We start from the raw sequence: 114,579 nt of genomic DNA on the forward strand, positions 1-114,579 counted from the left end.
TGCCGGTAAGGTGAGCAAGATGTCCGACATCGCCGTCGCCATCCGTGCGATGAACGTCGACATCGTTGCGCTTCAGGAAGTGGACAAGCTGACGGCGCGCAGCGGCAAGGTCGATCAGCTGGCCGAGCTGATGAAGCTGACGGGGATGTACGGCGCGTTTGGCCGTGCAATTGACTTTGACGGCGGTGAATACGGTCTGGCCTATTTGTCAAAGTATCCTATTAAGGATACGGTGATTTACCCACTGCCTTCCGGCCAACGCGAACAGCGGATCGCCTTTGTGGCGAAGGTTGAGGTGCCGCACTTCGCCGCGCCGATAACCGTGGTGAACGCCCATCTGGACACCAAAGAAGATCCCGCGATGCGTTTGGATCAGGTGCGCGAGCTTAACGATCGCACTATTGAGATCCGAGGCATCAAGCTTTTGTTCGGCGATATGAACGACGTTCCCGGAAGCGTAACCTGGCGTGAGCTTGGTCGTTACTGGAACGACATTCAGCCGGCGGATAAAGACGGCCGCAGCTGGCCTGCGGAAAACGCCGAGATAAAAGTCGACTATATTTTTACCGGCAACGCTCAGCGTTGGCATCTGGACAACGTTACCATCCCGAATGCGAACGGTGAATGGGCCGGCGTTAACTGGCCTTCGGTAAGCGATCACCTGCCTATCGTGGCAGAGCTCAGGATGACTGAGCAATAAGGCACTGAGATATGGGCGATACGATCGCCCATATTTATGGCCGCAGTTTATGGACACGGCTTCAAAATGCGCATCGGAAGCGAACAAACGGCCGGTCGTCGATCGGTAAAAAGGAAGCAACAATAACGAATTACGGGCAAGGTACGCTCGCGACGCTTTGCGGGCGCTTATATCATCATTCAGATTAGAGGTTTACGTTATGCAACAGCCGACTATAGCCGGCACTCAGGCTCCGACCTGGCAAAACGTTCTGGTTGGCGCGCAGATGCTGTTTGTCGCATTTGGCGCCCTGGTTCTGGTTCCGCTGATAACCGGGCTGGACACCAACGTGGCGCTGTTTACCGCCGGCGTGGGCACGCTTCTGTTTCAACTTTGCACTAAGGGAAAGGTGCCGGTCTTTCTGGCGTCTTCTTTTGCGTTCATCGTGCCGATTAGCTACGGCGTTCAGACGTGGGGTATTCCTGCGACCATGGGCGGGCTGTTTGCCGCAGGCGTGATGTACATGATTTTTGGCGGGCTGATTAAGCTACGCGGCTCTCGAATTATTGAGATCCTGCTGCCGCCGGTGGTGACCGGCCCGATGATTGCGATTATCGGCCTTACGCTGGCGCCGGCTGCGGTCAACATGGCGTTGGGAAAAAGCGGTGACGGCGGGTCGGTTATTCTGGCCGACTACAGCGCAGCGCTGATGGTTTCCATGCTGTCGCTGCTGACGACGCTTCTGGTGGCCGTATGGGCGAAGGGTATTTTCCGCCTTATCCCTATTCTGTCTGGTATCGTCGTTGGCTACCTGGTCGCCTTGGCGATGGGGATCGTTAACTTCCAGCCGGTGTTGGACGCGCCGTGGTTCGCCGTGCCGAACTTCACCGCGCCGGAGTTCCACTGGCAGGCGATTCTGTTCATGCTGCCGGTGGTTATCGCGCCGACTATTGAACACGTGGGCGACATCATGGCGATAAGCTCGGTGACCGGCAAGGACTACGCGAAAGATCCCGGCCTGCACCGTACGCTGGGCGGCGATGGTCTTGCAACGTCGGTTGCAGCCTGCTTTGGCGGGCCGCCGTGTATTACCTATGCGGAAGTTATCGGTGCGGTAACGCTAACGCGCAACTTCAATCCGATGGTTATGACCTTCGCCGCCTGCTGGGCGGTGTGCATGTCCTTTATCGGCAAGATTGGCGCCTTCCTGAACACCATTCCTTCTGTGGTAATGGGCGGGATCATGGTGCTGCTGTTTGGATCGATCGCGGCGGTCGGGATCAACATTCTGATTAAAAACCGCGTCGACCTGTCGATAGCGCGCAACCTGTGCATCGTCTCTATCGTACTAGTGTTCGGCATTGGCGGCATGGTGTTTAACTTCGGGCAGTATTCTTTACAGGGAATTAGCCTGTGTGGCGTTATCGCCATCCTGCTGAACCTGATCCTGCCTAAGGCGCCGGCAAGCTCTGGTACAAGCGGCTCCGCGCACTAACGGCGAGAGCCGGCGGCGATCCCTTCGTCGCCGGTTCGTTTTCCGGATCCTGCTGTGATAAAATGAAAGGATCGTCGATCCGTTTTTACTGAGGCCTTTCTGAACTCGTCTATGCAGCTTTCTTTTCCGCTCTATCTCTCTGACGATGAGGTTTTCGCCAGCTTTTATCCTGGGGAAAACGGCGCTCTGCTGTCGGCTGTCCACGCGGCGCTAGAGCAGGAGCACAGCACCTATATCTATTTTTGGTGCTCAGAAGGGGGAGGGCGGACGCATCTGCTCAACGCCGCCTGCAGTGAGCTTTCCTTGAAGGGGCTGGCCGTCGGCTACGTGCCGTTGGACAAGCGCGCCTACTTCGTGCCGGAAGTGCTTGAAGGCATGGAACAGCTCTCTTTGGTGTGCATCGACAACATCGACTGCATCGCCGGAGACGAGGCCTGGGAAATGGCGATCTTTAATCTCTATAACCGCATTCTGGAAACGGGCGCCACCCGGCTGCTGATAAGCGGCGATCGCCCGCCGCGCCAGCTCAACTTAACGCTGCCGGACCTCGCCTCCCGCCTCGACTGGGGGCAAATCTACCGCCTTCACCCGCTGTCGGACGAAGATAAGCTGCAGGCGCTTATTCTGCGCGCCCGGCTGCGCGGCTTCGAGCTGCCGGAAGACGTCGGCCGCTTTCTGCTCAAACGCTTGGATCGAGATACGCGGACGCTGTTTAATACGCTGGACAGGCTCGACAGCGCCTCCATTAGCGCGCAGCGCAAGCTGACTATTCCGTTTGTGAAAGAGGCGCTGGCGCTGTAGGGCGCATTTTTTAACGCGATTGAGTAAAGGCGCAGGGATAAAGAGCGCAAAGTAATTGCATAGGGAAGATAATGCCATGTTCAGGCTCTGTACATTCTATATATTCATATTGTCGCTGTTTTCCGCACCGTCGACGGCCTGTTCGCTGGGACCGGACCCTGAGTATCATTATCAAAAACGTGGTAGTGGAACGATATACGTCGAAGTTTTTCGGGATCAAAAAGCGCTTATTTCTCGTTTACCCGACGTGAAATATGGCCAACTGCGTAGGATTGCCGATCTGTCGGCAAAAGAAGAATCACCTCTATCAGATCTAACGACTGATATCGCTGTCGGGACAGCGCTCGGCGACGTCGAACTTTACTCTTATCATACCGATGGTCGCTATGTCGTGTGGGCCGGAAAAGTATTGCGTAATCCTAAGGGCAAGCCGAAGGTTGATGCGACTAGCTTTCGCGCTTTTGGGCGTTTTGCCGCCGATAAAGACAGCCTCTATTTTGACGGCGTGCGTACCGATGACAACGTGGGCGAAAAACGCGTGGATATGGCGTCGCTGGAGCGGGCTGGCGGTAGTGAAGAGGAATATCGGCCTTTTCAACAGTTCAATACGGAATTGCTAAGAGATCGAAATAACCTCTATCTTAGCGGGCGCTGGTTAGGAAAAGCCACAGGCTTTGCCATTGTTGGAAAGAAAAAGTGGGATCAGCGTGGAAAATTCTATCCTCGCGACAGAGGATGTGGCTTTTTTACCACCCGAAACTTTGACGCTATTGTTCGTACTGATAAATGGGTTGTCGTTAACAGCACGCTCCTCGATACCGACCCCAAAACCTTCCAGATTGTTCGTTGGATCCCTAATTCATTGCTTATTTATAAAGATGGAAGCAGCGTCAGGCGCTATACCTTCGGCCACTCCGATGCAGGAACGCAGGCTAAAGAAAATTGTTCACTCGCTTTTAACGCGCTGGAAGACAGAGTGACGTGGCGAAAAAGTGGCCCGACGGTGCAGGGAACATGCCAAATGGAAGATATTCCAGGTCTTGATCCAGAGCTATTTCAGCCAATTAGCGATGTTGTGGCGCAGTATAAGGATCGCCTGTATGTAGTGGATAAAACCGAGTTTGGCGAGGCTCGGCTTGACGTCATTACGCTGGACGATACAAACCTGATTATAGATAGGCGATTCAACGCCGGGAAAAAGCATGGCTACTTACTCACTGAATGGCGTCAAGGTCTCGTTCAAACGGGATTTATCTCGTTTGAGACTGACGGACCGCTGGTTCTTTTAAATAAAGACAACGGTGAGCGACTTGCGTATGAAGATGGCTATGCGGGGCGATGGTTCGCCCGAGACGATCGCTATGTTTATATCTTTGACGGCTTCCAGCTTTACCGGTATGAAACCGCCGATCCGGCGGCAGCCCGAGTTTTTGAGACAGATTTTAGATATAGCTATGAGCGTTCCAAAAAGCACGCCTATTTAGCCACAATAGAGGGCGTTTATGACAACAACGGCGTGCTGACGCCCGTGGGGCAACAGGGGAACGGAAATGATTAGTATGTTTAGACGCTTATTATGGATAGCGGCACTGCTAATAGCCGTTTTTTCCGCTCGTGCCGAAACCTATAGCTATTCCAGGCAGCAGGGAGGGAATGTCGCAGTTTATGAGGCCAGAGGATATGTCATTATCGCCACATTGCCTGAAATTAATTGGGATGAAAGCTGGAATAAGTTGAGGAATGTCGACATATCCATACCGGAAGAAAAGCTAACGTGGCGAGGTTTGAAGGATTTTTCTAACGAGTACGGGGAGTTCTATTATGGCTATATCACTAACGGCCATTACGTGATTCGGGCGGGAAAAATTGTCAGAAATCAGGTTGATGCCCCTGCCGTTGACGTCGCCAGCTTTCGTGCCTTTGGGCGATTTGCCGCCGATAAAGATAGTCTCTATTTTGACGGCGTACGTACCGATGATAACGTCGGCAAAAAACGCGTGAATATGGAAAACCTTAAGGCCGTGGCGAATAACACCACCATGCTGACTGACGGGCGCAGTCTCTATGTTAAGGGCCGTTGGCAGGGGAGCGCACATGGGTTTACCGCATTGGCTCAAAAGTCGTGGCGTCAGCGCGGCTTTTTTTACGATTTAAGTGCTTCTCAGGGGACTTTCGACGTTATCGCTCGGACTAATACAGGGATCTTTATTAACGGCGAATCGATTGACGCCGAGCCAGATTCTTTCGAGATTATCCGTTGGATGCCCAATGAGCTTTTAGTTTATCGTGATAAAAACGGCGTTAAGCGTTTTCCTTTCGGCAAAGGAAAAGAGAGCATAGTTCTCGCCGAACAAAAGCCGATTGACTGCAGCAAGCCGTTTGATATTCGCGTCGATAAAGTGACGTGGCGAAAGCAGCGCGCTACCGCAAGGGGCGACGATTGTGTTGTTGAAACGCTGTCGAACGTCGATCCTGAGCGGTTTCGTTTGATTACCGATCGGATCGCGCAATATCAGGATCGTCTGTATGCAGTGATGCGGACCAAGTTTGGTGAAGAGCAGATGAAGGTCATTACGTTGGACAAGCCGGATTTGATCATTGATAAGCGTATTAATAGCGGGAAGCGCTATGGTTATGTTATTCGGCACTCAGACTTCACATATAGCACAGGCGAGGTCTTATCGTTTGTTACGTCAGGCCCGTTAGTCGTATTAACCAACTCTCAACGTCCTGAAGGCATCTTTGCTCACGACGAGCGCTACGTTTATATATTGGACGACTATGGTCAGCTGCATCGCTATGAAACCGCCAGCCCGAAAAATGTAAGAATTGAAAATAAGGAACTTATTACCGTAGAGGGTTCCTACAGGGGACGAGATGGGGCGTTTTCGCCTAAAGATGTAAAAGGTTACAAGGCTACGGCTTGGGAATATTACTGAGCCTGATACCGCTCAAACTCCGTATTTACGTTCCCCTGCGCATCGTAAGATACGCTAATCGCCATCTCATCCAGGTCAGAAACCATCGCGAAGGGCTTGCCATTCAGCGCCTCTTTCATCGCCTGATAAAACGGCTGATAAAAGTCCTGCGTCTGTCCCTGCGGATCGTACTTCAGGCTGACGTAAAAGATGGGATACTCTCCGGTATTGCACAGCTGTGCTGACGTGACGGTGATGGCGTAGTGCTCAAAAACCGCCAACGCCGGATGCTGCCATCCCTGTAGCTGCACGCTGCGGCATTCGTCGGCCAGTTCGGTAAACAGCCGCGTTTTATCCAGCGTCGGCGCGGCCTGCGCGCCGACGGCGATGAAAAACGACAGCGCGGCGAAAAACGTTTTTTTTCATGTTCATCCCTGACGGCGCGAAGAAAGCTTAAAGAATCTCTAATACCTTCTCGGGCGGGCGTCCTAAGCGCGCCTTATCGCCAACGATAACGATCGGGCGTTCAATCAGTTTGGGGTTTTGGACCATCGCGTCGATAAGCGCCTGTTCGGAGGCGTCCGCCAGATTCATCTCTTTATACAGATCCTCTTTGGTCCGGATCAGCTGGCGAGCGGAGCTAAAGCCGAGCTTGGTTAAAAGTCCTTTAAGCGTTTTGGCTTCCGGCGGGGTGTCCATATACAGATTGATTTCAGGCGTAATGCCTTTTTCCTCCAGCAGCGCCAGCGTTGTGCGGCTGGTCCCACAGCGTGGGTTATGGTAAATGGTCACTTTGTTAGACATTGAATTCTCCTGTTCTTACTGCTTTGAATACTGTTTAAAGCGCTGCTGTAGCTGGCGCAGTTGGTCAATGCGGGCGTCGTAACGCGCCTGCTTCAGGCTGCCGGTTGATACGCTGGCGCTGGCGGTGCTGAGCATCTCAATCGCCTGGTCTAAGCGGCCTACCAGCGCCATGCTTTCGGCGCGAGCCGCCAACTCTTCATCGCGCAGCCCTTGGCCTGCGCAGGCCTTGGCTAAAAGCTCCCAGCCGTTTGGATCGTCTGGGTGGGCATAGGTATAGCGATAGAGCAGGGTTGACGCTTTAGCCGACTGCCCTGCCTCAATGTAGGCGTTGCCCAGGTTAATCTGTAGTACCGGGTTATTGGGCTGGCTTTTGATTGCCTGCTCCAGCCTGCTGACGGCGGCCGGCGCTCGGTTTTGATCGAGGTCGATATCGGTCGCAAGATCCAGGAACCAGGGATTATTGGGCTGGGCGCTAAGCAGGGACTGAATGGTTGTCCGCGCCGCGTCGTACTGCTGTGACTTGTAGTCCATGATGGCCTGCCCGTAGCGGCCGGCAAGCTGCTCGCGCGAGTTGCCTTTTTTATAGTCGTCCAGAACGTACTGGTTCAGGCCGCCCATGCTGCCATACATGCCCATAACGCGCACTTTAGCGAACAGGTAGTCCTGAGACGATGCGACGATCCTGCGCCCCATCTGGGCTGCGCGGCTTCGGGTGTCGGACATACGAGAGTCCGGCATCGGGTGAGTCAGCAGCATTTCCGGCGGCTTGCTGGCGTAGCGATATTTGTCCGCCAGCTTTTGCATAAAGTCCGGCATGCCCATCGGATCGAATCCGGCCCTTTGCAGCACACGAATGCCGATACGGTCCGCTTCCTGTTCGTTGGACTGCGTGAAGCTGATCATGCCCTGCTGCGTGCCGGCGATGGTGGTGCTGAGCGCGGCCATGCCCGCCTGTGGGTTGGCCATCGTCAACAGGATGGAGCCCAGCGCGCCGACCCAGGTCAGCGGGGCGTTTCGCTGCTGTTCTTCCATTGCGCGGGCCAGGTGGCGCTGAGTCACGTGGGAAATTTCGTGCGCCATGACCGAAGCCAGCTGGCTTTCGTTGTCGGTTTCTTTAAATAGCGAAGAGTGAAGCACAACGTTGCCGCCAAAAAAGGCGAATGCGTTGATTTCGTCATTTTGAATTAAATAGAAGTGAAACGGCGTACGCACCGAATCGGCTTTGGATACCAGGCGCTGGCCCAAACCGTTGACGTAAGTGGTCAACAGCGGGTCGTAAATCAGCGGCGCGCCTGCCCGCAGCTGGCGAAGATAAAAGTCGCCCATCTGCAGCTCTTGGTTGATGCTGAGCGTCCCGCCTGCGGTAGTGCCGATATCGGGAAGGTCGTTCGGCGAATCCGCCATGCCGGAGGTAAGCGGGCCGCACAGCAGAGCGCTGCCCAGTAGGGTAACGAGTAAGGGTTTACGAAAGCTGATGGACATAGCGCTATTCATTCCTGAAGTTGTTCGTACCGTTCAACATTGTGCAATGCAGCCAAGCGTCACTTTACCACCGGCGGGCGCCTGAAGACACCGTCAAAATCCCGTTGTTTTTAGGCTTTAATTCTTGTCGGTGCGGCTGAAATTTATTGCTATTATAGCCTACTGTTTTATAAAACCGCCGTTCGTTAACAGATAGACAACGACAGCGGCGTTTTGTCCCACTGGATTTACGTTTCCGCATCTCTTGTTAAGCCGAAAGAGGGGGCGGTTATTTCGGCCAAACCTGCGGCGGTCCCGTCGGCGTTTGGTTCTAACGGAGGTTGTTTATGCTGGACATGTTGCTGCGCTGGTATCGCCGGCGCTTCTCCGACCCGCAGGCGGTGGCGCTGCTGATTATTCTGGTGGTCGGGTTCGGCATTATCTATTTTTTCAGCGATATTTTAGCGCCTCTGTTGATAGCGATAGTGATTGCCTATCTGCTTGAGTGGCCGACTACCAAGCTGCAAAACATGGGCGTTTCTCGAGGGCTGGCCGCAGGCGGCGTAATAGTGCTGTTTGGCGGAGTCATGTTTGCAACCGTGGTGTTTATCGTACCTGCCGCCTGGCAGCAGGGGGTTAACCTGCTGACGGACCTGCCCAAGATGCTTAATCGCCTGCACGACTTCGCCGCCACCCTGCCTGCGCGCTATCCCGCTTTGGTTGACGCCGGCATTATCGACCTGATAGCCGAAAACTTGCGCTCAAAGCTCAGCGGCGTAGCGGATTCGGTGGTGAAGTACTCGGTGGCCTCCCTGATGGGGGTGCTGACGCTGGCCATTTATCTGATTCTGGTTCCGCTGATGGTTTTCTTTCTTATCAAGGATAAGAAGCAGATGATTTATGCCGTGCGCCGCATTCTGCCCAGAAACCGTGGGTTAGCCGGCAAGGTCTGGCTGGAGATGAACCAGCAGATAACCAACTACATTCGCGGCAAGGTGGTGGAAATCGTTATCGTGACCGTGGCGACCTATCTGGTGTTTTGGGCGATGGGGATGCGCTATTCGCTGCTGTTGGCGGTGCTGGTCGGCGTGGCGGTGCTGGTGCCCTATATCGGCGCGGTGCTGGCGACGATCCCTGTGCTGTTTGTCGCGCTGTTCCAATGGGGCGTTGGCCCCGATTTCTGGACGATGTTTATCGCCTATTTGGTGGTGCAGGGCTTAGACAGCAACCTGCTGGTGCCGCTTCTGTTTTCTGAGGCGGTTAACCTGCATCCGCTGGTGATTATTCTTTCGGTGATTATTTTTGGCGGCATGTGGGGCTTTTGGGGCGTTTTCTTTGCTATCCCTCTGGCTACGCTGGTGAAGGCGGTTATGCACGTCTGGCCGGACGACCTGATAGCCGAGAATCTGAATTAACGTAATGAGAAAAAGGCGGGGTTGAGCGCAACGCCCGGAAGGTTAGCGGCCGTTTCCCCTGATGAAACGGCCGCTCTTGAGTCAGTTAACCCTTGCCGTTCAGATAGTTCAGAACGACGTCATGGTGGTTGTTGGTTTTAAAATCGTCAAACACTTTCTCAATCTTGCCGTCGACGCCGACCAGAAAGCTGATGCGGTGAATACCGTCATAGGTTTTGCCCATGAAGCTCTTTTCACCCCAAATGCCGAACAGTTCGCAGACCTTATGCTCTTCGTCTGACAGCAGCGTAAAATTCAGCAGGTCGCGCTCAACGAAGCGGGACAGTTTTTCAGGCTTGTCGGTACTGATGCCAAGTACGTCAATGCCCAGTTTTTTAAACTCATCCATGTTATCCCTCAGTCCGCACGCCTGCACGGTGCAGCCGGGCGTCATCGCCTTGGGATAAAAGTAGATAAGTACTCTTTGCCCTTGAAAATCACTGAGACTGATATCTTCACCATCTTGATCCGGGAGTGTAAATTCAGGGGCGATATCACCGGCTTTTAATGGATTTATCACGAGTTTCCATCCTTTTGTTCATGCTGTGGGTTGATGACTATGTTAATACTGCCCTGTGCGTTAAGTTCTGCACATAGGCGATAAAAGCGTTGCTCAAGATCGTCATGGTTGCCGGTTAAGGCGCTATGTAGCGTCATTTCAATACCCAGCATCGGGGTATTGGTTTCTTTACAAATACTGGTCTTGGATATCAACTCCGCAATGTTGGTCTGCGCCGAATCGAACAGGTTGGTAAACCGTTCAATAATATGGGGAGAATCTTTTACCTCTACTTTTACCCACATTGTCATCGGCATGGGAGGGCGAAGATGCTGGGTTGTGCGTTTCATCACAATCAGCAGATCGAGCTCGACGCCTTTTTGTACAAGCGTTGACTCCAATAGGCTAATCGCGTTCCAACTGCCCGACAGCAGCATGATAAAGGTAAACTCTTCTCCCAGCAGTGCCAGACGACTATCCTCAATATTACATCCACAGCTGCTGACGTGCCGTGTAATGGTGTTCACAATACCGGGGCGGTCCGTGCCCAATGCGGTAATGACGAGATAGTGTTCAGATTGTTGTGGCACGTTAAAATTCCAACCTAAAATGGGTGGTACTATGGTAAACATAAAAAAATCACCCAGACAAGCCGTTAGAGTGATGTTGTGACTTGCTTTTCGCTATGAGTCAAAAGTACCATGTTTGTTATGTTTATAAAGGGGAATCGCTTATGTTTACGGGGAGTATGGTTGCGCTGGTAACACCGATGGATTCAACAGGATCTGTTGACCGTGCCAGTTTGAAAAAATTGGTTGATTATCATGTGGCTAGCGGTACTGCCGCCATCGTCTCCGTAGGCACGACCGGAGAGTCCGCCACGTTGAATCACAGCGAGCACGTCGACGTCGTCAAAATGACGCTGGAATTGGCGGACGGGCGTATCCCGGTAATTGCCGGTACTGGCGCTAATGCGACCGCCGAAGCCATTCTGCTAACGGAACATTTCAACGGCACCGGCGTCGTGGGATGCCTGTCCGTGACGCCTTACTACAACAAGCCGACTCAGGAAGGCCTGTTCCAGCACTTTAAAGCGATTGCCGAACATACTGATTTGCCGCAAATCCTCTATAATGTGCCGGGACGTACGGGCTGCGATATGCTGCCTGAAACCGTTGCTCGCCTGGCGGAAATCCCCAACATTGTGGCGCTGAAGGACGCAACCGGCAATTTGAGCCGCGTTTCACAGACTCAGGCGCTGGTGGGCAACGACTTTAAACTGCTTAGCGGCGATGACGCAACCTCTCTGGACTTTATGCACCTGGGCGGCCACGGCGTTATCTCTGTAACGGCCAACGTGGCGGCGCGCGAAATGGCGCTGCTGTGCAAATTGGCGGCAGAAGGGAACTTTGCCGAAGCGCGCGGTCTTAATCAGCGGCTGATGCCTTTACACGTGAAGCTATTTGTTGAAGCTAACCCGATCCCGGTCAAATGGGCCTGTTATCGCTTGGGCCTGATTGCTGAAAATACGCTGCGTCTACCCATGACGCCGCTGGCTCAGCAGGCGCGTCCGGTCGTCGAGCAGGCTTTGACGTCTGCCGGTTTGCTCTAAATTTTAGGAAGATTTAATGGTTCACTCATTACAGAAAGCCGCTGGCGTTTCTCTCGTTATGTTATTGGCTGCATGCTCTAACGATCAGTCATACAAACATCAGGTAAACGGCAACGAAGACTACTTGAAGGCGCCTGAACTGCGAGAGCTGCGTGCGCCGGCGGGAATGGTTCTGCCGATGCAGAACGGGCAATACGGCATTAACAACCGTGTATCTGACGCGGGTAGCGTAGGCTACGCGTTAGACATTCGCCCACCGTCACAGCCGCTGGCCTTGATGGCCGGCTCACGCGTTCAGTTCAGCGGCAACACCGCAACGCTGCTGCTGGAAGACAACGCGAAGAACCAAGGGCTGTGGAATCAGGTTATTTCCGTGCTGGAAAGCAAGGGCTACCGCATTACTGGCCACCAGGAGGCCAGCCAAACGTTGACCACCGACTGGGTCGAGTGGCCGCGCGGAGATGAAAAGGTTGCCTATCAGGCTCGCTACCAGATCGGCGTTCAGCAGCAGGCTTATCAGCATCAGCTTTCTGTCAAAGTGCTAGAACTCAAGGCTGACGGTAAAACCGTCTCCGACGCGGCTAACATGCAGCGCTATAGCATTAGCATGCTGAATACGATTAGCGAAGGGCTGGAGAAGCGTCAGAACGCAAGCAACGCGCAGAACGCCGCGGGCGTCGGCACGATGGTCGTTCAGGCCGCGGCTGATGATACCGGGCTGCCGGTCGCGATTGTTCGCGCGCCGTATTCTGTCGTTTGGGAGCGCCTGCCCGCAGCGTTGGAAAAAATGGGCATGACGATTACCGACAGCAACAGGCCACAGGGCACGATTGCGGTGACCTTCAAGTCTTCCAACAGCAACTGGGCCGCGCTGAGCGTTTCGAATCCTGACCTGAGTAACGGTGATTACAAAATTCAGGTAGGCGATTTGGATAACCGCACCAGCCTTCAGTTCAGCACCGATAAAGGCCGCGTGCTGAAAGAAGCCGACAACGCGGCGCTGGTGACGATACTACAGGCCGCGCTAAACCAGAGCGTAGCGGTCACTAAATAAACAAAAAAGGGGCGCACGCCCCTTTTTTATTTCCATTCCTAAAATCAAACGGAGAACACTGAAGATGCAAAAGGTCGCCGAGCTTTATCGAGGTAAGGCAAAAACCGTTTATACCACTGAGGATCCCTCCCTATTAGTGCTGGAGTTCCGTAATGATACTTCCGCAATGGACGGCGAGCGTATCGAGCAGTTCGATCGCAAGGGCATGATCAACAACAAGTTCAACTTCTTCATCATGAGCAAGCTGGAAGAAGCCGGCATTCCCACTCAGATGGTGCGTATGTTGTCGGATACGGAAGTGTTGGTGAAAAAGCTGTCGATGGTGCCCGTCGAGTGTGTGATCCGCAACCGAGCAGCCGGTTCTCTGGTTCGCCGTTTAGGCGTTGAAGAAGGCCTGGAGCTTAATCCGCCTCTGTTCGATCTGTTTTTAAAGAATGACGCCATGCACGATCCGATGATCAACGAGTCCTACTGCGCTACCTTTGGCTGGGTGAATGAAGCCAATCTGGCGCGCATGAAGGAGTTGACCTATAAGGCTAACCAGGTGCTGAGCAAGCTGTTTGACGACGCAGGCTTGATTTTGGTCGATTTTAAGCTTGAGTTTGGCCTGTTCAATGGCGAAGTGGTACTGGGAGATGAATTCTCGCCGGACGGCAGCCGCCTGTGGGATAAAGCCACGATGGATAAAATGGACAAAGACCGTTTTCGCCAACGCATGGGCGGGCTGATTGAAGCCTATGAAGAGGTTGCACGCCGTCTCGGTATTTCTTTGGACTAAATGCGCAAACGATTACGTATTCATTAACCCCCGTCAAAGCCGGCGTTTGCCGGCTTTTTAACGCTTGGATTTTGGCGTTGCCCCAAGGCCGTCTCCATTTTGTCACACGCGTTTTTGCCTTTGTCGTTTATACTATTAACACTATTTATAAGTGCAGGGCGTGCTTAAAAGGCGCTCCAAGCCAGTGTTAATGAGAGTAAAGCTATGCGGTGGCAAGGTCGTAGAGAAAGTGAAAACGTCGAGGATCGTCGGCAGCAGTCCGGAGGATTTTCACGGGGCATGGGTGGTGGAAACATTCGCCTGCCGAGCGGAAAGGGCGGGCTAATTTTGCTGGTGGTCGTGCTGGTCGCCGGCTATTACGGCGTCGACCTAACGCCTCTGCTGACGGGGGGAGAGGCGCCGACGACGGAGCAGGTTCAGCCCGTATCGGAAAAAGACAACGAACAGGCCAAGTTTACCTCTACCGTGTTAGCGTCAACGGAAGACTCTTGGCGAGCCATTTTTAAACAGCAGGGCGCACAGTATCAGGATCCTAAGCTGGTGCTGTATCGCGGCGCGACCCGGACCGGATGCGGTACGGGGCAGGCGGTGATGGGGCCGTTCTATTGCCCGGCGGATAAGACCGTCTATATCGACCTCTCTTTCTATCAGGATATGGAAAAGAAAATGCGTGCCGGAGGCGATTTCGCTCAGGCCTACGTGGTGGCGCATGAAGTGGGGCATCACGTACAAAACCTGATGGGAACGGCAGACAAAGTGCGAGCCCTGCAGCAGCGGTCTAAAAGCCAGGCGGAGGTTAACCAGCTGTCCGTACGCCTTGAACTTCAGGCCGACTGCTACGCAGGCGTTTGGGGGAATACCCTGAAGAACCAGCAAATTTTAGAGGTTGGCGATTTGGAAGAGGCGCTGAACGCTGCGCAGGCCATCGGTGACGATCGCCTGCAGAAGCAGAGTTCCGGCAGGGTTATCCCGGACAGCTTTACGCACGGCACATCACAGCAGCGCTATACCTGGTTCAAGCGTGGTTTTGACAGCGGCGACTATCGCCAGTGCGACACCTTCAGCGCCGCCAGACTATAATTTCTCACTATTTGCGCTATGATAGGGCGTCGATGCCATTTGGCATCCGACGCCCGTCAACGAGTTAAGGCCTTTTGACTACGAGTAACGCGCAAATGCCCCATATCGATCCCACGCTGATAGTCCTGCTGGTGCTGGCAGGTCTGGGAATATTAAGCCATAACAACACCGTCACTATCGCTATTCTTGTACTGCTGATCCTGCGTCTGACCCCGCTTTCGGCCGCTTTCCCCTGGGTGCAAAAGTACGGATTGACTATTGGAATCACCATTTTGACCATTGCGGTAATGACGCCGCTGGCAAACGGCAAGATGTCGCCGTCTATGCTGATGCAGGTTTTTGTTAACTGGAAGTCGCTGGTGGCGATTGTTATCGGCATTGTCGTTGCCTGGCTCGGTGGGCGCGGCGTGACGCTGATGACCAACCAGCCGAGCGTCGTCGCCGGGCTTTTGGTCGGTACGATTATTGGCGTAGCCTTCTTTCGCGGCATCCCGGTTGGACCGCTCATCGCGGCAGGCGTGGTATCGCTGATTGTAGGCAAAGGCTAACGAATAGGCGCTTGATGCCGACGGCAATATAAATGATATGACTTCTCGCCAACAGCCCTTATAATCGCCCCTAACCTATTGTTATTGCGCGGCCTCTATCCAATGCACGTCGACCTTTCTTTTCATCTGAATCAGATGCAAGCCTGCGGTATGCGACGCCTGCTCGTTTTGAGCGGCGACGCGGCGTGGCTGCGCCTGCGCGTCGACGAACTGATCGAACGGCACGGCGGCGACTGGCTGTGGGTGTCTGAAGCAGAGCCCAAAGGGAAGGGGGTAAAGTACCAGAAGCCGTCAAGCGTCAATCGACTTCTGGGGACAGAGCTTCGCCATGCGATCATTGATGCGACGCGGGGCTTCCACGCCGAAGCGTTCGCCGCGGTTTCCGGCCTGCTGGCGGCAGGCAGCCTGCTGGTGGTACTGACTCCAGAATGGGAGCCGTGGGCTTCGCTTCCCGATGAGGACAGCCTTCGCTGGAGCGACGGCCTCGAACCCATCGCGACGCCTAACTTTGTTGAGCGCTTTCGCCGATGCGTCAATGAGGATGCTGACGTTATGCTGTGGCGACAGCCGGATCCGTTTAATCCGGCGTTGCTGACGGGAGATGCGCTTTGGCAGGCTCCCAACGGGCAGCCGACGCCCGCCCAGCAAAATTTGCTCTCTCAGCTGCTTTGCGCTGAAAAGGGAAACTACGTTCTGCTTGCCGACCGGGGACGCGGGAAGTCCGCCGTCGCGGGCATGCTGGCCGAACGCTGGCAAGGGCAGGGGGAATGCTGGTTGACCGCGCCTGCGAAGGCCTCGGTGGAAACGCTGCTTGCCTGGGGCAAAGAGCGCGTACGGTTTTTCTCTCCGGACGCGCTGTTGGCGCTCTGCGGGCAAACGCCGCCCGACGACGTTGACTGGCTTATCGTCGATGAGGCCGCGGCTATTCCTGCCCCATTGCTTTATCGGCTGGCGTCGCTGTTCCCCCGCGTGATGTTCACCACGACGGTACAGGGCTACGAGGGCAGCGGACGCGGTTTTTTATTGAAGTTTTGCGCCGGCTTAAGCGACCTGCATTTGCTGCATCTGGAGCACCCTATTCGCTGGGCGCAGGGCGATCCTCTAGAGCGTTTCACGCGGCGGCTTTTGCTGATGGACGTGGAAAATACGCTTAGCGATTCGTCCGGCGGAAGCTATCGGGTAGAAGACGTGAGCCGAAGTCAGCTGGTTGAAAATGAAGGGCTGCTTGAGCAGTATTATGGCCTGCTGGCCAGTGCGCACTATCGCACCAGCCCGTTGGATCTCCGCCGCCTGCTTGACGCACCCGATATGACTTTCTCTGTCGCGAAAGACGAGCGCGGCGCGGTTATTGCTGCGCTGTGGTTAGTTGACGAAGGCGGGCTTTCGCCTGAACTCGCCAGAGACGTCTGGGCAGGCCGGCGACGGCCTAGAGGGAATCTGGTGGCGCAGTCTTTAGCGGCGCACGGCTCTGAATACCAGGCGGCAAGGCTTCGTTCCGCACGCGTTTCCCGCATTGCGGTGCTGCCGTCAAGAAGGCGCAGGGGCGTGGCGAAAGCGCTAATTGAAACGCAGATAAAATGCGCCCGTGCCGGCGGCCTGGACTATCTTTCCGTCAGCTTCGGCTACATCGAACCGCTGTGGGCCTTTTGGCAGGCCTGCGGCTTTGAGCTTGTCCATATGGGCAGCCACCCGGAAGCGAGCAGCGGCTGCTGTGCCGCCATGGCGATCGTTCCCTTCACTCAGGAAGCCAAAGCGCTTGCCCGGCGGGCCAAGCGCCAGTTTTTGCTCAATCAGTTAACCCAGTGTTCCGGGCTGCGGCATATCGGCGCCGTTGCGCCATCGCCGTTGGACGAAGAGGACTGGAGAGAGCTTGCGGGATTCGCCTTTGCCCATCGCTCCGTGCTGGGTGCGCAGGTGGCGCTGTATCGGCTGCTGCGCCACCGCGAAGCGGCCTGCCCGAGCCTGCGCCAACTGCTGGACGACAGGCTGGACGAACGGCAGATTATCGAGCGTTTTGCGCTTAGCGGGCGTAAATCGCTGATTCAGGGTTGGCGAGATGAGGTCGCTAGCGCGCTGGCCGCGATAGACGGCGAGCGCTGCAATTACTGGCAGGCATGGGCAACGGGCCTTACGACATTGGAACACTAGTCCTGGTTTCATCGCAATATGCGGGACGTGCCGCAATCTTTTACATTCCTTCCAACCTTTCCGAGTAAACCTTTAGGGCATCGTGCATGATGTCCTCGCTGTGGCGATGGTCTGCGGTTTTTCGTGTAAATGCGGCGCTTCTTCTCTTTTTGTATAGTAAACTGACTATCAGTTTATAAATAAATGAGGATGGGCCAATGCAATCTGCGACCATAGGGCAAAAGGTCATAGACCAGAAGGTGATAGACCAGAAGGCGTTGACGAACCTGCTTGCGTCCGGCGCCGTGACGGCGGTCAGGATCGTTGGCGTTTCGGGCCGTTGGAACGTGGCCATTAAAGTCGGCGACGGCAGCGAGCTGTTTTTGGTTTCTCAGCGCAGTAAACAGGGGGAGGCGAGAGTCTTCCGCAATCTGGATACTGTTGTGGCGTTTCTTTTTGATATGGGGATTAGCACCATGAATATTAGCGTGATGGATAGCAGTATTAGTAAGTCGACGCGGCCCGACAGGTCGGCGGCAATGAAAAGGGTTCATGAGGCCGCGGCCTACGACCGGTGGTTTAGAGAACAGGTCGCCGCTGCGCAAAATAGCGCCCGCCCGGCGCTGACGCTGGAGCAGTCAAACGCCAGCCTGGCGGCGCGTAAGGCCGCCAAAATTAACAGCATGAAATGACAAGGATCGTTAAATTCAGAGCGGAAGCTGACGACGATCGCTTCGCCATTTGGGATTTTTTAAGCGACCGTGCAGGGATTAAAAAGGCTGATGAAATGGATGCGCTTTTTGTCGCCGTCGCGCTAAGGGCGGCTGAAGCGCCTGATATGCATCGGCCTGGGCGGGTAGAAGGAACGCGTGAAGCCGTGGTAACGACGAGCTATCTGTTGATTTATGAGGCCAGTGACGTCGAGCTGCATGTCTTACGCGTGCTTCACACCGCGCGGCAATGGCCACGATAAGGCCGTTCGCTACTTCTGGTCCTTTTTATCTTTATTCCATTCGTCGTCTTCCTCTTTATCCCACTGCGCGTTGTTGTCGCGATGAGGCGGAAGGTTGGATTTCTTTTTCAAAGAGCCGTCATAGTTGATTCTGGAAAGCGCTTTGATGCTGTTGATAAGCATCCCGACCAGAACCAGTAAAATGACCCACCAGTAGTCCGCTAGCCAATGCATGACGGCGCTCCCTTACAAACGGTTATGTAGCGTTGAAACACCTCGTCAAGGTGGGTCGATAGCCAATCGTAGCCCGCGATCTCCTGACCTTCCCAAGCCGATAGTAAAAGCTTAGGCGTTAACTGTGTCGATAGCTTCTCTGACAGCGGAAAATAGCTCAGGTGCCAGGGCTCAACGGCTACGCCGCCTGCGTCGTTAACGAAGGGGCGGTAAAAGCCGTACCGTGCCATATTGACGTCGAGCCAGCGGGTCAGGGCGTAGAAGTAGCCGCCGCGTTCGTATTCCCAAGGCTCCAGATGCAGCTTTTTCCCTTCGGACAACAGGTCGGGATCGTAAACGTCGAGATCGGTTCCCCAGTGGTGACGGCTTGCGCCCGGCAGCGCCGACCAGCGCAGTATCGCACGGCAGCGCTGCTCTACGCTGAGCGTTGAGATGTCCATGGGGCGACTGTCTGCGTCCAGCACCGGACGCAGGCCGTTAAACTTGTCGTTCCAGATTTTTTGCTGGCGGGCGAAGTCGCGAAAGGTGCTGGCCGGCTGCAGGTCAAAACCAGCCTTTTTCGCCGCCGCCTGCATGGATAAAAATGCGGAGGCGGCCTCCGGCTGAAGGCGGTGGTTGCCAGAAAGCGCCGTTAGGTGTCCGTCGCTTTGACCGGTGAGTTCTGTGGGCGCGATCATGCCAGCAGCTGCTCCATAATTTTTTGGTACATGCGGCTAAGCAGCTGAAGGTCGGCGGCGTTCACGCATTCGTTCACCTTATGGATAGTGGCGTTGACCGGGCCGAGTTCAACTACCTGAGTTCCCAACTGGGCGATAAAACGCCCGTCCGACGTGCCGCCGTTAGTTAAAAGCTCAGGGCGAATGCCTGCGTAATGCTCCACCGCGGTGGAGACGGCGTCGACCAGCCTGCCTTTCGGCGTTAGGAACGGCTTGCCGGAGAGGTTCCAGTCGATGCGATAGCGCAGCTGATGACGGTCAAGCATGGCCTGAACTTTAGCCATAATTTGCTCATGGGTCAGCTCGGTGCTGTAGCGGAAGTTGAACTGAACGAACAGCTCGCCGGGGATCACGTTATTGCTGCCGGTGCCCGCTTTGATATTGGCTATCTGCATGCTGGTCGCAGGGAAGAACTCATTGCCGCGATCCCATTGTACGTTAACCAGCTCCTGAATAAACGCTGAAGCGCGGTGGACCGGGTTGTCGGCCAAATGAGGGTATGCGACGTGCCCTTGAGTGCCGAATACGGTCAGGTTGGCAGTAATCGATCCGCGCCGCCCGTTTTTAACCACGTCGCCAACGCGCTCAGTGCTGGACGGCTCGCCGACCAGGCAGTATTCGATGCGCTCTTTACGCGCCGCCAGGGCTTCAACCACCTTCACCGTGCCGTTAACCGCGCTGGCCTCTTCGTCGGAGGTGATGAGAAACGCGAGCCTGCCGGAATGGTTGGGATTTGCTGAAACGAAGCGTTCGGCGGCAACCACCATTGCGGCCAGCGATCCTTTCATGTCGGCCGCGCCTCGGCCGTACAGAAAACCGTTTTCAATCGTCGGCGAGAAGGGGGGCTGTCGCCACTGGCTTTCGTCGCCGGCCGGAACGACGTCGGTATGGCCGGCGAACGCCAGCGTTGGCCCTTCGCTGTTGCCTTTACGCCAGGCCCAAAAGTTTTGCGTATCGCCGAAGTTCATCTCTTCAACGTGAAAGCCGATAGCTTCCAGACGCTTAATCATGATTTGCTGGCAGCCTTCGTCGTTAGGGCTAAGGGACGGGCGAGATATTAGCTGTTCTGCTAGGGTAATGACCGGACATGCCATAGCGCTACTCTCCCGAAGTAAACTGTTGATAGCCCGCGTCGGAAAAACCGAGCAGCATGGCGTCGCCCTTAACCAGCAGGGGGCGTTTGATGATGGCGGGCTGCTCAAGCATGAGCGCCTTGGCTCCGGACTCGTTTGAGGCCGCGGCCTTCTGTTCATCGCTAAGTTTGCGCCAGGTGGTTCCCCGCGTATTGAGCATGGCTTCCCAGCCTAACGCGTCAATAAAGCGCTGTAGCAGCGCGTCATCCAGCCCGTCGGCGCGGTAGTCGTGGAAGCGATATTCTACGCCGCGCTCTTCAAGCCAGCGGCGCGCTTTCTTAATCGTGTCACAGTTCTTGATGCCGTACATGCAGTAGGTCGTCAAACGGAGTTCTCCCTTTAATAAAGTCCGTTTCTTTTTCTTTAAGTTGATTAAACGGAAAGGCGATAGGCGGAATTAATAAATTTATCATTTATTGACGACAATGTATGAGAAATTACCGCGCTTTGAGATTGTTTTATTGTCGTTTGCGCGCTTTGGCAATAGAGAGGGGCGGCGGGAGAAATAAGAGCGCCCGCCTGAGGCGGCGGGCCCGATGCGAGAAGCGCTACTTACTGGCTTTTTCTTTCCAAATACATCACGGTCGCCGCAACGCGGGAGCGGACGTTAAGCTTGCGCAGCATGTTGCGGATGTGCACCTTTACCGTTTCTTCAGAAATGTGCAGATGGGTGGCGATTTGCTTGTTGGACATCCCGCGGGCGACCTCCTGCAGCACGTCAAGCTCCCTTTCCGTCAGCGATTCGAACGGATCGGTCTGGTCATTGCGCGAAGCGAGATAGTCCAGAATCACGTCGCTATAGACGTTTTCTCCCAAAGACGCCTGCTTGATTTTTTCTAAAAGCAGTTCGGGCTCGCTGTCTTTGAGCAGATAGCCGTCGGCGCCTGCGTCGATCAGGGCGTAGATGTCGTTGCGGTTGTCTGAAACCGTCAGCACGATGATGCGTGAATCGATACCCTCGTTGCGCAGCGCTTTCAGCGTGTCCAGCCCGGACAGCCCCTTCATATTGAGATCGAGAAGGATGAGGTCTGGCTGGAACTGGCTTGCATAGGTAATCGCTTCGTTTCCGTTGCTGGCTTCGGCGACGATGTTCAGAGAGGGTTCAAGTTCCAGCAGTTGGCGGACGCCGCGACGCATAAGCGGATGATCGTCCACAATTAAAATACTGTACTGTTCTTGCACGGTCGTTACTCCCTATCGTTTATGCTTAACGTATCAAGCTAATTATTGTTGTGGAAAACGCAGACACACGCAGGTTCCCCCTTCTTCTCGCCGACGAATATCTAGCGTTCCGCCCAGGCGCGAGGCCCGTTCGTTCATAATATTCAGCCCGTAGTGGCCTTCCGGTTCGCTAAGGCTTTTTATTCCTTTGCCGTCATCGACGATGGTAATCATATTTTGGCCGTCCGGCGTTGACTCACAGTTTACTCGAATTTCGCTGGCGTTGGCGTGTTTTATAGCATTAAGCACCGATTCCCTGACAATTTGCAGCGCGTGAACCTGCTGCTGGGCGTTCAGCGCCTGAGACGACAGCGCGCAGTAAATGTGAATGGGAACAGCGGTTTGCGACTGCAGCGGCGTGATTAGCTGATTAAGCGCTTCGTGCAGATCGGCTTCTTGAATCGTCAATCTGAAGGTTGCCAGCAGTTCGCGCAGTTGGCGATAGGCGCTGGCCAACGCCTGATCGAAATCCTTGATAACCGCCATCGCCTTTTCGTTATCGGTAGGAACTTCCCGTTTAAGCAAGGTTAGCTGGATGCGTAGGAAAGAGAGCGACTGGGCCAGAGAGTCGTGCAGTTCGCGCGCGATGGTGGCGCGCTCTTCCATCAGGATAACCTGCAAATAGCGTTTTTGTGCGCGGTTAAAATAGATGCCTCGGCTGATAACGTTGGCGACGTTTTCGATAAGCTGAGGGTGAACGGCCGTTTCCGAGCACTGCCAGCTGAGCTTGCCCAGCGTTTGTTCGTGTTGATGCAGCGTAAGCTGCTGCCAGCGAACGTCCGGATTCTCGGCGCCTTCAATCAGCACCCAGCGCCCCTCGCCGCTGTCTTGCACTTCCAGACGGATCGTCACCAGATTTTCGCTGTTGCGTACGATCTTCAGCACCTGCTCAAAGCACTGGCGATCGACCTGGCTCACGCTGAGCGCCTGCAGGCAGTCGTATAGCACGCCGAGAGAGCGGTTGGCCTGGGTGAGCTTTATCGTTTTCTCTTCAACCTTTTGCGCCAGAGACTGATAGAGCTTTGCCAGATCGGAGGACATTGACGTAAACGCCTCGGCCAGAACGCCCAGCTCATCGGGTTGGCCTACGTCGAGCGGCAGGTGGTCGAAACGGCCGCTTTGAATATGGTGGCTGGCCACCACCATGCGGTTAAGCGGAGCCACGATCTTACGACGGCTGAAGTGGATGACGAAGAATACCAGCCCTATGGTTGCCAAAAAGCTGACAATGCTGATTGCGCCGGTGACCTGAAGTTTGAGCTCAGAGAAGCGCTGAATGGCAAATACAAACTCGTTGATTTCGCTGACGTACTCGGCAAGCTGGCTGATGTAAACGTCGCCGCTGCCGCGATAAAGATCGCTTTCCAGCCCTTTCCATCGGTTAAGCAGGTTTTGATACTTGTTTTGGATATGCTCTGGAAAATAGAACTGGTTCACTTCCTTTAGCGCCGGCGCGTTGATGGAGACGTCGTACTGGCGGATGTGTGAATGCAGGTAGGGCGACTGGGTGGTTAAGTCATAGGCCAGACGATAGCTCTGCATCCGCAGCGAGCCGGAAATGTTAATCGCCTCAGCGTCGGTGCGGCTGGCGACCAGCGTCACCAGAGCAAGCCCCGTGGATAAAATGGAAAGCACCACAATGGCGATGAGCATGCGGGCGATGGTGCTGGTGACGGAGCGTTTTACTGAGACGGCCATAGTTCCTCTGGCTGCGGTATAACTTAATCGTCTTTCGACGATTAGCAATGTTTATCTACTGTACTTTAGGCCACGGGAGAACCAACGTCTTCTCCTTACTTTTATTTAATTAACAAATAATTAACAAAAGCTGTTGGCAGCGACGTTTATTTTGCCGCGTTTGATAAAAAAATGCTGAAGCGAAATCGCGACTGTGTCAAAAAACTGATTAAAAGATCCGCGAGCGCTTGATCTAGCTCAATCGAAACGGCTATTTACCCCTTAAGAGTGATTATCACATACCTCCCTAAAGTTTACTTTAACCTCGCCTATTTCTATTGGGCAAAAGCGCTAATAAAAGATAAGAAATTTCTCCTGATGGTTTGAGGTGAGCATGTCGACGTTATCCAGACGAAACCTGCTGCGGGGCCAGTGGCGCAATAGCTCCACCGCGATCAGGCCGCCCTGGTCGGTGGAAAATTCTCTGTTTGTCGACGGCTGTACCCGTTGTCAGGCCTGCGTAAGCGCGTGCGAAACGGGCGTCATTACTATCGCCAGTCGATTCGATTATCCCGAACTCGACTTTCAGCGAGCGGAGTGTACGTTTTGCCGGCGCTGCGCGGAAGCCTGCCCCGAACCGATCTTTAAAAGCGCCGAAAGTCGACCGTGGCGGCGCGTTGCCGTCATTGACGAATCATGCCTGACGATGAAGGGCATTGCCTGTCGAAGCTGTCAGGACGTTTGTGAGCCTTACGCTATTCAGTTTCGCCTTCGCCTGGGCGGCATCGCCCAGCCGCAGCTGGATATAGACGCCTGCACTGGATGCGGAGGGTGTGTGAAAAGCTGCCCGGTAGGGGCGATAACAACCCGTGAGAGTGATAAAGAAAATGACGGAACCGCATAGTGAGCACGGCAGTTGGCACGTTTGCAGTTTAATTTTTCAAGTTAGACCTGAAGCAATTGAAACAGTAAGTAAGACGTTGTGTGCACTACCGGGGACAGAGATCCCCGGGGTCAATAACGAAGAAGGGAAACTGATCGTAGTTATGCAGGCAGAAGACGCCGACGCGTTATATGCCCAAATTGAGTCAGCGCGAGATATAGCGGGCGTGCTGGCTGTGTCGCTGGTTTACCACCAGCAAGATGAGCAAGGTGAGGATACGCCATGAAACTCAGTCGTCGAGACTTCATGAAAGCTAATGCAGCCGCCGCCGCCGCGGTAGCCGCAGGAATGACGATTCCAACCGTCGCGGCTGCGGCCGGGGAAGATTCGTCAATTAAATGGGATAAAGCGCCGTGCCGTTTCTGCGGTACCGGATGCAGCGTTCTGGTCGGTACGCAAAACGGCCGGGTGGTCGCCTCTCAGGGCGACCCTGATGCGCCGGTTAACCGTGGCCTTAACTGTATCAAAGGCTACTTCCTGCCCAAGATCATGTACGGAAAGGACCGTTTGACTCAGCCGCTGCTGCGTATGAAAAACGGCGAGTACGACAAAAACGGCGAGTTTACCCCGGTCAGCTGGGATAAAGCGTTCACCGTAATGAGCGAAAAGTATAAGAAAGCCTTTAAAGACCAGGGGCCTAACGGCGGCGGCATGTTTGCTTCCGGGCAGTTCACCATCTGGGAAGGCTACGCGGCCGCCAAGCTGTTTAAAGCGGGCTTCCGTTCCAACAACATCGACCCGAACGCGCGCCACTGTATGGCCAGCGCCGTGGTTGGCTTCATGCGCACCTTCGGCATGGACGAGCCGATGGGCTGTTACGACGACATCGAGCACGCGGACGCCTTCGTTCTGTGGGGCTCCAACATGGCGGAGATGCACCCGATCCTGTGGTCTCGCATCACCGATCGCCGCCTGTCGAATCCGAACGTGAAAGTCGCCGTGATGTCCACGTTCGAAAACCGCAGCTTCGAGCTTGCCGATAACCCGATTATCTTCAAGCCTCAGACCGACCTGGTTATCCTTAACTATATTGCTAACTACATTATCGAAAACGGCGCGGTTAATCAGGACTTCCTGGATAAGCACGTCAACATTCGCCGCGGCGCGACGGACATCGGCTACGGCCTGCGTCCGACCCATCCGCTGGAAAAAGCGGCCAAGAATCCGAACAGCGACGCTTCCACGCCGATGACGTTCGACGAATACAAGGCGTTCGTCGCCGAGTATACATTGGACAAAACGGCCGAAATGACCGGCGTACCGAAGGACTCTCTGCTAGCGCTGGCCAAGCTGTATGCCGATCCGAACGTGAAAGTGGTCTCCTACTGGACCATGGGCTTTAACCAGCACACGCGCGGCGTTTGGGCTAATAACCTGTGCTACAACATCCACCTGCTGACCGGCAAGATTTCCATTCCTGGCTGCGGTCCGTTCTCCCTGACCGGCCAGCCGTCCGCCTGCGGTACCGCTCGCGAAGTGGGCACCTTTGCTCACCGCCTGCCGGCCGACATGGTCGTGACCAACGAAGCGCACCGTAAGATTGCCGAAGAGAAGTGGAAGCTGCCGGAAGGCACTATCCTGGGTACGCTTGGCCTGCACGCTGTGGCGCAAGACCGCGCGCTGAAAGACGGCAAGCTGAACGCCTACTGGACCCTGTGTACCAACAACATGCAGGCCGGTCCGAACATCAACGAAGACCGCATGCCGGGCTGGCGCGATCCGCGCAACTTCGTGGTGGTTTCCGATCCGTATCCGACCATCAGCGCCCTGTCTGCCGACCTGATTCTGCCGACCGCCATGTGGGTGGAAAAAGAGGGGGCCTACGGCAACGCCGAGCGTCGCAGCCAGTTCTGGCGTCAGCAGATTAAGGCGCCGGGCGAAGCGAAGTCTGACCTGTGGCAAATCGTTGAATTCTCCAAGTACTTCAAGACCGACGAAGTGTGGCCGGCGGAGCTGCTGGAGAAGAACCCTGAATATCGCGGCAAGACGCTGTATGAAATCCTGTTCGCCAACGGTCAGGTTAACAAGTTTAGCCTTGACGAACTGGCGAAAGATCAGCTGAACGATGAATCTCACGACTTTGGCTACTATCTGCAAAAGGGCCTGTTCGAAGAGTACGCCGGCTTTGGCCGCGGCCACGCGCACGACCTTGCTGCGTTTGACGACTACCACAAGGCGCGCGGTTTACGCTGGCCGGTCGTTGACGGCAAAGAAACGCTGTGGCGCTATCGCGAAGGTTACGACCCGTACGTCAAGAAGGGCGAAGGCGTTCGCTTCTACGGCAAGCCGGACGGTAAGGCGGTTATCTTTGCGCTGCCTTATGAGCCGCCTGCCGAGAGCCCGGACGAAGAGTTCGACCTGTGGCTGTCCACCGGTCGCGTACTGGAACACTGGCATACCGGCTCTATGACGCGCCGCGTTCCTGAACTCCACCGTTCATTCCCTGAATCCGTGCTGTTTATCCACCCGAAAGACGCCCAGAAGCGCGGCATGCGCCGCGGCGACAAGGTGAAGGTGCAGTCTCGCCGCGGTGAGGTTGTTACCATCGTCGAGACGCGCGGCCGTAACCGCGTGCCTGAGGGATTGGTTTACATGGCGTTCTTTGACGCGGCGCAGTTGGTTAACGTGCTGACGCTGGACGCGACGGATCCTCTGTCAAAAGAGACTGACTACAAGAAGTGTGCAGTCAGGGTTGTTAAAGCTTAAGACGGAAGAGAGCGCATCGTAATGGCTAATGAACGGGATAAGGGACCGGCGCGGCGTCGCTTTTTACGCGACGTCGTACGCAGCACGGGCGGCCTTGCCGGGCTGGCTCTGTTGTTGAGTATCCCTCAAAGGCAGTCTCTGGCGAAGGAAGGGGTAGCGCTTAGGCCCCCCGGCGCGCTGTCGGAAGAGGCGTTTAACCGCGCCTGTATCCGCTGCGGCCAGTGCGTCCAGGACTGTCCTTATGACACGCTGAAGCTGGCGACGCTCCTGTCGCCGGTCTCCAGCGGGACGCCCTATTTTGTCGCGCGGCAGGTTCCCTGCGAAATGTGCGACGACATTCCGTGCGTTAAGGCCTGCCCGAGCGGCGCTCTCGATCCTCAGTTAACAGACATTGATAAGTCCCGTATGGGGCTGGCGGTCCTGCTCGATCACGAAAACTGCCTCAACTGGCAGGGGCTTCGCTGCGACGTTTGTCACCGGGTTTGCCCGTTGATCGGCAAAGCTATCACGCTGGAGCACGAGCACAACGCGCGTACCGAGAAGCACGCCAAGTTCATTCCGACGGTCCACAGCGAATACTGCACCGGGTGCGGTAAATGCGAAGAGGCCTGCGTACTGGACGAAGCGGCTATCAAGGTGCTGCCGCTGGGGCTTGCGCTGGGCAAACTGGGTCATCACTACCGGCTTGGATGGGTGGAGAAAGAGAAGGCGGGTCAGTCCCTGATCCCCGAAGCGCTGACTCTGCCGACCCGTAAACCGGAAGGAGGGCAATAATGGCAAACGCACCCATGCTTGCGGGCCGAGAGGCGCGCGTTAAGTTTGGCTGGTGGTATAGCCATCGCTTCCTGCTTCTGCGTCGGCTAAGCCAGCTTGTGATTCTGGCCCTGTTTTTGACCGGCCCGTGGTTTGGCGCGTGGATCCTGCGCGGCAACTACAGCGGAAGCATGCTGCTTGGCGCCGTGCCGCTCAGCGATCCGCTGATGGTGCTGCAAACGCTGGCGAGCGGTTATCTGCCCGATATGCCAGCGCCGGGTGAAAGCTGGGCGCAGTGGTACGCCGTTATTGGCGGCGTCATTATTGCCTTGGCGTACGCGCTGTTCGCCAGTCGGCTGTTTTGCGGCTGGGTGTGTCCGCTGGCGCTGGTGACCGATTTGGCCGCCTGGCTTAGACGCAAGGCCGGCATTCGCAACAGCGCGACCATTCCTTCATCGCTGCGCTACGGCATTCTTCTGGCCATTCTGGTCGGTAGCGCCATTAGCGGCACGTTGATATGGGAGTGGGTCAACCCGGTTTCCGCTTTCGGGCGAGGGTTGATTAACGGGCTGGGGCAGACGCCTACGGCTGGCCTGGTGAGCGGCCTGGCGTTTGGTTTTGGCGCAAGTATCTGGCTTATCGTGGTGGTTTTCCTGTTCGACCTGCTGGTGGTTGAGCACGGCTGGTGTGGTCACCTGTGTTCGGTTGGCGCGCTGTATGGCGCTATCGGCTGCAAGGGCGTGCTTCGCGTCAGCGCACAAAACCGTAAAGACTGCACCCGCTGTATGGACTGCATCCACGTCTGCCCTGAGCCTCAGGTGCTGCGCGGTCCGCTGTTCGGTAAACAGGAGGGGCCTTTAGTGTTGAGCAAAGAGTGCATTTCCTGTGGTCGCTGCATTGATGTCTGTTCAGAAAAAGTATTTCAAATAAAAACACGATTCCATCGTTCGGGAGAAGAGGAATGAAGAGTAACGTCTTGAAAAAGCGAGTTACCTTATGGACTATGCTAGGCGTATTGGTTTTCGGCGGCGTGGCGTTTGCCGCCAATAATGGCGTGGATTTAACTCAGTCACCGGAAGTGTCGGGTACGGCGGAAGGACAGATTACGACGCCGAAAGAGCAGCCTCGCATCGCTCTTGACTATGTAAACCAGCCGCCAATGATTCCGCACAGCGTAGACGGCTATCAGGTAACGACGAAAGTAAACACCTGTCTGAAGTGTCACGGTGTTCAGGGCTATCGCACCACGGGCGCGCCGCGCATCAGTCCGACGCACTTTATGGACAGCAACGGGCATATCAACAGCGACGTGGCGCCGCGTCGCTATTTCTGCCAGTCCTGTCACGTACCTCAGGCCGACGCAGCGCCGATTATCGGCAACACGTTCCAGCCTGCGCCTGGATACGGTAAATAAGCGGGGATTGCTATGAGTAAAGAGAAAAAGCCGGGCATCGCTCGCCGAGCGTGGCGCTGGTTTCGTACCCCCAGCCGTTTGGCGATCGGTACGCTGTTGGGGCTGGGCTTCATTGCGGGCGTTGTCTTTGTCAGCGGTTTCAACACCAGTATGGAAGTGATGAACAGTGAAGAGTTTTGTATCAGCTGTCACGAAATGCGCGATAACGTATACCAGGAGTATATGGATACCGTGCACTACACCAACCGTACCGGGGTTCGCGCCGTTTGCTCTGACTGCCACGTTCCGCACGAGTTTGTGCCGAAGATGGTGCGTAAGATCAAGGCCTCAAAAGAGCTGTACGGCAAGGTGATGGGCATTATCGACACGCCGCAGAAGTTCGACGAGCATCGGCTGCAGATGGCGAAAAACGAGTGGGAGCGCATGAAGGGCAACAACTCCCAGGAGTGCCGCAACTGCCACAACTTCGACTATATGGACTTTACCGGGCAGAAGACCGTTGCCGCCAAGATGCACAGCATGGCCATCAAGGAGAATAAAACCTGTATCGACTGCCATAAGGGGATAGCCCACAAGCTGCCTGATATGACGGGGATTGAGACGGGGTTTTAATAAGCAAGTAGAAGCTGACAAACTGTTCTAATCAGCTTCAGAGGATATTCCGGCCGAAAGTCCGGCCTGCTTATATTACCATCGTGCGCGGCCGGAAAAGCGCTTGTATTAGGCTTGGGTGCGCGGCGGGCATAGCCTTCCTAGGGGCGCTTCGTTGGCTTACGCCAAGTCGACCCCAACGGAAGACTCTCCCGCCGTTTGGCTCCTCAAATCGTTCAGAACTTATCTCTGGCATTTATCATTAATCTGAAACCGCAGACTTGTTCTGCGGTTTTTTATGGCGTGTGTTTTACCGGTCAAAAAGAAGCTTATCTCTCCTACCAACGTAGCGGCTGGGCCAGATATTTTCCGGCGAGATTTCAAGCGCGTCAGCAATAAGCTTTTCGCCTTTCGGCCACGGGTGCAGTAGCGTATTAGCCAGCATTGTTCCCTTCTTTGTTTAGTCCGACGACGATGTTTGCTAGATAACAGTTCTGTATTTTTTTAGCTCCGTAACCTGGTTAGAATACCAATCATCCTGTTTTGGGATATATCTCGGAGTTATCGTCATGCCCTCAATCTATTCATCTGAATATCAGCTTGTTATTAAGAGCCTTCGTGAAGCGAGGATGCAAAAGGGCATCACTCAGGAAAGGTTGGCTCAGGCGTTGAAACGCCCACAGTCTTTCGTTGCCAAGGTTGAAAGCGGTGAGAGAAGGTTGGATGTTATTGAATTTGCTTATATTGCGCGATTATTAGGGATTGACCCCGCCTTACTTTTACAAAAGATAATGGCGAAGGTCGTTCCGCTTTAATAACAGAATAGCGTTACGCCAAAATCAGGTCTGGATGCTCTCTGGGGAGCTCGGAATCGGCGGTAAAGCCGATTGCCGAGTAGGTTTTCTGTTACTTGATTGACTGTAACCACTTACTCAACTCATTGGCAAACGCCTGACGGTCGCGCTGGCTGAGCGTGCTTGGGCCGCCGGTTTGGATGCCGCTGGCGCGCAGGGTGTCCATAAAGTCGCGCATCGTCAGGCGTTCGGCGATGGTAGCTTCGGTGTAACGTTCGCCTCTAGGGTTCAGCGCTGAGGCGCCTTTTCCCATCGCTTCGGCGGCGAGGGGGATGTCGGCGGTAATGACCAGATCGCCTTTCTCCACTCGTTTGACGATTTCGTTGTCCGCCACGTCAAAGCCTGCGGCAACGCGCAGGCTACGAATATAGGCCGAGGGCGGCGTTTTTATGCTTTGATTGGCAACCAGCGTGACGTGAACCTTTTCTCGGTCGGCGGCGCGAAACAGCACCTCTTTTATCACGTTAGGGCAGGCGTCGGCATCGACCCAGATTTGCATGCTTTTTCCTTCTAATTTTCAAATGATAGCCTTATGCAACAGGCGCTAAGGCGAAGGCTCATAGGGCGACTCCGTCATGTGCCAGCAGCCGTCGCGCAGCTCAAAGCGGTAGGCGTTGCCTTCGGACATGCCGTAGCGGTAAGAGACGATTCTGACGTTGTTTTCGCTAGTGTCAATGTCGACGTCCGTTGGCATTGGATCAACGCTGCCTTGGTAATCCACGACGTGGAACCCGTCTTTTTGATGGCGTAAATTAAAGCCAGCATAGGCCGTTCCGGCCATGTAGACATCGACAGTGCCAAATTCTTCACTCTTGGCGTCGGGCTCTATGACTTTGACCAGCGGGTCGGTAAAGCTTTTTTTGGCCGCGTCGTTGTTGGCGTACTGAATTAGAAAGTCACTAAAGCCCGTTGTCGGGCAGGCTGCTGAAGGAGCGGTAGGGACGGACTGAGTCTCCCAAAAGCCTACCGTAAAGGCGCTTTTCTCGGCTTCATTGTTCCAACGCGTATAGTCGCCTTCCGCGCCCACGCGCATGATTGAACCGCTCTCTTTGTGGGCGAAGTTCATCACGCAAACGCCCGAACCGCCGCAGCTTTCGACTTCCGGCAGGACATTACACACGTCAGCTTCGCCACCGACGTTCGTCCAGCAGTTTGGCGTTCGAAGCGGGAGCCAGCCGTTTGCTAAAAGCTGCTCTCGTAAATCGGCGTAGGCCATGCCCTCTTTAAAACCGTCGTCAACAGCGGCGGAGGCTTTCGAGCAGGCCATCGGCAGAAGAAGCGCAGCTAAGACGCACAGCAGAAGGCGATATGACAAAGGGCGATCAGGGGCGGCGGTCATGATTATCATCCTGAATGGTCAGAGGCGGGCATTATAAATGAGATTGTGGGCAGCGTCGCGAACATCAAGCGGTGCGAAATCTTCCTTGCGCTTGGCGCTAAACTTATCATAATCGAGGGCAACAACTGAAAACGCGGTGGAAATCATGGAAATCCGTATTTACAGACAAGATGATTTTGAAGATGTTATCACGCTTTGGGAGCGCTGCGACCTGCTTCGCCCGTGGAACGATCCTGAGACCGACATTGAGCGTAAACAGCATCATTCTCCGGAACTGTTTCTGGTTGCCGAGGTCGGAGGAGAGATGGTCGGTACGGTCATGGGCGGCTACGACGGCCACCGGGGCTCGGCTTATTATCTTGGCGTTCACCCGGACTACCGAGGACGTGGCATCGCCAACGCGCTGCTAAGCCGGCTGGAAAAGAAGCTGATAGCTCTGGGATGCCCCAAGCTGCACCTGATGGTGCGCGAGGAGAACGACGCGCTGGTCAGCATGTACGAAAAGCTGGGATACGAAGTTCAAGAGGCGGTTTGCGTCGGCAAACGTCTTATCGAAGACAGGGAATATTAGGGCGCTTCTGGTTAGCGTACCTTATTGAATAACACAGTGGGATTATTGATGAAGATTCGCGCAGTTTTACTTTTAGCCTGTTTTTCTCTGGCTGGGTGCTCTACGGTTAGCCAGATGTCCTGGTCTAGCCTTTCTCCGTTTAGCTGGTTTGGCAGCGACTTGACGCTCAGCGACAGCGGGTTAAACAACATTACCGCGTCGACCGCGCTCGACGAAGCCACGCTGGATAAAGCGCTGGACGGCGACTATCGCCTGCGTAAGGGAATGGGGATTGAGAACGGCCAGATGGTTTCCTATTACGAGGCGCTGAACGGAGAGAAGGTCGAGTTGGTTATTCACGGCGACGCCAACAATCGCGTATCGCGCATTGACGTGATGGATAAGGCGGTAAAAACGCCGAAGGGAACCGCAGTCGGTACGCCGTTTGCCGATCTCTACAGTAAAGCGTTCGGCGTCTGCCAGGTGGCGGAAGACGACAGCGGCAACGTGATTTGCCGCTCACAGGAAAGTAGCCGCATTTCCTACGTGTTTAGCGGAGAGTGGATGGGTTCAAAGAGCATTATCCCACCCGATGACAAGCTGAAGACCTGGACCATTGGCAAAATGGTGTGGCAATCGCAGTAATAGCCGAAACCATCGGTGGATATTGCGTTAGCGCATAGTTCCTCGAGCGCGTTTGGTTATGATAAACCCTCGTTTCTATTTCACGCTGCGGTGACGTTATCCTTTCGTCGCCGCACGACTATTATGATAAGGAGTTAGACATGGCTCAGGTGCAGAGCGGTATTCTGCCGGAACACTGTCGTTTTGGTATTTTCATTGAAGCAAAAGCTGGCGACGACCTAGAAGCAATCCGCAGCGGGTGTAAAACCTTTATTTCTGCCTTGACGGAGCTACAGCAAAAGCACCCTGACGCGGCGCTGGGCGCGACGATTTCTTTCGGTTCCGACCTTTGGCAGCGCCTGTCCGGCAAAGGTGCGGCCGAGCTCAAGCCGTTCCGCCCGCTGGGCAACGGCCTGGCGCCGGCGACCCAGCGCGACATGCTGATTCATATTCTTTCCCAGCGCCACGACGTGAACTTTACGCTGGCTCAGGCGGCGCTGAAGGCCTTCGGTAAGGCTATTACCGTCGAAGAAGAGACCCACGGCTTCCGCTGGACGGAAGAGCGCGATCTGAGCGGCTTCGTCGACGGTACGGAAAACCCGACCGGCGACGTTCGCCCCGGCGTTTGCGTGATTGAAGGCGGCGAAGACGCAGGCGGCAGCTACGTGATGGCCCAGCGCTACGTGCACAACCTGGACGTGTGGAACAGCATGCCGGTGAAGGCGCAGGAAAACGCCATGGGCCGCACCAAGGTCGATAACGAAGAGCTGCCGGGCGACAAGCGCCAGCCGACGTCGCACCTTGGCCGCGTCGACCTTAAAGAAGACGGCAAAGGGCTTAAGATCGTCCGCCAGAGCCTGCCGTACGGCACCGCCAGCGGCGAGCACGGCCTGTACTTCATCGCCTACTGTGCGCACCTGCACAACATCGAACAGCAGCTTCTGAGCATGTTCGGCGAGCTGGACGGCAAGACCGATCAACTGCTGCGTTTCAGCAAGCCGGTGACCGGCAGCTACTATTTTGCGCCGTCGCTGGACAGGCTGTTGGCGCTGTAAGCGCTGTTAGTGAAGGTTAGAGGAGGGGCTTTATGCCCCTTTTTTGATAAGGTTGTTTTATGCCGCTTCCGCTTGATTACTATTCTCAGGACTACGACGTTGTTTGCCCCAAGTGCGCCGCGAAGGCCGTGGCTAAAACGGCTCCCCTAGGTACAAAGGGGACGTATCGGGAATGTTTAGTGAAGTACGTCGCCACGCGCATACTGTGTCCGTCCTGTGGATTTAGCCGTGACGTGCCAACTCAGCAGGGACAGAACGATGAGGATTATTCGTTCTGGTACGCCTGCGAATTTAAGGGGCATCGGCTGTGGGCGGTTAATCTGTTGCACGTCCGATTTTTAATTTCGGTTATTTCAGGCGAGCTATCAGAAAAAGCGCTTTCGCTTTATCATCAAAGCGTTATTGAATCCTGGCCTACGTGGCTAAAGTTAGCGAAGAATCGGGATGAGGTTTTGAGGATTTTGCGGCAGTGGGGGAGGAAAAGCGTTTAAACTATTTATCGCTCAACAAAACGGTTAGGCAGAGCAATAAGAATAACGGGATAGAACCTGCAAGGATGAAAACATGAGAAAACTCATTGGCGTACTGATTATCGCTGTGCTGCTATCAGGCTGCGATAACAAAGATAAACCGCACGAAGGATATTATCTGACGGATGATATCCAGATTGAATTTGATAACAGCGATGTTAAACCGCAGGATAATCGCGTTGTTCGCCCTGAACAACAACGCCAAATTGCCCAAGAAATAAAGAAGCAGAATAGCAAAAATTATTTCAACTTTACGCCTTCGACCGTAACGTACTACACCCCGTTTAGCAGCAGTGTGAAAAATATCCAGAACGGACGCGTTCAGCTTGATGATATTGACTATACGATTGCTCAGGGAGAAGGGCGCACTTTACGTCTGCTTTCGGATAAGGGGATAGACTGTAGTTATCATGCTTGCCAAATTACGATAACGCTGAAAAAGGTTCGCGAAGACTCGTCCGAACTGATAAAACGCCAAGAGCAGCAAAAGAAGAGCGAGAGCGCTTACCGGGCGCAAATGAGCCGAAATATCGACTATTTTAAACATCCCTCACTGGACGACTTCATCGGCGTCCCGCTTTCTCTCGGCAAGCCCTTCGCCATCAAAATTCCGATCGATATGTATAACCAGTTCGTCGACCGCACGCCGGCGGACTGCACCCGTAACTGTAACCTGAATGCGTTCCCGCTAGCCTCGCAGGACGACGGCGAAACGTCTATTTTCACCTACTACAGTAAGCAGGAAAAACATGGCGGCACGCTGTATATCTTCAACGGGAAACCGGGGGATGTGACGCTGGAGGAGCGGCTAAAAAAGCAAACGCCGATTCTTTTACAAACTGAAAACGGCGCGGTTTATTACAATACGCAAGGGGAACTGGAAGCCTTCTATTTTCAATATGATGAAGCCAGCAAGCGTTATTTTGTCGGCGTAGCGAATGCCGCGACGGCTGAGCAAATAGCCAGGGAGTTCACCGTGTTGCGCACGATGGACCCGCGCTATCGCGGGAAGAAAACCGTCTCAATGGCGGATTTACAGCTCTCTCAGCAGGCGTTGGAGGAGAAATATCAGGCAAAGGTCAGCGACTACTTTGATACGGCAAAAGTGCAGAAAGCGATTTGGGATGCAGTTGAACTAATGGTGCATAAGCCTGAACGGTTTTTTAACCCAAACGGCATGATTGCGGCACCCGTTTGGTTTCCATCGGAAAATAGTAATCAAGATATCTATGTACAACTCTACGCCCAGTCGATCGATTCGCTGATGAAGGATGAGGAGCAGATAGGGATAAACTCAAAATATACGCCTAAAGGAAAGCGGATGGGCAATTTTCTTGTCTATACCGATCGGCGTCTTGTTAGCTATTACTACCTCATTAAAGTAGACGATCGACTCACGCTTGTATTGGGTGTAGGTAGTGGTGATAAACGGGAAAAGCTGCTCTTAGCTCAGGTTTTCAAACAGCTCGATCTATCCACAATCCCGACGACGACCATACCCGCCGAGGAGAGAAAAAACCTGTTTAAATATGAATCACTGCACGATCGCTATGCCCGTAGCGACGACCGCTATTTCACCGTTGGCGAAGGACTTATTGATAACCACGGCAATCTGATCATTGCCCAACCGGAAAATGGTCGTTATCGCTTCTTTAGCGAACAGCCGCCTTTTATTTTCGCGCCACTGGAGGACAAAGAGCGAGAAGCAATGGGGTGGTCATTATTTAACGAACAGGGAAAATTGTTACTTCATTCCAAAGAACTACACGATGAGATTATTGATCAACATCTGGCAATGGCTGGCGATAAAGAGAAATACGGCATTTTCGACCTGGATGCACAAAAATGGCTGTTGCCGCCAACCTATAAGCGGATAGACTGGCAAAAAAGCGCGTTTGTCGTCGCTGATGCAGAAGAAAAACAATATCTTCTTGATAAAGAGGGTAATGTACTGACCTCGGCAGCAAAAATGATTTACATCACTGACGATAAAAATCATTTTGCCGTGATTGGCAATAACGGCGAACTCAGTTTGGTGAATGAACGGGGTCAGACGTTGTTCCAGCATCGGGGAAAGTCGCTGAAATATATTGCTCAAATTGACGCTTGGCTCATCGTCGTTCCCGACGAAACCGGAGAAGACGAGCTAATGGGGGTTATCAGCGAACAGGGTGAGATGATTATTCCTGCAAAATACTACGGTTATCGGGTGATAGGTGACAATCTGCAAATGCTGCAACCAGGAGGTAAACGCCCTATCTTCTACAATCTTGCTCAAGTGAAGGATTGGAAGAATCACCAGCCGCTACAGGAAGTTTCTGTGCGTTAGGGCTGAACTGCCGGACGTATATTGGCACTGTCAGCTTGGGGTCGAACAGTGCTGATATACGTCTGGTGGGCTAGGCGCTTATGGCCCGACCCAATCCGCAAACAAGTTAGATCTTCTTTCTGCGAGCCATCCCCAGAATCCCCCTCTTGCCGCCGCCCGCCGATCGCGCTATCTTTTACCCGCGCTTGCAAAATCAAGCGCCGGGCTTGACCTCCTGAATTTTCATACTGGCGACACAGAGCGCGTCCGCGCTTTTTTTTGTGTGTCGTGCGGCTTGCTGCATCTCAATGGTGGGCCGGGCGAGGGCGTCGCAAGACGCGCCGGTGTCCAGTATGGCCGGTAAGGTCAACCTCGTCCGGTTCCACCACCCATGGGATTGACCTCTCAGGTGGTGGCTTAAACACTACATACTGGAGGATGCCCTCATGGCTACCACCCCAAATAAAACTCCCCCATCACCCGAAGCTCCCGCTAAAGCCCAGCGCCGCTACACCGTCGGCTATCTCCCCGGTCGGGGTGACGCCAGCACGCCTTCTCTACATTTGAGCGGAAAGTGGCTTAAGGAGGTCGGGTTTAACGTTGGCGCCGGCTTTACGGCAAAGATTGCCGGTGACTGCATTGTTCTCATCCCCGACACTAACGAAGTGCAGGAACTGCGCAAGCAGCTTAGGCAGATAGAAAAGGCGTTTAAGGGGATGAAAGAGAGCATGGCCGCGCTCTGAGACTAGATTTTTGCAGGCGGCAGGCTTTGCACCTATGCCGCCCGTTTCCTCTTCCTATCGCGTAATCCGCGCCACTCGCCCCATATGCCTTTTCGCTCTTATTCAGTGCCAAACGGTCTATGAAAACGGTATATACCCGCGAAATCAGGCCATACACTGTGACTTATGAAGCGTTGGTTCCAATGCTCAGAATATTGACAAGGCTCTTGAATAAAACTTACGGAGTCAAACGGCGGGAGAGGCCTCCGTTGGGGTCGACTTGGCGTAAGCCAACGAAGCGCCCCTAGGAGGGCTAGGCCCGCCGCGCTCCCAAGCTTAATCCAAGCGCCCTTCCGGCCGAGTTCGATGGTGATATAGGTAGGCTGTATTTTCGGCCGGAATATCCTCAGAAGCTCATTAGGACGGTTTGTCATCAGTCTGAAGTTTTGGTTCCCAACGCCATTTCTTAATCACGGTGAGAACGCATATGAAAAAAACGATTCTGAAAGGCTGGGCCCTGGCCGCGCTGCTGGCGACGGGAACGGCGTCTGCGACCGAGCTGTTAAACAGCTCTTATGACATTGCCCGCGAGCTGTTCGTTGATATCAATCCTCTGTTTGAGAAGGCGTGGAAGGAACAAACCGGCGAAACGCTGACCATCAAGCAGTCTCACGCGGGTTCCTCCAAGCAGGCGCTGGCGATTTTACAGGGGCTGAAGGCCGACGTGGTGACCTACAACCAGGTGACGGACGTCCAGATCCTGCACGACAAGGGGAACCTGATCCCGGCAGACTGGCAGGCGCGCTTGCCCAACAACAGCTCGCCTTACTACTCCACCATGGCGCTCCTGGTGCGCAAAGGCAACCCGAAGAACATCCATGACTGGAACGACCTGGTGCGCGACGACGTGAAGCTGGTGTTTCCCAACCCGAAAACTTCCGGCAACGGCCGCTACACCTACTTAGCCGCCTGGGGCGCGACCGCGCAGGCCAACAAGGGCGACGAGCAGAAAACCCGCGACTGGATGACCAAATTCTTAAGCAACGTGGCGGTGTTTGACGTCGGCGGTCGGGGTGCTACCACCTCGTTCGTCGAGCGCGGCCTGGGTGACGTGCTGATTAGCTTTGAGTCCGAAGTTAATAACATCCGCAAACAGTACGGCGAAGCCGACTATGACGTGGTCGTACCGCCGGTGGACATTCTGGCGGAGTTCCCCGTCGCCTGGATTGACAAAAACGTCGAGCGTAACGGTACCGAAAAGCAGGCGAAGGCCTACCTGAACTTCCTGTACGGCCCGCAGGCGCAGGCGGTATTTACCCGCTACTACTATCGCGTTTACGACCCGGCGGCAATGAAGGCGGCCAAGGCGCAGTTCCCTGACGTGAAGCTGTTCAAAGTCGAAGAGCAGTTCGGCAGTTGGAATAAGGTCATGAGCGAGCACTTCGCCACCGATGGCGTACTGGATCAACTGCTGAGCGCGGGGCATAAACGCTGATGATATTGTCGACCTCCGTTAAGCGCGTGCTGCCGGGCTTCTCGCTAAGCCTGGGCAGCAGCCTGCTGTTTACCTGCATCATCCTGCTGCTGCCGATGACGGCGCTGGCGATGCAGCTTGCCGGCATGAGCTGGCAGGAATACTGGCAGGTGGTGACGCATCCGCAGGTGGTGGCGGCCTATAAGGTCACGCTGTTGGCGGCGGCGGTCGCCAGCGTGTTTAACGGGGCGTTCGGCATGCTGATGGCGTGGGTGCTGACCCGCTACCGCTTCCCCGGCCGCAGCCTGCTGGATGGTCTGATGGACCTGCCGTTCGCTCTGCCGACGGCGGTGGCAGGCTTAACGCTCGCCAGCCTGTTCTCCACTACCGGATGGTACGGCCAGTGGCTGGCGCCGCTGGGCATCAAGGTCTCCTTTACCTGGTTGGGCATCGCGGTGGCGATGGCCTTTACCAGCATCCCCTTCGTAGTGCGAACCGTTCAGCCAGTGCTGGAAGAATTAGGGCCGGAATACGAAGAGGCTGCGCAGACACTGGGCGCAAGCCCCTGGCAGAGCTTTAGACGCGTGATCCTGCCCGAAGTCGGGCCTGCGCTGATGACCGGCGTCGTGCTGTCATTTACCCGCAGCCTCGGCGAGTTTGGCGCGGTGATTTTCATTGCGGGCAACATCGCCTGGCAGACGGAAGTGACCTCGCTGATGATTTTTATCCGCCTGCAGGAGTTTAACTATGCGGCGGCCAGCGCTATCGCCTCAGTGATATTGGCTGCGTCTTTGGTGCTGCTGTTTGTCGCCAACGTATTGCAAAGCCGCTACGGCAAGCGAGTAGGAGGGCACTGATGGCCGATGTGATTTTACAGCAGGCGGCAGTTCGCAGTCGCTTTAACTGGGGCAAGTGGGTGCTGATTACGCTGGCCGTTGCGCTTTCACTGCTGCTTTTGGCAATCCCGCTGGCGGCGATTTTCGTCACCGCGTTTTCCGCCGGCCTGGCGGCGCTCTGGAACAACCTGCTGAATGCCGACATGCTGCACGCCGTTTGGCTGACGGTGCTTATCGCGCTGATTACCGTGCCGGTCAACTTGGTTTTCGGCACCCTGATGGCATGGCTGGTGACCCGCTTTGAGTTTCGCGGCCGCCAGCTTTTGCTGACCCTGATTGATATTCCGTTCGCCGTATCGCCGGTGGTGGCAGGCCTGCTTTATCTGCTGTTTTACGGCGCTAACGGCGTAGTCGGCGGCTGGTTGGAAGATCACGGCGTTCAGCTGATGTTTTCATGGCAGGGGATGGCGCTGGTGACGATATTCGTTACCTGTCCGTTCGTGGTTCGCGAGCTGGTGCCGGTAATGATGAGCCAGGGCAGCCAGGAGGACGAGGCGGCGGTTCTGCTTGGCGCCTCCGGCTGGCAGATGTTCTGGCGCGTGACGCTGCCGAACATTCGCTGGGCGCTGCTGTACGGCGTGGTGTTGACCAACGCCCGCGCTATCGGTGAGTTTGGCGCGGTGTCGGTGGTTTCGGGCGCTATTCGCGGCGAGACCTATACGCTGCCGCTGCAGGTTGAACTGCTGCATCAGGATTACAACACCGCCGCGGCGTTTACCGCTGCGGCCTTGCTGACGCTGATGGCGATAGCCACGCTGTTCTTAAAAAGCGCGTTGCAGTGGCGGATTGCTCGCCAGGCGCGGCGCGACGCTTTGGAGGTGGAAAATGAGCATTGAAGTCAGAGGCATTAACAAGACGTTCGACGGAACGCAGGTTTTGCACGATATCTCTTTGGATATCTCCTCGGGCGATATGGTGGCGCTGCTGGGGCCATCGGGGTCAGGAAAAACCACGCTGCTGCGCATTATCGCCGGGCTGGAGTTCCAGAGTTCGGGCGGGCTGCGCATCAACGACAGAGAGGTTAGTCGCCTGCACGCGCGAGACCGCAAGGTCGGCTTCGTTTTTCAACACTATGCGCTGTTTCGCCACATGACGGTGTTCGACAATATCGCCTTTGGCCTCTCCGTGCTGCCCCGCCGCGAGCGTCCGTCGCCGCAGGCCATCAGGCAAAAGGTGGAAGGGCTGTTGGAAAAGGTACAGCTGTCCCATCTGGCGGGTAGGTATCCGTCCCAGCTTTCCGGCGGTCAGCGTCAGCGAGTGGCTCTGGCGCGCGCGCTGGCGGTCGACCCGCAGATCCTCCTGCTGGACGAACCCTTCGGCGCGCTGGACGCGCAGGTGCGCAAAGAGCTACGCACCTGGCTACGTCGCCTGCATGAAGATCTGAAGTTCACCAGCGTGTTTGTCACTCACGATCAGGAAGAGGCGATGGAAATCGCCGATCGCATCGTGGTCATGAGTCAGGGAAAAATTGAACAGGAAGGCACGCCGGAAGAGGTGATGAACGAGCCGCAGAGCCGCTTCGTGCTGGAATTTTTAGGCGAAGTAAACCGAATCGCGGGCGCGGTGAAGGGCAACCACCTGCGGGTAGGACAGTACGTCTGGCCGGAAACGGTGTCTCCTTTGCATCAGGGGGACGTCGAAATTTACCTTCGCCCGTGGGACATCGAGCTTAGCGCACAGCCTACGGCGGAGTGCGTTTTGCCAGTGACCGTTGTAGATTCGCAGCCAAAAGGGCACTACCGTCAGTTAACGGTTCAACCTTTAGGCTGGCAGGAAGCGCCGCTTAGCGTTACCTTTAATGAGGTCGGCGGACTACCGCCGCAAAAGGGCGCCCGCTATTTTATCGGCGCGCGGCGTTTTTATCTTTATGCGGGCGACAGGCCTTTGAACGCGTCGTTTCCGTTAGCCAAAACGGCGTAAATAGTCGCTTTAAGGGAGTAACCGTTTTCGTGTCTACGTTGGAAAACTATATAGGCAATACGCCGCTGGTGCGCCTTCAGCGCCTGACGGAAGGGCTTAACGCCGAGGTTTGGGTGAAGCTTGAAGGAAACAACCCTGCCGGCTCGGTAAAAGATCGTGCCGCGCTCTCGATGATCGAACGCGCCGAGCTGCGGGGAGAGATTCGCCCCGGCGATCTGCTGATTGAGGCGACCAGCGGTAATACCGGTATTGCGCTGGCGATGATTGCCGCGCTCAAAGGCTATCGGCTGCGCCTTATCATGCCGGACAACATGAGTCGCGAGCGGCAGGCCTCTATGCGGGCCTATGGCGCTGAGCTAGTGCTGGTCAGCCGCGAGCAGGGGATGGAAGGCGCGCGCGACCTGGCGACGCGCATGGCGCAAGAAGGCGAAGGTAAAATCCTCGACCAGTTCAACAACGATGACAATCCCTATGCGCATTTCTCCACCACCGGCCCGGAAATCTGGCGTCAGACGCAGGGGCGGGTGAGCCACTTTGTCTCCAGCATGGGAACAACGGGCACCATCACCGGCGTCAGCCGCTATCTGAAGTCGCAAAATGAAGGCGTGCGCGTGATTGGGCTACAGCCCGCTGAGGGCAGCAGCATTCCCGGCATTCGCCGCTGGTCCCCGGGCTATCTGCCGGGAATTTTTCGCGCCGAGCTGGTGGATGAGGTCTTGGATATTTCGCAAGCCGAGGCGGAGACCACCATGAAGCGCCTGGCGACTCGTGAAGGCATTTTTTGCGGCGTTAGCTCCGGCGGCGCGGTGGCTGGCGCACTGAAGATTGCGGCAGAGAACCCCGGCGCGCTTATCGTCACGGTGATTTGCGATCGCGGCGATCGCTATCTGTCGACCGGCGTGTTTGACAGCGTTTAGCAGGTAGAATCACAATCTCAACCCCTTCGAGACTTGTTAACCGGTCTTTTTGCTATTAGGATAAGACCGATTAACAGGTTTTTTGGGGGATATATGCCAAATTTAGTATTAAGTGATATCAGCGCCAGTGTCAGTGAGTTAAAAAAGAACCCTATGGCGACGGTGAATGCAGGAGCAGGATATCCAGTGGCAATTTTAAATCGTAACCAGCCCGCGTTTTACTGCGTGCCCGCGGAGCTGTATGAAAGAATTTTAGACGCGTTAGACGACGGGGAACTGGCGAGATTGGTCAAAGAGCGCCAGAACCAGCCGCTGATTGAGGTGGATCTGGACTCATACCTATGAGTTTTACCGTCAAGTTCAGGCGCGATGCGTTAAAAGAGTGGAAGAAGCTGGATAAAGCCGTTCAGCAGCAGTTTGCTAAGAAGCTAAAGAAATGCTGCGAGGAGCCTCATATTCCTGCGGCGAAGCTAAACGGAATGCCGGACTGCTATAAAATCAAGCTTCGCGCTTCCGGCTTTCGCCTTGTCTATCAGGTAATTAATGACGAGCTGATTATTGTCGTCGTTGCGGTGGGTAAGCGAGATCGTAGCGGCGTTTATAGTTTGGCCAGCGAGCGAATGAGGTAGATAGCGAAATCACCAGAACCCCAATTGCTCGGGGTTTTACGTCTTTGGTGGATAGAAATGAATTTATTCCCTTTCCAGCGCGTTGATAGGATCCATTCTCGCCGCCCGGCGGGCGGGGAAGAAGCCGAACACGACGCCTATCATCGTGGAGCAGACGAAGGCCGCAACGATCGAGGTGACGGAGTAAATCATCGAGAAGCTGCTCACCAGCTGGTGGAATATTACGCCGATGCCGAGCGCCAGCCCGACCCCAAGCGCGCCGCCTAAAAGGCAGACCAGCACGGCTTCAATCAGGAACTGCTGCATAATGTCGCTACCGCGCGCGCCGACCGCCATGCGTACGCCGATTTCTCTCGTTCGCTCAGTAACCGACACCAGCATAATGTTCATCACGCCGATGCCGCCGACGATAAGCGAAATCACCGCAATCATCGAGACCAGCAGCGTCATGGTAGCAGTGGTTTTTTCAATCGTCTGACGGATGCTGTCAGTATTGAAAATGAAAAAGTCCTGCGTGCCGTGGCGCTGGGTAAGCAGCTTAGTGACGCCCTGCTCGGCGACGTCCATATCGACGTTGTCTTTAATTCTCACTGTGATGCTACGGAGGTAGGACTGGCCCAGCATGCGCTTCATTACGGTGGTGTGGGGCAGCCATACGTTGAGGCTTTCGCTGCTGCCGAACCCGCTTTGCTGCTCTTCGGCGACGCCGATAATGCGGGCGGGGAGGCTGCCCAACAGAATGACCTGCCCAATCGGATTGCTGTTTTTGCCAAACAGCTTTTCGCGGGTATTGGCGTCAATAACCGCTTCCTGGGCCAAAGCATCAACGCCGGCCTGACTAAAGGATTTCCCCAGTTCCATTTTATAGCCGCGCACGTCGAAAAACTGCGGCCCGACGCCGTTTACGGTGCCGGTGACCGCCTGGTTGTTCACCCTAAAGGTAGTTGATGACGAAACGCTGGGCGTGACGCTGTGTACGTAGCTTTGCTGGCTCAGGGCGTCGGCGTCGGTGTCTCTTAGCGTATGAATAGTGGAGGCTTTTCTATCGCCGAAGTCTTTACCGGGGAAGACCTCCAGCGTGCTGGTGCCCATGGCGCTGATGTCCGATAGTATTTTCTGCCGAGAGCCCTCTCCCAGCGCCACCACCGAAACGACGGAGGCGATGCCGATGATAATGCCGAGCATGGTGAGAAAGGTGCGCAGGCGCTGGGAAAACATCGCCAGCAGCGCCATCTTGAAGGCTTCGACGAAGCGGTCGCGCAGCGCGCCTAAGCCGTTGTTGGTTTTTATCCGGTGCTTGGCTTCTTTGTTTGACTTATTTGTGGAGCTTGTGGAGCCTTCGGCTTCCGCTTTGTGGCTACGGTCGCTAATGACGACGCCGTCGCGAAGTTCTATGATCCGCTCCGCGTGCTCGGCGATTTGCATATCGTGAGTCACGATAATCACCGTATGGCCCTGTGCATGAAGGTCTTTCAGGATTTTCAGCACTTCCTGACCGCTGTGGGTGTCCAGCGCGCCGGTGGGCTCGTCGGCCAATATAATCTGGCCGCCGTTCATTAGCGCTCGAGCGATGCTGACCCGCTGCTGCTGCCCGCCGGAAAGCTGGCTGGGGCGGTAATTTATCCGCTCCTGCAACCCTAGTCGGGTAAGCAGCTCGGCGGCGCGGGCCTTGCGCTTTTGGCGCTCGGTGCCAGCGTAAATGGCTGGGATTTCTACGTTACCCGCAGCGGTCAAGGCGCTGAGCAGGTGATAGCGTTGGAAAATAAAGCCGAAATGCTCTCTGCGAAGCTCTGCCAATTCGTCAGGGAGCAGCCTATTGGTTTCTCGCCCATCAATGCGGTAAACGCCTGCGCTGGGCTTGTCCAGACAGCCCAGAATATTCATCAAGGTGGATTTACCCGAGCCGGAGGCGCCAACGATAGCTACCATTTCCCCGTGGCCTATCGTCAGGTTAATGCCGTGTAGAACGGTAACCGTCTGTTCGCCGGTAGGAAACGTCCGGGTAATATTTTCAAGCTGGAGCAGCGGCTGAGTCATCGAATTACATCCTCATTCGCATACGAGCCGGAGAGGCTCCGGGGGCGCCGCCTTCGCTGACGATAACGTTGTCTCCTTCTTCCAGGCCGGAGAGGATTTGGACGTTAACGTTGTTGTTGATGCCGATTTTCACCTTTTTATCGACCACGTTTCCTGATGTATCCACCACGCGCACGGTGGCGTTGCCGTCCTTATCTATATTGTCTACCGCCGTAGCGGGAACGAGCAGGGCGTCTTTCGCCTGTGCGAGCACGATGTAAACCTGTGCCGTCATGGATATGCGCAGCTTGCCGTCGGGGTTTTCAACGTCAAACAGGCCGTTGTAGTAGATGGCCGTGGTGGTCGACGTGGAGGAGCTTGAGGTGGTGGTCGTGTCGCTGTTGATGGAGTCCGGCGCGGGCTCAATCGCGCGAAGCTTGGCGGTGTAGTGCTTGCCCGGCTCGCCCAGAATGGTGAAGTAGACCGGCATGCCGATGTTGACCTTTGGCACGTCGGCTTCAGAAATCTGGGCTTCGATGGTCATGGTGTCAAGCTGCGCGACCTTCAGGATGGTCGGTGCGCTTTGTACGGCGTTAACGGTTTGCCCTTCCTCTACCGGAATAGCCACCACCACGCCGTCAATCGGCGAGGTGATTTTGGTATAGCCCAGATTGAGCTTGGCGGTGTCTACTGCAATATTCGCCTGAACGATTTGGGCGTCGAGAGATTCAATTTCCGCTTTGGTGGCGTCCAACTGGGCCTTTGCGCTGTCGTAATCCGCCTGCGCACCGACGCCGCGGGCCAGTATTTTACGCTGGCGGTCGAAGGCCAGCTGATTGTTTTTCAACGTTGCCAGCTTGGCCTGACGCTGGGCCTGAACGCTTTTTAGCCCGGCTTCTGCATTTTGGAGGTCGTTTTTCTGCGGCAGGTCGTCAATTTCTGCAAGCGCCTGTCCTTTTGTTACCTTATCGCCCAGCTCGACGTGCAGCGCTTTAATCTGCCCGGAAACCTGCGCGCCGACGTTAACCTGCTTGAGCGCTTTGATTGAGCCATCGGCCAGCACGGTTTGTTCTATATCGGCTTTGACCACCGGTGAGGTAATATAACCCGGCTTAACGTCCTCGGAGAAAAGGAAGTGTTTGATTAATCCGGCGATAATGACGATGCCCAGGATAATCAGAACAATGCGAAATTTTTTATTGGATAATTGCATAAAAAGGACTGCCTTAACGCCGTCAGTAAAATGCCACAATCGTCATAGGAACGGACGAAATAGTATAGGCTTCAATGTACAACGAGTTTATCCGCATTAGGGTAATGGCGGCATAAATAAAATGTAAGGTTTAAGTAAAAGTAGCTGCATCTTGGGCGGTAACGGGCAAAATGATAAGAGCTACGCTAACTAATTAAGAAAAATCAGGAGAGCGGCATGCAGATTCTGTTGGTTGATGATGACGTTGAGCTGGGCAGTATGCTCAAAGAGTATCTGACGGCGGAAGGCTTCTCGGCGACGGTGGCCCTGACCGGTCAGGACGGCGTCGACGGCGCGTTATCGGGGCGCTACGGCGCGATGATTTTAGACATCATGCTGCCCGACATGAGCGGTATTGACGTATTGAACAAGGTGCGCAAGCAGAGCCGCATCCCGATCATCATGCTGACGGCCAAAGGCGATAATATCGACCGGGTCATTGGGTTGGAGATGGGGGCGGACGACTACGTGCCCAAGCCCTGCTACCCGCGCGAGCTGGTGGCGCGCCTGCGCGCCGTTCTTCGCCGCTTTGAGGAGCATATTGAGCCGCCGAGCGGCGCCGTCGCTACGTTTAGAGAACTGTCGCTTGATTCATCACAGCGCATCAGCGCATGGAAGGGGACGCCTTTTGAGCTGACCGCTTCCGAGTTCAATCTGCTGCTGCTTTTGGTGCGAGAAAAAGACCGCGTTGTGTCGAAGGACGAACTCTCCGAAGTGGGATTAGGACGCCCGCGTGAGGCTTACGATCGCAGCGTTGACGTTCATATCAGTAATATCCGTCAAAAGCTTGGGCAGGTGGCTGGCGATGCGCTCTCTATTGAGACCGTTCGCAGCATCGGCTATCGCATTCGGTAACGACATATGCGCAAAAGCCTGTTTTGGAAGATCCTGATCGGTTTCTGGATAACGTTTATCGTGATTACGCAGGCCGTTTGGCTGGTATTTTATTACTACGCCAGCCAAAAAGAGCCGTTTGAAAATCGTATCGCTAACCGCATCGTGTCGCTGCAGTTTACCTCGGCGGTATCGGTCTTGGAAACGGAAGGGATTGACGGACTTAACCGCATGACCGGCGGCTGGCCTGCGGTTGATCAGCGCCACATTGCCGTCATTCCGCTCAAGATGCCGCTGACGGACCGGCCTGGCGCCGTTTCGCTTATTCCACTGACGGACGACGTCCGGCTGGAGCACATTCGGGGCGGAGATGGAGAATACTACTTACTGAAGTATGACGTTGAGGCGCTGCGTAAAGAGTATCGCCCTGACCGAACCGGGCGCGTGCTGATTTTCAACATGCCGCCGTCGCTGCTGGTGTTAGGGGCAATCGGTGGCTTCCTGTTCAGCGCCGTACTGGCCTGGAACCTTACCCGGCCAATGAGGCAGATGCGTTCAGGGTTTGATAGGGTTGCTCAGGGCGATCTCGACGTTCGGCTTTATCCGGTCATGAAAAACCGGCGCGATGAGCTGGGTGATATGGCGCGCGACTTTGACTCGATGGTCGAACGGCTTAAGCTTCTGGTCGGCGCCCGAGAGGCGCTGCTGCACGACGTTTCTCACGAGCTGCGAACGCCGCTTGCCAGGCTACAGCTGGCGATAGGGCTGGCGCGACAGAATCCGCAAAACGTTGAGAACGAACTTAAACGCATTGAGCTTGAGTCCGAGCGTCTGGATAAGATGATAGGCGAGCTTCTGACGCTTTCGCGCACCGACGCCACCGGCATTTCAGATGAAGAATATTTTGACCTCTATGGGCTATTAGAAGCCGTCGTTAGCGATGTAACCTATGAAGCGCAGGTGCCTGGCGTTGAGATTGCGCTTGACGCAAGCGAACAGGCGCGAGAAATGTCGACGGTTAAGGGTAACTCCGAGCTGATGCGCAGAGCGGTGGAAAATATTATCCGCAACGCGCTGCGCTTTTCTAAACAGGGCCAAAGAATTGAGGTCGGGCTGTTCTATACGGAAGGGGAGCTGCTGATCCAGGTGAATGACCAAGGCCCGGGCGTCGATGAAGATAAGCTATCGAGCATTTTTGACCCGTTCGTTCGCGTGAAGTCTGCTTCTTCAGGGAAAGGATACGGCCTTGGCTTGGCCATTGCCCGTAAGGTGGTCAATGCGCACGGCGGGACCATTGAGGCTAAAAATCGTCAGCCTCACGGCCTGTCTATTGGCATTCGGCTGCCTGCATGGCAGGGCTGATTTTCCCCTACATAAAACAAAAGCGGCGCTCTTGGCGCCGCTTTTGTCGTGATTCTGTGCTTACTTCTTAACGCGGATAACCGGCGTTTCTCCCACAACAACGGTCCCGCTGAGCTTGGTCAGCTCTTTGATTTCATCCATATTGGAAATAACGACCGGCGTCAGGGTAGATTTGGCCTTCTCTTCCAGCACGGCCAAATTGAACTCGATAATCGGATCGCCTTTCTTAACGTGCTGGCCTTCTTCTGCGATGCGCTTGAATCCTTCCCCTTTCAGCTCGACGGTGTCGATGCCGAAGTGAACGAACAGCTCAATGCCGCTGTCGGATTCGATAGAGAACGCGTGGTTAGTTTCAAAAATTTTACCGATGGTGCCGTCTACCGGAGCGACCATTTTGTCTCCGGTGGGCTTGATAGCGATACCGTCTCCGACGATTTTCTCCGCAAAGACAACGTCAGGCACGTCTTCAATGTTGACGATGTCACCGGATAGCGGAGCAACAATTTCAATGCTGCCGGCGTCTTTCTTATCATCAGAAACAAGCTGTTTCAGTTTATCGAACAGACCCATGATTTTCTCCTCAGCAATAATATTTTTAACGGCCTTGCACCCAGCCCATTCCGCTATTTTACATGTTATTTTGGGCCTGAGTAGTATTCATATCGCCTGTGGGGATATTTCCCGCGATCTTGTCATACTTCTCGGGCCCAAATTAGCCGCTTGGCAGCAGCGTTGTGGGTGGCCTTAGTTATAATAATAACTTAGCAGAGCGTTTTTTCTTCGATAAATTTATTCACCACTTCTAAAACGTCCTGAGCGGTTGGCTGGGCTAACGCATTTTCAGCCAGCGTCTTGACGTCGGAATAGTTGGCGTTGCGAATAATTTTCTTGATTCGCGGGATCGAGATAGCGCTCATACTAAACTCATCCAGACCCATTCCAAGCAGCAGAAGCGTTGCTCGTTCGTCACCGGCCAGCTCCCCACACATGCCCGTCCACTTGCCCTCTTTATGAGACGCGTCGATCACCTGCTTGATCAGCGTCAAAACGGACGGAGAGAGTGGGTTATAGAGGTGAGAAATCAGCTCGTTGCCGCGATCGACGGCCAGAGTATACTGGGTAAGGTCGTTTGTACCAATGCTGAAGAAATCGACTTCTTTCGCCAGATGGTGGGCAATCGTTGCTGCAGCGGGCGTTTCAACCATGACGCCGACTTCAATCGTTTCATCGAAGGCGATTTTTTCATCCCGCAGCTGCTGCTTAAGCATTTCCAGCTCGGCTTTCAGCAGGCGAACTTCTTCAACGGAGATGATCATGGGGAACATAATGCGCAGCTTGCCGAACGCAGAAGCGCGGAGCACCGCGCGAAGCTGGGCGTGCAGAATCTCTTTGCGGTCAAAACAGATGCGAATTGCGCGCCAGCCTAGGAACGGGTTCTCTTCCTTCGGCAGATTCATGTACGGCAGGTCTTTGTCGCCGCCGATGTCCATGGTGCGAAGAATCACGGCCTGTTCGCCCATCGCTTCAACGACGGCCTTATAGGCTTGGAACTGCTCTTCTTCGGTCGGGAATGCGTCCCTGTCCATAAACAGGAACTCGGTGCGGTAGAGGCCGACGCCTTCTGCGCCGTTGCGCTCAGCGCCCGGCACGTCGCGTACGGTGCCGATGTTAGCGCACACTTCTACCTGATGGCCGTCCAGCGTGATGGCGGGCAGGTCTTTTAGCTTAGCCAGCTCGTTTTTATCGCTCAGATACTCGGCCTGCGCCTTTTTCAACTGCTCAACGGTTTCAATCGGCGGATTGACGTAGACGTGGTTGTTGACGCAGTCGAGGATCAGGTAGTCCCCGTTTTTTACCTGTTTTGTCACGTCATTGGTGCCGACGATGGCCGGAATTTCCAATGAGCGCGCCATAATGGAGGTATGCGAGGTGCGGCCGCCCAAATCGGTGATAAAGCCGAGCACTTTATCCAGATTAAGCTGGGCGGTTTCCGACGGCGTCAGGTCAGTCGCGACCAGAATGACTTCTTCCTGGATCGCGCCGAGGTCGACGATGGTCATACCGAGAATGTTTTTCAGTAAGCGCTTACCAATATCACGAATATCGGCGGCGCGTTCCTTCAGATATTCATCCTCAAGGCTTTCCAGCTCGATAGCCTGTGCTTCGAATACGGCATAGGCCGCCGCGTCGGCGCTTTCTTGCTTGGTTTTAATACGGCTTTCGATTTCCTGCTCGAGGTCTTCGTCCTCCAACAGCATGATGTGGCCTTCAAAAATAGCGGCCTTTTCTTCGCCAAACGTTTCGCTGGCCTTTGCCATAATGGCGTTAAGCTGCTCGCTGGCCTTGTCGCGGCCTGCTTTAAAGCGGGAAATTTCCTTCTCGATATCATCGGCGGAAATTTTCTTGTTATTAACAACGATAGGATCGTCTTTTAATATCAGCGCTTTGCCAAAGGCGATGCCGGGAGATACTAGGATGCCTGAAATCATAAGCCTACCTTCAAATTAAAACGGGATTAAAACGCGTGGGTTGTTCTTACTCCAGTTCCGCCATCAGTTTCACCAGATGCTCAACGGCTTCTTTTTCGTCTTCACCTTCGGCAGAGATGGTGACCACGGTACCCTGAGTCAGGCCTAGAGTTTGCAGTTTGAACAGGCTTTTAGCGCTGGAACTTTTGCCGTTGGAGGTTACGGTGATATCAGAAGTAAACGCCTTGGCTTCTTTTACAAACTGAGCCGCAGGGCGGGTGTGCAGGCCATTCGGAGCGGTAACGGTAACGTCTTGCTGGTACATAGTGTTCCTCAACTTGGTTAGTGAAGCGCTGGTGCTATAGCACTTAAGTTTAGCCTAATTTTCATTGGTTCCCGCCCCGACATTGTGAAAAATGACGTTGGCTCGCCAACGGGTTAACAGAGGGATGTCCTGCTTTACGACGCGCCCGTGCATCAGAGAGACACTTTTGGACGTCCTACGTCCAGAAATCGCACTTTCTATCTTCAACGTCGAAGGTAAAAAGATTTAATTCGCGCATCGAAAAAATTAGTAGCTTGATACTTTTCACCGACGAATAAATCAAATGTTAGTGTGAAAAATCGAGATCCAGCGCACATAAAATGCGCTTTTTTGTTCGTTTTTAACTTTTCCGCAGGCTGTTTTTGCCAAAGTTTGTTGTGGCCGACAAACGCGCGAAAAAGAAAACGCCCTGGCGATAAAGCCAAGGCGTAGTGGAGCTTTCAGTCTGGTGAGCGCTTGCTACTGTTGAAGCTCTTGCTCTGTGAACAGGCCTGCAAACAGCGGCGTGCTTAAATAGCGTTCACCGGAAGAGGGCAGAATGACCACGATGTTCTTATCCGCGAATTCGGGGAGCTTCGTCAGACGAATGGCGGCAGCAACGGCCGCGCCGGAAGAAATGCCGGCCAGAATGCCTTCTTCATCCATCAGACGGCGAGCGGTTTCAATGGCCTCTTCGTTGGTAATCTTCTCTACACGATCGATAAGGCTCAGATCGAGGTTGCCGGGAATAAACCCTGCGCCGATGCCTTGAATCTTGTGCGGGCCGGGCTTCAGCGGCTCTCCCGCCAGCGCTTGGCTAATCACCGGCGAGTCGGTTGGTTCAACGGCGACGCTGATAACGCTCTTTCCTTTGGTTTTCTTGAGATAACGGCTAACGCCGGTCAAAGTGCCGCCGGTGCCGACGCCGGCGATAAACACGTCTACGTCGCCACCGGTATCTTCCCAAATCTCCGGCCCGGTGGTTTTCTCATGGATTTCCGGGTTAGCGGGGTTGTTAAACTGCTGCAGGAGGATAGTGTGTTCAGGATCGGCTGCGACCAACTCTTCCGCTTTTTCGATCGCGCCCTTCATGCCCTTGGCGGCTTCGGTTAAAACCAGATTGGCGCCCAGCGCTTTTAACAGCTTACGGCGCTCCAGGCTCATTGATTCTGGCATAGTGAGCGTTAACTTATATCCACGGGCCGCGGCGACAAACGCCAGCGCTATGCCGGTATTACCGCTGGTAGGCTCGACGATTTGAACGCCTTTTTTCAAAATGCCACGCTTTTCTGCATCCCAAATCATATTGGCGCCTATGCGGCACTTGACGCTGAAGCTTGGATTTCGAGATTCAACCTTCGCCAGGATTTTCCCGTTGCCCAGGCGATTTAGACGCACCAGAGGGGTGTGACCAATAGTCTGTGAGTTGTCTTCATAGATCTTTGTCATGGGTTATCCTTTTAAATTTGATAGGTTTTTATCACAATACCTACAGCATAGCGATAAAATCAGGATAGGGAAGGAAGGAATCGGTATATCGATATGTGATTAGGGAATATATAAGCAATAAGATAAGAGGGACGGTTATAAGGTGAATTCATGCTTACCTAAGTATGAATGAAGGCTAATGCGTTGTCATCCTTAGGGTTTAAGCAGATGGCTGGCCCTTATAGTAAATAAGAAATATGGCTTATTATTACTTTTCATTTAATAAACAAATGATATGAGTTTGTTAATGCTTAGCCTATTTTTAATATTAAATCAACGGGTTATTTTTGTTTTTAGTCTGTTGTCAAAATGGAGCTTGCTTGCGATTGAGGGGTAAGCGCGTATAATTAGCCGACATTAATGCGGCGTAATCTCTTGTTAGTGTATGTATGAAAGATTGCGTTATCGCTTTGTCTATTGGCTCTCGGGGGACTCTACCAACGCAAGCCAGTAGCGGAGCTACGCCCTTTTTACTGCCTCTTTGGGAGCCTGACCCAAGGGCGGTAGCGTGTCTAAAAAATATTATGTTCGTTTAGTCGCTTTCTTTTTCCTTGATTAATTGGATAAGTTCAATGAGCAATAAAGAGCCTTCCCAGACAGTGGTTTCCCAGCCTATTAATTATTCTGAATACCAGTTGCGAAACCGAGATGAAATCGATCTGTTTGAGTTAATGGCCCAACTGTGGAAGAAAAAATTGTGGATACTTGGCTGTATGTTCGCAACGACGCTGATAGCCGGTATTTATGCCTTTACTGCGAAGGAGCAGTGGACGGCAACCGCGGTCATTAATGTGCCGACGTTTAGTACTATGGCTAATTATTATCAGGGGTTTCGGTTGGTGGAAGGGGATGTAGATAAGCCGACTCCATCGGAAGAAGTTTCTACTAAGTTATTCCAACAGTTCGTTAGTTTGGCTGCATCTTATAATGAAGTCAGTCGGTTTGTTCAAAATAGCAGCTATTTTAAAACCCTGTCTGAAGGGATGACTGCACAGGAGCAATCCCGTTTGTTAGAAGAGATCGTTAATAATATTAAATTTATCAAGGATAAGGAAAACCCATTTTATACGGTAAATTTTCCCGCTCGAACGGCAGAACAGTCTAAAAAACTATTGACCGACTATATGGTCATGGTGAATAAGAACGTCAGTAACATTCAGTATTCTCAACTAGCGGCCCAAATCGAGGGTAAAAAGCAAAGCGTTGGAAACCAGATGTCGTCTCTGAAAAAGATTGCGGAAGAACAGCGCCAGGAAGAGATTGAAAACGTAAAGATGGCGTTAACTATTGCAGAAAAGGCCAATATCCAAAAGCCGGAAACGGCGGGTTTGGCAAAGCTGGATAACTCGAATATGTTCCTGTTAGGGAAAGATGCGCTGATGGCGATGTCGGACTCTATTGCTAAGCAACCGCTAGTGCTGAGCGATAAATATTACGGGCTGCAGGGGCAGTATATGGCTTTAATCGGTTTTAAGGCCGGCGATGAGAATGCGCAGGCGTTTAGTTATTTGAAAAGCCCTGCTGAGCCAGTGACTAAAGATAAGCCGAAGAGGGCGTTGATTTTGGTGCTGGGGGCGCTGCTTGGGGGCATTTTAGGAGCGGGGATTGTGTTGGGGAAGGAAGCCATTGTGTCTGCTAAACAGAGTAAGTTTGTATCTAATTAGATATTTAAGAGATCGTAGTTAATGAATATCCTACTTTTTGGTAAAACAGGGCAAGTGGGCTGGGAACTTCAGCGGGCATTGGTGCCACTAGGTAATTTAATTTCGCTTGATGTCAACTCCAGAGAGTATTGTGGCGATTTCAGTAATCCAGAAGGGATTGCTGAAACCGTACGGGCTATCAAACCGAATGTGATCGTCAATGCGGCAGCATATACTAATGTTGATAAAGCTGAGTCCGAGCCGGAGTTTGCTCAACTTTTAAATGCAACAAGCCTAGAAGCTATAGCTAAAGAAGCTGAGAAGATCGGTGCATGGGTGATTCATTATTCCACTGACTATGTATTCCCAGGGAATGGTGAAACGGCATGGCAAGAAGAAGATCTTACAGCGCCACTAAACGTTTATGGGCAAACAAAACTGGCAGGTGAAAAAGCTTTACAATATCATTGCCCAAAACACTTAATTTTTCGTACAAGCTGGGTTTATGCAAGTAAAGGAAATAACTTTGCTAAAACGATGTTGAAGTTGGCGAAAGAGCGTACTGAAATTTCTGTTATTAACGATCAGTTCGGCGCACCAACAGGAGCTGAGTTATTGGCTGATTGTACCGCGCATGCGATTCGCGTTGCATTGATGAAACCAGAAGTAGCAGGTCTTTATCACTTAGTTGCCGGCGGTACGACAACTTGGTACGACTATGCGGCACTGGTTTTTGAAGAGGCGCGTCATGCAGGTATCGAACTGACTCTGAAAAAGCTACATGCTGTTCCAACAAGTGCATATCCAACACCTGCTCGTCGACCAAATAATTCACGCCTGAATACAGAAAAATTCCAGAAGAATTTTGGTCTGGTTCTTCCTCAATGGGACATGGGTGTGAAACGAATGTTAAATGAACTATTTACAGCTACACCTATTTAATAAAAATATCTGGGTTCAATTATGGTGGGCTAAAATTTCAGTAATTAGAATTTTCTTATTTAAACAAAAATTGTGTATTAATAAATCTAAGAAATATTAGGCTTTACCGTCATTATTAATGAAAAATATTTATGGATAATACCGATTTAAGAGGGTTAAAGGTTATTAGGCAATGAATGTAATAAAAACGGATATTTCTGATGTTTTAATATTGGAGCCACGAGTTTTCGGTGATGAACGTGGTTTCTTCTTTGAAAGCTTTAATCAGCGAGTTTTTGAAGATACTATTGGGCGAAAAGTTACCTTTGTTCAGGATAATCACTCAAAATCTAGTAGAGGTGTTTTAAGAGGTTTGCATTTTCAAAAGGGCGAATATGCGCAGGGTAAGCTCGTTCGCTGTGTTGCTGGTGAAGTGTTTGACGTCGTCGTCGATATTCGTAAGGGATCCCCTACCTTTGGAAAATGGGTTGGGGTGTATTTATCGGCAGAAAATAAGCGCCAGCTATGGATCCCTGAAGGCTTTGCACATGGCTTTCTTACCCTCAGTGAAACAGCTGAATTTCTTTATAAAGCAACCAACTACTACGCGCCAGCGAGTGAGGGAAGTATTCTGTGGAATGATAAAACAATTGGCATTGAATGGCCTATTACTCAGCCACCTGAATTATCAGCAAAAGATGCAGTCGCTCCCCAATTTCATCAGGCTTCATTATTTGAGTAGAAAATAATCGTGTCTCATATTATTAAGATATTCCCATCGAGCGTTGAGTTTTCTGGCAAGGAAGATGAGTCTATCCTTGATTCCGCTCTTACAGCAGGCATTCATCTTGAGCATAGCTGTAAAAATGGTGATTGTGGGGTTTGTGAGTCTGAACTCTTAGCAGGCGAAGCTGTTGATTCAACTGGCAGAGTATTTGGCCAAGGCGAAAGAATTTTGACCTGTAGTTGTAAACCTAGGACAGATTTACAATTACAGGCTCACTACTTTCCTGAATTGGCAGGGCAGGTAAAGAAACTCGTACCCTGTAAGGTTAGTAGTAGTTATCTCGTATCAGACGACGTGATGAAGCTAAAGTTACGTGTACCACCAACTGCGAATATAGGATTTCTACCAGGGCAGTATGTTGATCTTCAATATAAAGGTGTAACTCGTAGCTACTCTATTGCCAATAGTAATGAAAAAGAAGGTATTGAGTTACACATAAGAAATGTTCCTAATGGTCAAATGAGTTCGCTAATTTTTAGCGGTCTACAAGAAAATACCTTAATGCGAATTGAAGGTCCTTGTGGGACATTCTTTATCAGAGACAGTAATAGGCCAATTATTTTCTTGGCCGGTGGTACAGGATTTGCTCCCGTTAAGGCAATGGTAGAACATTTAGTGCAAAAGCAAACGACTCGTGAGATCTATATCTATTGGGGAATGCCGCGAGCTAAGGACTTTTACTCGACATTACCCAATGAATGGAGTGAACAATATAAAAATATTCACTATATTCCAGTTGTCTCTGATGATGATCAGACGTGGGATGGGCGAAAAGGATTCGTCCACCATACGATAATACAAGATTTTGATTCTCTTGAACCCTTTGATATATATGCATGCGGATCGCCTGTGATGATCGATGCTAGTAAAAGGGACTTTATAGCAAAAAATTTATCTATAGATAATTTCTATTCTGATGCTTTTACTGCATCCAGATAATATAAAGGGTTAAACATGAAAGCGGTGATTTTAGCTGGTGGGCTTGGCACCAGATTAAGTGAAGAGACGATTGTAAAACCAAAACCGATGGTTGAGATCGGCGGAAAGCCGATTCTTTGGCATATCATGAAAATGTATTCCTCCCATGGCATTAGAGATTTTATTATCTGCTGTGGCTATAAGGGATATGTTATTAAAGAGTATTTTGCCAACTACTTCTTACATATGTCCGATGTAACGTTCCACATGGCCGAAAACCGTATGGAAGTCCACCATAAGCGCGTTGAACCTTGGAACGTGACGCTTGTTGATACTGGCGATGCATCGATGACCGGCGGGCGCTTAAAGCGTGTTGCTGAGTATGTGAAGAATGATGAAGCGTTTTTGTTTACCTATGGTGATGGCGTCGCAGATCTTGATATTAAAGCAACTATTGATTTTCATAAGGCGCATGGCAAAAAAGCAACCCTGACCGCAACCTTTCCTCCAGGACGCTTTGGTGCATTGGATATTCGTGGTGGCCAGGTTCAAGCCTTTCAAGAAAAGCCGAAAGGCGATGGTGCCATGATCAACGGCGGCTTCTTTGTGCTCAATCCTTCTGTTATCGACCTCATAGAGAATGATGCTACAACCTGGGAGCAGGAACCTCTGATGACCTTGGCCAAACAGGGGGAACTCATGGCTTATGAGCATACCGGTTTCTGGCAGCCAATGGATACTCTACGCGATAAAACCTATCTTGAAGGGCTGTGGGAAAAGGGTAAAGCTCCCTGGAAAAGCTGGGAGTAATAGAATGATTGATAAAAACTTCTGGCAGGGGAAACGAGTGTTTATTACGGGACATACCGGCTTTAAAGGTAGTTGGTTGTCACTCTGGTTAGCGGAAATGGGAGCTACGCTAAAAGGCTACTCATTGGTTCCACCAACTGAGCCAAGTTTGTTTGAGATTGCTCGTATTAATGATCTGATGGAATCAGAAATTGGCGATATTCGTGATTTTGAAAAGCTACGTAATTCTATAGCGGCTTTTAAGCCAGAAATTGTTTTTCATATGGCGGCACAGCCGTTAGTTCGCCTGTCTTATAAAGAACCTATTGAAACCTATTCAACTAACGTGATGGGTACCGTACACCTGCTCGAAGCGGTAAAGCAGGTTGAGGACGTGAGGGCTGTTGTCAATATCACTAGCGATAAATGTTATGAAAATCGTGAGTGGGTCTGGGGATATCGTGAAAATGAAGCGATGGGTGGTTACGATCCTTACTCAAATAGTAAAGGTTGCGCGGAACTGGTTGCTTCGGCTTTTCGTAACTCTTTCTTCAATCCTGCGGCCTATGACAAACACGGAGTGGGCCTCGCATCAGTAAGAGCGGGTAACGTGATTGGTGGCGGTGATTGGGCCGAGGATCGTCTGATTCCAGATATTTTGCGGTCTTTCGAGAATAATCAGCAAGTTGTTATTCGTAATCCTCATGCAATTCGTCCGTGGCAGCATGTTCTCGAACCGCTTTCTGGATATATTGTTGTCGCCCAGCATTTGTATACTGAGGGAGCAAAATATTCGGAGGCATGGAATTTTGGCCCTCGTGAAGAGGATGCGAAAACGGTCGAATTTATTGTCAATGAGATGGTATCACTATGGGGGGAAGGCGCCAGCTGGTTATTGGACGGTGAAAACCATCCGCATGAAGCGCATTACCTCAAACTGGATTGCTCAAAAGCACATATGCAGTTAGGCTGGCGCCCGCGTTGGGGACTAACCGAGACACTTGGTCGTATTGTTGAATGGCACAAAGCATGGATAAACGGCGCAGATATGCTGGCTTGTTCAAAGCGCGAAATTCATGACTATATGACAACCACTATTAACTAAAGTAGATAAGTAACAGGAATCAGAGTAATGACAGCAAATAGCCTGCGCGAGCAAATTTCCCAACTCGTTGCCCAATATGCAGATGAGGCACTCAGCCCTAAGCCTTTTGTTGCGGGTAGCAGCATTGTACCTCCTTCAGGAAAAGTTATTGGTGCGAAAGAGTTACAGCTGATGGTGGAGGCCTCTTTAGACGGTTGGCTCACTACTGGCCGTTTTAATGACGCTTTTGAAAAGAAACTGGGTGAATTCATTGGTGTTCCGCATGTTTTGACCACAACCTCCGGCTCGTCCGCAAACTTACTTGCACTGACTGCGTTGACCTCGCCTAAACTGGGCGACAGAGCCTTAAAGCCGGGTGATGAAGTCATTACTGTAGCTGCAGGTTTCCCGACTACGGTAAACCCGACGATCCAAAATGGTTTGGTTCCTGTTTTTGTTGATGTTGATATTCCTACATATAATGTCGACGCTTCTCTTATTGAAGCTGCAGTAAGTGAAAAATCAAAAGCGATTATGATCGCGCATACGCTGGGGAATACCTTTGATTTGACGGAGGTTCGCCGTATTGCAGATAAATATAATTTGTGGCTGATTGAAGATTGCTGTGATGCGCTTGGTTCGACTTATGACGGTAAAATGGTAGGAACTTTTGGCGATATTGGTACCGTCAGCTTCTATCCTGCTCACCATATTACTATGGGAGAGGGGGGGGCTGTATTTACCAAATCTGGCGAGTTGAAAAAGATAATCGAATCCTTCCGTGATTGGGGACGTGATTGTTACTGTGCGCCAGGATGTGATAACACCTGTGGTAAGCGTTTCGGGCAACAGTTAGGCTCATTGCCGTTTGGCTATGACCATAAATATACGTATTCACATCTGGGTTATAACCTTAAGATTACGGATATGCAGGCGGCATGTGGCTTAGCACAGTTGGAACGTATTGAGGAGTTCGTTGAAAAACGCAAGGAGAATTTTGCTTATCTGAAGCAGGGGCTACAGTCTTGTGCTGAGTTTCTAGAACTGCCCGAAGCAACTGAAAAATCCGATCCCTCGTGGTTTGGTTTCCCTATTACACTGAAAGAGACCAGCGGTGTTACTCGTGTTGATTTGGTTAAGTTTCTTGATGAAGCTAAAATTGGTACTCGCTTGTTGTTTGCGGGTAACTTAACGCGTCAGCCGTATTTTGCTAATGTAAAATATAGGGTTGTGGGAGAGTTAGCGAATACGGATCGTATTATGAATCAGACTTTCTGGATTGGTATTTATCCTGGGTTGACGAACGATCATCTAGACTATGTCGTGAGTAAGTTTGAAGAATTTTTTGGATTAAATTTCTGAGTCTATTAGGGTGGTAAGAACCAGAGTTTTTCTGGTTCTTTTGGTTTTGAGGTTACTATGAAAGCTTCTGATGCAATCGCTGAAGTACTGAGTGCGAATGATGTTGAATATGGTTTTGAGTTAATTGGTGGGATGATTACCCATCTTGTCGATAGCATTAATGTATTAGGTAAAACTAAGCTTATATCTTTACATCATGAACAAGCAGCAGCATTTGCAGCAGGGGGCGTCGCAAGAGCGACAGGTAATCAGAAGTTGGGCTTGGCCTTAGGGACTAGTGGGCCTGGGGCTACAAATCTTATTACGGGGATAGCTGACTGTTGGTTGGATAGTTATCCATGTATATTCATTACTGGGCAAGTAAACACGAATGAGCTCAAGCAGGATAGAAAAATCCGGCAGCAAGGTTTTCAAGAACTTGATATTATAAGTATTGTTAAAAGCATTACTAAATTTTCACATCAAGTATTATATAAAGAAGAAATAATTCCTGTATTACAACAGGCAATAAATATTGCGCGAAGCGGACGTCCAGGCCCTGTCTTGATCGATATCCCGATGGATTTACAGCGAGCCGAATTGCCTGATTATGTGACGGACTATCTTGTTAAGGAAGAAGGGATATCTGATGATTTGAGTCAGGAAACGATAATCGGTGATAAATTTAATGCTGTATTTAATTTATTAGAAAAATCACATAGGCCTCTTTTTCTTATTGGAGGAGGGGCAATTAATGAACATAATTACAATGACTGGAAAAGGGCTATTTCAAAAGTTGGTATTCCACATATTAGTAGTCTGAAAGGTAGCGAAAGAACTTATGCAGATAATGGTTATTATGGCATGGTAGGAAGCTATGGCACGCGAACCGCTAACTTTGCTATTCAACACTGTGATTTGCTTGTTGTTCTAGGAAGCCGAATGGATGTAAGGCAAACCGGTGCGGATACGAGTGATTTTGCAAGAAATGCGAAAATAGTGCAGATAGATCTTGAAGAAGGCCAGTTAGAAAATCGCGTAAGTGCTGATGTAAGTATTTTGTCTCGATGTGAAGATTTTTTCCAAGAGCACTTAGAACTAATTGAAATAGCTTCTTATCGCTTAAATATAAAGAGTTGGCGTGACGAGTTGGACTCACATTGGAATGAAAATTATACAGATGAGTACTCCGAGTGGTCTATTAGCCCATTTCAGATATGTAGGTTATTAAATATAAGTTTTAATAATAGGCCCGTACATTATGTTACTGATGTTGGTAACAACCAGATGTGGGTCGCTCATTCATTATTAATTAATGAACAACAAGTAATCCATCATTCTGGTGGACTCGGTGCAATGGGATTTGCCATACCAACTGCAATTGGTGTAGCGTATGCTGCGAAGTGTCAGACAGTAATATTGACTGGTGATGGTGGGGCTCAGTTAAATATCCAAGAGTTAGATATTATTGCTAGAGAGCGACTGCCGATACTAACGATTGTTTTCAATAATCAATCATTGGGTATGGTTAGAGCCTTTCAGGAAATGTATTTTGATGGGCGCAATGATTCAACGTACTGGAGTGGATATAGTTCATCATTTAGTAGTATTGGTAAAGCTTACAATATTGAATCTTTTGCAACGGCTAGATTAGAAGAATTAGATATATATATTAATAAGTTTATCAAAGATCAAAAACCAATGCTTATTGAGATACTTATGAGCGATGCACGGGAATGTCGCCCTCGCTTGGCATTTGGTAATCCAATTGATAAGCAATATCCAGTAAGGTAATTTATGCGTTCAATTATTGATGATGATTTAAAATATGTAGAGAGCGCAATTTCCTCATGGGGGAAATTATCTGGGAAGCGAATCCTTATAACTGGAGCTAATGGCTTTATACCTGCATATATGGTTGAAACTATCGTATATTTGAATGAATGTCTGAATTTAAATGCAAAAGTAGTTGCATTGGTAAGAAATAAAGAAAAAGCGTTTTTTAGATTTTCACACTTGATAGATAGAGCAGAATTGGAATTTGTAGTACAGGATGTATGTGATCCAATTAAATTAGCTGAACCAGTTGATTTTATTATTCATGCGGCCAGCCAGGCTAGTCCGAAATATTATGGAGTGGATCCTATAGGAACTCTAACTGCAAATACTGTTGGCTCATATAATATTTTGATGTTTGCGGAGAAACAGAAAGAGTTAAAATCTCTATTATATTTTAGTAGTGCTGAAGTTTATGGTGATACAACTAATAATGAAGAGTATATAAAAGAACATGATTTTGGTTCACTGGACTGCATGACTCTGAGAGCGTGCTACGCCGAGAGTAAGCGTATGGGGGAAACGATGTGTAATTCATGGTACCATCAAAAAAATATCCCCACTAAAATAATTAGAATATTTCATACTTACGGGCCAGGAATGGATCTTGATGATGGACGTGTATTTGCTGATTTTGTAAAAAATATAGTAAATGGTAAAGATATTGAAATAAAAAGTGATGGTAAAGCTATCAGATCGTTTTGTTACCTTGCTGATACTGTTGTTGCAGCATTTAAAGTATTATTGGATGCGCCAAATGGTGAAGTATATAATGTTGGCAATGAGAGTTGCCAAACTGATATGAATCAGCTCGCCCATATTTTATCTGGTATCGTTAATAAAGATAATCTGAGAATAATACGAAATAGAAATCAAGAAAATGGATATTTGACTAGTAAAGTTAGCAGGATAGTCCCAAATACGGAAAAATTAAGATTATTAGGTTGGACTCCACAGTTCAATATTGAAAATGGTTTTTCTAGAACTATAAATTATTATAAAAATGATGATATTCTACTTTGACTGAGAATATTAGTTATTCGGGATATGGATTAACTTCGATATAACATCATTGCTGAGATTTATATAATAATAGATATGGCTGTATATGTTGAAAAAAATTGTTCGCAAACTTGATATTGATTTTGACATTGGAAATACTTTACTCTTAAGAATCTGGTCTACAGTATCAGGTGGGCTATTAGTATTAATGATACCAGTATTTCTTTCTTCTGCAGAGCAGGGCTATTACTTTACATTTTCCAGTATTATAGCAATGCAGGTTTTTTTTGAGCTAGGATTTAATTTTGTTATAACACAGATGATTAGCCATGAAATGGTCAAGGTATCATTAGTTAATAACAAGCTAGTAGGAAATGAAAATTCTATTAACAGAATATATTCACTTATTCGGATGCTTTTAAAGTGGTACAGTGTTGTTTCTATACTTTTTTTTATTGTAGTATTTTTTGTTGGTGTTCATTTCTTTTCGGTAAAGGGAAGTTTGTTAAGAGGTGATTGGATCATTGCGTGGACGCTGATTACATTATTCTCTGCCATTAATCTTTTCGTCAGCCCCTTTTTTTCTGTTCTTGAAGGTATCGGATTAGTGGGTAGGGTGGCACAAGTTAGATTATTTCAATCTATTCTTGGGTATTCATTATTAGCCTGCTTATTTCTTTTTCATTATAAGCTAAATGCATTACCTGCTATAAGTGGTTCTGCAGCATTGATAGGGCTTGGGTTTTTATTCCATCACTATTATCCTATATTATTTGGGCCCATAAAGAAAATAATTCATGATGAGAAGATATCTTGGCGACGTGAAATTTTTCCTTTTCAATGGCGCATGGCCTTAAGTTGGCTTAGTGGGTATTTAATTTTTCAATTGTTTAATCCACTAATTTTTGCAAACCAAGGGGCGATAGAGGCGGGAAGAGTGGGCTTAAGTTTGGCTATCTTTTCAACAATACTTACTTTATCTATAAGTTGGGTTAATGCAAAAGTTCCTGCTTTATCGAAACTTATTTCAGCAAAAAATAAGAAGGAAATAAATACTTTATTTGCCAATTTATTAATTAAATCTACAGCTGCCAATGTTTTTTTCTCAACTTCTTTTATCATTATGGTTTGTATTTTAAAGTACTATGAATTTTCACTTATTGAACGGTTGGTTAGTATAGATATTCTCATCATGATGGCGATAATAACATTGGTTAATCATATTATATATTGTTGTGCAACTTATATGAGGGCCCATAAAGAAGAACCCATGCTATTTAATTCTATTGTTACTGGTATTCTAGTTGGTCTGTCAGTCTATTTCTCATCCAAGGTTAGTGTGTCTGTTACTATCCTCTCTTACTTTTCAATTTTGTTCTTTATTTGTCTGCCATGGACAGTTGTGCTATTTAATAAATATTATCGTAAGAATAAGTTGTTCTAAAAAAAAGTAAGTTACTTAGAAAGAGTATTTTTGTAAAAACTTGTGGGTTTGAATGTTATATTACCTTATGTAATGATATATTTGAATTTTCATTATATTTTATAGTTACTGTAAAATATAATATAAGATCAATGATGAGAGCTGAATGCATGAGTGAGATTTTGTTATCGATTTGCATACCTACATATAATAGATATTTTTACTTGAAAAGATTGCTTGATTCTATATTGCCTCAGTTGGTGTGTGTTAAAGAAAAGATTGAGGTAATTATATCAGATAATGCATCTTCGGATGAAACGATTCATTTATGTGATGAATATGCTAGAGAGTATTCATTTTTTAGATATAGTCAAAATTCTAAAAATGAAGGACCTGATTATAATATACACAATGTTTTTAATTGTGCAACGGGGCGCTATGTTTGGGTTATAGGTGACGATGAAATAGTTATTGAGAATGCCATAAAGAATATAATCTTTCTTTTAGATAAGCATCAGCCAAATTTCATTTTCTTGAATAATATTGGTAATCTTAATTGTACTATCAATCATCCCTCTTCCAATCCTGTTAAGTACCTAGTGACTGATAATAGCGAAAGATTCTCAAAATTAATTGGTGTTTATGTCACTTTTATTTCAGGTTGTATAATAAATAAAAGTATTCTAGATATTAATAGTGATCATAAGAAGCTAATTGGAAGTTATCTCGTTCAGTTGTCATGGGTTCTCCCTTCACTGTCGCATAGAGGCGTACATATATTTGTCCAAACCCCTTTAATTATTGCTCAGCAAGACAATTCAGGAGGGTATAAATATGTTACTGTTTTTGCAATTAATTTTTTGGATATAATAAGGTCCTACTATAAAGATGGAAGTGCAATGTATAATAGTTTCTCGTTATCTACATTATTGCACTTATATCAGTTTCAATATAAAACAGCGATGAGTAATTATGAATATGAGAATAGTGATTCTTTGATGAAGAAGGCGTTTTCTTCTTCATATTTATATAAATATATTTTATTTCCTTTTGGTAAAATAAAGTTTGTTTATTTCTTGATAAGAAATACAATAAGAATTCGTCAGTTTTACCTCAAATTGTTTTTTAGGAAAATGAAAGTCTGTATTATTTCGTAGGGGGTCATTTGTTTGATATCTTTTTCTCTCTATTGGTGTTTGGTATTTTCTTTTTATTATATAAGATAAACAATCTTCTATATCCAAATAATAAATACGAGCTTGTTGTTTTTTTCTATATATTGTTGTGTAGTTATCATGACTATATTTTTATAAACTTGAAGGATCTTGGGCTTATAGATAATTATTCTATAGTGTCTTCTTGGCGTGAGATATTCATCATTTTATGTATCGCTATTCTATGTCTTAAAGTTTTTGTTAAGTTTTCGTTTAATAAGATATCTATTTATTTGTTTTTATTCATAATGTTATCTATTTTTCTTTTTGCTTGGGGGGTGAGTAATTCATATTTTATATTAGATATTGTCATAGGTTATCGTTCTTATTTAATTATTCCTCTTTCATTTCTCTTATTTATTACAATGAAAGTTAATATAAATACAGAAAGATTTATCCGTCTTGCGTGTTTACTAATTTTGGTACCTAATGTGGTTATGTCGGTTTATCAGTATTATGCTATCCATAATATAACCGATATCTGGTTTATTGATTTTTTTGTTAAGAATAATACTAATATACAGGAATGGGATTACTTTAGAGATGAGCGATTCAGACCTGTAGGCTTTTTCGTTAGTACGTTATCGCTATGTATTATGTCGATATTTTTTGTTGTATATAGTGCGGTAAATAGTTCTTTTTTTAAACTAAAGACAATATTAATATTGGTGTTAGGGTGCATACCGATCTATTTATCAAGTACTAGGGTATTCTATTTAGCCATTATCTATTTATTCTTAATTTTATTTTTGATAAAGACCTTGAGGAACTCTACGTTATCCTCTTCTCTGATATTTATCGGTGGTATTTTTGCACCAATAGTAACTTTAATAGTTATATATTATTTGGATTTAGATCCTTCATCTATGGGAAGAATTGATCAATGGCGTACTGTAATTAATTTTTCCATTGACCATCCACTAGGTAGTGGTTTGGGGGCCTTAGGCGTAGGGTTGGCAATTCGGCCTGATTCGTTGCTTATTGCATATATATACTTATTTGGTTTTATTTCTGTGGTTTTATATTTATTGATTTTATTATTTTTAGCATTCAGGTATATTTTTGTGGATAAAAAACTTACAATAGTCGCATTAATATTATGCTATATAGTTTGTTTTCAGTCTGTGGAGAATAGTTTTTATATACAGATGACTATTGTTTTATTTGCTAATAATTATGCTGGCTATAGATTTTATCGCAAGAGTTGTCTGTACAATAGAGGTTTTCAATGGAATTAAATCTAACAGTTTTGATTGTTATTTATAATAAACTATTAAGTGATTCTACTAGTTTATCCTCACTAATTAAGCATGGATTCTCTAATAAAAGAAATATAAATATTATTATATGGGATAATTCCTCGGATGATATTATTAGGAATAATAATCTGAGGCTATCAAGTGAATTTAATATAAAATATATATTATCTAACACTAACACATCTCTTAGCGTTGTTTACAATGAAGTGATAAGCAATGAGGATTCAGACTATTATATTATATCCGATGATGATTCAGATTATAGCTCGGAATATTTGAATTCTTTAGAGGAGGTTTTTAGTAAAAGAATTTTAATTGCGATACCGAAAATTTATGCTAATGGGATACTATTTAGTCCAGCTTTGCTGGGGGCGGTGGTTGGAAAACATTTGAGTGATATTAATCCCGGATTTCATAGCGATATAATTGGTGTAATGAGTGGGACTATTATTTCAAAGGAAATAAAAAGCATATTTAATAAATCAGATGTTTTCGATGAGAAATTAAGTTTTTATGGTGTTGATACTGATTTCTTTCTATCACTTTCTAAGTATAAGATTCCGATTTATGTCTTAGATTGCAGTATTGAACATGATTTAGCTATGTGCAATAAATCTTATAAGTCCTCAGAGTTATTTAACTTTAGATATAAAAATAGTAAGTTAGCTACTTTTTATATAAATAGAAAGAGGTCTTATTTAAATTATTTTTTAACGTTTTTATATTATTTTCTTTATGAAACAAAGTGTTATATTAAAAAAATGTTTCATTGAAAGCTTAAGATATAGCTAATTTTTCATTCTAATATCTGATAAGGCTAAATGTATTTGTAGCGATAATAGATCTAAAATTATTGGAAATAGAAAAGACCTTGTAATAGGTTGGATGGCAAAAGTGGAGCCCAATGTTATTATCCATACTGATTGTGATAATTAGTGACGGGTGTAGCATTGGATTTTATGAAGGAAATAAAATTGGACTATTACTGGGTGAATACTCAGCAATAAGGAAAGGTTAGTTCATTGGTTGCTCAAGGTATATAAGAATTGGTGAAAATGTTATTACTGGCCCTTATCTAACAATGATTGCCGAAAATCATATCTTTTCAGATCCTAATATCTCTATTAAAAAACAAGGTGTTTCAGTTGGAACTATTACAATTGAGGATAATGTCTGGAGCAGTTGTAATGTAACAATAGGTTCTGGCTCAGTAGTTGCTACTGGCTCAGTTGTAAATAAATCATATCCACCGAATTCGCTTATTGCAGGTGTTCCAGTCAAACTAATTAGGAAAATTTAGAATGCTAGGGGAAAATTCACCATATAAGGATCACTTTTATTTTGTACATTTATATGATGATTTTAGTGGGAGTCCACGCGTTTTAAGCGAAATGGTTAAAGTTATTGATGGTAATAAAACGTTAATAACTAGTAATACCGATGGAATACTATCAAGACTGTCAGGTGTTAATATATTTAAATTTAATTATAAAATCGAAACATCTAAAATTAAAAAAATTCTATTTTTCTTTTTTGCAAATTTTAATATATTTATAATTCTTTTTCGTCAATTATTAAAAAATAGGAAGAAAGATAAGCGTCAAATTGTTATTGTTAATACAATGCTTCCTTTTGGTGCACTATTAGTTGCGCGGCTTTTTACTACAAATACTATTTTATATTTACATGAAACATCAATAAAACCAGCTCTCTTAAAAAATTTTTTGAGGTTTTGTATTTCTAAATGTGCAAAAAATATTATTTATGTTTCTAACTATTTGAATAAAAAAGAGAATTTTTATAGAATAAAAAGTAAGATAGTTATCTATAATCCAATAAGCCCTATACTTATAAATAAAGAAATTGATTTTGAATATAAGTTCAATGAACGGAATATTATATTCCTATCTTCTTTAGTTCCTTATAAAGGTATAAATGATTATATAAAAATTGCTCACCTTTCATATAATGAGGGAAGCAATATTACATTTAATCTAGTATTAAATTGTACTGCTGAGCAATTTAATTTATTCAAGGTTAATACATGTTTACCTAGTAATGTTTGTATCTATAACAGGCCGAATAATCTTAAAGAAATATATTATAAATCTTCTTTTGTTTTAAATCTTTCCAATCCAGAACTATGGGTCGAGACATTTGGTCTAACACTTGCTGAAGGAATGGCTAATGGTTTAATACCTATTGGGCCTAAAGTTGGTGGCCCTGCTGAAGTTATTAATGATAAGTGCGGTTTTCATTTTTCTCATTATGAACATGATCTTATACTGCAAAAAATTAATTACTTATTAGCCAATAAACATGAGTATTTGTGTTATGCTGAGAATGCCTTGAAATGTAGTAAAGAATATACGATTGATACTTATGCCAATTCATTGAATGATTTTTTAAAGAACATTAAATAAACTATTATGAAGAAGATAGCGATTGTAGGTACTGCAGGTATCCCTGCTTGTTATGGTGGTTTTGAAACGTTGGCAGAGAATTTAATTAAGTATTCAACTGACAATTGTAAATATACAGTATATTGTTCCGGAAAAATTTATTCAGAAAGAAAAGAAAGTTATAATGGCGCATGCTTACAATATATTAATTTAAATGCAAATGGAATCGAAAGCATACCATATGACATTATATCTTTATTGAAGTCGCGTAAGTTCGATATAATACTTATATTAGGCGTGTCTGGATGTATAATTCTTCCCTTATTAAAATTATTTACTAGTGCAAAAATAGTAACTAATATTGATGGATTAGAATGGAAAAGAGATAAGTGGTCAAAATCTGCTCAATTCTTCTTGAAATTTTCCGAAAGGCTTGCGGTAAAATATTCTGATGTAGTAATTGCCGATAATCAAAAAATAACAGAGTATGTAAAGGAACAATATAATATTGTTGCTAGAACTATTCCTTATGGCGGTGATCATGTTTTGAGAGGAAAGGAATTAAATACTAATTATAAAGATCATCAAGGGTATTTTTTAACAATATGTCGTATTGAGCCTGAAAACAATATTGATATGATCCTTAAAGCTTTTTCTGAAACATCCCTACATATTAAATTTGTAGGAAATTGGCGTGCTAATAAATATGGGCAAGATCTTCTAAGTAAATATTCAGAATATAAAAATATTGAGATGCTTGATCCTATATACGATCTTGATGTTTTATTTTCTTTGCGAGCTAACTGTTGCGGCTATGTGCATGGCCACTCTGCTGGGGGGACAAACCCTTCTTTAGTAGAGATTATGCATTTTGCTAAACCTGTCTTTGCGTTTGACTGCTCATTTAATCGTTATTCAACAGAAAATAATTGTTTCTATTTTAGCAATGCACAAGATTTATCTGGGAAATTACTGGAAGAGAGCAATAATCAGAACGCGCTGGAACGTTGTGCTTCTGCAATGTATCGACTTGCTAATCAGAAGTACTGCTGGAAAGGTATTTCAAAGGCCTATGAGGATATTTACTTTGAGTAAGTGGTTTTATTTTTCACGTTAAAGATTACATTGCTGAACATCATATCTTTGAAATTCTTGCAAAAGAACTGCATTGTAACTTTATGTTGATATTCTAATTTATCATCGGTAAATGCTCAGATAAGAGCGGTTCTGCCGCTCTTACTTTTAGTGCAGTTTCCTTTATTTGTATTTGAGATTTATCACCCCACAAACCTCCCCCTATACCTCTCCACCCACATCGCCGTTGCCCCACAAACGGCGACCGGCATAATGAACAGGTTCAGGATCGGCACCATAGTAAACAAACTAACAACGGTGCCGAACTGAACGTTCCTCACCTTTTCCTGGCTCAACGTCAGCTTCATATCTGAAAAGCTTATCTTATGGTTATCGAACGGATAGTCGTTGTACTGAATGGACAGCATCCAGGCGCTGAACAGGAACCACAGCACGGGGAAGACCGTTTGGCCGACGCCGGGAATGAAATACAAAATCAAAAGCAGCAGGGCGCGGGGAAGGTAGTAAACCAGCTTAAGCCATTCGCGCTTCATGATGCGCGGGACGTCTTTCACCAACCCAAAGATGCCGGTGTCCGGCAGTGGTTTGCCCGTAAGCTTTGCTTCCAGTTGCTCCGCTAGCAGCCCATTAAAGGGAGCTGCAATCCAGTTGGCGATTGTGCTGAAAAAGTAGCCGAAAATAAGCAGAATCGATATAACGGCCAGCGGCCAGAGCAGGTAGCTAAGCCACTGCAGCCAGTCGGGAACGTAGCTCATCATCGCCGGGATCCATTCTCCTAGCTTACCGTAAAGCCACCAGAAAGCGCCGCCTACCAGAAGGATATTCACCAGCAGCGGCAGAACGACAAAGCGTCGAATGCCCGGCATCCTGACCAACTTGAAGCCTTGAGCAATGTAGTGAAAACCGCTTTTTTCAGGTAAATTTTGTCGAATTGAGTCTTGTGTCATGCGTTAAAGTTCCCGTTATAAACGCAAATCAGGTTATCATATTCTATGATAAATACATTACGAACTTTGTGAAGCTTAAAAAGTAGACAAAAAAGTAGAAAAAATCGTATTTATCGTGAATAAAAATGAGCATAGACTTGCACTTGGATACGTAGGCAAATAGATTATGTATACTTTAAATAATTCGCGTTGCCGGAAGGCGGCAAGTGAATGAATCCCTAGGAGCATAGTTTACTATGTGACTAGGGTGAGTGAGCGCAGCCAACGCATCGGCAACGTGAAGTATGACAAGTATTAGTATGTTTGCCGCGGTGGCATGTATAAAAAAGCAGAGATAGCAACGATGCAGAATTTGCGTCTGATATTGATAGTCGTTGGCGCTATAGCGATTCTAGCGTTACTCGTACACGGTTTATGGACTAGCCGTAAAGAACGCTCATCTATTTTTCGTGATAAGCCCTTCAAGCGTGGGATTACACAGAAAAAAGAACAACCTTTTGACTCTCTGGACGAAGGCGTCGGTGAGGTGAGGGTGCGTTCTGTGTCTACGCCGTCGGCCGATCCATTGGTTTCATCTTCCTCTCCTCGTAAGTCAGAGGAGCCTATCATTTCGTCTATTGGCGAGCCGCAAGAGCCAGACCTCGTTGATTCAGCGACGGAAGATGCAAAGGAACCATCCCCGATTCAAATGTCGTTTGATGACGTCTTACTTGACGACAATGAGCCGGAAGAAGTTGAACAGCCCGCAGCAACGAATGCGTCCGACAGCGCTGAGCAAAGCGCCGTTTCGTCTCCTGAGCCGCTAAAAGAGCTGGTTATTGTTTTGCACGTGTCGGCGCTTAACGGCGGCACGGTGGCCGGAGAACCCCTGCTGCAGAGCATTCTGCACGCTGGTTTTAAGTTTGGCGCGATGAATATTTTCCACCGCCACGTCGACCCGGCCGGCAGCGGCCCCGTGTTGTTTAGCTTGGCCAACATGGTCAAGCCCGGTTCGTTTGACCCGGAACATATGGCCGATTTTTCGACCCCGGGCGTATCCATCTTTATGATGGTGCCTTCCTACGGAGATGCTCACCAGAACTTTAAGCTGATGCTGCAGTCCGCTCAGCGCATTGCGGACGATGTGGGCGGCGTCGTGCTGGACGAATCCCGCCACATGATGACGCCGCAGAAGCTGGAAACGTATAAAGCGCAAATTCGCGAAGTGCTGGAAAATACGGCCAAGCCGACAAAATAATACGGTTCGTTTTTATTCAATAAACCCCCGCCTGCCGGGGGTTTTTTATCATATGAGTGGTGAATTATGACGTCGCTAGAGCAGCGTTTAAATCAACTTAGAGACCAACTGCGTCATCATGAATATCTCTATCACGTTCTGGATGCGCCGGAAGTGCCGGATGCAGAATACGATCGCCTGATGCGCGAACTGCGCGAAATTGAGGCCGCTCATCCCGAACTGATTACCGACGATTCACCGACCCAGCGCGTCGGCGCCGCGCCGCTTTCCGCGTTCAATCAGGTGACGCACGAAGTGCCTATGCTGTCTCTGGATAACGTATTTGATGAGGCAAGCTACTTGGCGTTTGATAAGCGCCTGCACGATCGCTTAAAGAGCGATGATGAGATTACCTTCTGCTGTGAGCTGAAGTTGGACGGCCTGGCGGTAAGCCTCCTGTATGAAGACGGGCGTCTGGTGCAGGCCGCAACCCGAGGCGACGGTACGACGGGGGAAAACATCACCTCTAACGTTCGCACTATCCGCGCAATACCGCTGCGTCTTCAGGGCGCTGATATTCCTCGTCGTCTGGAAGTGCGCGGGGAAGTTTTCATGCCGCAGGCAGGCTTTGAGGCGCTTAACGATCACGCTCGCCGTAACCATGAGAAGGTGTTTGCCAATCCGCGCAACGCGGCGGCGGGCTCGCTGCGTCAGCTGGATCCCCGAATCACGGCCAAGAGGCCTCTGACCTTTTTCTGTTACGGAGTAGGGCTTATTGACGGTGGGGTTCTGCCTGAAAGCCATATGGCGCGTCTGCAAAAATTTAAAGAGTGGGGGCTGCCGGTCAGCGACCGCATTCGTCTGTGCAAGGGGAGCGAAGAAGTGCTGGCGTTTTATCGTCAGGTTCAGGAAGATCGTGCAACGCTAGGGTTTGATATCGATGGCGTCGTTATCAAGGTTGATTCTCTGGAGCTACAGGAGGCGCTGGGCTTCGTCGCCAGAGCGCCTCGGTGGGCTACCGCCTTTAAATTTCCCGCACAGGAGCAGATGACGGTTGTACGAGACGTTGAGTTTCAGGTTGGACGCACCGGAGCCATTACGCCCGTCGCTCGCCTTGAGCCCGTCAGCGTGGCCGGCGTGACGGTCAGCAATGCTACGCTGCATAATGCTGACGAAATTGCTCGCCTGGGCCTGTGTATTGGCGATACGGTCGTTATACGCCGGGCGGGAGACGTTATTCCCCAAGTTGTCGGCGTTATTGAGGCGGAACGCCCGTCAGACGCAAAGGTAATTGTTTTCCCGACGTCCTGCCCGGTTTGCGGTTCGGCGATCGAGCGCGTAGAAGGGGAGGCAGTAGCTCGCTGCACGGGCGGGTTGGTTTGCGCAGCCCAGCGTAAAGAGGCGCTAAAACACTTCGTATCCCGTCGGGCGATGGACGTTGAGGGGATGGGCGACAAGATTATCGAACAGTTGGTAGACAAAGAATATGTGAAGACGCCCGCCGATCTGTATCGCCTCAGTCTCGGCATTCTTACTCGCCTTGAGCGAATGGGGCCGAAATCTGCGCAAAACCTGCTGGAAGCGCTGGAAAAGTCGAAAAGCACTACGCTGGCGCGTTTCCTGTTCGGCCTGGGCATTCGCGAAGTCGGTGAGGCGACTGCGGCAAACCTGGCGTCCCACTTCGGTTCTTTACCGGCTATTGAACAGGCCGATATCGACGCGCTAAAAGAGGTTCAGGACGTTGGCGAGGTCGTGGCTAAGCATACCTATAACTTTTTTAGGGAAGAGCATAACCGAAGCATCTTGGCCGAATTAACGGGGCCAGAGATCGGCATTCACTGGCCCGCGCCGGTCGTGATTGTTGCCGAAGAGATAGACAGTCCGTTTGCCGGTAAAACCGTGGTGCTGACCGGTTCTCTAAGCCAAATGTCGCGAGACGACGCCAAAGCTCGCCTGATAACGTTAGGAGCCAAGGTGAGCGGCAGCGTGTCGAAGAAAACCGATATGGTGATTGCCGGTGAAGCGGCCGGTTCCAAACTTGCCAAGGCGCGGGAGTTGGACATTCCGATTATTGACGAGGCCGAGATGCTTCGGCTGCTAGGCGTTTAAGGTTCGGCCATTCTGATGATAGAAAAAACGCACCTGATAAAAATCGCTAATACGCCCATGCCGTTTGGCAAATATAAAGGACGCATGCTGGTAGACGTGCCGGACGAATACCTGCTGTGGTTCGCCAAAAAGGGCTTCCCGAAAGGGGAGCTCGGCGAGCTGATGGAGCTTACGCTGGCGCTGAAGATTGAAGGGCTGGACTGCGTGATTCGGCCGTTGAAAGGTAAAGCCTGAAAAAGTAGTCACGCGTAATAGGGAAGGGCCGAGGGATTTTAAATCCCTTGTGCCTTTTTGATAGAAAAACAGAAATAAAAAAAGCGCCTTAAGCGCTCATTCAATTCGTTCTACTTCAAAATAATGGTGGGTCGTATAGGATTCGAACCTATGACCAATTGGTTAAAAGCCAACTGCTCTACCGACTGAGCTAACGACCCAATAACTGCTAGATAGTAGATGGTGGGTGATACCGGGTTCGAACCAGTGACCCCCTCCTTGTAAGGGAGGTGCTCTCCCAACTGAGCTAATCACCCCAAAAACTATCTATTTTGCTGAGAGCGCTGGTGGGTGATACCGGGTTCGAACCAGTGACCCCCTCCTTGTAAGGGAGGTGCTCTCCCAACTGAGCTAATCACCCTGAAACCGCGTACTCTCATAACTGCAACAGCTACACAAGAAGATGGTGGGTGATACCGGGTTCGAACCAGTGACCCCCTCCTTGTAAGGGAGGTGCTCTCCCAACTGAGCTAATCACCCTTCTCGTGTGGAGTCGCATTATAGGGAACGAAGCAACTGAGTCAATGGTTTTTTCTACGAATCTGACCGTTCGTCGTAAAATTAGTCAGACCCGCAAGGTTTTTTACCAATGAGCGGCTTTGTTCTGCGCGGGAACGTTGAGGATTCAACGACTGGTGGTAGAATATCGGCTACTTTTTGTCGCGGCCCTTAATCTTTCTCTTTGCGATAAGCGACCGCCAATCATGTTTATACCATCTTGAACAAGGCCAACGTTGAATGTCCATGAAAATAAAAACGCGTTTTGCACCAAGCCCAACGGGAGATCTCCACGTCGGCGGCGCCCGTACAGCCCTTTATTCCTGGCTTTTTTCCCGTCATTTTGGCGGCGATTTCGTTTTGCGCATTGAAGATACCGATCTGGAACGCTCAACCCAGCAGGCGATTGACGCCATCATGGACGGTATGAACTGGCTTAACATCGATTGGGATGAAGGCCCTTATTTTCAAACCAAGCGCTTTGACCGTTATAACGCTGTGATTGACGAGATGCTCAAAGCGGGAACGGCCTATAAGTGCTACTGCTCTAAAGAGCGTCTGGAGCAGCTTCGCGAAGATCAAATCGCCCGCGGCGAGAAGGCCCGCTACGACGGCCACTGCCGCGACAGCCAGTGCCAGCACGGCGACGACGAGCCGCATGTTGTTCGCTTCCGCAACCCGCAGGAAGGCTCCGTCATTTTTGATGACAAGATCCGCGGCCCGATTGAAATCAGCAACCAGGAGCTGGATGACCTGATCATTCGTCGCACCGACGGCGCTCCGACCTACAACTTCTGCGTGGTGATCGACGACTGGGACATGGAAATTACCCACGTCATTCGTGGAGAAGACCACATCAACAACACGCCGCGCCAGATCAACATCCTGAAAGCGCTGGGCGCGCCGGTGCCGGAATATGCCCACGTATCCATGATTTTGGGCGACGACGGTCAGAAGCTGTCCAAGCGCAACGGCGCGGCAAGCGTGATGCAGTACCGCGACGCAGGCTACCTGCCAGAAGCGCTGCTGAACTATCTGGTGCGCTTGGGCTGGTCCCACGGCGATCAGGAAATCTTTAGCGTTGATGAAATGAAGCAGCTGTTTACGCTGGACGCGGTCAGTAAGTCCGCCAGCGCGTTTAACACTGAAAAGCTTCAGTGGCTGAACCACCACTATATTAACCATCTACCGCCTGAGCACGTTGCCGTTCACCTGGCGTGGCATATCAACCAGCTGGGCTATAACACCCAGAATGGCCCGGAGCTGGTGGAGCTCGTTAAGCTGCTCGGCGAGCGCTGCAAAACGTTAAAAGAGATGGCGGAGTCCTGCCGCTACTTCTACGAAGAGTTTGACGAGTTTGATGCCGACGCGGCGAAGAAGCATCTGCGCCCGGTCGCCAAAGAGCCTCTGGAGCGCGTTCGCGCCAAGCTTGAGGCGATTACCGACTGGACGGTGGAAAACGTCCACCATGCGATTGAAGGCACCGCGGCGGAGCTGGAGATCGGCATGGGCAAAATCGGCATGCCGCTGCGCGTAGCCGTCACCGGCTGCGGCCAGTCGCCGTCGGTTGACGCGACCGTTCAGGCTATCGGCAAGTCTCGCTCTTTAGCGCGTATCGACAGGGCGTTGGCCTTTATTGACGAAAGAGCGGCCCAGCAGTAAAGCATAAAGCGTATGAAAGCCGGGCAACGCCCGGCTTTTTTGTCGATGACGTAAGCGATTTGCTCTCTTTTTCAACATTCGAACAATTTGTTTTAATTAGGCGTTGACAGACGTCCCCGATGTTTCATATTATGCGCCCGTCCCGTTAAGACAGCCGGTGGTTGAACTAACGAAGACGATTTGGGGTTATAGCTCAGCTGGGAGAGCGCTTGCATGGCATGCAAGAGGTCGACGGTTCGATCCCGTCTAGCTCCACCAAATTCTAAGAGGCCGATGCGAAAGCATCGGCCTTTTGCTTTTCTATCTCCAATAAAAAAGGGCCACTATGGCCCTTAGTCTCTTCCCCTAAACTCACCTCAACATCGTCGACATCGCCGAAAAGCAGTTAAGGATGCGAATGGCGGACTGGACGGACTCCGCGTTAAAGCCCACCTCGTCGCTTGCCAGCCGTTCGACGATCGGTAGCTGGCCGAACAGGTCTGCCAGCGCTGGGGTTTGGGTTTGTAGGCGGCAGGTAATCGGCGGTTCGATTTTAAAAGGATGCCACTGGGCCGGATTTTCCACCAGCATGCGGGCGGCGTCGTAAATAGCCCGGCAGGACTCTTCCGGCGTGATGGACAGGCCGCTGTTTTGGCCTTCTGCCTGCTTGGTCTCGACGAAGGTGACTTCGGGAAACAGCGGCAGCGTTTCTTCAATAAAGACGTCGTCGCCAGCGATAAGCGCAACGGGAACGCCGAATTCGCCTGCCAGCGCGCCATACAGGCCCGCTTCGCCCAGCTCCATGTCGTTAAGCCAGATGCGGGAGAACGCAAAGCTATTTATCGTATGGGCCAGAATGCCGCGGGTTTTTGACTTGGAGTGATAGCCAATCATAAACATCGCATCGGGGGAGCGCTCAACGCCGGACGCCATGCTCAGGTAGCGCGGCTTGCCCTGAAGCAGCAGGGCGCGGGGATCCAGGCGATCGGCGATGATGTTGCGAAAGCTGCCGTGCGAGTCGTTGACGATAACCTCTTTGGCTCCGCCGTCCAGCGCGGCGCGCACGGCTGCGTTGGCCTCGTTGGTCATCCAGACGCGGGCGCGCTCATATTCGCCGTTGCCGGGGCGAACCTGTTCGGGATGAAATACCCCGGCGACGCCTTCAATATCGGTAGAGATAAGCACTTTCACGATTGAATTCTCCTTTATGATGCCAATAAACTCTGTAGCTCTGGGGCTAAATCACGCAGTGATACCCGGCGGTTGCCGTCTCGCCCGTCGGTGGTGGTCGCATACCAGAGCGCGTTGACGATGGCCTGCTCGACGCTGTCGGCGGTAGCCTGGAACAGCGGATCCATCAGGGCGTCGTGTAGGAAGGCGACGGAAGGCATTGGGCGGTCGGTCTGTTGTGGAACGGTATAGGCGGTGGAAAAGGCCAGCGAGATGTCGCCGCTGCCGTTGCCGAAAAACGCGCCGGTGCGCGACAGGCCGACGCCGGCGCGTAGGGATAACCGACCCAGCTGGCGGGAATCCAGCGGCGCGTCGGTGGCGACAATCATGATGATGGAGCCTTTTTCTTCCGTCAGGGCCTGCTGTTCAAGGCGCTCTTTTAACAGGGGGCCCAAATGTTTGCCCGCTAACGTGAAGGTTGGCAGGCGGCCGAAGTTGGCTAAAACCAGCGCGCCGACCGTGTAGGTTTGGCCAGAGGCCAGCGTGGCGATGCGGGAGGCGGAACCGATGCCGCCCTTAAGCTCGAAGCAGGACATTCCTCGCCCCGCGCCGACGGCGCCCTGTGTGAACTGAGCGTCGGCCGCTTTTAACGCCGTCTCGTAGTGGCTATCGTTCAGGATCATGGCCTGAATGTCGTTGAGATAGCCGTCGTTGCACTCAAACACTAGCGGATTTACCGTCGACCAGGCCCGCCCGATTTCTGGATTTTGTGCAACGGCCTGGCGAATTTGCGCCTGCGCCATAGCGCCGACCGAAAACGTATTGGTTAACGCAATCGGCGTCTCCAGCACGCCAAGCTCGTCGACCTGCACCAGACCGACGCTTTTACCAAAGCCGTTAAGAACCGTTGCCGCAGCGGGGACCTTATCGCAAAACAGGTTTCCCGGATGGGGCGTAATCACCGTGACGCCGGTTTGATGAGGGCCGTCGTTGACGGTACTGTGCCCGACCTTCAGTCCCTGTACGTCAGTAATCAGATTGAGTTTACCGGCGGGGAGCTGGCCAATGTAGGGAGGTAATGCAGAGTGTGCAGAAGTCGCCATGAGGTAATGCCTTTTTTCTTATTCGGATAATAACGCGTTGTATCACAGAGCGTCCTAGCACTCTGCGATACAGCGCAGCTATTTTTACTTTCTACCTTACTACCTTCTATTTCTGGTCGATTTTAGGATCTAACGCATCGCGCAGCCCGTCTCCCAGCAGGTTAAACGCCAGTACGGTCAGGAAAATGGCGATGCTGGGGAAGATAGCGACGTGCGGCGCCATCACCATATCGGCGCGGGCTTCGTTGAGCATGGCTCCCCACTCCGGCGTCGGCGGCTGGGCGCCCATGCCTAAAAACGACAGGCTGGCGGCGGTGATGATAGAGGTACCGATCCGCATGGTGAAATAGACCACGATGGACGAAACGGTGCCGGGCAGAATGTGGCGCATAATGATGGTCCAGTCGGACGCGCCAAGGCTTCGGACGGCTTCGACGTAGGTCAGGTTCTTTATCACCAGCGTATTGCCGCGCACCAGGCGAGCAAAGGCGGGGATGCTGAATATCGCTACGGCGACGATGACGTTCGTCATGCCGCTACCCATAATCGCCACCACGCCAATCGCCAGCAGGATGCCGGGGAAAGCGAACAGCACGTCGGAAATGCGCATCGTGATGCGATCCCACCAGCCCTCATAGTAGCCCGCCATCAGTCCCATAAAGGTGCCGATCACTGCGCCGAGCGCAACGGAGAAGAAGCCCGCGGCCAGCGAGATTTTCGTGCCGGCGATGATGCGGCTAAGAATATCTCTTCCCAGCGAATCAACGCCGAACCAGTGCAGCGCTGAAGGGCCTTCGTTGAGCCTTTCGTAGTCAAAGTAGTTTTCCGGATCGAAAGGCGTGAGCCAAGGGCTTAAAACGGCAATAATTACCAGCAACAGGACGAAAACGCCCGCCGCGACGGCGACGTGCTGTTTGCGAAACTTGCGCCAGAACTCGCTCCACGGCGTACGGACGTTTTTTGCGCCGGAGCCGGATACTGCGGTTGGTTCGACGGTCGTTGATGAACTCATATCGGCTCCTCCTATTTATATTTGATCGTGGGGTTAATGGCGGCGTAGAGCATATCGACTATCAGGTTGATCAGGATAAACTCCAGTGAAAACAGCAGGACCTCCGCCTGAATAACCGGATAGTCGCGGGCTTCTACCGAGTCAACCAGCAGTCGGCCCAGCCCCGGCCAGTTAAACACTTTTTCAACCACGATGGAGCCGCCGAGCAGAAAGCCAAACTGCAGGCCCATCATCGTCACCACCGGGATCATGGCGTTACGAAGCCCGTGCTTGATAACGACAACCCGCTCTTTCAGGCCTTTGGCCCGAGCGGTGCGAATAAAGTCTTCCTGTAATACCTCGACGAAGGAAGCGCGGGTAAAGCGCGCCATCACCGCCGCAACGGCAGCGCCCAGCGTGATGGAGGGAAGGATGTAGTGCTTCCAGCTGTCGGCGCCGACCGTAGGCAACCAGCCTAAGTTGACGGAAAAAACCTGCATCAGCAGCATCCCCAGCGCGAACGAGGGGAAAGAGATGCCGGATACCGCGAGCGTCATGCCCAGGCGATCGGGCCATTTATTGCGCCAAACGGCGGAAATAATGCCGATGCTCATACCGAAGATCACGGCCCAGACCATGCTGGTTACCGTAAGCCAGAAGGTGGGCATAAAGCGCGAGGCGATCTCTTCGCTGACGGGGCGCTTAGTGCGAATGGACGTACCGAAATCGCCCTGCACCATATTGGTAAAAAAGCTGACGAACTGCTGGGGCAGCGGCTTGTCCAGTCCGAGGTCTTTACGCACCAGGTTGACGACAGTTTCGTCCGCCTCGGGGCCTGCGGCTAACCGGGCGGGGTCGCCGGGCAGCATGTGGACAAACAGGAACACCAATACCATCACGATAAGCAGCGTCGGTATCAGGCCCAGAAGCCGTTTTAAAAAGTAACTCGACATGTTATGAACTCAGAAAACAGCACTTTCTTATTAGAGCGCGCCCTCCCGATGAAGGGCGCGCGGCGACGCGGTTATTTACTGCTTAAGATCGACGTTGTCGAAGTTAAACGAACCGTCCAAAGTGATATACATACCGCTCAAGTCTTTGCTGTGAACGTACAGCAGCTGATCGGTGGTCAGGAAGATCCAAGGCGCGTCGGCCCAGATTTGATCCTGAATCTCTTTGTACAGCTTGGCCTTTTCGTCACGGTTGGTGGTTTTCAGCGCTTCGACGAGTCCCTTATCGACCTTTTCATTGCTGTAATAAGCGGTGTTAAACATCTTCGGCGGCCATGAGGCCGTCGCCAGCAGTGGCGTCAGGGCGAAGTCCGATTCCATGGTGGAAGAGGACCAGCCTGCGTAGTACATGCGCACGCCGGCTTTGTCCGGCGTCGGTATGCTTTCTACCTTAGCGACGCGCTGACCGGCTTCCATGGCTTCGATTTGTACTTTTACGCCAACCTGCCCAAGCTGCTGCTGAACAAACTGAATAACTTTCTGTGCGGTAGTGTTGTTGCCGTTAGCCCACAGGACGGTAGAGAAGCCGTCCGGGTAGCCCGCTTCTTTCAAAAGCTCTTTCGCTTTAGCTGGGTCATAAGGCCATGCGCCGTAGCTTACGGCAAAGTCTACGCCCTTAGGCACCACGCCTTCAGCCGGCGTGGCATAGCCGGAGAAGGCCACCTTGGCCAACGCCTGCTTGTTGATAGCGTAGTTGAGCGCCTGACGGACCTTCACGTTATCAAACGGCTTTTGCAGCACGTTAAAGCTAACGTAACGCTGAATGATTGACGGCGAGGAAACCATCACCAGCTTGTCGTTCTTTTCCAGCAGCTTGGCCTGCTCGTAGGGGATGGTGTAGGCGAAGTGGGCTTCGCCCGTTTGCATCATCGCGGCGCGGGTGTTGTTCTCAACGACCGGGCGCCAGGTAATGCTGTCAACCTTCGGCAGGCCCTGCTTCCAGTAGCCGTCAAACTTCTTCACCTTCATATAGTCAGTGGCGTTCCACTCGTCAAACTGGAACGGGCCGGTGCCGACCGGATGGAAGGCAATCTCTTTGCCGTACTTTTTCAGCGCGGCTGGGGAGATCATCACGGCTGACGGGTGAGCCAGCGAGTTGATAAAGGCGGAGTAGGGGGCGTCCAGCGTGATTTTCACCGTATAAGGGTCGACGACTTCCGTCTTGGTGATGCGCTTAAACATATTGTAGCGCTTGAGGTGATTGTCCGGATTGGTCACGCGGTCGAAGGTGGCCTTAACCGCATCGGCGTTAAAGTCAGTGCCGTCGTGGAACTTTACGCCTTGGCGCAGCTTAAAGGTGTAGGTCAGGCCGTCGTCGCTGGCGGTGTAGCTTTCAGCCAGCACGTTGATGAGCTTGGCGTCTTTATCGAAGCCAAACAGACCCTGATAGAACGACTTGGAAATGGCCTGAGACAGCGTATCGTTTGCGTCGTATGGATCCAGCGTCGTGAAGTTGGAGTAAACCGCAACGACGACGTCCTTAGCGGCGAACGCGGGAGTTGCAGAGAACCCGGCCAGAGCGATAAAGCTGGCCGCCAGTAGCGTTCTTTTCGGGAATGAGACTGTAGACATGAAGTAATCTCCGTATGATGTTGTGTTGTTTTATTAATACATTCCGGCAATCCGGTGACGTGCGACAAAATGATTTTCGCTGACCTGCACCAACGGCTGCACAACGGGCTCATCGCCCAGCGCGCGTATCGGGCTTGGGATTTCATCCGAGATAGGCTCTCGTTTTATGTGGCGCCTTGCCGGGTCAGCAATCGGCACGGCGGCCATCAGTTTTTTGGTATAAGGGTGCTGAGGGTTTTCGAAAATTTCCCTTCTGGGGCCGATTTCGACGATTTGCCCCAGATACATGACCGCCACGCGGTGGCTGATGCGCTCTACTACGGCCATGTCATGAGAGATAAACAGGAACGCGATGCCGAACTCTTTTTGAAGATCCAGCATCAGGTTGATGACCTGCGCCTGAATAGAGACGTCCAGCGCGGATACCGATTCGTCGGCGATGATGACCTTAGGATTGAGCGCCAGCGCGCGGGCGATGCAGATCCGCTGACGCTGCCCGCCGGAGAATTCGTGCGGATAGCGCTTGGCGTGGTCGGGCAGCAGGCCCACCTTTTCCAGCAGCCAGGCGACGCGCTGCTCGGCCTCTTTGCCCGACGCAACGTTGTGGATAAGCAGCGGCTCCATAATGGAAAAGCCTACCGTGACGCGAGGGTCAAGCGAGGCGAACGGGTCTTGGAAAATAAACTGGATGTCTCTGCGCAGGGTCTGGAGATCTTTACCTTTAAGCTGATTGATCTTTTTGCCGCAGAACTCGATGCTGCCGCCCTGGCTTTCCACCAGCTGTAGCAGTGAACGACCGGTAGTGGATTTCCCACAGCCGGACTCGCCTACCAGAGCCAGCGTTTCCCCCGGGTGAATTTCAAAGCTGACCTTTTCAACGGCGTGCACCCGGCGCTTAACGCGGTTGAACAGGCCACCACGCACATCAAAGCGAGTAATAAGGTCGTTGACCCGCAGGATGGGCTCTCCGGAGCGTTCAACAACGCGGGGCGCTTCTTCCGCATAAGATGCGTCATTTTTACCGCTTGCGTTTAGCAGCGGGAATTTAGACGGCAGATCGGTGCCGCTCATAGCGCCGAGCTTGGGTACCGCCGACAGCAGCGCCTTGGTGTAAGGATGCTGAGGAGATGCAAACAGCGTATCGGAATCGCCTTCCTCCACCTTTTCCCCTTTGTACATCACCAGCACGCGATCGGCGACTTCGGCGACGACGCCCATATCGTGAGTGATAAAAATCACCGCCATGTTCATCTCTTCCTGCAGTTCGCGAATTAGCTGCAGGATTTGAGACTGAATGGTGACGTCCAGCGCGGTAGTGGGTTCATCGGCGATAAGCAGGGCGGGTTTGCAGGAAAGCGCCATGGCGATCATCACCCTTTGACGCATGCCGCCGGAAAGCTGATGCGGATAGCGGTCCAGTACGTTTTTCGCTTCCGGAATACGAACCCGCTCTAACATTTTCAGCGCCATGGCGCGAGCCGTTGCCCGGTCTTTCTTTTGGTGAAGGCGGATGGATTCGGCAATCTGTTCTCCTACCGGAAAAACAGGATTGAGCGACGTCATCGGCTCCTGAAAGATCATGGCGATGTCGGCGCCGCGGATGCTGCGCATCGTTGCGCCGCTGGCCTTGGTTAAATCGACCTGATGCCCGTTGCGGTTAAAGAGGATGTTGCCCTGCGTGATTTTCCCTCCGCCTTGCTCCACGAGCCGCATTAGGGCCAGCGAAGTTACGGATTTTCCCGAACCGGATTCGCCGACGATCGCCAGCGTTTCGCCCTTCTTTATGCTAAAGGAGAGGTTACGTACTGCCTCAACGGTATGCTCTGAGGTTTTAAACTGCACGCAAAGATTTTCGACAGTAATAGCCGAGCCGTCCGCGGGCGGCCTGGGGGATTGTTGTTGTGTCACTGTGCGACCCTTAGGTTTGCTTTATTTTTATTGATATTACTGCCGCACTGGGGCGGCGCGGACGTCGCGGCTTATGGCGTCGCTATTATCGTCCTGGTTTTAGGCGCCGGCGGGCGAGAGGAAACTCTTAAGCGCTAGAGCGCTCTCGCGGTGCCGGCTGCCGGTTTGGTTTATTTAATTGTTTTAACTACGATAAATATCGACAGATGCGTCCTGCCCAACTCGGCCGACGCCTCTATACATGCCTTCGGTGTTAAACGGCAGGGCGACGTTGCCGAGGTAGTCCACCGCAATAAGACCACCGTTGCCGTTAATTTCCAGCAGTTTTTCCATAACGACCTTATGACACGCTTCATCCAGCGTGAGCCCTGCGTATTCAATCAGTGCGGATACGTCATAGGCCGCAACGGCGCGCATGAACATTTCACCGGTACCGGTAGAAGAAACGGCGACGGTACGGTTATTGGCGTAGCAGCCTGCGCCAATGATAGGGGAATCCCCAACGCGTCCGACCTGCTTGTTGGTCATACCGCCGGTAGACGTTGCGGCCGCCAGATTGCCGTTAACGTCAAGCGCAACGGCGCCGACGGTACCGAACTTTTTGTCGGGATCGATTGGATCGCCCTGAGGAGCATGAGCGGCCTGCGAGGCGCCGTCGTGATCCAACACGACGCCCTGATCCAACAGCGCGCGCTGAAGCTGTTCGTAGCGCGCTTGGGTGAAGTAGTAGTCCTGATCGACCATTTCAATATTCTGCGTTTTGGCGAATGCCTCTGCGCCTTCGCCGATAAACATCACGTGCCTGCTGTTTTCCATCACGGCGCGCGCGGCGAGAATAGGGTTACGTACGTGGGTTACGCCCGCAACGGCCCCTGCGTTTAGCGTGGCGCCGTCCATGATGGCTGCGTCAAGCTCGTGAGTGCCCGAGTGGGTAAATACGGCGCCTTTCCCCGCGTTGAACAGCGGGTTTTCTTCCAGCAGGCGAACCGCCTCGGTAACGGCATCCAGCGCGCTGCCGCCGTTTGCTAAAATGGACTGCCCTGCGGTGACGATGTAAGTCAGCGCATTGCGAAACTCGGCTTCTTTCTCTGCCGTCATGGCCGAACGAGTGATGGCGCCAGCGCCACCGTGAATAGCGATTACAGGTATACGACTCATTTCTTTGCTGGATCCGTTAGTTTGTCTTCATTTAAGAATATTTTATTAACCAACGCAGTCGCTTTTTATCATTTAGGACAGCGCCTGTTTATATATCCTTTTGTCGTTGGAAAATCGATTATTGAGAAACACCCACGTTTCCCCTATTTTTTGACTATATGTCTTTGGCTCTTGATCGTAAAGCGAAATGTGCCGCCAATAGGGGCGTGTATGAAGAAAGGTAAAATTCGAAAGCATGAATTACATGAATAAGTTATAAGAAAATTGAGATTGATAACTTATTTTTCCCATTATGCTATATGCGTTGTCTGTTTTTCTTGCGCCTACCTTCAATTTATATTTTATATTTCATTTAATACCTAGAAATATATATTGTATTTCTAGCATTTATATAGAATAAACTGTGCGTATTTTCGTCAAAAGGTGATTTTTTATTGCCCATATAGTTTTTCCCCACATTCGCGTTGTTCAGCACCATTTTTCGTTTTACCCTGCATAAATGTTAAATTTGTTACTTTATGTTTTTATTATTGTTGCATAAATGATGTGGCTTTTTTGGCGTACGTAGTATAATCACAACAGGTTCTGCCGGTATCTCCCGATGCGTGAGGAGTGGTTTAATCGTTGATTGCTCCTCTTTGAGCGATACGTATAACCTTCTTGATATTGGTAATGAGAATCATTATCATTTAAGCATAAAGATTAACGGGAGGAGGCGCAGAATGTCTGATTCAAGTGCCATAGTACGGTCGAGCAAGATAACGAGAAAGGCCAGGCTTTCTCTGATGGGGCCTGCCTTTATCGCCGCTATCGGCTATATCGATCCCGGTAACTTTGCGACCAACATTCAGGCCGGCTCCGCGTTTGGCTACCAGCTGCTTTGGGTTGTCGTATGGGCTAACATCATGGCGATGGTCGTTCAGCTGTTTTCCGCCAAGTTGGGTATTGCAACCAATAAAAATCTGGCGGAACACATCCGCGACAGGTTTCCTCGTCCGCTGGTCTGGTTTTACTGGGTTCAAGCTGAATTAATCGCTATCGCGACCGATCTGGCCGAGTTTATCGGCGCCGCTATCGGCTTCAAGCTGCTGCTGGGCGTCAGCCTGCTTCAAGGCGCACTAATTACCGGTGCCTGTACCTTTCTGATTCTCATGCTGCAAAGTCGGGGCGATAAGCCGCTTGAGCGCGTTATCGGCGCGTTTCTACTGTTTGTCGCCTGCGCCTACATTATTGAGTTGTTCTTTTCCGCTCCGGACATGAAGGCGCTGTCAAAGGGCATGCTGCTGCCGGGATTGGCAAACAACGACGCGGTGTTTTTGGCTGCGGGCGTTTTGGGCGCGACTATTATGCCCCACGTCATTTACCTGCACTCGGCCTTGACGCAAAACTCAAAGGGAACGCGCGAGGAACGCTATAGCGCGACCAAGTGGGACGTGGCCGTCGCGATGACCATCGCTGGCTTTGTTAATCTGTCTATGATGGCGATGGCTGCCGCGGTTTTTCACTTTAGCGGCCATACGGGGATCAGTGAATTGGATCAGGCCTACGTTACGCTAGAGCCTCTGCTTGGCAAATTCGCTGCCGTGACCTTTGCGCTAAGCCTGATTGTAGCGGGGCTTTCGTCTACCGTAGTTGGAACCATGGCCGGACAGGTCGTTATGCAGGGGTTTATTCACGTACGCATTCCCCTTTGGGTTCGACGCGTAGTCACCATGCTGCCTTCTCTTATTGTGATCATGAGCGGAATGGACGCTACCCGCATTTTGATAACCAGCCAGGTATTTTTGAGCTTTGGCATTGCGCTGGCGCTGATCCCGCTGCTGATGTTGACGGGCAACCGACAGCTGATGGGGGATATGGTCAACGGCCGCTGGATGCAGAACGTGGGCAAAGCGATCGTTACGCTGGTGGTGGGGCTGAACGTTTATCTACTGATGGGCTTTTTTAGGATAGTCTAACCGGAACAAGGCGTTCCGGTTAGTTCTTGGATTATTAGCAGCTTGGCTTCTCGCTACTCGTTATTTATCTGAACAACAACCTTGCCGAAGTTTTTCCCCTCAAGCATGTCGATAAACGCCGCTGGCGCGTTTTCCAAGCCTTTTACCTTCTGCTCCTGGTATTTGATTTTCCCTTCGGATACCCACTGCTTCATCTGCTGGATAAATTCGCCGTAGCGGTGGGGGTAGTCCAGTGTGATGATAAAACCCTGCATGCGGATGCGCTTTTTCAAAATGATGCTTTCCAGCAGGTTTAATCTGTCGGGGCCGGGGGGAAGGGCAGTGGCATTGTACTGTGAGATCATGCCGCAGACGGGAATGCGCGCCCGGGCGTTCAGCAGCGGAAGTACGGCGTCGAACACTTTACCGCCGACGTTTTCATAGTAAATATCAATGCCCTCAGGACAGGCAGAGGCCAGGCGCTGCGCCAGATCGGGCTGGCGATGATCCAGGCAGGCGTCAAACCCTAGCGTTTCTACAACGTGACGGCATTTTTCTTCACCGCCTGCGATGCCAATAACCCGACAGCCTTTGAGCTTAGCGATTTGCCCTACGGTTGCGCCAACCGGGCCGCTGGCGGCGGCAACCACCAGCGTTTCATTTTCCTTAGGCTGGCCGATATCCAACAGCCCCATATAGGCCGTAAAGCCGGGCATGCCGAGAATGCCTAATGCGTAGGAGGGCTGAGGAAAGGCGTCGTCCAGCTTGAGCAGGCCTTCTCCGTTGCTGAGAAAATAGTCCTGCCAACCGGCAGCGGCGAGAACCCGCTCGCCCTCTTTAAACTCGGGATTATTAGAGCGTTCAACGATGCTTACCGTACCGGCGCAGATAACGTCACCGACTTCCAGCGGGGGAACGTAGGACGGCGAATCGCTCATGCGCCCTCTGACGTAGGGGTCTATAGACAAACATTCGGTGCGCAGAAGCAGTTCTCCCGAACCAGGCAAAGGAATAGGCTGCTGCTCTAATCGGAAGTTATCTGCGGTAGGAGCGCCGTAGGGGCGAGAAGCCAGAACGATTCGGCGATTGACGTTGGCATTTTGGGACATGTTAGAACCCTCTGTTTCAGATGAGAATTAAAAAACATGATAGTCGACAAGCTACTGCGGCGAGGGGGAAATAGACAGCTTTTTCTTGGGATGATGGTGAATGTGTGACAGTGCGGCGGTTTTGGCGAAGTGAAGAATTCCGGTCAATAGACCGACCGGAATTCAAAGGAAAATCAACCCATCATCAGTACTAACAAATAGGCGACAAACATGGCCAGATGGGCCGTTCCGTTAAGCACGTTGGTTCTGCCCGTCGCAAACGAGCTTTGGCACAGGATAAGCACGCCGGAAAGCAGCACTGCGTTGGACGTCGAGAGCCCGAAGACCAACTGCTGGTCGGTGATAAGCGCAATGCACACGACGGCCGGAACCGTAAGCGAAATGGTCGCCAGCACGGAGCCAAAGAAGAGGTTCATCGCGCGCTGCACCTGGTTTTGCATAACGGCTTTCATGGCGCCTAGCCCTTCCGGCGATAGGATCAGCAGCGCTATCAGGAAGCCGGTGAACTGCGGCGGCGCGTTCATCGCGGACAGCAGGTGCTCGAGAATCGGCGCGTTGATTTTTGTTACGGCGATAACGGCAATCAGGTGAACCACCAGCCAAACGGCGTGCCAGGCGCTGCTGTGCGCCGAGGGTTTGCCGTGGGGATCGTCAGGGTTGTCGCTTTCGTCTTCGTGCTCATAAATAAACAGGCTCTGGTGCGTTCTGGTCTGAATGACCAAAAAAACCAGATACATTCCGGCGGAAAGCAGAGCAACAATGAAGAGCTGGCCCGTTGAGAAAGTTCCGCTGTCAAACGTCGTCGGTAAAATCAGCACAATAATCGCCAGCGGTAAAAGCGCCGTCAGATACTGTTTGATGCCCGCCAGATTGACGTGCTGGGTGGCGAACTTTCGCCCTCCCAGCAGTAGCGATATGCCGACCAGGCCGCTCATGACGATCATCAGAACCGAATAGAGCGTGTCGCGCATCAGCGTAGGGCCAGTGTCGCCCGTTACCATTAGCGCGGAGATCAAACTGACTTCCAAGATCACTACCGCCAGGCTTAAGATCAGCGAGCCATAAGGCTCGCCTAGCCTGTGCGCCAGTACGTCGGCGTGGCGAACGACGCTAAACGCGCTGCCGAGTATTGCGACCAAAGCGAGAACGTTAACCAGCGTAATAGCTAGAAGGCTGGTGGTGTGCTGCATATAAAGTAGAACCGGTATCGCAATCATCGCCAGAATCAGCGAGTACTCTTTGTGGCGCGTTTTAACGACCAAGTGACCCTGTGTTTGATCCATAAATTCTCTCTAAAAGTTGAAAGGTTAATTTAATAATTAAAGCAGGCTTTACGCTGGCCTTACTGAATTTTAAGCACGGGACTTTGAGGCCAATAGGTTAAACAGTGAGACAAACGTGTTTTAGCTTATTGGCCTAACTAGCCTATCAATTATGGAACGCCACTTAGAACTGCCAGCGCGCCCAGGTAAACAGCACGTTACCGTTGTTATACGTGCCGGGGATATACGTATTTTGAATTGCGAACTTTTTATACTCAATGGAGAAGAGCGGCAGCGGCAGCGGGATTGGAATATAGTTATAGTCGTGACGCGCGGTCACTGCTGCGGTAAACCCAAGCCCTAAGCGCCAGTCGCGCTGTTGGCCTAAATACCAGTTTTTCTGATAGCCATATCCGACGATCGGCTCAATCTCATTGTGAGAGTCCTGGAATTCCATCGCGTAAATGGAATGCCAGTTTCCGTCGCTGTCAAAGCGCGATACTCCGTAACCAATACCCCAGGGCCTTTCGTTATAAGAGTCCGTTTTTTCTTTGTCATACATAGCCCGGTTGTGCCAGGTATTTAGGGGAATGTAGAGATCCCGGGTAGGAGAATTCCACGTTTCTTTCACGTTGCTCTTAATGGTATCCCAGACGCCCGGACCTTCAACGTCAGCCTCAGCAAAGGCGTTGAAAGAGCATGAGAATAGAACGGCTGCGGTAGTGGTAATTATAGTGGCTTTCATAGAGTTAGTGGCTTTGTGTTGTTGATATCCATATCGTTGAGCGCCCTTGAAGAGCGCTTTATTCGGTAATTCGGGCATAGCCCAGACCGAATGTCATGACAAACGGGGCCATTATAGATGATTTTTGGTCTTGAATTCATTAAGAGAGCGTCGTTTTCCCTATTCATGAGTGATAACATTTTGTAATTACGTTGATATTTTTATGTAAAGTTACGTAGTGTGCTTTTCTTGCCTCGCCTGCAGAAAGCGGTAAGCGACATCAACATCGTTTTACGCTAAAGTAGCCTTTATCGTTTACTCATAGAGTTACGCAATACGAGGTTTTCTATGTACGACCGCTATCAGGGACTTATCTTTGATATGGATGGAACGCTGCTGGATACGGAAGAAGGGCACAGAAAGGCCTGGGATGAAGTTCTGGCGAAGTACGGCATGAAGCTTGATCTGGAAGGCGCGATTGCGCTTAACGGCTCGCCCTCATGGAAAATCGCGGAGTTTGTTATTGATAGCTATCAGGTGGATATGGACCCTCACCGGCTGGCGCAGGAGAAGTTCGCTATCGTCGAGGAGATCGTGCTGGACATGGTCAAGCCTCTGCCGATTGTTGAAGTCGTCAAGCATTACCGAGGCCGACGTCCTATGGCCGTAGGCACCGGCAGCATGCACGGCTTTGCCGACAGGCTGCTCCAGCACGTCGGGCTGCGCGACTACTTCACCGCCATCGTCGGTGCTGACGACGTCGTTAATCATAAGCCCGCACCGGACACCTTTTTAGCCTGTGCGTCGCTGATGAAAGTGACAGCCGAGGGATGCATCGTATTTGAGGATGCGCCGCTAGGGCTTCAGGCGGCGAAAGCGGCGGGAATGGACGCCGTTGACGTGCGAACTTTGTGAGCGAAACGTTATCTTTATTGACGCTGTTTGGCAGCAGCTTTCTTAGTGCAACGCTACTGCCGGGCAATTCAGAAATTGTTTTTGTTGCGCTGCTGTCGACGGTTGATACTCCTGCGGAGTTATTGCTTTTGACGGCAGCGGTTGGTAATACGCTGGGCGGCCTGACGAACGTTGTGATTGGCCGTTTGGTTCCGGTGCCTAAGCACCATCCTCGCCTGGCGCTGGCTACGGCGTGGTTGCAGCGTTACGGTTCGCCCGTGCTGTTGCTCAGTTGGTTGCCCTTTATGGGCGATTTGTTATGTCTGTTGGCAGGCTGGTTACGTTTACCCTGGTGGTCGGTAGCTTTTTTTATGTTGGCAGGGAAGTCATTGCGCTACGTTGTAGTGATGATGATAACACTGAAAAGCGTCTCTTTTTTTAGCTGAAAAAGAATGAAAGTTATCAGAATAACGGTTTGTGCAGCAGGTGGTATGAACACCAATTACGGGAGGTCAATTTGATCCCGGACGTATCGAAAGCGCTGTCTTGGTTGGAAGCGCACCCTCATGTCTTAAACGGTATTAAACGCGGTATTGAACGGGAAACGCTGCGCGTTACCCCTCAGGGACATCTGGCAACGACGCCGCATCCCGCATCCTTAGGCTCAGCGCTGACCCACCGCTGGATAACCACCGATTTTGCCGAGGCGCTGTTGGAGTTCATTACTCCCGTTGATGACAGCGTTGACCACACGCTGGCCTTCCTGCGCGATATCTATCGCCACGTGAGCCGCGAACTGGGCAGCGAACTGATGTGGCCTTTGAGCATGCCTTGCTTCATTAACTCTGAGGACAACATCGAACTGGCGCAGTACGGTTCCTCCAACGTAGGGCGCTTTAAGACGCTCTATCGCGAAGGGCTGAAAAACCGCTATGGCGCGCTGATGCAGACCATTTCCGGCGTTCACTACAACTTTTCTTTACCCCTTGAGTTCTGGCAGGCGCGTGAAGGCATCGCCGACGAGCAAAGCGGTAAGGACAAGATCTCCGAAGGCTATTTCCGCCTGATCCGCAATTACTACCGCTTCGGCTGGACGATCCCGTTCCTGTTCGGCGCGTCGCCGGCGCTTTGCTCCTCCTTTATTAACGGGCGCGAAACGCAGCTGCCTTTTGAGAAGCTGGAGAGCGGAGCCTGCTATTTGCCCTACGCCACGTCTTTACGTATGAGCGACTTGGGCTATACCAATACGACGCAGAGTAACCTCGGGATTACTTTCAACGATCTGGAAACTTACGTTCAGGGTCTGAAGAGGGCGATTTCTACGCCTGCGCCTCAGTTTGAAGCGCTGAACGACAAGAAAGACGGTCGCTATCAGCAGATTAACAGCAATATTCTGCAGATTGAAAACGAGTTTTATGCGCCGATTCGGCCCAAGCGCGTCACCAAAAAAGGCGAATCGCCCTCTGACGCCCTGCTGCGCGGCGGCGTAGAATATATCGAAGTCAGAGCGCTGGACATCAACCCGTTCTCGCCCGTCGGCATCGACGCGGACCAGGCCCGCTTTCTGGATCTGTTCCTTATCTGGTGTACGCTGGCCGACGCGCCGATGATGAGCAGCGAAGAGCTGCAGTGCACCCGCTATAATTGGAACAGGGTTATTCTTGAAGGGCGCAAACCGGGCCAGACGATCGGCATCGGCTGCGACAGCGCGCGTCAGCCGCTGGACGTCGTCGGTAAGGCCCTGTTCGCCGATCTGATGCGGGTTGCGGAAGTGTTGGACAGCGGCAACAGCAACACGCTGTATCAAAACGTGTGTAAAAAGCTGGTGTCCGCGTTTGACGATCCCGAGTTAACTTTCTCCGGCAGAATGTTACAGGCGGTGAAGGACGTTGGTATCGGTCGATTTGGGCTGGCGCTGGCCGAACAGTATCGCCAAAGCTTGCAGTCCGAGCCTTTGAACGTGTTGACTGAGGACGTTCTTGAGTCTGAACGCATCGGCTCTCTGCGCCGTCAGGAAGAGATGGAACAGCAGGATACGGTGAGCTTTGATGACTATCTTGCCGAGCAAAACCGGCGCTAGGCCGTGGCCCCTGAGAATCGGAGCAGGCTGGAGGATTGAGAAATACCGACTTTTTACCGACAGCGTTTTTCAGGAGGGAGAGCAGGTTGTAAAACTGCTCTTTGCTTCTAAAGCGGCGGATGGAACGTGGGTATCGACCGAGTCGATAACGGTCTATTTTCAGCGTAATTTTCCTCAGGAAGAGGGGTATTTTCTGATTTGCTACGTGACGCCTTCGTTTTCTAAAAGCTACGTTTGTCGAGATATGGCGTCAGTTGAGGAAAATATTATGTCGCTGGCGTCTTACGATCAGCCGGATTTACAGCCGTTTTCATTTCCGGCGGGTTGGTACATTCGCGGCAATCGGTTTACGACGCTGAACCCTGAGGCGCTTGGCCCGAGTGACTGGGAAAAGCCGCTATTTCTTTTTGAGGATATTGCCCAGTTTGAGTTTTTGACGAACGAAGATAGATGGACGATTGACGTTGGTTACTATCCGGAGGATAGCCCGGAAGGCGCTTTTGGCTGCTATTTGATAAAGAACGTTGACTGGCAAGAGCCGGAGGATGAGTTTCGCAGCCGGTCTCAGCCAGAAGCGGCGAAAAAGATTCAGCTGTGGATCGACAGGATTAGCGGCGAGAAGTAGATAAAAGGAAGGCCACAATCTAGTGGCCTTATAAAACATCTCTAATTGAGGGATGATAACGAGTGTTCTTGTAACTATATGACTCGCGCTTTCCCGAAAGGTTCTTGGCTTGGTGAAAAAATATCGTTTTTTTTTAGAAGGTGACGAAAATGCCGTTGTTAGATAGCTTCACAGTAGATCATACCCGCATGTCCGCTCCTGCTGTTCGGGTGGCTAAAACCATGAAAACGCCTCACGGCGATACCATTACGGTATTTGATTTGCGTTTCTGTCATCCCAACAAAGAAATTCTGCCCGAGCGCGGCATCCACACGCTGGAGCACCTGTTTGCCGGATTTATGCGCGATCGCCTAAACGGCGACGGCGTGGAGATTATCGATATTTCCCCTATGGGGTGCCGCACCGGTTTTTATATGAGCCTTATCGGCACGCCGGACGAACAGCGGGTAGCAAAAGCCTGGGAGGCGGCGATGGCCGACGTGCTGGGCGTACAGGACCAGGCAAAAATCCCGGAACTGAACGAATATCAGTGCGGCACCTACGCGATGCATTCACTAGATGAAGCTCACGATATCGCCAAGCGCGTCGTTGACGCCGGGGTTGGCGTAAATAAAAACGACGATCTGGCGCTACCGCCGGAAAAATTGGCCAGCCTGTAGGTTGGTTATGTAGAAAAAATCCCGCGTTATGCGGGATTTTTTTAAGCGAAGTCGAGCGCTACCGCTTCTCTTTAGGCGCAGTACCGCTTTTGGGGCGAATAAGCACCCGCTTAATCATGTTATTACTGACCTCTGCGATGTCCACGCTGTAGTTTTTAAACTCAATGTGTGTCCCCGGCTTAGGAATGTCTTCCAGATATTCCAACAGCAGGCCGTTGACAGTTTTCGCCGTGGAGGTGGGCAAGCGCCAGCCTAAGGCCTTGTTCAAGTCCCTGATGCTGGTGCTGCCGTTAACATAAACGGAACCGTCGGGCTGGCGTACCACTTCATCTTCGAGCGTTGGCGACATGGAGGTGGTGAAATCGCCGACAATTTCCTCAAGAATATCCTCAACGCTAACTAACCCCTGAATATCCCCGTATTCATCCACGATAACGCCAACTTTCTCCCGGTTGCGCTGAAACTTGACCAGCTGCACGTTGAGCGGCGTTCCTTCCGGAATAAAGTAAATTTTATCGGCGGCGCGCAGCAGCGTCTCTTTGTTGAATTCGCTCTTTTCCATCATCAGGCGATAGGCTTCCCGCACGCGGAGCATGCCGATAGCGTCGTCCAGCGTGTCGCGATAGAGCACGATGCGCCCGTGAGGGGAGTGGGTGAGCTGCTTGAGGATGTCTTTCCAATCATCGTTAATATTAATGCCGACGATTTCCTGACGAGGAACCATAATGTCGTCGACGTTGACCGCTTCCAGATCCAGCACCGACAGCAGCATGCTCTGATAGCGATGGGATATGAGAGGATTCGAAGCGTTGACGATGGTGCGCAGCTCGTCTTTACTCACCGCGTCGGAGCTTTTGACGTCCGAGCGCAGGCCGAACAGCCGCATGATAAAACGCGTGATGCCGTTGAGCAGCCAAACCAGCGGCGCCATGCAGGTTTGCAGCGGCTTAAGCAGCAGGCTGCTGGGGAAGGCGACGCGCTCAGGATATAAAGCGGCGACGGTTTTGGGCAATACTTCGGCGAATACCAAAATGACAAACGTTAACAGCCCGGTGGCGATAGCGACGCCGACGTCGCCATAAAGTCGGATGCCGACGACCGTCGCCAGCGCCGAGGCGAGTATGTTGACCAGGTTATTGCCGATAAGCACCAGGCTGATTAAACGGTCGGGGCGCTGCAGAAGCTTTTCCACCCGCCGGGCGCGTTCGTTCCCTTTGCTGGCAAGATGGCGCAGCCGATAACGATTGAGCGTCATCATGCCGGTTTCCGACGCGGAGAAATAGGCTGAAATCAGCACCAAAACAATCAAAATGATAATAAGCGTACCGGTCGATACGGTGTCCACCGAACTGTGTCCTCAATGGTTGTATACTCGTTTAAGGTATAAGCGATAGGGCTATTAAAAGTATAAAGCGCCTTTGGCTTAGAGCCTATCCCATTAGGGCTATTTTGCTTGCCATTTTGAACCTGGGCAGTGCTCAGCATCCTCACGTACCAGGTGTACGCTCCGGTTCTTTCGCGCTGTCCGTGTTCAAACCGTCTGCGCCAATAACGTCTACTGGGATAGGCTCTTAGTGACCTAACATCACTTGAATAAAGCGGCTGCCGAAATAGCCCAGCGTCAGCAGCAGCGCGCCGGCCATGCTGAACCAGACCACCTTGCGCCCGCGCCAGCCTTTACGAAAATGTCCCCAAAGCAGCACGAGATAGACGACCCAGGCCGCCGTTGAGAGCACGGTTTTATGCACGTTATCCCTGCCGAGCAGGTTTTCTAAAAAGACAACGCCAGTAAGCAGAGTCAGGGTCAGCAGGATGACGCCGACCTGCGTGATGTGAAACATCTTGCGCTCAATGGAGAGCAGCGGAGGCATGCCGGGAGTAAACGTCAGCTTTTTGTGCTTGAGCTGGTAGTCAATCCAGGCCAGCTGGGTGGCGTAAAGCGCCGCGATGATGAGCGTTGCGTATGAGAACAGCGCCAGAACGATGTGGATTAACAGCGTCGGGCTGCCCTCCAGATGCAAAATGAATTCCCAAGGCGTAAAGCTGGCCAACGCAAGGTTGATGATGGAAAAACAGTACACGATGGGAAGCAGCACCCAGCCGCGATCTTTAGAAGCAACGAAGGTCATGATGGCGCTGATAAGCAGGCTGGCGCCGGAGGCCATGTTCAGCAGGCTGACGTTTTGGCCGTAGTCAACGTCAAAGATGCGCTGCTGAAGCGCTATGCCGTGAAAGATAAGCGCAAATACCGCCGATGCCAGCGCCCAGCGGCGGTGGAGCCCTTTATTTTTCAGCAAGCCGGGGACGATCAACCCAAGGCTGGCCAGATAGGCAATCAGTGATAATATGGCGAAAACAGGCATAGTCGTTAAAGTTTGGTTTTATGTGACTGAGAAATGTGAAAACAGTATAGCGTTAGTGGCGTTACCCTCCAACCAATAACTGTTCTTCGGCTTCTTCATGGTATACTGGCCGAAATTTTCCCCGCGATCGCGGATTATCATTACGTTGGGCAGAAACGATGTTTGAAAATTTAACTGACAGATTATCGCGCACGCTTCGCAATATCAGCGGACGCGGGCGGCTGACTGAAGACAATATTAAAGACACGCTGCGCGAAGTGCGCATGGCGCTGCTGGAGGCCGACGTTGCCCTGCCGGTCGTGCGCGACTTTATTAATAGGGTTAAAGAGAGCGCGGTAGGCCAGGAAGTTAATAAGAGCCTGACGCCAGGGCAGGAGTTCGTCAAGATCGTTCGCAATGAGCTGGTCTCAGCCATGGGTGAAGAAAACAACGCCCTGAACCTTGCCGCTCAGCCTCCCGCCGTTATCCTGATGGCCGGCCTGCAGGGCGCCGGTAAGACTACCAGCGTAGCCAAGCTGGCGAAGTTTTTAAAAGAAAAGCAAAAAAAGAAGGTGCTGGTGGTGTCCGCCGACGTATATCGTCCTGCGGCTATCCGTCAGTTGGAAACGTTGGCTCAGGCGATCGACACCGACTTTTTTCCCTCAGACGCCAAGGAAAAGCCGGTCGATATCGTTAACCGCGCGTTGTCCCACGCCAAGCTTAAGTTTTATGACGTTCTGATCGTCGATACCGCCGGTCGACTGCACGTTGATGAAGCCATGATGGACGAAATCAAGCAGGTGCACGCGTCGCTCAATCCGATCGAAACGCTGTTCGTGGTCGATGCAATGACCGGTCAGGACGCGGCCAACACGGCGAAGGCCTTCAACGAAGCGCTGCCTTTGACCGGCGTGGTGCTGACCAAAGTTGACGGTGATGCCCGCGGCGGCGCGGCGCTCTCTATTCGCCACATTACCGGCAAGCCCATCAAGTTCTTGGGCGTAGGCGAGAAAACCGAAGCGCTGGAGCCGTTCCACCCCGACCGCGTTGCGTCCCGCATCCTCGGCATGGGCGACATGCTTTCTCTTATTGAGGAGCTGGAAAGTAAAGTCGACCGCGTGAAGGCGGAGAAGCTGGCGAGTAAGCTTAAGAAAGGCGACGGCTTTGACCTGACGGACTTTCTGGAGCAGCTTAAGCAGATGCGCAACATGGGCGGCATGGCCAGCATGATGAGCAAGCTGCCGGGCATGGGGCAAATCCCGGATAACGTGAAGTCGCAGATGGACGACAAGGTGCTGGTTCGCATGGAGGCCATCATTAATTCGATGACCTTTAAAGAGCGTGAAGCGCCGGAGATCATCAAAGGCTCCCGCAAGCGTCGCATCGCCGCCGGTTCCGGCGTACAGGTGCAGGACGTTAACCGTCTGCTTAAACAGTTCGACGACATGCAGCGCATGATGAAAAAGATGAAAAAGGGCGGGATGGCCAAAATGATGCGCGGCATGAAGGGCATGCTGCCGCCGGGCATGATGCGTTAAGCGGCTCTAAAGCACCGAGAGAGGAATGCTATGACGTGTTTGATGAGGCTATCTCAGGGGATGGCGCAGTTTTCTCCGTCGGAGAAAAAGATTGCGGCCTTTGTCCTTGAATCGCCAAAGCGCCTCGTTACGCTTTCCTCTCAGGAGCTGGCCGCCGCCTTAAGCGTCAGCCAGTCCGGCATCGTTAAATTTGCGCAAAAGCTTGGCTTTAAGGGATATACCGCCTTTAAGCTGGCGATTAGCGAAGAGCTTGGGCGCAACCAGCAGGCGGAGAAATCGACGCTCCACCTGCACAACGAGATTACCGGTGACGACTCGCTGTTAGAGATAGCTAACAAGCTGCTGTTGGAAAAGCAGAGCGCGCTTAGGGAAACCATGAACGTGCTGGATGCGAAAATCTTCAACCAGGTGGTAGAGAAAATTGCAGCGGCACACAAGGTGCACATTTCGGGCATCGGCGGTTCGGCGCTGATTGCCAAAGACCTGGCCTATAAGCTTTTAAAAATTGGCATTCCCGCTTTTTCTGAATTCGATAGCCACGTGCAGCTCACCATCGCTCAAACGCTGGAGCCGGGCGACGTTCAAATAGCGATCTCTTACTCCGGCGTGCGCCGCGAGGTCGTGCTGGCTGCCGAAGTGGCTAAATCCCGCGGGGCTACGGTTGTTGCCGTTACGTCGCTAAAGAATAACGCGCTGGCGCCGCTGGCGGACTACGTGCTCTATTCCGTCGCGGACGAAGTACAGTGGCGCAGTTCTTCCATTTCCTCCCGCACGGCGCAAAACGCCGTTACCGACCTGTTGTTTATGGGGCTGGTCCAGCATGACAGAGAGCGAGCCAACGACCTGATCAGACAAAGCGGCGAGCTGGTGAAAAAAATACTGCTCTGACGCTTTTCCTTACCTTTTTTCCTCTTCCTTCCCTCATTAACTTCTGGCGATGTGAATAGCGTCATAAAAATTGACGCTACCGATTTTCCGTTTGGAATATTTTATTATAATTAGCTATCTTTAATTGAATAAAAAATTCATTCAGGTAAGCGAATCCGCAGGAGACAAGCCGCATGATCGATTTAAGCCAAATGGTGACCGAGAGCCGCAATCCGGCCAGCGAGCGCATTGACGAGCTCTCAACCCTGGAGATGCTGCGCGTCATTAACGATGAAGACAAGAAAGTGGCGTTCGCCGTGGAAAAAGAGCTGCCCCACATTGCCCGTGCGGTGGATGTGATTGCCGGAGCGTTCGGCAGCGGCGGGCGGCTGGTGTATTGCGGCGCGGGGACGTCCGGGCGATTGGGCATTCTGGACGCCAGCGAGTGCCCGCCAACCTACGGTACTCGACCTGAACAGGTGATTGGGCTTATCGCCGGCGGGCATAAGGCCATTCTAAAGGCGGTAGAAAATGCGGAAGATAGCCTGGAAATGGGCGTAGACGATCTGAAGGCCCTTAATTTCAGCGCCCGCGACGTGCTGGTGGGCATTGCCGCCAGCGGCCGTACGCCCTACGTGTTGGCCGCAATGGAGTATGCTAAATCTTTAGGAGCGACGGTCATAAGCCTTTGCTGCAACCCACAAAGCCCGATCGCCAAGGCTGCCGATATCGCCATTACGCCAGTCGTCGGCGGCGAAGTGGTGACCGGTTCCTCGCGCATGAAGGCAGGCACGGCCCAAAAGCTGGTGCTTAACATGCTGACCACCGGCGCAATGATTAAGACCGGCAAGGTGTACGGCAACCTGATGGTGGACGTAGAGGCGACTAACGCCAAGCTGGTTGAGCGGCAAAAAAATATCGTTATGCAAGCGACGGACTGCAGCCGGGAAGACGCCGAGGCGGCGCTGGCCCAGTGTAACGGTCACTGCAAAACGGCGATAGTGATGGTTCTGACCGGCATGTCCGCAGAGAGGGCAAAGACGGCGCTGGAAGAGAATCGCGGATTTATACGTTCAGCGATTAGCGCCGAGCGCAAATAGCCAGGAGACGGCAGCAATGGCGAAAATAACCCAAGAAATGATAGCGAAGATCGCCGAGGCTATCGGCGGGCCGAGTAACGTGGTCAAGAGCGGCAACTGCATGACGCGCCTGAGGCTGACGCTCAAAGAAAATGCCTTGGTGGATACGGCGAAGGTTAAGGCGATCCCCGGCGTGATGGGCGTGATTGAAACCGACGAACAGCTTCAGATAGTACTTGGCCCCGGTAAGGCTCAGGCGGCGGCGGACATGATGGCCGAGTATTTAGCGCAGGCGCCGACTTCAAGCAAAAGCGCGGAGAAGGCATCCGACGCGTCGCTTAAAGAGATAGCGGCGTCTAAAAAGCGTGAAGTGAAGTCCAAACAAAGTAGCGCAATCCACAATTTCCTGAGCAAGTTTGCCACGATTTTTACCCCGCTGATTCCCGGCTTTATCGCCGCCGGCCTGCTGCTTGGCGTTGCGACGCTGATTGAGCAGTCGGTGGTTCAAAGCGGTGGCGTGGTGACCGGCAATCTGCTGTATGCCATTACGTTTATGAAGGTGTTCAGCAAAGGGCTGTTTGCCTTTTTAAGCATCATGATTGGCTACAACGCCCAGCAGGCGTTCGGCGGCACCGGCGTGAACGGCGCGATTATCGCCGCGCTGTTTATCTTAGGCTACGATCCCAAGGCCGCGACGGGCATTTATTCCGGTATGGAAACCTTCTTTGGGCTGACGATTGTCGCCAAGGGCAACATCATCGGCGTGCTGATCGCGACGATTATCGGCGCTTACGTCGAACGGCAGGTGAGAAAAATCATCCCCGGCAATTTGGACATGATCCTAACGTCGGGCATTACGCTGCTGATCATGGGAACGGTGACCTTTGTCGCCATCATGCCGTTTAGCGGCCTGTTGTTTAACGGCATGTCCTGGCTGTTTTTGCATTTGAACAGCAACCCGATCGGCTGCGCAGTGTTGGCCGGGCTGTTTTTAATTGCGGTGATGTTCGGCATCCACCAAGGGTTTATCCCGGTTTATTTTGCACTGATGGATGCGCAGGGGTTCAACTCGCTGTTTCCCATTCTGTCTATGGCCGGCGCGGGGCAGGTTGGCGCTTCGCTTGCGCTCTATTTCAAAGCGCACAAGGACTCGGTGCTGCGTACGCAGATCCGCGGGGCGATTATCCCCGGCATTTTGGGCGTAGGGGAACCGCTGATTTACGGCGTTACGCTGCCGAGAATCAAGCCGTTTATTACCGCCTGTATCGGCGGCGCGATAGGGGGCTTTTTCATCGGAACCGTTGCCTATTTAGGGTTGCCGATGGGGCTTAACAGCGCATTCGGCCCGTCGGGCATTGTTGCTCTGCCACTGATGACGTCAAACCACGGTATCTTTGCCGGTATGGCGGTGTACGGCTGCGGGCTGCTGGTGTCCTATTTTGCCGGTTTTATCATTACGTGGTTCTTCGGTACTAAGGACGTTGATTTAGCGTAATGACGGCATTTCGTGAAAGACAAACGCGCCCCAAAAGGGGCGCGTTTTTGTCTTAAAGCCGAACGATCAGTTCAGCCAGCAGCGCTGAACGCTTAACCAGATCGTCGATGATAATGTGTTCGTATTCCGCGTGCGGGCCAGCGCCCGTGGCACCCAGACCGTCAAGGGTAGGGATGCCCAGTGCGGCGGTAAAGTTGCCGTCGCTGCCGCCGCCGACGGAGGCTTCGCCGATTTCAAAGCCGAGGGCGCCCGCCGCCTCTTTTGCTTTTTCCATCAGTTTTCCGGTAGCTTCGCTGCGTTCCATCGGCGGGCGGATCATGCCTCCGCTGACAGTAATCTGGATGCCGTCCATGACGGGCGTTGAGCCGTAAATCGCCTTATGAATTCTGTCCGCTTCGTCCAGCCGGGTGACGCGCACGTCGATGCTTAAGTTCGCCTCTTCGGCGACGACGTTGATCTTGCTGCCGCCGCAGGCGACGCCGACGTTAACCGTGGTGCCGTTTTCAGGCGCATTCAGCGAGTGGAGATACTGGATTTGATGCGACATTTCCTGAATGGCGCTGATGCCGTCTTCCGGGTTGTTGCCCGCGTGGGCGGCGCGGCCCTTGATGTGCAAGTAAAAACGACCGGTGCCTTTACGGCCGGTTTTCAGTGCGCCAGTATTGGCCGTCGCTGGCTCGGGAACCAGTACGGTCTGATAGTTGGGAGCAATCTGTTCAATCAGCGGGCGAGAGCTTGGGCTGCCCAGCTCCTCGTCTGCGTTGCAGAAGAAGCGAATTTGCCTTCCGGTCAGCAGGTTAAGCTCTTTTAATGCGCGAACCGCCCAAATGGCCTGAACCAGCCCGCCCTTCATGTCCAGAACGCCGGGGCCGTAAAGTTTACCGTCTTCTTTCCTGAGCGTCAGGCGGCCGATGTCCCATACCGTGTCAAAATGGCCGATGATAAGCGTCTTTTTCGCGCCGCTGCCGATTTCAAACGTCAGGTGATTGCCGTATTCCGTTTGCGGGAAGACTTCCGCTTTTACGCCGAGATAGTCAGCGAACAGCGCCTGAACGTGCTCACCGCAGGCGTCCACGGCCCGCTTGTCGTGAGAAGGCGACTCAGCGCCGGCCAAACGTTCCAGATCGGCCAAGATGTCGTGTTGGTGCTGAGTCAGGTAAGTAAGAATGGTGGACATGGTTTTTACCTTCATTTTTTAGGATGAGGTTCCAAGCATATCCCTCTGAGGAGTGAAAAAAAAGCCGAAAACAACCCTTATGCACTGCAAACGATGTCGGTTTTGCATGGCGCCTGCGTTCTTTGCATTGTGACTTTGACAAACGATTGTTAGTTTGTTCTGAATAAATAATAAACAAAATGAGAACAGCCATGTACCAATACGATACGGTAGTAAAAGGCGTCTGGGTGAAAGATCCAATCAACGGCGTGGACTGTCAGGCGGATATCGCGATTATCGATGGAAAAGTCGCCGCCGTCGAGCCAGATATCGCCATGAGTCAGGCCAGAACGCTGATTGACCTGAGCGGCTATACCGCCATTCCCGGCATTATCGACCCGCACACGCACGTCAGCGCCTTTTGGGGGAGCGACAACGGCCAGACGATGCTGGCGAAAGCGGGCGTTTGCACCACGCTCGACATGGCGGGGCCGATGGAGGACATCCTACAGTCGATCCCGCAGCACGGCGCAGGGTTAAACGTTGCGATCCTACAGTACGCCAGCCCGCCCTATACGTTTAACAGCGCTTCGCCCTCAGATTCGGAGGTTCAGACGCTGGTTGAAAAAAGCCTGCACGACGGCGCCTATGGCGTAAAGCTTTTGGGCGGCCACTACCCGTTAACGCCGGACGCTTCCGCGAAGCTGATTGCTGAAATCGCTCGTCAGGGAGGATACGTCGCCTGGCATGCCGGAACGACGGAGCACGGCTCCAACATTGAAGGCATGCGAGAAGCGATTGCCATGGCGGACGGGCATTTTCTCCATCTTGCCCATATCAACAGCTACTGCCGCGGCGCGATTAATCCTGAACTGGAAGAGGCGCAGGAGGCTATTTCGCTTCTGGTGAATAATCCCAATATTTATAGCGAGTCCTATATTTCGCCGCTTAACGGCACGAGCCTTGCCTGTAAAGATGGCGCGCCTATCAGCAAAGTGACCTGCAACAGCTTGAAGAAGCTGGGCTTTGAAGCCTCCGAGGAGGGAATGGAGCGGGCCTTCAGGGCCGGTAAGGTCGGCTGCGTTGTTAACGGCGGCAGCGAAAGCGTGCGGGTGACCGGCGAAGAAGGCATTCGCCTGTGGCGTGAACACGGGACCGAGCTGGGCGGCATGTTCCCTGTGAATCCGCCGATGCCCAGAATTATGCTGTCCGAAGCCAAGCGGCCTTCCGGCGATTTTGTGGTTGACTGTTTGTCGACGGACGGCGGCTGTCTGCCTCGCAACGTGCTGGTGGAAAAAGGGCTAGGGCTGGTGTTTCTTGACGTTCTCAGCCTGGATGAGTTTATCATCAAAACCTCCTGGAACCCTTCCCGTATGCTGCGCTTGCCGCAGAAGGGGACTCTGGGCATCGGCATGGATGCCGACATCACCGTACTGGACGTAGAGAGCCGGCAGCCTGTCGCCACTATCGTTGGCGGCGAGGTCGTGATGTTTAAAGGGCTGGTTTGCGGGCGCGGTACGACGATTATCTGTACCGAGAAGGGGGAAGCCAGCCTGCGGGCCAGAGGCATTAAAACCTGCGTGGCTGACCCGTCGCAAAAGCCGCTGGCGATGAGCGCCACTCGCTGACCTTTAGAACCAGCGATGCTATGATTAAGAGCCTGGAGGACGGAGTTCTGAGGTTTACATTCATTATTTGAGGCGTTATTTGTGATTAAAGCGCGGATCGCGGGCGCTTTAAGTTGCTTTTTGCGCCAAAATGAGTAAAATTTTCGGGCTTTTTATATGACACCAGACCCCGTTCCTCGATGGGGTCTGTGTGTTTTATTAACTCAAAAGAGGATGTTATGGTAACAATTCGTTTAGCTCGTGGCGGCGCTAAAAAGCGTCCGTTTTATCAAGTTGTCGTGACCGACAGCCGCAATGCGCGCGACGGTCGCTTCATCGAACGCGTAGGCTTCTTCAACCCGGTAGCTACCGGTCAAGCAGAACGTCTGCGTTTAGACTTAGACCGCGTCAATCACTGGACCGGCCTGGGTGCAACGGTTTCTGACCGCGTTGCACAACTGATTAAAGAAGCTGGTAAAGCAGCTTAACTTGTTCGGGTGTCAATCATTATGAGCACGCTGTTAAATCCTGTAGTCCTTGGCAAACTGGGGTCTACGTACGGAATTCGTGGTTGGCTCAGAGTGTTTTCATCCACCGAGCAGACCGAAAGCATTTTCGACTACCGTCCGTGGTATATCAAACGGGCCGGTGAGTGGCGCGTCGTCGAGCTGGAAAGCTGGAAACGCCACAATCAGGATCTGATCGTCAAGCTCAAAGGCGTAGACGACAGAGACGTTGCACAGGCGTTGACCAATTGCGAAATTGCCGTCAACGGCGAGCAGCTGCCTGCGCTTGAAGAGGGCGATTACTACTGGAAAGACCTTATGGGCTGCAAGGTAGTCACCACTTCCGGATATGAACTGGGTAAAGTTACTGACATGATGGAAACCGGTTCTAACGACGTTTTAGTCGTGCGGGCGAATCTGAAGGATGCTTTTGGCGCAAAGGAGCGCTTAATCCCGTTCCTTGATGAACAAGTCATTAAGAAAGTCGATCTCGCTGCTCAATTGATTGAAGTCGATTGGGATCCCGGTTTTTAATTCCGTGCCTCGCGCTCTGCGCAGGGCGGTCGTCATAGATGGAACGTTAAGCATGTGGATTGGTGTTATTAGCCTGTTCCCCGAAATGTTCCGCGCGGTGACCGACTACGGGGTAACCGGCCGAGCAGTAAAGAATGGCCTGCTGAGTGTCAATATCTGGAGTCCTCGCGACTTCGCACACGATAGGCATCGCACCGTTGACGACCGGCCTTACGGCGGTGGTCCCGGCATGTTGATGATGGTTCAGCCCTTACGGGACGCCATACACACGGCAAAAGCGGCAGCGGGCGAAGGGGTGAAGGTGATTTATCTTTCACCGCAGGGGCGCAAACTTGACCAACGTGGAGTTTGCGAGCTGGCGACAAATGAGAAGATGATTCTGATTTGCGGCCGGTATGAGGGAATAGACGAGCGCGTGATTCAAACCGAAGTCGATGAGGAGTGGTCCATTGGTGATTACGTTCTCAGCGGCGGAGAGCTTCCCGCGATGACGTTGATTGATTCAGTTTCTCGGTTTATTCCGGGCGTTCTGGGGCATCAACAGTCGGCCGAAGAGGACTCGTTTGCTGACGGTCTTTTAGACTGCCCGCACTATACTCGACCTGAGGTGTTAGACGGCATGGAAGTTCCGCAAGTGCTGCTTTCGGGCAACCATGAACACATTCGCCGTTGGCGCCTAAAGCAATCGTTGGGCCGAACCTGGCTTAGAAGACCTGAGCTTCTAAAAAGCCTAGCTCTGACTGATGAGCAAGCAGCGCTGTTGACCATGTTCCAAAAGGAATATGAAGCACAGCAAGACTAACGGGTAACGTTGTGTTCCCGACGTTTCAGTTTACCTAGGGTAAGAGAGATATTATGAGCAACATTATTAAGCAACTTGAAGAAGAACAGATGAAGAAGGACGTACCTGCATTCCGTCCGGGTGATTCCGTGGAAGTAAAGGTATGGGTCGTTGAAGGCAGCAAGAAACGTCTGCAGGCATTCGAGGGCGTGGTTATCGCTATCCGTAACCGCGGTCTGCACTCTGCATTCACTGTTCGCAAGATTTCTAACGGCGAAGGCGTAGAACGCGTATTCCAAACCCACTCTCCAGTGGTTGACAGCATTACCGTTAAGCGTCGCGGTGCCGTTCGTCAGGCTAAACTGTACTACCTGCGTGAGCGTGCCGGTAAGTCAGCTCGTATCAAAGAGCGTCTTGCCAAAGCCAGCGCTTAAGCGACATCCAAAAGCGATATACAAAGGGCTTAGCAATGCTAAGCCCTTTTTCATGTGCCCGCGAAGCGGGGTTGTCTTTTTAACTTCGGCTATTTGAAGTAGCTATATAGAAGTGCTTCATCGACGTTCGATCCGCTATTATCAAATCGAATATAGTTAACGCCGTCCCAAAGGCATTTCTTTTCCAGGATGCTTTGAATGAACGCATCCCAGTTTTCCAGCTTCCAGGCGTCGCGGGCATTGTTGCGTGTGATAATCCGATTTTTTAGCACTTCGGGCTTCACAGTGACTTCAAGAACGTTGGCATCAACATCCTGACTCCAGCCGTATTCAGCAATGCTGTTTTTAACAAAATTGGGGTCGGAGAAATAGCCTAAAAAGGGCGCATCAAGGACCACAGAATTGCCTAATTTGAGATTTTCTCCCGCGAGATGCAGTAAGGTTTCATACTCTAGCGGCATAACTTCGTTCTTGTAAAAATCACATCCATCTCTGTCAGTAGGCGCATGTCCTTGCATGACAAGCAGCTTACCGGTAAAGCGATTCGACACGACGTCTTTATCCAGATAGCTGTAGTTTAGCTTTGACGCTAGCAGTTTGCCGATTGTCGACTTACCAGAGCCGGCCGCTCCAATTAAAAAAATAACTTTAGCCACGATGTTCCTCGATGTAAATTCGCATATGCGAACATAATTCGTATATGCGAACCCTTAATGTGAACTGCTATGTACTTTGTACAAATAGTCTATACGGTGTAATTCGTATAATAGTGGCTGTGGTATGCTAAATGAAGTTTTTGGCTCAAATATTTGAACACCTATCACAATTCGCATATGTGAACTAAATATGAAGACTAAGCCTGAAAAAATTAATAAATCCGCTGAGCGCGTTATCGATCTTTTACTTTTGCTTAGCGGTAGTGACAAGGCGTTAACGCTTAACAATATTTGCGAAATGATGCAAATACCCAAAAGCAGCGCCTTTGAATTGGTTCAAACTTTAATTTATAAGGGAATTGTAGAAGTTAAAGACCCGATAAATAAGACTTATGGCCTTAGCATCTTGGCTTTTGAAATCGGCAGCGCCGTTGTGAGCAATTTGAGCGTGGTTGATATTGCCAAGCCTTTTATACAAGAGCTGAATAGGAAAACCGGGAGCACCGTTTTTCTGGGGATGGAAGACAAAGGTAAAATCGTCTATTTGGATAAAGCGGAAAGCCACTCGGTCATGAGGCCTACGGCTAAGCTGGGATCTGCGCGCCACCTGCACACTACGGGGCTAGGGAAGGCGCTGCTTGCGGCTTTCCCCGACCGCAAGATTGCTCAACTGCTTGGCAGCGAGCCTTACCCTACAAAAACGCCGTTGTCCAAAACCAACCTAACGGACGTACTGAGCGACGCCAATCTGACTCGTCAAAATGGTTACTCGATTGACGATCGCGAAGATAATTTGGAAATGTACTGCATAGGTACGGCTATTTATAACCATACCAATCTGCCGATTGCTTCATGCAGCGTTGCTAGCCTGTATAGCGGAATGACTGAAGAAAAAGAGCAAATAATCGCAAAGCTTGTGACTCAAACCGCGATGCAGATATCCAGAAAATTGGGCTTTACGGGGCATAAACCGTATTTGTTGTAATTAGTGATAAGAAATGAACACTTCAGGAGACTCTGATGTATACCAAGTTTAACAATATGAAAAAAATTATCGATTCTGGCGCGGTGCTAATTGTCAGATTAGATAATGAAGAAGAAACAATTAAAATTGCCGAAGCGGCAATTGAAGGCGGTATTACAGTATTGGAAATACCGATGAGCGTTCCTAATGCGCTTGACGTTATTAAATACTTATCAAATAAATATAAATCACAGGGTATTCTGATTGGAGCAGGCACCGTTCTCGACGGTGAAACGGCCAATGCGGCAATTCGCGCTGGCGCAGAGCTGCTGGTTAGCCCGCAGTTAAATCCTGAAATGATAAAAATGGCTAATCGCTATCAGGTCGTGACAATGAGCGGCGCTTTTACTCCGGCGGAGATCCAAAATACGCTGGATGCCGGTGCGGATATTGTGAAGCTATTTCCCGCAGAGTTCCTAAGCCCTGCATATGTTAAATCCATTATGGCCCCTCTTTCGCACGCGCCTATTTCGCCCACGGGCGGCGTAACGCCGGAAAACGTATCCGAATGGTTTGCGGCCGGGGCTATTTGCGTTGGTCTGGCAAGCTATATCACTAAGGCGGCTCAAAAAGATAACGATTATAGTAAGGTCACTCAAGCAGCAAAGACCTTCCTGGCAGCAATAGCGAAGGCGAAAAGCGGTCTTTAATATTTCTAACTTTGAATAATTAATAAATATATTTCGATAACATCGAGATATATTCTTACCTGTAATTTAAAGGAATATAACATGACATTAATAAAGCAAAAGCCTCGCTTGAGGTGGGGTTTTGTCATTTTATTAGTTGTTGGCGCTATTGTTAATTATCTGGATAGATCCAACTTAAGTATTGCCAATACAACAATTTCCGAAGAATTTGGTTTATCCCAAACGCAGATGGGCTTTTTATTATCGGCCTTTCTTTGGCCGTATGCTCTTGCCAATTTACCCGCCGGTTGGCTGGTTGATAAATTTGGGCCGAAAAAGATGTTTGCTTGGGCGTCGGGCCTTTGGTCCATCGTCACCATTGCCTGCGGTTTCTTAAATAGCTATTCGATGTTTTATGCGATGCGCGTAGTCTTAGGCGTTGCGGAATCACCGTTCTTTACCTCCGGCTTAAAGGCTACGCAGACTTGGTTTTCAAAAGAAGAGCGCGGCGTTCCCGTTTCTATTATCAATACGGGCTCGCAAATCGCTAATGCGATAGCGCCTCCTTTGTTAACCATTTTGATGTTAACCATGACCTGGCGCGGCATGTTTGTCGTCGTCGGCGTTTTCGGCCTGTTGGTTATGCTCGTGTGGTTAAAAATTTATCGCGAACCGACGCCGGAAGAAGCGCTGCTAATCAAAGGCGAAGAAGAAGCGAAGGCTGAGCAGCTCGCCAAGTCGTCTTCAGTTAAGCAAGCGTCCTGGGGGGATTTGCTTAAGCAAAAAGTCACCTGGTTTATGATTTTGGGTAACTTCGGCATCATGTTCACGATTTGGGTCTATCTGACTTGGCTACCCAGCTATCTTGAGCGTGAACAGGGCTTTACATTAAAGCAAATGGGCTGGATTGCCTCTATTCCCTTCTTCTGTGGAATTATTGGCGTATTGCTTGGCGGCATTATTTCTGACTATGCCATCAGGAAGGGAATAAAGCCGATTAATGCGCGTAAAATTCCCATCGTTGGCGGCGCCGTTATTGCCGCCGCGTCCGTAGCGCCAATCGCCTTTATTGATAATACGGTGCTCAGCATTGTTCTGCTGTCCATCGGATATTTTGCATCTCAATTGCCGTCGGGCGTTATCTGGACCCTGGCTGCTGACGTTGCGCCAAGCAATCAGGTTGGCTCGCTGGGGGCAATTCAAAATTTCGGCGGATTTTTAGGAGCGGCGATGGCTCCTATCGTGACCGGCGTTATTTTGGATAAGACAGGCAGCTTTGGAAACGTTTTCATCCTTGGCGCCTGTTTGCTGCTGGTTGGTGCGATTTCTTATGGCTTCTTCCTGAAAAAGCCGGATGAGAAATAGCGATAGCTAAGAGGCGTGCTATATATGGGTTATGGCGTTAACAGCCATAACCCATTTTTTTCGCTATTGATAATGCGACCGTTACCGAGAGAATTATACCCAGCCCTTGGCGCGGAACTCGTTAAGCACGCTGACGAAGGTGGTCATTTCTTCCGGTGTGCCCAGCGTCAGGCGATTCCAACCGGTTGCCGGCGGGAATTCACGGCCGACGAAAACGTGATATTCCTTCATGCGCTGCTGATAGGTTTTTACGTCGCCGGGAACCCTGTGAAAGATAAAGTTTGCCTGTGAAGGAAGATACTCTAATCCCAGCTTATCCAACGCGTTGGTGACGATTTTGCGCGCGGTGTCAACCGACGTCCGGCTGATGGTCAAGAAGGTTTTATCTTCCAGTGAAGCCAATGCGGCAACGGCGCCGGCCGCGTTGGTGTTGTCGAGAGACATGAAGGCTTCAATTTGTGCAATTACGTCCGGATGGGCAACCGCATAGCCAATACGTAATCCTGCGAGCGCATAGATTTTTGAGAACGTACGGGTGACGATGACCTTTTTGTTCTCTTTTAACACAAGTTCGATGCCGCTGCGAAAGCTTGGGTCCGTGACGAATTCAGCATAGGCTTCGTCGAGGATGAACAGCGTATTTTCCGATGCGCTTGCAATCCAGGGCTCCAGCTGCGCGGCTGGCGTAATGGTCGCCGTCGGGTTATTTGGGTTACACAGATAAACGATAGACACGCCGTCAAACGCCTCTGCCGCTTTCTTCAACCCGTCAACGTCAAATCCCAGCCTGTCGTTGAGCGGTATTTTGACCACGCTGACGCCGAGGGATGAGGCGTAAAGCTCTGCGTAGTTGAAGGTCGGATCGGGTACTATCAGTTGAACTTTTTTACCGGCTTTCTGCGCCTGATAGATCCCCATCTGAACGGCAGCCTGAATTGACTCTGACGATCCGTTTCCTAAGGACAGGTTGGAAACCTGGAGTTTGTGTAACTGAGCGATTTTTTCAATCAGCTTCTCTCTGGCCGCGTCGGGGTAGCGGAAGGCCTGGGGCAGCGCATCAATCACCGCCTGATGCGCCTTAGGCGACATGCCCAGCGAATTCTCGTTAAAGTTTAGCAGCAGCGGCTGTTCTTTCGTTGGTGTGGGCAACACGGGCGTTTGGTTAGCTGCCTGAGTTCCCTGACTCGCCCGCGCCGTGCCGGTTACTAACTGCCCCAGAGTGAGCCCGCCTAGCAGCAGACCGGAAGATTTAAGTAGCGTTCGCCTGTCCATATTATTTGCCCTATAGTGAATTATTATTCAAATAAATCGGTATCTGAGTAAGTTATCCGGTTTTCTGAATGATGTAAATAAGGGAAAACGACGCGCGTAAGGCAGGGGAAGAGTGGAACAGCAGAAATAGAAACGGCCGCGGTTGCTGCGGCCGTTTAGAGTAGAAAACCGGCGATTACGACTTGACTTCGTTGGTTTCTATAATTCTTTTGACTTTGTCAGCCTGAGCGACCAGATTCATCTGACGATAGGCGTTTTCCATCAGCGGTAGCGCGTCGCGAGTGGCTTGTGCATCGGGATAGTCGCGCATCATTTGCTCAACGCGGTTAACGACGGCGACATAGGCGCCGCGCTTAGTGTAATATTGCGCGACGGAAAGCTCGTAGTTGGCCAGACGGTTGTGCAAGTACACCAGACGCTTCTGCGCGTCATTGGCGTAGGCGCTCTGCGGGAAGCGGCGAACGAGCTGGGTGAAGTCGCTGAACGCGGCGCGAGCGTGCTGCGGGTCGCGGTCGGAGCGGTCAATCCCGAAGAAGTCCTGTACCATGTTGCCGTCGAACGCCATATCGGTAAGTCCGCGCATGTACATGACGTAGTCAATGTTCGGGTGCGTCGGGTTTAGGCGCGCAAAGCGATCGATGGTGGCCTGAGCGAGGGGCAGTTCATCGGCCTTGTAATAGGCGTAGATAAGATCAAGCTGCACCTGCTGAGAATAAGGGCCAAACGGATAGCGGCTGTCTAATGCTTCCAATTCGGTAATAGCGCCACGAAAGTTACCGCTTTGCAGCTTTTCCTGGGCGGTTGCATACATTTCCGCTGGCGGAGTATCGGGAACCTTGTCCGATGAGCAGCCAGCCAATGTCAGGCTTACTATGGCCGCAGCCATTAACTTTTTCATAGGCATCATGACGCTTTGATTATCCTCAGAGTGTAGTTTCAGAAGCTATCCTTTCAGCTTCTGAGAAGTAACAGATACAATAGCATATTATTTTAAACGGCATTACCGTTAAAACCCAACTGAAAACTTAAGAAGTCACTTTATGTCACAGCAAGTACAGCTTACTGCAACGGTTCAAGAATCACAGCTTGGTCAAAGATTAGATCAGGCATTAGCCGAATTGTTCCCCGATTATTCGCGTTCTCGTATAAAAGAATGGATTCTGGAAGAACGCGTGTCGGTCAACGGCCAAATTATCTCCAAGCCGAAAGAGAAAGTGCTTGGCGGCGAGTGTATCTTAGTCGATGCCCTGATAGAAGAGGAAACGCGTTGGGAGCCTCAGGACATCGCGTTAGACATCGTCTATGAGGACGATGATATTATCGTTATCAACAAGCCGCGCGATCTGGTTGTTCATCCGGGCGCAGGCAATCCTGACGGTACGGTGCTTAACGCGCTTTTGCACCATTACCCGGCCATTGCCGACGTGCCGAGAGCGGGCATTGTGCACCGTTTGGATAAAGATACGACCGGCCTGATGGTGGTGGCGAAGAACGTTCCTGCC

112 protein-coding genes, 5 tRNA genes and 1 pseudogene (2 of these 118 running past the window's edge) are annotated in these 114,579 nt (G+C 51.2%); 76 read left to right on the top strand and 42 right to left on the bottom strand.

Translation table 11 applies throughout. The features are described from left to right. The 5 genes from V8L73_RS05025 to V8L73_RS05045 form a co-directional block, all read left to right on the top strand. Nucleotides 1-700 carry the 3' portion of an endonuclease/exonuclease/phosphatase family protein gene (locus V8L73_RS05025; RefSeq protein ID WP_027274013.1) on the top strand. The gene continues 200 nt to the left of window position 1, outside the view, so only the last 700 of its 900 coding nucleotides appear in the window; the start codon falls outside the window, past its left edge; the stop codon is at nt 698-700. 199 nt (nt 701-899) lie between these two features. Continuing rightward, a complete protein-coding gene (locus V8L73_RS05030; RefSeq protein ID WP_051155623.1) occupies nt 900-2,174 on the top strand; it encodes a uracil-xanthine permease family protein in 1,275 nt (424 codons plus the stop codon). 111 nt (nt 2,175-2,285) lie between these two features. Then, a complete protein-coding gene (hda, locus tag V8L73_RS05035; RefSeq protein ID WP_036023581.1) occupies nt 2,286-2,975 on the top strand; it encodes a DnaA inactivator Hda in 690 nt (229 codons plus the stop codon). 76 nt (nt 2,976-3,051) lie between these two features. Further along, a complete protein-coding gene (locus V8L73_RS05040; RefSeq protein WP_347254268.1) occupies nt 3,052-4,533 on the top strand; it encodes a DKNYY family protein in 1,482 nt (493 codons plus the stop codon). A gap of 1 nt (nt 4,534) precedes the next feature. Next, nucleotides 4,535-5,914 (top strand): hypothetical protein, encoded by a 1,380-nt coding sequence (locus V8L73_RS05045; RefSeq protein WP_347254269.1) that lies wholly within the window; start codon nt 4,535-4,537, stop codon nt 5,912-5,914. Here V8L73_RS05045 and V8L73_RS05050 read toward each other — a convergent pair. The 3 genes from V8L73_RS05050 to V8L73_RS05060 all read right to left on the bottom strand — a co-directional run bounded on the left by V8L73_RS05050 (nt 5,908) and on the right by V8L73_RS05060 (nt 8,179). Beyond that, entirely contained in the window at nt 5,908-6,204 is a 297-nt protein-coding gene (locus V8L73_RS05050) for a hypothetical protein (RefSeq protein ID WP_134388995.1), read from the bottom strand. The two genes, V8L73_RS05045 and V8L73_RS05050, sit on opposite strands and share 7 nt — an antisense overlap. A 142-nt stretch (nt 6,205-6,346) precedes the next feature. Continuing rightward, nucleotides 6,347-6,697 (bottom strand): arsenate reductase (glutaredoxin), encoded by a 351-nt coding sequence (gene arsC, locus V8L73_RS05055; protein WP_347254270.1) that lies wholly within the window; start codon nt 6,695-6,697, stop codon nt 6,347-6,349. 15 nt (nt 6,698-6,712) lie between these two features. Further along, nucleotides 6,713-8,179, bottom strand: coding sequence for a M48 family metallopeptidase (locus V8L73_RS05060; protein WP_347254271.1), 1,467 nt, complete (start codon nt 8,177-8,179; stop codon nt 6,713-6,715). A 326-nt stretch (nt 8,180-8,505) separates the two neighbouring features. On the opposite strand from V8L73_RS05060, the gene V8L73_RS05065 reads away from it, so the two are divergent. Next, nucleotides 8,506-9,573 carry an AI-2E family transporter gene (locus V8L73_RS05065; protein ID WP_027274006.1) on the top strand — a complete coding sequence of 356 codons (1,068 nt, stop codon included), beginning with the start codon at nt 8,506-8,508 and terminating at the stop codon, nt 9,571-9,573. 85 nt (nt 9,574-9,658) lie between these two features. Here V8L73_RS05065 and bcp read toward each other — a convergent pair whose 3' ends face one another. Both bcp and V8L73_RS05075 read right to left on the bottom strand, forming a co-directional pair. Further along, on the bottom strand, nt 9,659-10,129 hold the full coding sequence (bcp, locus tag V8L73_RS05070) for a thioredoxin-dependent thiol peroxidase (RefSeq protein WP_027274005.1): 471 nt from the start codon (nt 10,127-10,129) through the stop codon (nt 9,659-9,661). Next, nucleotides 10,129-10,701, bottom strand: a complete 573-nt coding sequence (locus tag V8L73_RS05075; RefSeq protein ID WP_027274004.1) for a glycine cleavage system transcriptional repressor — start codon at nt 10,699-10,701, stop codon at nt 10,129-10,131. Before V8L73_RS05075 ends, bcp begins: the two co-directional genes overlap by 1 nt. A gap of 143 nt (nt 10,702-10,844) precedes the next feature. On the opposite strand from V8L73_RS05075, the gene dapA reads away from it, so the two are divergent. The 8 genes from dapA to V8L73_RS05115 all read left to right on the top strand — a co-directional run bounded on the left by dapA (nt 10,845) and on the right by V8L73_RS05115 (nt 18,283). Further along, entirely contained in the window at nt 10,845-11,723 is an 879-nt protein-coding gene (dapA, locus tag V8L73_RS05080) for a 4-hydroxy-tetrahydrodipicolinate synthase (protein ID WP_027274003.1), read from the top strand. A gap of 16 nt (nt 11,724-11,739) precedes the next feature. Continuing rightward, nucleotides 11,740-12,777: an outer membrane protein assembly factor BamC gene (gene bamC, locus V8L73_RS05085; RefSeq protein WP_261831214.1), complete on the top strand. Its 1,038-nt coding sequence runs from the start codon at nt 11,740-11,742 to the stop codon at nt 12,775-12,777. Nucleotides 12,778-12,841: 64 nt separating this feature from the next. Then, entirely contained in the window at nt 12,842-13,555 is a 714-nt protein-coding gene (gene purC / locus V8L73_RS05090) for a phosphoribosylaminoimidazolesuccinocarboxamide synthase (protein ID WP_261831213.1), read from the top strand. 204 nt (nt 13,556-13,759) lie between these two features. Then, entirely contained in the window at nt 13,760-14,635 is an 876-nt protein-coding gene (gene ypfJ / locus V8L73_RS05095) for a KPN_02809 family neutral zinc metallopeptidase (protein ID WP_347254272.1), read from the top strand. A gap of 95 nt (nt 14,636-14,730) precedes the next feature. After that, nucleotides 14,731-15,183: a DUF441 domain-containing protein gene (locus V8L73_RS05100; RefSeq protein WP_027273999.1), complete on the top strand. Its 453-nt coding sequence runs from the start codon at nt 14,731-14,733 to the stop codon at nt 15,181-15,183. A 150-nt stretch (nt 15,184-15,333) separates the two neighbouring features. Then, nucleotides 15,334-17,331: a tRNA(Met) cytidine acetyltransferase TmcA gene (locus V8L73_RS05105; RefSeq protein ID WP_347254273.1), complete on the top strand. Its 1,998-nt coding sequence runs from the start codon at nt 15,334-15,336 to the stop codon at nt 17,329-17,331. Nucleotides 17,332-17,528: 197 nt separating this feature from the next. Next, a complete protein-coding gene (locus tag V8L73_RS05110) occupies nt 17,529-18,002 on the top strand; it encodes a hypothetical protein (protein ID WP_051155620.1) in 474 nt (157 codons plus the stop codon). Next, nucleotides 17,999-18,283, top strand: a complete 285-nt coding sequence (locus tag V8L73_RS05115; RefSeq protein ID WP_347254274.1) for a type II toxin-antitoxin system RelE/ParE family toxin — start codon at nt 17,999-18,001, stop codon at nt 18,281-18,283. The genes V8L73_RS05110 and V8L73_RS05115 overlap by 4 nt, the downstream gene beginning before the upstream one ends. A gap of 9 nt (nt 18,284-18,292) precedes the next feature. Here the strand turns inward: V8L73_RS05115 and V8L73_RS05120 are convergent, their stop codons facing one another. From V8L73_RS05120 to narQ, 6 genes are all read right to left on the bottom strand, one after another. Continuing rightward, nucleotides 18,293-18,496: a YpfN family protein gene (locus V8L73_RS05120; protein ID WP_027273995.1), complete on the bottom strand. Its 204-nt coding sequence runs from the start codon at nt 18,494-18,496 to the stop codon at nt 18,293-18,295. After that, nucleotides 18,484-19,173, bottom strand: a complete 690-nt coding sequence (locus tag V8L73_RS05125; RefSeq protein WP_347254275.1) for a M15 family metallopeptidase — start codon at nt 19,171-19,173, stop codon at nt 18,484-18,486. Before V8L73_RS05125 ends, V8L73_RS05120 begins: the two co-directional genes overlap by 13 nt. Then, the gene (dapE, locus tag V8L73_RS05130) at nt 19,170-20,306 is read right to left on the bottom strand and encodes a succinyl-diaminopimelate desuccinylase (protein ID WP_027273993.1); all 1,137 of its coding nucleotides are present in this window, start codon (nt 20,304-20,306) and stop codon (nt 19,170-19,172) included. The genes V8L73_RS05125 and dapE overlap by 4 nt, the downstream gene beginning before the upstream one ends. 4 nt (nt 20,307-20,310) lie before the next feature. Further along, nucleotides 20,311-20,655, bottom strand: coding sequence for an ArsC family reductase (locus V8L73_RS05135; protein WP_261831419.1), 345 nt, complete (start codon nt 20,653-20,655; stop codon nt 20,311-20,313). 242 nt (nt 20,656-20,897) lie between these two features. After that, nucleotides 20,898-21,482, bottom strand: coding sequence for a LuxR C-terminal-related transcriptional regulator (locus V8L73_RS05140; protein ID WP_051155657.1), 585 nt, complete (start codon nt 21,480-21,482; stop codon nt 20,898-20,900). Between the two features lie 87 nt (nt 21,483-21,569). Further along, the gene (narQ, locus tag V8L73_RS05145) at nt 21,570-23,264 is read right to left on the bottom strand and encodes a nitrate/nitrite two-component system sensor histidine kinase NarQ (RefSeq protein ID WP_347254276.1); all 1,695 of its coding nucleotides are present in this window, start codon (nt 23,262-23,264) and stop codon (nt 21,570-21,572) included. 373 nt (nt 23,265-23,637) lie between these two features. On the opposite strand from narQ, the gene napF reads away from it, so the two are divergent. From napF to napC, 7 genes are read left to right on the top strand one after another with little or no spacing between them, the layout of a single operon-like run. Next, the gene (gene napF / locus V8L73_RS05150) at nt 23,638-24,147 is read left to right on the top strand and encodes a ferredoxin-type protein NapF (RefSeq protein ID WP_347254277.1); all 510 of its coding nucleotides are present in this window, start codon (nt 23,638-23,640) and stop codon (nt 24,145-24,147) included. Continuing rightward, complete coding sequence (gene napD / locus V8L73_RS05155) at nt 24,131-24,412, top strand: chaperone NapD (protein ID WP_027273988.1); 282 nt, start codon at nt 24,131-24,133, stop codon at nt 24,410-24,412. The genes napF and napD overlap by 17 nt, the downstream gene beginning before the upstream one ends. Next, a complete protein-coding gene (napA, locus tag V8L73_RS05160; protein ID WP_027273987.1) occupies nt 24,409-26,892 on the top strand; it encodes a nitrate reductase catalytic subunit NapA in 2,484 nt (827 codons plus the stop codon). Before napD ends, napA begins: the two co-directional genes overlap by 4 nt. A 21-nt stretch (nt 26,893-26,913) precedes the next feature. After that, a complete protein-coding gene (gene napG / locus V8L73_RS05165; protein ID WP_027273986.1) occupies nt 26,914-27,666 on the top strand; it encodes a ferredoxin-type protein NapG in 753 nt (250 codons plus the stop codon). Beyond that, complete coding sequence (locus V8L73_RS05170; protein ID WP_347254278.1) at nt 27,666-28,610, top strand: quinol dehydrogenase ferredoxin subunit NapH; 945 nt, start codon at nt 27,666-27,668, stop codon at nt 28,608-28,610. Before napG ends, V8L73_RS05170 begins: the two co-directional genes overlap by 1 nt. Further along, the gene (gene napB / locus V8L73_RS05175) at nt 28,607-29,059 is read left to right on the top strand and encodes a nitrate reductase cytochrome c-type subunit (protein WP_027273984.1); all 453 of its coding nucleotides are present in this window, start codon (nt 28,607-28,609) and stop codon (nt 29,057-29,059) included. The genes V8L73_RS05170 and napB overlap by 4 nt, the downstream gene beginning before the upstream one ends. A 12-nt stretch (nt 29,060-29,071) precedes the next feature. After that, the gene (gene napC / locus V8L73_RS05180) at nt 29,072-29,671 is read left to right on the top strand and encodes a cytochrome c-type protein NapC (RefSeq protein WP_347254279.1); all 600 of its coding nucleotides are present in this window, start codon (nt 29,072-29,074) and stop codon (nt 29,669-29,671) included. A gap of 289 nt (nt 29,672-29,960) precedes the next feature. Here the strand turns inward: napC and V8L73_RS05185 are convergent. Next, nucleotides 29,961-30,092: pseudogene (locus tag V8L73_RS05185) on the bottom strand (helix-turn-helix domain-containing protein); the annotation flags it as partial. 127 nt (nt 30,093-30,219) lie between these two features. Between V8L73_RS05185 and V8L73_RS05190 the strand changes: the two are divergent. After that, nucleotides 30,220-30,465, top strand: a complete 246-nt coding sequence (locus tag V8L73_RS05190; protein WP_027273982.1) for a helix-turn-helix domain-containing protein — start codon at nt 30,220-30,222, stop codon at nt 30,463-30,465. A gap of 91 nt (nt 30,466-30,556) precedes the next feature. On the opposite strand, the gene V8L73_RS05195 is transcribed toward V8L73_RS05190, so the two are convergent. The 3 genes from V8L73_RS05195 to V8L73_RS05205 are packed head-to-tail and all read right to left on the bottom strand — an operon-like array spanning nt 30,557 to nt 31,990. Beyond that, nucleotides 30,557-31,003 carry a YaiI/YqxD family protein gene (locus tag V8L73_RS05195; RefSeq protein WP_027273981.1) on the bottom strand — a complete coding sequence of 149 codons (447 nt, stop codon included), beginning with the start codon at nt 31,001-31,003 and terminating at the stop codon, nt 30,557-30,559. 45 nt (nt 31,004-31,048) lie between these two features. Then, entirely contained in the window at nt 31,049-31,843 is a 795-nt protein-coding gene (locus tag V8L73_RS05200) for a hypothetical protein (RefSeq protein ID WP_347254280.1), read from the bottom strand. Between the two features lie 18 nt (nt 31,844-31,861). Beyond that, complete coding sequence (locus V8L73_RS05205) at nt 31,862-31,990, bottom strand: hypothetical protein (protein WP_347254281.1); 129 nt, start codon at nt 31,988-31,990, stop codon at nt 31,862-31,864. Here V8L73_RS05205 and V8L73_RS05210 point away from each other — a divergent pair. The 13 genes from V8L73_RS05210 to V8L73_RS05270 all read left to right on the top strand — a co-directional run bounded on the left by V8L73_RS05210 (nt 31,989) and on the right by V8L73_RS05270 (nt 43,468). Next, complete coding sequence (locus tag V8L73_RS05210) at nt 31,989-32,414, top strand: GNAT family acetyltransferase (protein ID WP_027273980.1); 426 nt, start codon at nt 31,989-31,991, stop codon at nt 32,412-32,414. The genes V8L73_RS05205 and V8L73_RS05210 overlap by 2 nt on opposite strands. A gap of 48 nt (nt 32,415-32,462) precedes the next feature. After that, nucleotides 32,463-33,038, top strand: coding sequence for an RpoE-regulated lipoprotein (locus V8L73_RS05215; protein ID WP_347254282.1), 576 nt, complete (start codon nt 32,463-32,465; stop codon nt 33,036-33,038). 140 nt (nt 33,039-33,178) lie between these two features. Then, a complete protein-coding gene (locus V8L73_RS05220) occupies nt 33,179-34,072 on the top strand; it encodes a Dyp-type peroxidase (protein WP_347254283.1) in 894 nt (297 codons plus the stop codon). Nucleotides 34,073-34,131: 59 nt separating this feature from the next. Next, a complete protein-coding gene (locus V8L73_RS05225; RefSeq protein ID WP_347254284.1) occupies nt 34,132-34,563 on the top strand; it encodes a hypothetical protein in 432 nt (143 codons plus the stop codon). A 73-nt stretch (nt 34,564-34,636) separates the two neighbouring features. Continuing rightward, entirely contained in the window at nt 34,637-36,931 is a 2,295-nt protein-coding gene (locus V8L73_RS05230) for a hypothetical protein (RefSeq protein ID WP_027273976.1), read from the top strand. Nucleotides 36,932-37,356: 425 nt separating this feature from the next. After that, the gene (locus V8L73_RS05235; protein WP_347254285.1) at nt 37,357-37,653 is read left to right on the top strand and encodes a SymE family type I addiction module toxin; all 297 of its coding nucleotides are present in this window, start codon (nt 37,357-37,359) and stop codon (nt 37,651-37,653) included. 466 nt (nt 37,654-38,119) lie between these two features. Continuing rightward, complete coding sequence (cysP, locus tag V8L73_RS05240) at nt 38,120-39,127, top strand: thiosulfate ABC transporter substrate-binding protein CysP (protein ID WP_347254286.1); 1,008 nt, start codon at nt 38,120-38,122, stop codon at nt 39,125-39,127. Nucleotides 39,128-39,129: 2 nt separating this feature from the next. Continuing rightward, nucleotides 39,130-39,963: a sulfate/thiosulfate ABC transporter permease CysT gene (cysT, locus tag V8L73_RS05245; RefSeq protein ID WP_347254791.1), complete on the top strand. Its 834-nt coding sequence runs from the start codon at nt 39,130-39,132 to the stop codon at nt 39,961-39,963. After that, the gene (gene cysW / locus V8L73_RS05250) at nt 39,963-40,838 is read left to right on the top strand and encodes a sulfate/thiosulfate ABC transporter permease CysW (RefSeq protein WP_347254287.1); all 876 of its coding nucleotides are present in this window, start codon (nt 39,963-39,965) and stop codon (nt 40,836-40,838) included. The genes cysT and cysW overlap by 1 nt, the downstream gene beginning before the upstream one ends. Continuing rightward, nucleotides 40,828-41,922 (top strand): sulfate/thiosulfate ABC transporter ATP-binding protein CysA, encoded by a 1,095-nt coding sequence (gene cysA, locus V8L73_RS05255; RefSeq protein ID WP_347254288.1) that lies wholly within the window; start codon nt 40,828-40,830, stop codon nt 41,920-41,922. The genes cysW and cysA overlap by 11 nt, the downstream gene beginning before the upstream one ends. A 29-nt stretch (nt 41,923-41,951) precedes the next feature. Then, nucleotides 41,952-42,839 (top strand): cysteine synthase CysM, encoded by an 888-nt coding sequence (gene cysM / locus V8L73_RS05260; RefSeq protein ID WP_261831197.1) that lies wholly within the window; start codon nt 41,952-41,954, stop codon nt 42,837-42,839. A gap of 93 nt (nt 42,840-42,932) precedes the next feature. Next, a complete protein-coding gene (locus V8L73_RS05265) occupies nt 42,933-43,184 on the top strand; it encodes a type II toxin-antitoxin system Phd/YefM family antitoxin (RefSeq protein ID WP_027273969.1) in 252 nt (83 codons plus the stop codon). Next, nucleotides 43,181-43,468, top strand: a complete 288-nt coding sequence (locus V8L73_RS05270) for a type II toxin-antitoxin system RelE family toxin (protein ID WP_261831196.1) — start codon at nt 43,181-43,183, stop codon at nt 43,466-43,468. The genes V8L73_RS05265 and V8L73_RS05270 overlap by 4 nt, the downstream gene beginning before the upstream one ends. Nucleotides 43,469-43,531: 63 nt before the next feature. Here V8L73_RS05270 and V8L73_RS05275 read toward each other — a convergent pair whose 3' ends face one another. Further along, nucleotides 43,532-45,505 carry a MacB family efflux pump subunit gene (locus V8L73_RS05275; protein ID WP_347254289.1) on the bottom strand — a complete coding sequence of 658 codons (1,974 nt, stop codon included), beginning with the start codon at nt 45,503-45,505 and terminating at the stop codon, nt 43,532-43,534. A gap of 4 nt (nt 45,506-45,509) precedes the next feature. After that, nucleotides 45,510-46,697 (bottom strand): efflux RND transporter periplasmic adaptor subunit, encoded by a 1,188-nt coding sequence (locus V8L73_RS05280; RefSeq protein WP_036023570.1) that lies wholly within the window; start codon nt 46,695-46,697, stop codon nt 45,510-45,512. A gap of 216 nt (nt 46,698-46,913) precedes the next feature. Here V8L73_RS05280 and V8L73_RS05285 point away from each other — a divergent pair, with 216 nt between their 5' ends. After that, entirely contained in the window at nt 46,914-47,591 is a 678-nt protein-coding gene (locus V8L73_RS05285) for a response regulator transcription factor (protein WP_347254290.1), read from the top strand. Between the two features lie 6 nt (nt 47,592-47,597). Further along, on the top strand, nt 47,598-48,932 hold the full coding sequence (locus V8L73_RS05290; RefSeq protein ID WP_347254291.1) for an ATP-binding protein: 1,335 nt from the start codon (nt 47,598-47,600) through the stop codon (nt 48,930-48,932). Between the two features lie 60 nt (nt 48,933-48,992). On the opposite strand, the gene crr is transcribed toward V8L73_RS05290, so the two are convergent. The 4 genes from crr to cysK all read right to left on the bottom strand — a co-directional run bounded on the left by crr (nt 48,993) and on the right by cysK (nt 53,153). Further along, complete coding sequence (gene crr, locus V8L73_RS05295; protein ID WP_027273963.1) at nt 48,993-49,502, bottom strand: PTS glucose transporter subunit IIA; 510 nt, start codon at nt 49,500-49,502, stop codon at nt 48,993-48,995. A gap of 191 nt (nt 49,503-49,693) precedes the next feature. Next, on the bottom strand, nt 49,694-51,421 hold the full coding sequence (ptsI, locus tag V8L73_RS05300; protein WP_347254292.1) for a phosphoenolpyruvate-protein phosphotransferase PtsI: 1,728 nt from the start codon (nt 51,419-51,421) through the stop codon (nt 49,694-49,696). A 46-nt stretch (nt 51,422-51,467) separates the two neighbouring features. Further along, nucleotides 51,468-51,725: a phosphocarrier protein Hpr gene (gene ptsH, locus V8L73_RS05305; protein ID WP_027273961.1), complete on the bottom strand. Its 258-nt coding sequence runs from the start codon at nt 51,723-51,725 to the stop codon at nt 51,468-51,470. Nucleotides 51,726-52,184: 459 nt separating this feature from the next. Beyond that, complete coding sequence (gene cysK / locus V8L73_RS05310) at nt 52,185-53,153, bottom strand: cysteine synthase A (protein WP_027273960.1); 969 nt, start codon at nt 53,151-53,153, stop codon at nt 52,185-52,187. 611 nt (nt 53,154-53,764) lie between these two features. Here cysK and V8L73_RS05315 point away from each other — a divergent pair. From V8L73_RS05315 to V8L73_RS05385, 15 genes are all read left to right on the top strand, one after another. Beyond that, on the top strand, nt 53,765-54,856 hold the full coding sequence (locus tag V8L73_RS05315; protein WP_347254293.1) for an LPS O-antigen chain length determinant protein WzzB: 1,092 nt from the start codon (nt 53,765-53,767) through the stop codon (nt 54,854-54,856). 21 nt (nt 54,857-54,877) lie between these two features. Continuing rightward, the gene (gene rfbD, locus V8L73_RS05320) at nt 54,878-55,777 is read left to right on the top strand and encodes a dTDP-4-dehydrorhamnose reductase (RefSeq protein ID WP_347254294.1); all 900 of its coding nucleotides are present in this window, start codon (nt 54,878-54,880) and stop codon (nt 55,775-55,777) included. Between the two features lie 172 nt (nt 55,778-55,949). Next, on the top strand, nt 55,950-56,498 hold the full coding sequence (gene rfbC, locus V8L73_RS05325; RefSeq protein ID WP_347254295.1) for a dTDP-4-dehydrorhamnose 3,5-epimerase: 549 nt from the start codon (nt 55,950-55,952) through the stop codon (nt 56,496-56,498). Between the two features lie 9 nt (nt 56,499-56,507). Further along, on the top strand, nt 56,508-57,482 hold the full coding sequence (locus tag V8L73_RS05330; protein ID WP_347254296.1) for a CDP-6-deoxy-delta-3,4-glucoseen reductase: 975 nt from the start codon (nt 56,508-56,510) through the stop codon (nt 57,480-57,482). A 15-nt stretch (nt 57,483-57,497) separates the two neighbouring features. Then, nucleotides 57,498-58,271: a glucose-1-phosphate cytidylyltransferase gene (gene rfbF, locus V8L73_RS05335; protein WP_027273955.1), complete on the top strand. Its 774-nt coding sequence runs from the start codon at nt 57,498-57,500 to the stop codon at nt 58,269-58,271. A 4-nt stretch (nt 58,272-58,275) separates the two neighbouring features. Then, nucleotides 58,276-59,355, top strand: coding sequence for a CDP-glucose 4,6-dehydratase (gene rfbG / locus V8L73_RS05340; RefSeq protein WP_347254297.1), 1,080 nt, complete (start codon nt 58,276-58,278; stop codon nt 59,353-59,355). Nucleotides 59,356-59,382: 27 nt separating this feature from the next. Continuing rightward, a complete protein-coding gene (gene rfbH / locus V8L73_RS05345; RefSeq protein ID WP_347254298.1) occupies nt 59,383-60,696 on the top strand; it encodes a lipopolysaccharide biosynthesis protein RfbH in 1,314 nt (437 codons plus the stop codon). 57 nt (nt 60,697-60,753) lie between these two features. Beyond that, nucleotides 60,754-62,469: a thiamine pyrophosphate-binding protein gene (locus V8L73_RS05350; RefSeq protein ID WP_347254299.1), complete on the top strand. Its 1,716-nt coding sequence runs from the start codon at nt 60,754-60,756 to the stop codon at nt 62,467-62,469. 3 nt (nt 62,470-62,472) lie between these two features. After that, on the top strand, nt 62,473-63,534 hold the full coding sequence (locus V8L73_RS05355) for an NAD-dependent epimerase/dehydratase family protein (RefSeq protein ID WP_347254300.1): 1,062 nt from the start codon (nt 62,473-62,475) through the stop codon (nt 63,532-63,534). Nucleotides 63,535-63,619: 85 nt separating this feature from the next. After that, a complete protein-coding gene (locus V8L73_RS05360; protein WP_347254301.1) occupies nt 63,620-64,957 on the top strand; it encodes a hypothetical protein in 1,338 nt (445 codons plus the stop codon). A 149-nt stretch (nt 64,958-65,106) separates the two neighbouring features. Continuing rightward, nucleotides 65,107-66,093 (top strand): glycosyltransferase family 2 protein, encoded by a 987-nt coding sequence (locus V8L73_RS05365; RefSeq protein ID WP_347254302.1) that lies wholly within the window; start codon nt 65,107-65,109, stop codon nt 66,091-66,093. A gap of 8 nt (nt 66,094-66,101) precedes the next feature. Next, nucleotides 66,102-67,388 carry a hypothetical protein gene (locus tag V8L73_RS05370; protein WP_347254303.1) on the top strand — a complete coding sequence of 429 codons (1,287 nt, stop codon included), beginning with the start codon at nt 66,102-66,104 and terminating at the stop codon, nt 67,386-67,388. Beyond that, nucleotides 67,379-68,182, top strand: coding sequence for a glycosyltransferase family 2 protein (locus tag V8L73_RS05375; RefSeq protein WP_347254304.1), 804 nt, complete (start codon nt 67,379-67,381; stop codon nt 68,180-68,182). Before V8L73_RS05370 ends, V8L73_RS05375 begins: the two co-directional genes overlap by 10 nt. Nucleotides 68,183-68,710: 528 nt before the next feature. After that, nucleotides 68,711-69,832 (top strand): glycosyltransferase family 4 protein, encoded by a 1,122-nt coding sequence (locus tag V8L73_RS05380; protein WP_347254305.1) that lies wholly within the window; start codon nt 68,711-68,713, stop codon nt 69,830-69,832. Nucleotides 69,833-69,838: 6 nt separating this feature from the next. Continuing rightward, nucleotides 69,839-70,906: a DUF1972 domain-containing protein gene (locus V8L73_RS05385; RefSeq protein ID WP_347254306.1), complete on the top strand. Its 1,068-nt coding sequence runs from the start codon at nt 69,839-69,841 to the stop codon at nt 70,904-70,906. A gap of 182 nt (nt 70,907-71,088) precedes the next feature. Here V8L73_RS05385 and cysZ read toward each other — a convergent pair whose 3' ends face one another. Next, a complete protein-coding gene (gene cysZ, locus V8L73_RS05390; RefSeq protein ID WP_347254307.1) occupies nt 71,089-71,853 on the bottom strand; it encodes a sulfate transporter CysZ in 765 nt (254 codons plus the stop codon). A gap of 343 nt (nt 71,854-72,196) precedes the next feature. Between cysZ and zipA the strand changes: the two genes are divergently transcribed. The 3 genes from zipA (at nt 72,197) to V8L73_RS05405 (ending at nt 75,412) form a co-directional block, all read left to right on the top strand. Beyond that, on the top strand, nt 72,197-73,090 hold the full coding sequence (gene zipA, locus V8L73_RS05395) for a cell division protein ZipA (RefSeq protein WP_027273945.1): 894 nt from the start codon (nt 72,197-72,199) through the stop codon (nt 73,088-73,090). A gap of 66 nt (nt 73,091-73,156) precedes the next feature. Beyond that, on the top strand, nt 73,157-75,178 hold the full coding sequence (ligA, locus tag V8L73_RS05400; protein WP_347254308.1) for an NAD-dependent DNA ligase LigA: 2,022 nt from the start codon (nt 73,157-73,159) through the stop codon (nt 75,176-75,178). 18 nt (nt 75,179-75,196) lie between these two features. After that, nucleotides 75,197-75,412: a DUF3820 family protein gene (locus V8L73_RS05405; protein ID WP_347254792.1), complete on the top strand. Its 216-nt coding sequence runs from the start codon at nt 75,197-75,199 to the stop codon at nt 75,410-75,412. Between the two features lie 124 nt (nt 75,413-75,536). On the opposite strand, the gene V8L73_RS05410 is transcribed toward V8L73_RS05405, so the two are convergent. The 4 genes from V8L73_RS05410 to V8L73_RS05425 form a co-directional block, all read right to left on the bottom strand. Beyond that, nucleotides 75,537-75,612: transfer RNA gene (locus V8L73_RS05410), tRNA-Lys, on the bottom strand. A 20-nt stretch (nt 75,613-75,632) separates the two neighbouring features. Further along, nucleotides 75,633-75,708 (bottom strand) — tRNA-Val (locus V8L73_RS05415). A 28-nt stretch (nt 75,709-75,736) separates the two neighbouring features. Next, nucleotides 75,737-75,812 (bottom strand) — tRNA-Val (locus V8L73_RS05420). A 43-nt stretch (nt 75,813-75,855) separates the two neighbouring features. Beyond that, nucleotides 75,856-75,931, bottom strand: a tRNA-Val gene (locus V8L73_RS05425). A 264-nt stretch (nt 75,932-76,195) separates the two neighbouring features. Between V8L73_RS05425 and gltX the strand changes: the two genes are divergently transcribed. Next, nucleotides 76,196-77,611, top strand: coding sequence for a glutamate--tRNA ligase (gltX, locus tag V8L73_RS05430; RefSeq protein ID WP_347254793.1), 1,416 nt, complete (start codon nt 76,196-76,198; stop codon nt 77,609-77,611). Nucleotides 77,612-77,793: 182 nt separating this feature from the next. Then, nucleotides 77,794-77,869: transfer RNA gene (locus V8L73_RS05435), tRNA-Ala, on the top strand. Nucleotides 77,870-77,962: 93 nt separating this feature from the next. Here V8L73_RS05435 and V8L73_RS05440 read toward each other — a convergent pair. From V8L73_RS05440 to V8L73_RS05470, 7 genes are all read right to left on the bottom strand, one after another. Further along, nucleotides 77,963-78,781 carry a M55 family metallopeptidase gene (locus tag V8L73_RS05440; RefSeq protein ID WP_027273941.1) on the bottom strand — a complete coding sequence of 273 codons (819 nt, stop codon included), beginning with the start codon at nt 78,779-78,781 and terminating at the stop codon, nt 77,963-77,965. Between the two features lie 14 nt (nt 78,782-78,795). Beyond that, complete coding sequence (locus V8L73_RS05445; RefSeq protein WP_347254309.1) at nt 78,796-79,863, bottom strand: P1 family peptidase; 1,068 nt, start codon at nt 79,861-79,863, stop codon at nt 78,796-78,798. Between the two features lie 106 nt (nt 79,864-79,969). Then, complete coding sequence (gene gsiD / locus V8L73_RS05450) at nt 79,970-80,875, bottom strand: glutathione ABC transporter permease GsiD (protein WP_261831179.1); 906 nt, start codon at nt 80,873-80,875, stop codon at nt 79,970-79,972. Between the two features lie 11 nt (nt 80,876-80,886). Further along, a complete protein-coding gene (gene gsiC / locus V8L73_RS05455; protein ID WP_027273938.1) occupies nt 80,887-81,807 on the bottom strand; it encodes a glutathione ABC transporter permease GsiC in 921 nt (306 codons plus the stop codon). 75 nt (nt 81,808-81,882) lie between these two features. Then, nucleotides 81,883-83,436, bottom strand: a complete 1,554-nt coding sequence (gene gsiB / locus V8L73_RS05460) for a glutathione ABC transporter substrate-binding protein GsiB (RefSeq protein ID WP_347254310.1) — start codon at nt 83,434-83,436, stop codon at nt 81,883-81,885. A gap of 33 nt (nt 83,437-83,469) precedes the next feature. Next, nucleotides 83,470-85,344 carry a dipeptide ABC transporter ATP-binding protein gene (locus tag V8L73_RS05465; protein WP_347254311.1) on the bottom strand — a complete coding sequence of 625 codons (1,875 nt, stop codon included), beginning with the start codon at nt 85,342-85,344 and terminating at the stop codon, nt 83,470-83,472. Nucleotides 85,345-85,527: 183 nt separating this feature from the next. Further along, complete coding sequence (locus V8L73_RS05470; protein ID WP_027273935.1) at nt 85,528-86,502, bottom strand: isoaspartyl peptidase/L-asparaginase family protein; 975 nt, start codon at nt 86,500-86,502, stop codon at nt 85,528-85,530. A 722-nt stretch (nt 86,503-87,224) separates the two neighbouring features. Here V8L73_RS05470 and V8L73_RS05475 point away from each other — a divergent pair. Continuing rightward, complete coding sequence (locus V8L73_RS05475; protein ID WP_036023567.1) at nt 87,225-88,460, top strand: Nramp family divalent metal transporter; 1,236 nt, start codon at nt 87,225-87,227, stop codon at nt 88,458-88,460. 53 nt (nt 88,461-88,513) lie between these two features. Here the strand turns inward: V8L73_RS05475 and V8L73_RS05480 are convergent, their stop codons facing one another. From V8L73_RS05480 to pagP, 3 genes are all read right to left on the bottom strand, one after another. Then, nucleotides 88,514-89,548, bottom strand: a complete 1,035-nt coding sequence (locus tag V8L73_RS05480; protein WP_347254312.1) for an NADP-dependent oxidoreductase — start codon at nt 89,546-89,548, stop codon at nt 88,514-88,516. 173 nt (nt 89,549-89,721) lie between these two features. Beyond that, on the bottom strand, nt 89,722-90,831 hold the full coding sequence (chaA, locus tag V8L73_RS05485; protein WP_027273932.1) for a sodium-potassium/proton antiporter ChaA: 1,110 nt from the start codon (nt 90,829-90,831) through the stop codon (nt 89,722-89,724). Between the two features lie 163 nt (nt 90,832-90,994). Continuing rightward, nucleotides 90,995-91,555, bottom strand: a complete 561-nt coding sequence (gene pagP / locus V8L73_RS05490) for a lipid IV(A) palmitoyltransferase PagP (protein ID WP_051155618.1) — start codon at nt 91,553-91,555, stop codon at nt 90,995-90,997. A 327-nt stretch (nt 91,556-91,882) separates the two neighbouring features. Here pagP and yqaB point away from each other — a divergent pair, with 327 nt between their 5' ends. The 5 genes from yqaB (at nt 91,883) to luxS (ending at nt 95,792) form a co-directional block, all read left to right on the top strand. Beyond that, nucleotides 91,883-92,449 (top strand): fructose-1-phosphate/6-phosphogluconate phosphatase, encoded by a 567-nt coding sequence (gene yqaB / locus V8L73_RS05495; protein ID WP_027273930.1) that lies wholly within the window; start codon nt 91,883-91,885, stop codon nt 92,447-92,449. Further along, nucleotides 92,446-92,874 carry a YqaA family protein gene (locus tag V8L73_RS05500; protein WP_347254313.1) on the top strand — a complete coding sequence of 143 codons (429 nt, stop codon included), beginning with the start codon at nt 92,446-92,448 and terminating at the stop codon, nt 92,872-92,874. Before yqaB ends, V8L73_RS05500 begins: the two co-directional genes overlap by 4 nt. A gap of 71 nt (nt 92,875-92,945) precedes the next feature. Then, nucleotides 92,946-94,508 (top strand): glutamate--cysteine ligase, encoded by a 1,563-nt coding sequence (gene gshA / locus V8L73_RS05505; RefSeq protein ID WP_347254314.1) that lies wholly within the window; start codon nt 92,946-92,948, stop codon nt 94,506-94,508. Further along, the gene (locus tag V8L73_RS05510) at nt 94,477-95,133 is read left to right on the top strand and encodes a hypothetical protein (protein ID WP_347254315.1); all 657 of its coding nucleotides are present in this window, start codon (nt 94,477-94,479) and stop codon (nt 95,131-95,133) included. Before gshA ends, V8L73_RS05510 begins: the two co-directional genes overlap by 32 nt. 149 nt (nt 95,134-95,282) lie before the next feature. Then, nucleotides 95,283-95,792: an S-ribosylhomocysteine lyase gene (luxS, locus tag V8L73_RS05515; RefSeq protein WP_347254316.1), complete on the top strand. Its 510-nt coding sequence runs from the start codon at nt 95,283-95,285 to the stop codon at nt 95,790-95,792. Between the two features lie 58 nt (nt 95,793-95,850). Here the strand turns inward: luxS and V8L73_RS05520 are convergent, their stop codons facing one another. Together V8L73_RS05520 and V8L73_RS05525 are read right to left on the bottom strand one after the other, a co-directional pair. After that, nucleotides 95,851-97,137: a CNNM domain-containing protein gene (locus V8L73_RS05520; protein WP_347254317.1), complete on the bottom strand. Its 1,287-nt coding sequence runs from the start codon at nt 97,135-97,137 to the stop codon at nt 95,851-95,853. 226 nt (nt 97,138-97,363) lie between these two features. Further along, nucleotides 97,364-98,155 carry an inner membrane protein YpjD gene (locus V8L73_RS05525; RefSeq protein ID WP_347254318.1) on the bottom strand — a complete coding sequence of 264 codons (792 nt, stop codon included), beginning with the start codon at nt 98,153-98,155 and terminating at the stop codon, nt 97,364-97,366. Between the two features lie 158 nt (nt 98,156-98,313). On the opposite strand from V8L73_RS05525, the gene ffh reads away from it, so the two are divergent. From ffh to murP, 4 genes are all read left to right on the top strand, one after another. Further along, the gene (ffh, locus tag V8L73_RS05530; RefSeq protein WP_027273923.1) at nt 98,314-99,672 is read left to right on the top strand and encodes a signal recognition particle protein; all 1,359 of its coding nucleotides are present in this window, start codon (nt 98,314-98,316) and stop codon (nt 99,670-99,672) included. A gap of 30 nt (nt 99,673-99,702) precedes the next feature. Then, complete coding sequence (locus V8L73_RS05535; RefSeq protein ID WP_347254319.1) at nt 99,703-100,560, top strand: SIS domain-containing protein; 858 nt, start codon at nt 99,703-99,705, stop codon at nt 100,558-100,560. Nucleotides 100,561-100,733: 173 nt separating this feature from the next. Beyond that, a complete protein-coding gene (gene murQ / locus V8L73_RS05540; RefSeq protein ID WP_347254320.1) occupies nt 100,734-101,639 on the top strand; it encodes an N-acetylmuramic acid 6-phosphate etherase in 906 nt (301 codons plus the stop codon). Between the two features lie 16 nt (nt 101,640-101,655). Beyond that, nucleotides 101,656-103,113, top strand: coding sequence for a PTS N-acetylmuramic acid transporter subunit IIBC (gene murP, locus V8L73_RS05545; protein ID WP_347254321.1), 1,458 nt, complete (start codon nt 101,656-101,658; stop codon nt 103,111-103,113). 52 nt (nt 103,114-103,165) lie between these two features. On the opposite strand, the gene V8L73_RS05550 is transcribed toward murP, so the two are convergent. Then, the gene (locus V8L73_RS05550) at nt 103,166-104,290 is read right to left on the bottom strand and encodes a M20 family metallopeptidase (RefSeq protein ID WP_347254322.1); all 1,125 of its coding nucleotides are present in this window, start codon (nt 104,288-104,290) and stop codon (nt 103,166-103,168) included. A gap of 191 nt (nt 104,291-104,481) precedes the next feature. On the opposite strand from V8L73_RS05550, the gene V8L73_RS05555 reads away from it, so the two are divergent. The 5 genes from V8L73_RS05555 to rplS all read left to right on the top strand — a co-directional run bounded on the left by V8L73_RS05555 (nt 104,482) and on the right by rplS (nt 108,131). After that, nucleotides 104,482-105,897, top strand: a complete 1,416-nt coding sequence (locus V8L73_RS05555; RefSeq protein ID WP_347254323.1) for an amidohydrolase family protein — start codon at nt 104,482-104,484, stop codon at nt 105,895-105,897. Between the two features lie 218 nt (nt 105,898-106,115). Next, nucleotides 106,116-106,364, top strand: a complete 249-nt coding sequence (gene rpsP / locus V8L73_RS05560; RefSeq protein WP_027273918.1) for a 30S ribosomal protein S16 — start codon at nt 106,116-106,118, stop codon at nt 106,362-106,364. A 21-nt stretch (nt 106,365-106,385) separates the two neighbouring features. Further along, the gene (rimM, locus tag V8L73_RS05565; RefSeq protein ID WP_036023561.1) at nt 106,386-106,916 is read left to right on the top strand and encodes a ribosome maturation factor RimM; all 531 of its coding nucleotides are present in this window, start codon (nt 106,386-106,388) and stop codon (nt 106,914-106,916) included. A gap of 52 nt (nt 106,917-106,968) precedes the next feature. Next, complete coding sequence (gene trmD / locus V8L73_RS05570; RefSeq protein ID WP_027273916.1) at nt 106,969-107,718, top strand: tRNA (guanosine(37)-N1)-methyltransferase TrmD; 750 nt, start codon at nt 106,969-106,971, stop codon at nt 107,716-107,718. Nucleotides 107,719-107,771: 53 nt separating this feature from the next. Continuing rightward, complete coding sequence (rplS, locus tag V8L73_RS05575) at nt 107,772-108,131, top strand: 50S ribosomal protein L19 (protein WP_027273915.1); 360 nt, start codon at nt 107,772-107,774, stop codon at nt 108,129-108,131. Nucleotides 108,132-108,220: 89 nt separating this feature from the next. Here the strand turns inward: rplS and V8L73_RS05580 are convergent, their stop codons facing one another. Continuing rightward, nucleotides 108,221-108,787: an AAA family ATPase gene (locus V8L73_RS05580; RefSeq protein WP_347254324.1), complete on the bottom strand. Its 567-nt coding sequence runs from the start codon at nt 108,785-108,787 to the stop codon at nt 108,221-108,223. Nucleotides 108,788-108,977: 190 nt separating this feature from the next. Between V8L73_RS05580 and V8L73_RS05585 the strand changes: the two genes are divergently transcribed. The 3 genes from V8L73_RS05585 (at nt 108,978) to V8L73_RS05595 (ending at nt 111,805) form a co-directional block, all read left to right on the top strand. Continuing rightward, nucleotides 108,978-109,772 carry an IclR family transcriptional regulator gene (locus tag V8L73_RS05585; protein ID WP_036023559.1) on the top strand — a complete coding sequence of 265 codons (795 nt, stop codon included), beginning with the start codon at nt 108,978-108,980 and terminating at the stop codon, nt 109,770-109,772. 35 nt (nt 109,773-109,807) lie between these two features. Next, nucleotides 109,808-110,461 (top strand): bifunctional 4-hydroxy-2-oxoglutarate aldolase/2-dehydro-3-deoxy-phosphogluconate aldolase, encoded by a 654-nt coding sequence (locus V8L73_RS05590; protein ID WP_027273912.1) that lies wholly within the window; start codon nt 109,808-109,810, stop codon nt 110,459-110,461. Nucleotides 110,462-110,542: 81 nt separating this feature from the next. Beyond that, the gene (locus V8L73_RS05595) at nt 110,543-111,805 is read left to right on the top strand and encodes an MFS transporter (RefSeq protein WP_051155617.1); all 1,263 of its coding nucleotides are present in this window, start codon (nt 110,543-110,545) and stop codon (nt 111,803-111,805) included. A gap of 93 nt (nt 111,806-111,898) precedes the next feature. On the opposite strand, the gene V8L73_RS05600 is transcribed toward V8L73_RS05595, so the two are convergent. Both V8L73_RS05600 and bamD read right to left on the bottom strand, forming a co-directional pair. Further along, nucleotides 111,899-113,077 (bottom strand): pyridoxal phosphate-dependent aminotransferase, encoded by a 1,179-nt coding sequence (locus V8L73_RS05600; protein WP_261831167.1) that lies wholly within the window; start codon nt 113,075-113,077, stop codon nt 111,899-111,901. Between the two features lie 175 nt (nt 113,078-113,252). Next, nucleotides 113,253-113,984 carry an outer membrane protein assembly factor BamD gene (gene bamD / locus V8L73_RS05605; protein WP_347254325.1) on the bottom strand — a complete coding sequence of 244 codons (732 nt, stop codon included), beginning with the start codon at nt 113,982-113,984 and terminating at the stop codon, nt 113,253-113,255. A 133-nt stretch (nt 113,985-114,117) separates the two neighbouring features. Here bamD and rluD point away from each other — a divergent pair, with 133 nt between their 5' ends. Further along, nucleotides 114,118-114,579, top strand: partial view of a 23S rRNA pseudouridine(1911/1915/1917) synthase RluD gene (rluD, locus tag V8L73_RS05610; protein ID WP_347254326.1) — the beginning only. It continues 519 nt past the right edge of the window; the window shows 462 of its 981 coding nt (coding positions 1-462); it begins with the start codon at nt 114,118-114,120; its stop codon lies off the right edge, out of view.

The sequence above is a fragment of the Leminorella grimontii genome (genome assembly GCF_039789245.1).
Taxonomy (GTDB): Bacteria; Pseudomonadota; Gammaproteobacteria; order Enterobacterales; family Enterobacteriaceae; genus Leminorella; species Leminorella grimontii.

Coding starts and splice junctions, on each gene's coding strand:
- V8L73_RS05030 (WP_051155623.1), top strand. CDS start 900: ATGCAACAGCCGACTATAGCCGGCACTCAGGCTCCGACCTGGCAAAAC.
- hda (WP_036023581.1), top strand. CDS start 2,286: ATGCAGCTTTCTTTTCCGCTCTATCTCTCTGACGATGAGGTTTTCGCC.
- V8L73_RS05040 (WP_347254268.1), top strand. CDS start 3,052: ATGTTCAGGCTCTGTACATTCTATATATTCATATTGTCGCTGTTTTCC.
- V8L73_RS05045 (WP_347254269.1), top strand. CDS start 4,535: ATGTTTAGACGCTTATTATGGATAGCGGCACTGCTAATAGCCGTTTTT.
- arsC (WP_347254270.1), bottom strand. CDS start 6,697: ATGTCTAACAAAGTGACCATTTACCATAACCCACGCTGTGGGACCAGC.
- V8L73_RS05060 (WP_347254271.1), bottom strand. CDS start 8,179: ATGTCCATCAGCTTTCGTAAACCCTTACTCGTTACCCTACTGGGCAGC.
- V8L73_RS05065 (WP_027274006.1), top strand. CDS start 8,506: ATGCTGGACATGTTGCTGCGCTGGTATCGCCGGCGCTTCTCCGACCCG.
- dapA (WP_027274003.1), top strand. CDS start 10,845: ATGTTTACGGGGAGTATGGTTGCGCTGGTAACACCGATGGATTCAACA.
- bamC (WP_261831214.1), top strand. CDS start 11,740: ATGGTTCACTCATTACAGAAAGCCGCTGGCGTTTCTCTCGTTATGTTA.
- purC (WP_261831213.1), top strand. CDS start 12,842: ATGCAAAAGGTCGCCGAGCTTTATCGAGGTAAGGCAAAAACCGTTTAT.
- ypfJ (WP_347254272.1), top strand. CDS start 13,760: ATGCGGTGGCAAGGTCGTAGAGAAAGTGAAAACGTCGAGGATCGTCGG.
- V8L73_RS05100 (WP_027273999.1), top strand. CDS start 14,731: ATGCCCCATATCGATCCCACGCTGATAGTCCTGCTGGTGCTGGCAGGT.
- V8L73_RS05105 (WP_347254273.1), top strand. CDS start 15,334: ATGCGACGCCTGCTCGTTTTGAGCGGCGACGCGGCGTGGCTGCGCCTG.
- V8L73_RS05110 (WP_051155620.1), top strand. CDS start 17,529: ATGCAATCTGCGACCATAGGGCAAAAGGTCATAGACCAGAAGGTGATA.
- V8L73_RS05115 (WP_347254274.1), top strand. CDS start 17,999: ATGACAAGGATCGTTAAATTCAGAGCGGAAGCTGACGACGATCGCTTC.
- V8L73_RS05120 (WP_027273995.1), bottom strand. CDS start 18,496: ATGCATTGGCTAGCGGACTACTGGTGGGTCATTTTACTGGTTCTGGTC.
- V8L73_RS05125 (WP_347254275.1), bottom strand. CDS start 19,173: ATGATCGCGCCCACAGAACTCACCGGTCAAAGCGACGGACACCTAACG.
- dapE (WP_027273993.1), bottom strand. CDS start 20,306: ATGGCATGTCCGGTCATTACCCTAGCAGAACAGCTAATATCTCGCCCG.
- V8L73_RS05135 (WP_261831419.1), bottom strand. CDS start 20,655: ATGTACGGCATCAAGAACTGTGACACGATTAAGAAAGCGCGCCGCTGG.
- V8L73_RS05140 (WP_051155657.1), bottom strand. CDS start 21,482: ATGCGTCGCGGCGTCCGCCAACTGCTGGAACTTGAACCCTCTCTGAAC.
- narQ (WP_347254276.1), bottom strand. CDS start 23,264: ATGGCCGTCTCAGTAAAACGCTCCGTCACCAGCACCATCGCCCGCATG.
- napF (WP_347254277.1), top strand. CDS start 23,638: ATGTCGACGTTATCCAGACGAAACCTGCTGCGGGGCCAGTGGCGCAAT.
- napD (WP_027273988.1), top strand. CDS start 24,131: ATGACGGAACCGCATAGTGAGCACGGCAGTTGGCACGTTTGCAGTTTA.
- napA (WP_027273987.1), top strand. CDS start 24,409: ATGAAACTCAGTCGTCGAGACTTCATGAAAGCTAATGCAGCCGCCGCC.
- napG (WP_027273986.1), top strand. CDS start 26,914: ATGGCTAATGAACGGGATAAGGGACCGGCGCGGCGTCGCTTTTTACGC.
- V8L73_RS05170 (WP_347254278.1), top strand. CDS start 27,666: ATGGCAAACGCACCCATGCTTGCGGGCCGAGAGGCGCGCGTTAAGTTT.
- napB (WP_027273984.1), top strand. CDS start 28,607: ATGAAGAGTAACGTCTTGAAAAAGCGAGTTACCTTATGGACTATGCTA.
- napC (WP_347254279.1), top strand. CDS start 29,072: ATGAGTAAAGAGAAAAAGCCGGGCATCGCTCGCCGAGCGTGGCGCTGG.
- V8L73_RS05190 (WP_027273982.1), top strand. CDS start 30,220: ATGCCCTCAATCTATTCATCTGAATATCAGCTTGTTATTAAGAGCCTT.
- V8L73_RS05195 (WP_027273981.1), bottom strand. CDS start 31,003: ATGCAAATCTGGGTCGATGCCGACGCCTGCCCTAACGTGATAAAAGAG.
- V8L73_RS05200 (WP_347254280.1), bottom strand. CDS start 31,843: ATGACCGCCGCCCCTGATCGCCCTTTGTCATATCGCCTTCTGCTGTGC.
- V8L73_RS05210 (WP_027273980.1), top strand. CDS start 31,989: ATGGAAATCCGTATTTACAGACAAGATGATTTTGAAGATGTTATCACG.
- V8L73_RS05205 (WP_347254281.1), bottom strand. CDS start 31,990: ATGATTTCCACCGCGTTTTCAGTTGTTGCCCTCGATTATGATAAGTTT.
- V8L73_RS05215 (WP_347254282.1), top strand. CDS start 32,463: ATGAAGATTCGCGCAGTTTTACTTTTAGCCTGTTTTTCTCTGGCTGGG.
- V8L73_RS05220 (WP_347254283.1), top strand. CDS start 33,179: ATGGCTCAGGTGCAGAGCGGTATTCTGCCGGAACACTGTCGTTTTGGT.
- V8L73_RS05225 (WP_347254284.1), top strand. CDS start 34,132: ATGCCGCTTCCGCTTGATTACTATTCTCAGGACTACGACGTTGTTTGC.
- V8L73_RS05230 (WP_027273976.1), top strand. CDS start 34,637: ATGAGAAAACTCATTGGCGTACTGATTATCGCTGTGCTGCTATCAGGC.
- V8L73_RS05235 (WP_347254285.1), top strand. CDS start 37,357: ATGGCTACCACCCCAAATAAAACTCCCCCATCACCCGAAGCTCCCGCT.
- cysP (WP_347254286.1), top strand. CDS start 38,120: ATGAAAAAAACGATTCTGAAAGGCTGGGCCCTGGCCGCGCTGCTGGCG.
- cysW (WP_347254287.1), top strand. CDS start 39,963: ATGGCCGATGTGATTTTACAGCAGGCGGCAGTTCGCAGTCGCTTTAAC.
- cysA (WP_347254288.1), top strand. CDS start 40,828: ATGAGCATTGAAGTCAGAGGCATTAACAAGACGTTCGACGGAACGCAG.
- V8L73_RS05265 (WP_027273969.1), top strand. CDS start 42,933: ATGCCAAATTTAGTATTAAGTGATATCAGCGCCAGTGTCAGTGAGTTA.
- V8L73_RS05270 (WP_261831196.1), top strand. CDS start 43,181: ATGAGTTTTACCGTCAAGTTCAGGCGCGATGCGTTAAAAGAGTGGAAG.
- V8L73_RS05275 (WP_347254289.1), bottom strand. CDS start 45,505: ATGACTCAGCCGCTGCTCCAGCTTGAAAATATTACCCGGACGTTTCCT.
- V8L73_RS05280 (WP_036023570.1), bottom strand. CDS start 46,697: ATGCAATTATCCAATAAAAAATTTCGCATTGTTCTGATTATCCTGGGC.
- V8L73_RS05285 (WP_347254290.1), top strand. CDS start 46,914: ATGCAGATTCTGTTGGTTGATGATGACGTTGAGCTGGGCAGTATGCTC.
- V8L73_RS05290 (WP_347254291.1), top strand. CDS start 47,598: ATGCGCAAAAGCCTGTTTTGGAAGATCCTGATCGGTTTCTGGATAACG.
- crr (WP_027273963.1), bottom strand. CDS start 49,502: ATGGGTCTGTTCGATAAACTGAAACAGCTTGTTTCTGATGATAAGAAA.
- ptsI (WP_347254292.1), bottom strand. CDS start 51,421: ATGATTTCAGGCATCCTAGTATCTCCCGGCATCGCCTTTGGCAAAGCG.
- ptsH (WP_027273961.1), bottom strand. CDS start 51,725: ATGTACCAGCAAGACGTTACCGTTACCGCTCCGAATGGCCTGCACACC.
- cysK (WP_027273960.1), bottom strand. CDS start 53,153: ATGACAAAGATCTATGAAGACAACTCACAGACTATTGGTCACACCCCT.
- V8L73_RS05315 (WP_347254293.1), top strand. CDS start 53,765: ATGAGCAATAAAGAGCCTTCCCAGACAGTGGTTTCCCAGCCTATTAAT.
- rfbD (WP_347254294.1), top strand. CDS start 54,878: ATGAATATCCTACTTTTTGGTAAAACAGGGCAAGTGGGCTGGGAACTT.
- rfbC (WP_347254295.1), top strand. CDS start 55,950: ATGAATGTAATAAAAACGGATATTTCTGATGTTTTAATATTGGAGCCA.
- rfbF (WP_027273955.1), top strand. CDS start 57,498: ATGAAAGCGGTGATTTTAGCTGGTGGGCTTGGCACCAGATTAAGTGAA.
- rfbG (WP_347254297.1), top strand. CDS start 58,276: ATGATTGATAAAAACTTCTGGCAGGGGAAACGAGTGTTTATTACGGGA.
- rfbH (WP_347254298.1), top strand. CDS start 59,383: ATGACAGCAAATAGCCTGCGCGAGCAAATTTCCCAACTCGTTGCCCAA.
- V8L73_RS05350 (WP_347254299.1), top strand. CDS start 60,754: ATGAAAGCTTCTGATGCAATCGCTGAAGTACTGAGTGCGAATGATGTT.
- V8L73_RS05355 (WP_347254300.1), top strand. CDS start 62,473: ATGCGTTCAATTATTGATGATGATTTAAAATATGTAGAGAGCGCAATT.
- V8L73_RS05360 (WP_347254301.1), top strand. CDS start 63,620: ATGTTGAAAAAAATTGTTCGCAAACTTGATATTGATTTTGACATTGGA.
- V8L73_RS05365 (WP_347254302.1), top strand. CDS start 65,107: ATGAGTGAGATTTTGTTATCGATTTGCATACCTACATATAATAGATAT.
- V8L73_RS05375 (WP_347254304.1), top strand. CDS start 67,379: ATGGAATTAAATCTAACAGTTTTGATTGTTATTTATAATAAACTATTA.
- V8L73_RS05380 (WP_347254305.1), top strand. CDS start 68,711: ATGCTAGGGGAAAATTCACCATATAAGGATCACTTTTATTTTGTACAT.
- V8L73_RS05385 (WP_347254306.1), top strand. CDS start 69,839: ATGAAGAAGATAGCGATTGTAGGTACTGCAGGTATCCCTGCTTGTTAT.
- cysZ (WP_347254307.1), bottom strand. CDS start 71,853: ATGACACAAGACTCAATTCGACAAAATTTACCTGAAAAAAGCGGTTTT.
- zipA (WP_027273945.1), top strand. CDS start 72,197: ATGCAGAATTTGCGTCTGATATTGATAGTCGTTGGCGCTATAGCGATT.
- ligA (WP_347254308.1), top strand. CDS start 73,157: ATGACGTCGCTAGAGCAGCGTTTAAATCAACTTAGAGACCAACTGCGT.
- gltX (WP_347254793.1), top strand. CDS start 76,196: ATGAAAATAAAAACGCGTTTTGCACCAAGCCCAACGGGAGATCTCCAC.
- V8L73_RS05445 (WP_347254309.1), bottom strand. CDS start 79,863: ATGGCGACTTCTGCACACTCTGCATTACCTCCCTACATTGGCCAGCTC.
- gsiD (WP_261831179.1), bottom strand. CDS start 80,875: ATGAGTTCATCAACGACCGTCGAACCAACCGCAGTATCCGGCTCCGGC.
- gsiC (WP_027273938.1), bottom strand. CDS start 81,807: ATGTCGAGTTACTTTTTAAAACGGCTTCTGGGCCTGATACCGACGCTG.
- gsiB (WP_347254310.1), bottom strand. CDS start 83,436: ATGTCTACAGTCTCATTCCCGAAAAGAACGCTACTGGCGGCCAGCTTT.
- V8L73_RS05470 (WP_027273935.1), bottom strand. CDS start 86,502: ATGAGTCGTATACCTGTAATCGCTATTCACGGTGGCGCTGGCGCCATC.
- V8L73_RS05475 (WP_036023567.1), top strand. CDS start 87,225: ATGTCTGATTCAAGTGCCATAGTACGGTCGAGCAAGATAACGAGAAAG.
- V8L73_RS05480 (WP_347254312.1), bottom strand. CDS start 89,548: ATGTCCCAAAATGCCAACGTCAATCGCCGAATCGTTCTGGCTTCTCGC.
- chaA (WP_027273932.1), bottom strand. CDS start 90,831: ATGGATCAAACACAGGGTCACTTGGTCGTTAAAACGCGCCACAAAGAG.
- pagP (WP_051155618.1), bottom strand. CDS start 91,555: ATGAAAGCCACTATAATTACCACTACCGCAGCCGTTCTATTCTCATGC.
- yqaB (WP_027273930.1), top strand. CDS start 91,883: ATGTACGACCGCTATCAGGGACTTATCTTTGATATGGATGGAACGCTG.
- V8L73_RS05510 (WP_347254315.1), top strand. CDS start 94,477: ATGACTATCTTGCCGAGCAAAACCGGCGCTAGGCCGTGGCCCCTGAGA.
- luxS (WP_347254316.1), top strand. CDS start 95,283: ATGCCGTTGTTAGATAGCTTCACAGTAGATCATACCCGCATGTCCGCT.
- V8L73_RS05525 (WP_347254318.1), bottom strand. CDS start 98,155: ATGCCTGTTTTCGCCATATTATCACTGATTGCCTATCTGGCCAGCCTT.
- ffh (WP_027273923.1), top strand. CDS start 98,314: ATGTTTGAAAATTTAACTGACAGATTATCGCGCACGCTTCGCAATATC.
- V8L73_RS05535 (WP_347254319.1), top strand. CDS start 99,703: ATGACGTGTTTGATGAGGCTATCTCAGGGGATGGCGCAGTTTTCTCCG.
- murQ (WP_347254320.1), top strand. CDS start 100,734: ATGATCGATTTAAGCCAAATGGTGACCGAGAGCCGCAATCCGGCCAGC.
- murP (WP_347254321.1), top strand. CDS start 101,656: ATGGCGAAAATAACCCAAGAAATGATAGCGAAGATCGCCGAGGCTATC.
- V8L73_RS05550 (WP_347254322.1), bottom strand. CDS start 104,290: ATGTCCACCATTCTTACTTACCTGACTCAGCACCAACACGACATCTTG.
- V8L73_RS05555 (WP_347254323.1), top strand. CDS start 104,482: ATGTACCAATACGATACGGTAGTAAAAGGCGTCTGGGTGAAAGATCCA.
- rpsP (WP_027273918.1), top strand. CDS start 106,116: ATGGTAACAATTCGTTTAGCTCGTGGCGGCGCTAAAAAGCGTCCGTTT.
- rimM (WP_036023561.1), top strand. CDS start 106,386: ATGAGCACGCTGTTAAATCCTGTAGTCCTTGGCAAACTGGGGTCTACG.
- trmD (WP_027273916.1), top strand. CDS start 106,969: ATGTGGATTGGTGTTATTAGCCTGTTCCCCGAAATGTTCCGCGCGGTG.
- rplS (WP_027273915.1), top strand. CDS start 107,772: ATGAGCAACATTATTAAGCAACTTGAAGAAGAACAGATGAAGAAGGAC.
- V8L73_RS05585 (WP_036023559.1), top strand. CDS start 108,978: ATGAAGACTAAGCCTGAAAAAATTAATAAATCCGCTGAGCGCGTTATC.
- V8L73_RS05590 (WP_027273912.1), top strand. CDS start 109,808: ATGTATACCAAGTTTAACAATATGAAAAAAATTATCGATTCTGGCGCG.
- V8L73_RS05595 (WP_051155617.1), top strand. CDS start 110,543: ATGACATTAATAAAGCAAAAGCCTCGCTTGAGGTGGGGTTTTGTCATT.
- V8L73_RS05600 (WP_261831167.1), bottom strand. CDS start 113,077: ATGGACAGGCGAACGCTACTTAAATCTTCCGGTCTGCTGCTAGGCGGG.
- bamD (WP_347254325.1), bottom strand. CDS start 113,984: ATGATGCCTATGAAAAAGTTAATGGCTGCGGCCATAGTAAGCCTGACA.